The organism is Leptospira biflexa serovar Patoc strain 'Patoc 1 (Paris)' (assembly GCF_000017685.1).
Classification (GTDB): Bacteria; Spirochaetota; Leptospiria; order Leptospirales; family Leptospiraceae; genus Leptospira_A; species Leptospira_A biflexa.
Genome location: NC_010602.1, coordinates 1 through 115,343 on the forward strand (window position 1 = coordinate 1; position 115,343 = coordinate 115,343).

111 protein-coding genes (1 of these 111 running past the window's edge) are annotated in these 115,343 nt (G+C 38.0%); 59 read left to right on the plus strand and 52 right to left on the minus strand.

Annotation, left to right across the window (positions count from 1 at the left end):
* Window positions 1-140 precede the first annotated feature (140 nt).
* The 8 genes from dnaA (at window position 141) to LEPBI_RS00055 (ending at window position 10,224) form a co-directional block, all read left to right on the plus strand.
* A complete protein-coding gene (gene dnaA, locus LEPBI_RS00020; RefSeq protein ID WP_012387039.1) occupies window positions 141-1,466 on the plus strand; it encodes a chromosomal replication initiator protein DnaA in 1,326 nt (441 codons plus the stop codon).
* Window positions 1,467-1,712: 246 nt separating this feature from the next.
* On the plus strand, window positions 1,713-2,831 hold the full coding sequence (dnaN, locus tag LEPBI_RS00025) for a DNA polymerase III subunit beta (protein WP_012387040.1): 1,119 nt from the start codon (window positions 1,713-1,715) through the stop codon (window positions 2,829-2,831).
* A complete protein-coding gene (gene recF, locus LEPBI_RS00030; RefSeq protein WP_012387041.1) occupies window positions 2,831-3,934 on the plus strand; it encodes a DNA replication/repair protein RecF in 1,104 nt (367 codons plus the stop codon). Before dnaN ends, recF begins: the two co-directional genes overlap by 1 nt.
* Window positions 3,931-4,254: a DciA family protein gene (locus tag LEPBI_RS00035; RefSeq protein ID WP_012387042.1), complete on the plus strand. Its 324-nt coding sequence runs from the start codon at window positions 3,931-3,933 to the stop codon at window positions 4,252-4,254. The genes recF and LEPBI_RS00035 overlap by 4 nt, the downstream gene beginning before the upstream one ends.
* 78 nt (window positions 4,255-4,332) lie before the next feature.
* Window positions 4,333-6,252 carry a DNA topoisomerase (ATP-hydrolyzing) subunit B gene (gene gyrB, locus LEPBI_RS00040; RefSeq protein WP_012387043.1) on the plus strand — a complete coding sequence of 640 codons (1,920 nt, stop codon included), beginning with the start codon at window positions 4,333-4,335 and terminating at the stop codon, window positions 6,250-6,252.
* Between the two features lie 19 nt (window positions 6,253-6,271).
* Window positions 6,272-8,803 (plus strand): DNA gyrase subunit A, encoded by a 2,532-nt coding sequence (gene gyrA / locus LEPBI_RS00045; RefSeq protein ID WP_012387044.1) that lies wholly within the window; start codon window positions 6,272-6,274, stop codon window positions 8,801-8,803.
* Window positions 8,804-8,816: 13 nt separating this feature from the next.
* A complete protein-coding gene (locus LEPBI_RS00050) occupies window positions 8,817-9,830 on the plus strand; it encodes a tRNA dihydrouridine synthase (RefSeq protein WP_012387045.1) in 1,014 nt (337 codons plus the stop codon).
* A gap of 10 nt (window positions 9,831-9,840) precedes the next feature.
* Window positions 9,841-10,224: a PilZ domain-containing protein gene (locus LEPBI_RS00055; RefSeq protein ID WP_012387046.1), complete on the plus strand. Its 384-nt coding sequence runs from the start codon at window positions 9,841-9,843 to the stop codon at window positions 10,222-10,224.
* Window positions 10,225-10,338: 114 nt separating this feature from the next.
* Here the strand turns inward: LEPBI_RS00055 and LEPBI_RS00060 are convergent, their stop codons facing one another.
* Window positions 10,339-10,920, minus strand: a complete 582-nt coding sequence (locus LEPBI_RS00060; protein ID WP_012387047.1) for a lipoprotein LipL21 — start codon at window positions 10,918-10,920, stop codon at window positions 10,339-10,341.
* Window positions 10,921-11,049: 129 nt separating this feature from the next.
* Here LEPBI_RS00060 and LEPBI_RS00065 point away from each other — a divergent pair, with 129 nt between their 5' ends.
* Both LEPBI_RS00065 and LEPBI_RS00070 read left to right on the plus strand, forming a co-directional pair.
* On the plus strand, window positions 11,050-12,627 hold the full coding sequence (locus tag LEPBI_RS00065) for an LIC10012 family protein (protein WP_012387048.1): 1,578 nt from the start codon (window positions 11,050-11,052) through the stop codon (window positions 12,625-12,627).
* On the plus strand, window positions 12,608-13,495 hold the full coding sequence (locus tag LEPBI_RS00070) for a helix-turn-helix domain-containing protein (RefSeq protein ID WP_012387049.1): 888 nt from the start codon (window positions 12,608-12,610) through the stop codon (window positions 13,493-13,495). Before LEPBI_RS00065 ends, LEPBI_RS00070 begins: the two co-directional genes overlap by 20 nt.
* Here the strand turns inward: LEPBI_RS00070 and holA are convergent.
* Window positions 13,474-14,583, minus strand: a complete 1,110-nt coding sequence (gene holA / locus LEPBI_RS00075; protein ID WP_012387050.1) for a DNA polymerase III subunit delta — start codon at window positions 14,581-14,583, stop codon at window positions 13,474-13,476. The genes LEPBI_RS00070 and holA overlap by 22 nt on opposite strands.
* Before the next feature lie 69 nt (window positions 14,584-14,652).
* Here holA and LEPBI_RS00080 point away from each other — a divergent pair, with 69 nt between their 5' ends.
* Entirely contained in the window at window positions 14,653-14,865 is a 213-nt protein-coding gene (locus tag LEPBI_RS00080; RefSeq protein ID WP_226992832.1) for a hypothetical protein, read from the plus strand.
* Here LEPBI_RS00080 and LEPBI_RS00085 read toward each other — a convergent pair.
* The gene (locus LEPBI_RS00085) at window positions 14,849-15,424 is read right to left on the minus strand and encodes a Maf family protein (protein ID WP_012387052.1); all 576 of its coding nucleotides are present in this window, start codon (window positions 15,422-15,424) and stop codon (window positions 14,849-14,851) included. The two genes, LEPBI_RS00080 and LEPBI_RS00085, sit on opposite strands and share 17 nt — an antisense overlap.
* Before the next feature lie 24 nt (window positions 15,425-15,448).
* Here LEPBI_RS00085 and LEPBI_RS00090 point away from each other — a divergent pair, with 24 nt between their 5' ends.
* The 3 genes from LEPBI_RS00090 to LEPBI_RS00100 are packed head-to-tail and all read left to right on the plus strand — an operon-like array spanning window position 15,449 to window position 17,084.
* Window positions 15,449-15,706: a hypothetical protein gene (locus LEPBI_RS00090; protein ID WP_012387053.1), complete on the plus strand. Its 258-nt coding sequence runs from the start codon at window positions 15,449-15,451 to the stop codon at window positions 15,704-15,706.
* The gene (locus LEPBI_RS00095) at window positions 15,703-16,440 is read left to right on the plus strand and encodes an SDR family NAD(P)-dependent oxidoreductase (RefSeq protein WP_012387054.1); all 738 of its coding nucleotides are present in this window, start codon (window positions 15,703-15,705) and stop codon (window positions 16,438-16,440) included. The genes LEPBI_RS00090 and LEPBI_RS00095 overlap by 4 nt, the downstream gene beginning before the upstream one ends.
* An 11-nt stretch (window positions 16,441-16,451) precedes the next feature.
* Entirely contained in the window at window positions 16,452-17,084 is a 633-nt protein-coding gene (locus LEPBI_RS00100) for an L-threonylcarbamoyladenylate synthase (RefSeq protein ID WP_012387055.1), read from the plus strand.
* Here LEPBI_RS00100 and LEPBI_RS00105 read toward each other — a convergent pair.
* Complete coding sequence (locus LEPBI_RS00105; RefSeq protein ID WP_420804571.1) at window positions 17,076-18,176, minus strand: CapA family protein; 1,101 nt, start codon at window positions 18,174-18,176, stop codon at window positions 17,076-17,078. The genes LEPBI_RS00100 and LEPBI_RS00105 overlap by 9 nt on opposite strands.
* Here LEPBI_RS00105 and LEPBI_RS00110 point away from each other — a divergent pair.
* Entirely contained in the window at window positions 18,127-19,839 is a 1,713-nt protein-coding gene (locus LEPBI_RS00110; protein ID WP_012387057.1) for an alkaline phosphatase family protein, read from the plus strand. The two genes, LEPBI_RS00105 and LEPBI_RS00110, sit on opposite strands and share 50 nt — an antisense overlap.
* Before the next feature lie 20 nt (window positions 19,840-19,859).
* Here LEPBI_RS00110 and LEPBI_RS00115 read toward each other — a convergent pair whose 3' ends face one another.
* The 4 genes from LEPBI_RS00115 to hslO are packed head-to-tail and all read right to left on the minus strand — an operon-like array spanning window position 19,860 to window position 24,046.
* Window positions 19,860-22,052: a ribonuclease R family protein gene (locus LEPBI_RS00115; RefSeq protein WP_012387058.1), complete on the minus strand. Its 2,193-nt coding sequence runs from the start codon at window positions 22,050-22,052 to the stop codon at window positions 19,860-19,862.
* Window positions 22,053-22,056: 4 nt separating this feature from the next.
* Window positions 22,057-22,740, minus strand: a complete 684-nt coding sequence (tsaB, locus tag LEPBI_RS00120; RefSeq protein WP_012476050.1) for a tRNA (adenosine(37)-N6)-threonylcarbamoyltransferase complex dimerization subunit type 1 TsaB — start codon at window positions 22,738-22,740, stop codon at window positions 22,057-22,059.
* On the minus strand, window positions 22,737-23,195 hold the full coding sequence (gene tsaE / locus LEPBI_RS00125) for a tRNA (adenosine(37)-N6)-threonylcarbamoyltransferase complex ATPase subunit type 1 TsaE (protein ID WP_012387060.1): 459 nt from the start codon (window positions 23,193-23,195) through the stop codon (window positions 22,737-22,739). The genes tsaB and tsaE overlap by 4 nt, the downstream gene beginning before the upstream one ends.
* Complete coding sequence (gene hslO, locus LEPBI_RS00130) at window positions 23,192-24,046, minus strand: Hsp33 family molecular chaperone HslO (RefSeq protein ID WP_012387061.1); 855 nt, start codon at window positions 24,044-24,046, stop codon at window positions 23,192-23,194. The genes tsaE and hslO overlap by 4 nt, the downstream gene beginning before the upstream one ends.
* A 75-nt stretch (window positions 24,047-24,121) precedes the next feature.
* Here hslO and LEPBI_RS00135 point away from each other — a divergent pair, with 75 nt between their 5' ends.
* The 6 genes from LEPBI_RS00135 to LEPBI_RS00160 all read left to right on the plus strand — a co-directional run bounded on the left by LEPBI_RS00135 (window position 24,122) and on the right by LEPBI_RS00160 (window position 30,690).
* Entirely contained in the window at window positions 24,122-26,104 is a 1,983-nt protein-coding gene (locus LEPBI_RS00135; protein ID WP_012387062.1) for a beta-galactosidase, read from the plus strand.
* A gap of 21 nt (window positions 26,105-26,125) precedes the next feature.
* Entirely contained in the window at window positions 26,126-27,019 is an 894-nt protein-coding gene (locus LEPBI_RS00140; protein ID WP_012387063.1) for an LIC_10030 family protein, read from the plus strand.
* 10 nt (window positions 27,020-27,029) lie between these two features.
* A complete protein-coding gene (locus LEPBI_RS00145) occupies window positions 27,030-27,872 on the plus strand; it encodes an inositol monophosphatase family protein (protein ID WP_012387064.1) in 843 nt (280 codons plus the stop codon).
* A gap of 106 nt (window positions 27,873-27,978) precedes the next feature.
* Complete coding sequence (locus tag LEPBI_RS00150; protein WP_012387065.1) at window positions 27,979-28,551, plus strand: superoxide dismutase; 573 nt, start codon at window positions 27,979-27,981, stop codon at window positions 28,549-28,551.
* Window positions 28,552-28,663: 112 nt separating this feature from the next.
* Window positions 28,664-30,073: an anthranilate synthase component I family protein gene (locus tag LEPBI_RS00155; RefSeq protein WP_041769540.1), complete on the plus strand. Its 1,410-nt coding sequence runs from the start codon at window positions 28,664-28,666 to the stop codon at window positions 30,071-30,073.
* 11 nt (window positions 30,074-30,084) lie between these two features.
* The gene (locus LEPBI_RS00160; RefSeq protein ID WP_012387067.1) at window positions 30,085-30,690 is read left to right on the plus strand and encodes an anthranilate synthase component II; all 606 of its coding nucleotides are present in this window, start codon (window positions 30,085-30,087) and stop codon (window positions 30,688-30,690) included.
* A 45-nt stretch (window positions 30,691-30,735) separates the two neighbouring features.
* Here the strand turns inward: LEPBI_RS00160 and LEPBI_RS00165 are convergent, their stop codons facing one another.
* Window positions 30,736-31,959 carry an LIC10025 family lipoprotein gene (locus LEPBI_RS00165; RefSeq protein WP_012387068.1) on the minus strand — a complete coding sequence of 408 codons (1,224 nt, stop codon included), beginning with the start codon at window positions 31,957-31,959 and terminating at the stop codon, window positions 30,736-30,738.
* Window positions 31,934-32,446 carry a TlpA family protein disulfide reductase gene (locus LEPBI_RS00170; protein WP_012387069.1) on the minus strand — a complete coding sequence of 171 codons (513 nt, stop codon included), beginning with the start codon at window positions 32,444-32,446 and terminating at the stop codon, window positions 31,934-31,936. Before LEPBI_RS00170 ends, LEPBI_RS00165 begins: the two co-directional genes overlap by 26 nt.
* Here LEPBI_RS00170 and LEPBI_RS00175 point away from each other — a divergent pair.
* Window positions 32,361-33,269, plus strand: a complete 909-nt coding sequence (locus LEPBI_RS00175; RefSeq protein ID WP_420804573.1) for an SHOCT domain-containing protein — start codon at window positions 32,361-32,363, stop codon at window positions 33,267-33,269. The genes LEPBI_RS00170 and LEPBI_RS00175 overlap by 86 nt on opposite strands.
* Here the strand turns inward: LEPBI_RS00175 and cysE are convergent.
* Complete coding sequence (gene cysE, locus LEPBI_RS00180; protein WP_012387071.1) at window positions 33,266-33,982, minus strand: serine O-acetyltransferase; 717 nt, start codon at window positions 33,980-33,982, stop codon at window positions 33,266-33,268. The genes LEPBI_RS00175 and cysE overlap by 4 nt on opposite strands.
* Before the next feature lie 279 nt (window positions 33,983-34,261).
* Between cysE and LEPBI_RS00185 the strand changes: the two genes are divergently transcribed.
* The 3 genes from LEPBI_RS00185 to LEPBI_RS00195 all read left to right on the plus strand — a co-directional run bounded on the left by LEPBI_RS00185 (window position 34,262) and on the right by LEPBI_RS00195 (window position 37,375).
* Window positions 34,262-35,191, plus strand: a complete 930-nt coding sequence (locus LEPBI_RS00185; RefSeq protein WP_012387072.1) for a site-2 protease family protein — start codon at window positions 34,262-34,264, stop codon at window positions 35,189-35,191.
* A complete protein-coding gene (locus LEPBI_RS00190) occupies window positions 35,188-36,585 on the plus strand; it encodes an NHL repeat-containing protein (RefSeq protein WP_012387073.1) in 1,398 nt (465 codons plus the stop codon). The genes LEPBI_RS00185 and LEPBI_RS00190 overlap by 4 nt, the downstream gene beginning before the upstream one ends.
* A gap of 100 nt (window positions 36,586-36,685) precedes the next feature.
* Entirely contained in the window at window positions 36,686-37,375 is a 690-nt protein-coding gene (locus LEPBI_RS00195) for a hypothetical protein (RefSeq protein ID WP_012387074.1), read from the plus strand.
* Between the two features lie 7 nt (window positions 37,376-37,382).
* Here LEPBI_RS00195 and LEPBI_RS00200 read toward each other — a convergent pair whose 3' ends face one another.
* Entirely contained in the window at window positions 37,383-38,576 is a 1,194-nt protein-coding gene (locus LEPBI_RS00200) for a DegT/DnrJ/EryC1/StrS family aminotransferase (protein WP_012476052.1), read from the minus strand.
* A 156-nt stretch (window positions 38,577-38,732) separates the two neighbouring features.
* Here LEPBI_RS00200 and add point away from each other — a divergent pair, with 156 nt between their 5' ends.
* Together add and LEPBI_RS00210 are read left to right on the plus strand one after the other, a co-directional pair.
* Complete coding sequence (gene add / locus LEPBI_RS00205; protein WP_012476053.1) at window positions 38,733-40,085, plus strand: adenosine deaminase; 1,353 nt, start codon at window positions 38,733-38,735, stop codon at window positions 40,083-40,085.
* 39 nt (window positions 40,086-40,124) lie between these two features.
* Entirely contained in the window at window positions 40,125-41,177 is a 1,053-nt protein-coding gene (locus LEPBI_RS00210; RefSeq protein ID WP_012387077.1) for a hypothetical protein, read from the plus strand.
* A 34-nt stretch (window positions 41,178-41,211) separates the two neighbouring features.
* Here LEPBI_RS00210 and LEPBI_RS00215 read toward each other — a convergent pair whose 3' ends face one another.
* The 3 genes from LEPBI_RS00215 to arsN2 all read right to left on the minus strand — a co-directional run bounded on the left by LEPBI_RS00215 (window position 41,212) and on the right by arsN2 (window position 42,673).
* Window positions 41,212-41,730: a VOC family protein gene (locus tag LEPBI_RS00215; RefSeq protein WP_012387078.1), complete on the minus strand. Its 519-nt coding sequence runs from the start codon at window positions 41,728-41,730 to the stop codon at window positions 41,212-41,214.
* Between the two features lie 80 nt (window positions 41,731-41,810).
* Window positions 41,811-42,209, minus strand: coding sequence for an ester cyclase (locus tag LEPBI_RS00220; RefSeq protein ID WP_012387079.1), 399 nt, complete (start codon window positions 42,207-42,209; stop codon window positions 41,811-41,813).
* Window positions 42,210-42,232: 23 nt separating this feature from the next.
* Entirely contained in the window at window positions 42,233-42,673 is a 441-nt protein-coding gene (arsN2, locus tag LEPBI_RS00225; RefSeq protein ID WP_041769542.1) for an arsenic resistance N-acetyltransferase ArsN2, read from the minus strand.
* A 211-nt stretch (window positions 42,674-42,884) separates the two neighbouring features.
* Here arsN2 and ygiD point away from each other — a divergent pair, with 211 nt between their 5' ends.
* Window positions 42,885-43,727, plus strand: a complete 843-nt coding sequence (ygiD, locus tag LEPBI_RS00230) for a 4,5-DOPA-extradiol-dioxygenase (protein ID WP_012387081.1) — start codon at window positions 42,885-42,887, stop codon at window positions 43,725-43,727.
* Between the two features lie 43 nt (window positions 43,728-43,770).
* Window positions 43,771-44,421: an alpha/beta hydrolase gene (locus tag LEPBI_RS00235; protein ID WP_012387082.1), complete on the plus strand. Its 651-nt coding sequence runs from the start codon at window positions 43,771-43,773 to the stop codon at window positions 44,419-44,421.
* A gap of 12 nt (window positions 44,422-44,433) precedes the next feature.
* Here LEPBI_RS00235 and LEPBI_RS00240 read toward each other — a convergent pair whose 3' ends face one another.
* Window positions 44,434-45,171, minus strand: a complete 738-nt coding sequence (locus LEPBI_RS00240; RefSeq protein WP_012387083.1) for a class I SAM-dependent methyltransferase — start codon at window positions 45,169-45,171, stop codon at window positions 44,434-44,436.
* Window positions 45,172-45,365: 194 nt separating this feature from the next.
* Between LEPBI_RS00240 and LEPBI_RS18780 the strand changes: the two genes are divergently transcribed.
* Window positions 45,366-45,485, plus strand: a complete 120-nt coding sequence (locus tag LEPBI_RS18780; protein WP_264365924.1) for a type II toxin-antitoxin system HigB family toxin — start codon at window positions 45,366-45,368, stop codon at window positions 45,483-45,485.
* A gap of 357 nt (window positions 45,486-45,842) precedes the next feature.
* On the opposite strand, the gene LEPBI_RS00245 is transcribed toward LEPBI_RS18780, so the two are convergent.
* Window positions 45,843-46,835, minus strand: a complete 993-nt coding sequence (locus tag LEPBI_RS00245) for an IS30-like element ISLbi2 family transposase (protein ID WP_012387085.1) — start codon at window positions 46,833-46,835, stop codon at window positions 45,843-45,845.
* 446 nt (window positions 46,836-47,281) lie between these two features.
* Window positions 47,282-48,586 (minus strand): adenylosuccinate lyase, encoded by a 1,305-nt coding sequence (purB, locus tag LEPBI_RS00250; protein WP_012387087.1) that lies wholly within the window; start codon window positions 48,584-48,586, stop codon window positions 47,282-47,284.
* Between the two features lie 108 nt (window positions 48,587-48,694).
* Here purB and LEPBI_RS00255 point away from each other — a divergent pair, with 108 nt between their 5' ends.
* Window positions 48,695-49,462, plus strand: coding sequence for a glucose 1-dehydrogenase (locus tag LEPBI_RS00255; RefSeq protein ID WP_002980273.1), 768 nt, complete (start codon window positions 48,695-48,697; stop codon window positions 49,460-49,462).
* Here LEPBI_RS00255 and LEPBI_RS00260 read toward each other — a convergent pair.
* The 4 genes from LEPBI_RS00260 to LEPBI_RS00275 all read right to left on the minus strand — a co-directional run bounded on the left by LEPBI_RS00260 (window position 49,449) and on the right by LEPBI_RS00275 (window position 54,735).
* Window positions 49,449-51,413: a M23 family metallopeptidase gene (locus LEPBI_RS00260; RefSeq protein ID WP_012387088.1), complete on the minus strand. Its 1,965-nt coding sequence runs from the start codon at window positions 51,411-51,413 to the stop codon at window positions 49,449-49,451. The genes LEPBI_RS00255 and LEPBI_RS00260 overlap by 14 nt on opposite strands.
* Window positions 51,414-51,507: 94 nt before the next feature.
* Entirely contained in the window at window positions 51,508-52,290 is a 783-nt protein-coding gene (locus LEPBI_RS00265) for an enoyl-CoA hydratase/isomerase family protein (protein WP_012387089.1), read from the minus strand.
* Between the two features lie 116 nt (window positions 52,291-52,406).
* On the minus strand, window positions 52,407-53,378 hold the full coding sequence (locus tag LEPBI_RS00270; RefSeq protein ID WP_012476055.1) for a response regulator: 972 nt from the start codon (window positions 53,376-53,378) through the stop codon (window positions 52,407-52,409).
* A 7-nt stretch (window positions 53,379-53,385) separates the two neighbouring features.
* On the minus strand, window positions 53,386-54,735 hold the full coding sequence (locus LEPBI_RS00275; RefSeq protein ID WP_012387091.1) for an EAL domain-containing protein: 1,350 nt from the start codon (window positions 54,733-54,735) through the stop codon (window positions 53,386-53,388).
* A gap of 88 nt (window positions 54,736-54,823) precedes the next feature.
* Between LEPBI_RS00275 and LEPBI_RS00280 the strand changes: the two genes are divergently transcribed.
* Complete coding sequence (locus LEPBI_RS00280) at window positions 54,824-55,069, plus strand: GlsB/YeaQ/YmgE family stress response membrane protein (RefSeq protein WP_012387092.1); 246 nt, start codon at window positions 54,824-54,826, stop codon at window positions 55,067-55,069.
* Window positions 55,070-55,183: 114 nt separating this feature from the next.
* On the opposite strand, the gene LEPBI_RS00285 is transcribed toward LEPBI_RS00280, so the two are convergent.
* Window positions 55,184-55,927, minus strand: coding sequence for a YebC/PmpR family DNA-binding transcriptional regulator (locus tag LEPBI_RS00285; protein ID WP_012387093.1), 744 nt, complete (start codon window positions 55,925-55,927; stop codon window positions 55,184-55,186).
* A 123-nt stretch (window positions 55,928-56,050) separates the two neighbouring features.
* On the opposite strand from LEPBI_RS00285, the gene LEPBI_RS00290 reads away from it, so the two are divergent.
* From LEPBI_RS00290 to LEPBI_RS00305, 4 genes are read left to right on the plus strand one after another with little or no spacing between them, the layout of a single operon-like run.
* The gene (locus tag LEPBI_RS00290) at window positions 56,051-57,217 is read left to right on the plus strand and encodes an acyl-CoA dehydrogenase family protein (protein WP_012387094.1); all 1,167 of its coding nucleotides are present in this window, start codon (window positions 56,051-56,053) and stop codon (window positions 57,215-57,217) included.
* A 56-nt stretch (window positions 57,218-57,273) separates the two neighbouring features.
* Entirely contained in the window at window positions 57,274-57,843 is a 570-nt protein-coding gene (locus LEPBI_RS00295) for an anthranilate synthase component II (RefSeq protein ID WP_012387095.1), read from the plus strand.
* Entirely contained in the window at window positions 57,840-59,735 is a 1,896-nt protein-coding gene (locus tag LEPBI_RS00300) for an ABC transporter ATP-binding protein (RefSeq protein ID WP_012387096.1), read from the plus strand. The genes LEPBI_RS00295 and LEPBI_RS00300 overlap by 4 nt, the downstream gene beginning before the upstream one ends.
* Window positions 59,732-60,133, plus strand: a complete 402-nt coding sequence (locus LEPBI_RS00305; protein ID WP_012387097.1) for a response regulator — start codon at window positions 59,732-59,734, stop codon at window positions 60,131-60,133. The genes LEPBI_RS00300 and LEPBI_RS00305 overlap by 4 nt, the downstream gene beginning before the upstream one ends.
* Here the strand turns inward: LEPBI_RS00305 and LEPBI_RS00310 are convergent.
* A complete protein-coding gene (locus LEPBI_RS00310) occupies window positions 60,120-61,994 on the minus strand; it encodes a HEAT repeat domain-containing protein (protein WP_012387098.1) in 1,875 nt (624 codons plus the stop codon). The two genes, LEPBI_RS00305 and LEPBI_RS00310, sit on opposite strands and share 14 nt — an antisense overlap.
* Before the next feature lie 143 nt (window positions 61,995-62,137).
* Between LEPBI_RS00310 and hflX the strand changes: the two genes are divergently transcribed.
* Window positions 62,138-63,694 (plus strand): GTPase HflX, encoded by a 1,557-nt coding sequence (hflX, locus tag LEPBI_RS00315; RefSeq protein ID WP_012387099.1) that lies wholly within the window; start codon window positions 62,138-62,140, stop codon window positions 63,692-63,694.
* Here hflX and LEPBI_RS00320 read toward each other — a convergent pair.
* Window positions 63,681-64,052 (minus strand): STAS domain-containing protein, encoded by a 372-nt coding sequence (locus tag LEPBI_RS00320; protein ID WP_012387100.1) that lies wholly within the window; start codon window positions 64,050-64,052, stop codon window positions 63,681-63,683. The genes hflX and LEPBI_RS00320 overlap by 14 nt on opposite strands.
* A 4-nt stretch (window positions 64,053-64,056) precedes the next feature.
* On the minus strand, window positions 64,057-65,340 hold the full coding sequence (locus LEPBI_RS00325; protein ID WP_012387101.1) for a homoserine dehydrogenase: 1,284 nt from the start codon (window positions 65,338-65,340) through the stop codon (window positions 64,057-64,059).
* A 144-nt stretch (window positions 65,341-65,484) separates the two neighbouring features.
* Here LEPBI_RS00325 and LEPBI_RS00330 point away from each other — a divergent pair, with 144 nt between their 5' ends.
* On the plus strand, window positions 65,485-66,144 hold the full coding sequence (locus LEPBI_RS00330; RefSeq protein ID WP_012476056.1) for a hypothetical protein: 660 nt from the start codon (window positions 65,485-65,487) through the stop codon (window positions 66,142-66,144).
* Window positions 66,145-66,147: 3 nt separating this feature from the next.
* Here LEPBI_RS00330 and LEPBI_RS00335 read toward each other — a convergent pair whose 3' ends face one another.
* On the minus strand, window positions 66,148-66,759 hold the full coding sequence (locus LEPBI_RS00335; RefSeq protein ID WP_012387103.1) for a hypothetical protein: 612 nt from the start codon (window positions 66,757-66,759) through the stop codon (window positions 66,148-66,150).
* Between the two features lie 94 nt (window positions 66,760-66,853).
* On the opposite strand from LEPBI_RS00335, the gene LEPBI_RS00340 reads away from it, so the two are divergent.
* Window positions 66,854-68,122 (plus strand): formylglycine-generating enzyme family protein, encoded by a 1,269-nt coding sequence (locus tag LEPBI_RS00340; RefSeq protein ID WP_049755991.1) that lies wholly within the window; start codon window positions 66,854-66,856, stop codon window positions 68,120-68,122.
* An 8-nt stretch (window positions 68,123-68,130) separates the two neighbouring features.
* Here the strand turns inward: LEPBI_RS00340 and LEPBI_RS00345 are convergent, their stop codons facing one another.
* From LEPBI_RS00345 to LEPBI_RS00355, 3 genes are read right to left on the minus strand one after another with little or no spacing between them, the layout of a single operon-like run.
* Complete coding sequence (locus LEPBI_RS00345; protein ID WP_012387105.1) at window positions 68,131-68,592, minus strand: MarR family winged helix-turn-helix transcriptional regulator; 462 nt, start codon at window positions 68,590-68,592, stop codon at window positions 68,131-68,133.
* 37 nt (window positions 68,593-68,629) lie between these two features.
* Window positions 68,630-70,216, minus strand: coding sequence for a phytoene desaturase family protein (locus tag LEPBI_RS00350; protein ID WP_012387106.1), 1,587 nt, complete (start codon window positions 70,214-70,216; stop codon window positions 68,630-68,632).
* 2 nt (window positions 70,217-70,218) lie between these two features.
* Window positions 70,219-71,652, minus strand: a complete 1,434-nt coding sequence (locus tag LEPBI_RS00355; RefSeq protein WP_012387107.1) for a DUF4139 domain-containing protein — start codon at window positions 71,650-71,652, stop codon at window positions 70,219-70,221.
* Window positions 71,653-71,744: 92 nt separating this feature from the next.
* Here LEPBI_RS00355 and mtnP point away from each other — a divergent pair, with 92 nt between their 5' ends.
* Entirely contained in the window at window positions 71,745-72,608 is an 864-nt protein-coding gene (gene mtnP, locus LEPBI_RS00360) for an S-methyl-5'-thioadenosine phosphorylase (RefSeq protein WP_012387108.1), read from the plus strand.
* On the opposite strand, the gene LEPBI_RS00365 is transcribed toward mtnP, so the two are convergent.
* Both LEPBI_RS00365 and galK read right to left on the minus strand, forming a co-directional pair.
* On the minus strand, window positions 72,605-72,997 hold the full coding sequence (locus LEPBI_RS00365; protein WP_012387109.1) for an STAS domain-containing protein: 393 nt from the start codon (window positions 72,995-72,997) through the stop codon (window positions 72,605-72,607). The two genes, mtnP and LEPBI_RS00365, sit on opposite strands and share 4 nt — an antisense overlap.
* The gene (gene galK / locus LEPBI_RS00370) at window positions 72,994-74,163 is read right to left on the minus strand and encodes a galactokinase (protein ID WP_012387110.1); all 1,170 of its coding nucleotides are present in this window, start codon (window positions 74,161-74,163) and stop codon (window positions 72,994-72,996) included. The genes LEPBI_RS00365 and galK overlap by 4 nt, the downstream gene beginning before the upstream one ends.
* Before the next feature lie 44 nt (window positions 74,164-74,207).
* On the opposite strand from galK, the gene LEPBI_RS00375 reads away from it, so the two are divergent.
* Window positions 74,208-75,560, plus strand: coding sequence for a glucose-6-phosphate isomerase (locus LEPBI_RS00375; protein ID WP_012387111.1), 1,353 nt, complete (start codon window positions 74,208-74,210; stop codon window positions 75,558-75,560).
* Here LEPBI_RS00375 and LEPBI_RS00380 read toward each other — a convergent pair.
* Genes LEPBI_RS00380 through LEPBI_RS00395 form a run of 4 tightly spaced genes read right to left on the minus strand, consistent with a single transcriptional unit; the run spans window position 75,537 to window position 80,551 of the window.
* Window positions 75,537-76,259, minus strand: coding sequence for a nucleotidyltransferase family protein (locus tag LEPBI_RS00380; protein WP_012387112.1), 723 nt, complete (start codon window positions 76,257-76,259; stop codon window positions 75,537-75,539). The two genes, LEPBI_RS00375 and LEPBI_RS00380, sit on opposite strands and share 24 nt — an antisense overlap.
* Window positions 76,256-77,245, minus strand: a complete 990-nt coding sequence (locus tag LEPBI_RS00385; protein WP_012387113.1) for a phosphotransferase — start codon at window positions 77,243-77,245, stop codon at window positions 76,256-76,258. Before LEPBI_RS00385 ends, LEPBI_RS00380 begins: the two co-directional genes overlap by 4 nt.
* A gap of 8 nt (window positions 77,246-77,253) precedes the next feature.
* Complete coding sequence (locus LEPBI_RS00390) at window positions 77,254-78,765, minus strand: hybrid sensor histidine kinase/response regulator (RefSeq protein ID WP_012387114.1); 1,512 nt, start codon at window positions 78,763-78,765, stop codon at window positions 77,254-77,256.
* Window positions 78,758-80,551: an ATP-binding protein gene (locus LEPBI_RS00395; protein WP_012387115.1), complete on the minus strand. Its 1,794-nt coding sequence runs from the start codon at window positions 80,549-80,551 to the stop codon at window positions 78,758-78,760. Before LEPBI_RS00395 ends, LEPBI_RS00390 begins: the two co-directional genes overlap by 8 nt.
* Window positions 80,552-80,621: 70 nt before the next feature.
* On the opposite strand from LEPBI_RS00395, the gene LEPBI_RS00400 reads away from it, so the two are divergent.
* Window positions 80,622-81,422: an alpha/beta fold hydrolase gene (locus LEPBI_RS00400; protein WP_226992833.1), complete on the plus strand. Its 801-nt coding sequence runs from the start codon at window positions 80,622-80,624 to the stop codon at window positions 81,420-81,422.
* Here LEPBI_RS00400 and LEPBI_RS00405 read toward each other — a convergent pair whose 3' ends face one another.
* Window positions 81,423-81,656: a ferredoxin gene (locus LEPBI_RS00405; RefSeq protein WP_012387117.1), complete on the minus strand. Its 234-nt coding sequence runs from the start codon at window positions 81,654-81,656 to the stop codon at window positions 81,423-81,425.
* 49 nt (window positions 81,657-81,705) lie between these two features.
* On the opposite strand from LEPBI_RS00405, the gene LEPBI_RS00410 reads away from it, so the two are divergent.
* Window positions 81,706-82,071, plus strand: coding sequence for a response regulator (locus LEPBI_RS00410; protein ID WP_012387118.1), 366 nt, complete (start codon window positions 81,706-81,708; stop codon window positions 82,069-82,071).
* On the opposite strand, the gene LEPBI_RS00415 is transcribed toward LEPBI_RS00410, so the two are convergent.
* Genes LEPBI_RS00415 through LEPBI_RS00440 form a run of 6 tightly spaced genes read right to left on the minus strand, consistent with a single transcriptional unit; the run spans window position 82,068 to window position 88,073 of the window.
* Window positions 82,068-82,841 carry a TlyA family RNA methyltransferase gene (locus LEPBI_RS00415; protein WP_012387119.1) on the minus strand — a complete coding sequence of 258 codons (774 nt, stop codon included), beginning with the start codon at window positions 82,839-82,841 and terminating at the stop codon, window positions 82,068-82,070. The genes LEPBI_RS00410 and LEPBI_RS00415 overlap by 4 nt on opposite strands.
* A complete protein-coding gene (locus LEPBI_RS00420; RefSeq protein ID WP_420804607.1) occupies window positions 82,822-83,748 on the minus strand; it encodes a polyprenyl synthetase family protein in 927 nt (308 codons plus the stop codon). The genes LEPBI_RS00415 and LEPBI_RS00420 overlap by 20 nt, the downstream gene beginning before the upstream one ends.
* A 50-nt stretch (window positions 83,749-83,798) precedes the next feature.
* Complete coding sequence (locus LEPBI_RS00425) at window positions 83,799-84,212, minus strand: nucleoside-diphosphate kinase (protein WP_012387121.1); 414 nt, start codon at window positions 84,210-84,212, stop codon at window positions 83,799-83,801.
* Between the two features lie 42 nt (window positions 84,213-84,254).
* Window positions 84,255-86,363 carry a cation:proton antiporter domain-containing protein gene (locus tag LEPBI_RS00430; protein ID WP_012387122.1) on the minus strand — a complete coding sequence of 703 codons (2,109 nt, stop codon included), beginning with the start codon at window positions 86,361-86,363 and terminating at the stop codon, window positions 84,255-84,257.
* A 17-nt stretch (window positions 86,364-86,380) separates the two neighbouring features.
* Window positions 86,381-86,863 carry a pantetheine-phosphate adenylyltransferase gene (coaD, locus tag LEPBI_RS00435; protein WP_012387123.1) on the minus strand — a complete coding sequence of 161 codons (483 nt, stop codon included), beginning with the start codon at window positions 86,861-86,863 and terminating at the stop codon, window positions 86,381-86,383.
* 1 nt (window position 86,864) lies between these two features.
* Entirely contained in the window at window positions 86,865-88,073 is a 1,209-nt protein-coding gene (locus tag LEPBI_RS00440; protein ID WP_012387124.1) for an argininosuccinate synthase, read from the minus strand.
* Window positions 88,074-88,154: 81 nt separating this feature from the next.
* Here LEPBI_RS00440 and LEPBI_RS00445 point away from each other — a divergent pair, with 81 nt between their 5' ends.
* The 3 genes from LEPBI_RS00445 to LEPBI_RS00455 are packed head-to-tail and all read left to right on the plus strand — an operon-like array spanning window position 88,155 to window position 91,372.
* Window positions 88,155-89,303: a nitrilase-related carbon-nitrogen hydrolase gene (locus LEPBI_RS00445; RefSeq protein WP_012387125.1), complete on the plus strand. Its 1,149-nt coding sequence runs from the start codon at window positions 88,155-88,157 to the stop codon at window positions 89,301-89,303.
* A complete protein-coding gene (locus LEPBI_RS00450; RefSeq protein ID WP_012476059.1) occupies window positions 89,287-89,814 on the plus strand; it encodes a hypothetical protein in 528 nt (175 codons plus the stop codon). The genes LEPBI_RS00445 and LEPBI_RS00450 overlap by 17 nt, the downstream gene beginning before the upstream one ends.
* Window position 89,815: 1 nt before the next feature.
* The gene (locus LEPBI_RS00455; RefSeq protein ID WP_012476060.1) at window positions 89,816-91,372 is read left to right on the plus strand and encodes an FAD-dependent oxidoreductase; all 1,557 of its coding nucleotides are present in this window, start codon (window positions 89,816-89,818) and stop codon (window positions 91,370-91,372) included.
* Here LEPBI_RS00455 and rlmD read toward each other — a convergent pair.
* Together rlmD and LEPBI_RS00465 are read right to left on the minus strand one after the other, a co-directional pair.
* Window positions 91,365-92,564, minus strand: coding sequence for a 23S rRNA (uracil(1939)-C(5))-methyltransferase RlmD (gene rlmD / locus LEPBI_RS00460; RefSeq protein ID WP_012387128.1), 1,200 nt, complete (start codon window positions 92,562-92,564; stop codon window positions 91,365-91,367). The two genes, LEPBI_RS00455 and rlmD, sit on opposite strands and share 8 nt — an antisense overlap.
* A complete protein-coding gene (locus LEPBI_RS00465; RefSeq protein ID WP_012387129.1) occupies window positions 92,561-93,634 on the minus strand; it encodes a quinone-dependent dihydroorotate dehydrogenase in 1,074 nt (357 codons plus the stop codon). Before LEPBI_RS00465 ends, rlmD begins: the two co-directional genes overlap by 4 nt.
* Before the next feature lie 100 nt (window positions 93,635-93,734).
* On the opposite strand from LEPBI_RS00465, the gene LEPBI_RS00470 reads away from it, so the two are divergent.
* Both LEPBI_RS00470 and LEPBI_RS00475 read left to right on the plus strand, forming a co-directional pair.
* On the plus strand, window positions 93,735-95,351 hold the full coding sequence (locus LEPBI_RS00470; protein ID WP_012476061.1) for a sensor histidine kinase: 1,617 nt from the start codon (window positions 93,735-93,737) through the stop codon (window positions 95,349-95,351).
* Window positions 95,348-96,277 (plus strand): response regulator, encoded by a 930-nt coding sequence (locus LEPBI_RS00475; protein WP_012387131.1) that lies wholly within the window; start codon window positions 95,348-95,350, stop codon window positions 96,275-96,277. Before LEPBI_RS00470 ends, LEPBI_RS00475 begins: the two co-directional genes overlap by 4 nt.
* 2 nt (window positions 96,278-96,279) lie before the next feature.
* Here LEPBI_RS00475 and LEPBI_RS00480 read toward each other — a convergent pair whose 3' ends face one another.
* Genes LEPBI_RS00480 through LEPBI_RS00495 form a run of 4 tightly spaced genes read right to left on the minus strand, consistent with a single transcriptional unit; the run spans window position 96,280 to window position 100,115 of the window.
* On the minus strand, window positions 96,280-96,921 hold the full coding sequence (locus LEPBI_RS00480; protein WP_012387132.1) for an HAD family hydrolase: 642 nt from the start codon (window positions 96,919-96,921) through the stop codon (window positions 96,280-96,282).
* On the minus strand, window positions 96,911-97,624 hold the full coding sequence (locus tag LEPBI_RS00485; protein ID WP_012387133.1) for an RluA family pseudouridine synthase: 714 nt from the start codon (window positions 97,622-97,624) through the stop codon (window positions 96,911-96,913). Before LEPBI_RS00485 ends, LEPBI_RS00480 begins: the two co-directional genes overlap by 11 nt.
* Window positions 97,621-98,793, minus strand: a complete 1,173-nt coding sequence (locus LEPBI_RS00490; RefSeq protein ID WP_012387134.1) for an ankyrin repeat domain-containing protein — start codon at window positions 98,791-98,793, stop codon at window positions 97,621-97,623. Before LEPBI_RS00490 ends, LEPBI_RS00485 begins: the two co-directional genes overlap by 4 nt.
* Window positions 98,787-100,115, minus strand: coding sequence for a hypothetical protein (locus LEPBI_RS00495; RefSeq protein WP_012476062.1), 1,329 nt, complete (start codon window positions 100,113-100,115; stop codon window positions 98,787-98,789). Before LEPBI_RS00495 ends, LEPBI_RS00490 begins: the two co-directional genes overlap by 7 nt.
* Before the next feature lie 145 nt (window positions 100,116-100,260).
* Between LEPBI_RS00495 and LEPBI_RS00500 the strand changes: the two genes are divergently transcribed.
* Window positions 100,261-101,466: an EAL domain-containing protein gene (locus tag LEPBI_RS00500; RefSeq protein WP_012387136.1), complete on the plus strand. Its 1,206-nt coding sequence runs from the start codon at window positions 100,261-100,263 to the stop codon at window positions 101,464-101,466.
* Window positions 101,467-101,486: 20 nt separating this feature from the next.
* On the opposite strand, the gene LEPBI_RS00505 is transcribed toward LEPBI_RS00500, so the two are convergent.
* Entirely contained in the window at window positions 101,487-102,044 is a 558-nt protein-coding gene (locus LEPBI_RS00505; RefSeq protein WP_226992834.1) for a TetR/AcrR family transcriptional regulator, read from the minus strand.
* A gap of 190 nt (window positions 102,045-102,234) precedes the next feature.
* Here LEPBI_RS00505 and LEPBI_RS00510 point away from each other — a divergent pair, with 190 nt between their 5' ends.
* The 10 genes from LEPBI_RS00510 to LEPBI_RS00555 are packed head-to-tail and all read left to right on the plus strand — an operon-like array spanning window position 102,235 to window position 113,708.
* The gene (locus tag LEPBI_RS00510) at window positions 102,235-102,801 is read left to right on the plus strand and encodes a hypothetical protein (protein ID WP_226992835.1); all 567 of its coding nucleotides are present in this window, start codon (window positions 102,235-102,237) and stop codon (window positions 102,799-102,801) included.
* Complete coding sequence (locus LEPBI_RS00515; RefSeq protein WP_012387139.1) at window positions 102,794-104,335, plus strand: GMC family oxidoreductase; 1,542 nt, start codon at window positions 102,794-102,796, stop codon at window positions 104,333-104,335. Before LEPBI_RS00510 ends, LEPBI_RS00515 begins: the two co-directional genes overlap by 8 nt.
* A 1-nt stretch (window position 104,336) precedes the next feature.
* Window positions 104,337-105,215, plus strand: a complete 879-nt coding sequence (locus LEPBI_RS00520; RefSeq protein WP_012387140.1) for a bile acid:sodium symporter — start codon at window positions 104,337-104,339, stop codon at window positions 105,213-105,215.
* On the plus strand, window positions 105,216-106,343 hold the full coding sequence (locus tag LEPBI_RS00525) for an acyl-CoA dehydrogenase family protein (protein WP_012387141.1): 1,128 nt from the start codon (window positions 105,216-105,218) through the stop codon (window positions 106,341-106,343).
* Window position 106,344: 1 nt separating this feature from the next.
* Complete coding sequence (locus tag LEPBI_RS00530; RefSeq protein ID WP_012387142.1) at window positions 106,345-107,313, plus strand: NAD-dependent epimerase/dehydratase family protein; 969 nt, start codon at window positions 106,345-106,347, stop codon at window positions 107,311-107,313.
* Between the two features lie 10 nt (window positions 107,314-107,323).
* Window positions 107,324-108,154, plus strand: coding sequence for an SDR family NAD(P)-dependent oxidoreductase (locus LEPBI_RS00535; protein WP_012387143.1), 831 nt, complete (start codon window positions 107,324-107,326; stop codon window positions 108,152-108,154).
* 8 nt (window positions 108,155-108,162) lie between these two features.
* Window positions 108,163-110,088, plus strand: coding sequence for an AMP-dependent synthetase/ligase (locus LEPBI_RS00540; protein ID WP_012387144.1), 1,926 nt, complete (start codon window positions 108,163-108,165; stop codon window positions 110,086-110,088).
* Between the two features lie 11 nt (window positions 110,089-110,099).
* Window positions 110,100-110,885 carry an enoyl-CoA hydratase/isomerase family protein gene (locus tag LEPBI_RS00545; RefSeq protein WP_012387145.1) on the plus strand — a complete coding sequence of 262 codons (786 nt, stop codon included), beginning with the start codon at window positions 110,100-110,102 and terminating at the stop codon, window positions 110,883-110,885.
* 2 nt (window positions 110,886-110,887) lie between these two features.
* Window positions 110,888-112,450 (plus strand): methyl-accepting chemotaxis protein, encoded by a 1,563-nt coding sequence (locus LEPBI_RS00550; RefSeq protein ID WP_012387146.1) that lies wholly within the window; start codon window positions 110,888-110,890, stop codon window positions 112,448-112,450.
* 28 nt (window positions 112,451-112,478) lie between these two features.
* Window positions 112,479-113,708, plus strand: coding sequence for a DUF2804 domain-containing protein (locus LEPBI_RS00555; protein WP_012387147.1), 1,230 nt, complete (start codon window positions 112,479-112,481; stop codon window positions 113,706-113,708).
* A 1-nt stretch (window position 113,709) separates the two neighbouring features.
* Here the strand turns inward: LEPBI_RS00555 and LEPBI_RS00560 are convergent, their stop codons facing one another.
* Together LEPBI_RS00560 and LEPBI_RS00565 are read right to left on the minus strand one after the other, a co-directional pair.
* Complete coding sequence (locus tag LEPBI_RS00560) at window positions 113,710-114,909, minus strand: MFS transporter (protein ID WP_012476063.1); 1,200 nt, start codon at window positions 114,907-114,909, stop codon at window positions 113,710-113,712.
* On the minus strand, window positions 114,906-115,343 hold the 3' portion of the coding sequence (locus LEPBI_RS00565) for a Vgb family protein (RefSeq protein ID WP_012476064.1). The gene runs 1,356 nt beyond the window's last position; only the last 438 of its 1,794 coding nucleotides appear in the window; its start codon lies beyond the right edge, outside the window; it ends in the stop codon at window positions 114,906-114,908. The genes LEPBI_RS00560 and LEPBI_RS00565 overlap by 4 nt, the downstream gene beginning before the upstream one ends.

Consider the following 115,343-nt stretch of genomic DNA (forward strand, 5'->3'; position numbering starts at 1 on the left):
TGTCAAACTCATTAAGGGACATAATTTTTTTATTCAGCTCGACTATTTTTAACAGTTTGGATCGTTTTCCGATTTTTCATTTGAATTCTACCTACTTGCTAAAAGTATAGTACCCGATTTCACATTTAGGGCGGGGAAGCTTGGACATACGTTGGGAAGAAATTTTAGAAGAAATATCGAAACAGATACCTCCCAAGTACTTTTCCAATTTCATTGCACCACTTCGATTTGATAAGTGGGAGAACCAAGTGGTTCACTTAATGGCTCCATCGGGTGGAATCAAACGCCATGTGGAAACCAAATACATCGGTTTCATTGAAGATGCGGTTTACCAAGTCGTAGGGGATCGTTTCAAAGTATCCATTCTGACTGAATCGGAAACATCATCACATGTTTTAAAAGAAGTCATCCAATCGAAGTTTGATGATTCAGACTCAGATCTCAATCCAGAATATATCTTTAGCAATTATATCACTTCTGATTCCAACCGAATTGCGTTCACAGCAGCCAAATCAGTGGTGGAACAACCTGGTAAGTACAATCCTTTGTATTTGTTTGGACCCGTTGGTGTGGGCAAAACACATCTTCTTCATTCCATAGGTAACGAGATCAAAAAAAAAGATCCATGGAAAACAGTTCGTTATGTCAATAGTACATCTTTTTTGAATGAGTTTATTTTTACCGTAAGACAAAACAATCGTGAGTCTCTCGAATCTTTTAAAATCCGTTACCAGTCTTATAATGTTTTACTCTTTGATGACATTCAGTTTTTAAATGGTGGTGCCGAAAAAACCCAGGAAGAGTTTTTTGCTCTTTTTAATTTTTTGTACGATCGCAAACGCCAAATCGTCATCGCATCGGATCGCCCAAGTTATGAACTCCCACTCCATGACCGACTCAAATCTCGGTTTGTACATGGTTTGCAAGCAGATATCAAATCGCATGATTTGGAACTACGAAAATCATTACTCAAATCCAATTTCTCTGAATTCAATATCCCTGCCAGTGACAATTTACTCCATTGGCTCGCCGAACGATTAGAAGGTGATTCAAGAGCCCTCATTGGGATTGTAAACGATTTGGTAATGTACAAAAAAGCCTATGAGTATTTCCTACTCACGGAAGACAAAATCAAAGAGATTGCCGAAGCACGTTTCCTCACGAATAAAAAACGAATTGGATTCAGTCCTGATATGGTAATCGATTTGGTCTGTGAACGGACGAATGTGGCGAGAAAGGATTTACTAGGAAAAAGCCGCAAAGCCGATTTCATCCCTCCGCGACACCTTTGTATGTTACTGTTACACGATGTCTTGAATGTTCCGAAAGCCCAAATCGGAAGGATTTTTTCGACGACACATTCGACTGTGATCCATGGGATCGATAAATTTAAAGAGCGGATGAAATCGGAAGCACAATGGGAAGATCTTTTCCACACCATCAAACACAAGATTAGCTTTCAATAATCTGTTACTAAGACCAAGATAGACTGTCAATAAACTGTCGATAGGACATAGTCACGGGTTATGGTTCCAATATTGACGAGTAAACTGTTCAAAGGGACATAAATATTCACACTTGCCAAATGGAAAAAACCTGACATAATTCAATAAAAATTGAACTTTCCGGGCTTTATCAACATACTGACAGAACCAACGGAAACGACATAATATATATAAAGATATATAATATTAATAAGAAGAAGAGGAAAAATGAAATTCACTGTCAATACTACAGAATTCCTAAAAGCAATTAACTCAGTGGATGGAGTGATCTCAGTACGTGAGATCAAGTCGGCTCTTTCCAATTTAAAAATCCAAACAGGCGAAAACGAAGTGTATCTTTCAGCGACTGATTTAGAGATCGCAATCAAAACTTCGGTTCCTTCTACCATTGGAGAAAAAGGAACAGCATCACTTCCTGCAAAACAGCTCTCTAGTATTTTTAAAAATTTAAACTTTGATACAAGTTTGCTGACGACAACGGAAAATTCTGAGAATTCAGAAACCACAATCACTGATGCTTCTGGGAAAATGGACACAAAGTTCAAAGTGAATGGAATCGATTCAGAAGACATCAAAACCATTCCGAAAGTAGATGAGGCAAGTGTGGTTGAATTTCCTTGCCAAACCATTCGTGAAATGTTCCGTAAAACTTCATATGCAATGGCAATTGAAGAAACTCGATTTGTATTCAATGGTTTGTTTTTAAAACCAGATAACACGGATTTAATTGTTGTAGGAACCGATGGGCGTCGTTTATCAAAAATTGTTCGTAAGTTTCCAAAACAATTTCCATTTAAAAATGGTGTGATCATTCCTCACAAAGCAGTGCGTGAGATGCTTAAAATGATGGAAGGAAAAGAAACAGCAAAAATTGGTTTTGTGGAAGAACAAATTTATGTTTCTTCTGGAAACGTAGAACTCCTATTTAAATTAATAGATGGAAATTTTCCTGATTATGAACAAGTGATTCCAAAACAAACAACCGAATCTGTTCGAGTGGTGAAAGCAGACTTCCTTACATTTTTAAAACAAGCTTTGATCTCAGCCGAAGAACCATCGAAACAAATTCGTTTGGCTTTTAGCAAAGGTAATGTAAATATTAGTTCTTCGAATCCAGGAACGATGATGTTTGATCACAACATGCCGATTGAATACAATGGAGAAACAATCACCATTGCTTTCAAAGGAGATTATTTGAGTGATGTTGTGAAAGCTGTGGATGACCCAGAAGTGATTTTGGAATTCACCACTTCAAGTGCTCCCGTACTGTTTAAGGATCCTTCGGACAGTGACTTTGTTTCTGTCATTATGCCAATGAAACTTTAATGTTTCTAAAAAAGATTTACATAAAGAATTTTCGTAACCACGAAGAAACTCAACTTACATTTAAATCACGTCTTGTCTTCTTCATTGGTAACAATGGGGAAGGTAAGACGAACTTACTCGAATCCATTTCTCTCTTATCATACTTAAAAAGTTTTCGTGAATCAGACCAAAACCAATTGTTGCGTTGGGATACTTCTGATACTTTTATCAGAGCAGAATTTGAATCCGAAGGGAATGAATATTTATTCGAATACGGAATTGAACATTCCCAAACGAAACGAAAAAAATTAAAAGTGAATGGGGAAGAATTCAAAAAAATTTCTGACTATGTTGGATACTTTCGCTCCATAGTGATGAGCCCTCCAGACATCCTCATCATAGAAGATGGAAATGTGGAACGTAGACGATTTTTAGATGCATTTATCTCTTCCACAAATCGTTATTATTTAAAACAACTGATTGAATATGAAAGGTTAATTAAACAAAGGAATGCGGCTCTCAAAAAAGAAAATGCCAGTGATCGAGAAATTGGCATTTGGGATGAACCGATCATCGAACACGATTCGGAAATCAGAGAGATCCGAACTAAAACAATCCAAAGTTTGGCTGGATATTTCCATCAAAATTTATTACAACTCAGTTCCGGAAAAGATCCATATTTTCTCACATACAAACCTAATATCACTTCGAAAGAAGAACACAAACAAAAGTTAATCGATAATTTACGAAAAGATAAAGCGATCGGGTATACAAGTTGTGGAAACCATCGAGACACACTTCCTATTGGATTTGATGACAAAGACTTGAGTGGGTTTGGATCCCAAGGCCAAAAACGAAGTGCTGTGATTGCCTTAAAGACTGCTTGTTTTCAAATGATTCGAGACACAACTGGAGAAGCTCCCGTTTTACTCATTGATGATATTATCCGTGAACTCGATGTCAAACGAAGGGAGTATTTCGTAAATTTGATCTCTGAATGTGGACAGGCATTTTTTACCACCACAGATTTGGAAGGAATCAATGAGTATGTGGGAAACCTAACTGTTGATAAAGAAATTTACATCATTGATTCAGGAAAAGTGAAGGTCTTTACTGAGATATGAAAAAAGTCGAACTTTCAGAACTCTTCCAAAGTTTAGAAAAATTAGGTCTCGATCGAGAATCAGTCTTTCAAGACCAAATTTTAAAAAAACTAAGGAACCAATGGAATGAGATCGTCGGAGAGGTTTTTGGTAAACAAAGTTTTCCCAAAACAATTGATGGAAAAAAACTGACAGTTGTTTGTCGTCATTCGATGGTGGCACAAGAATTCGAGTTCCTCAAAGCAGACCTATTAAAAAAAATCAACGCCATCGCATACCCATATGTGCTGGAAAAAATCCATTTCAAAACGGGGAATGAATTCCAAAATCCTAGGTCTTAAACCCTCACATTCCCCCCGATTTCACTTGCCCTTCGAGGGTCTTTTTAGGATACTTCCTATAGGGTATCTTAAAAATCTATGTCCAACCAAACCGATCAAAACGCCTATTCAGCCTCAAAAATCAAGATCCTAGAGGGTCTAGAGGCGGTCCGGAAACGTCCCGGAATGTATATCGGAACCCAAGATGAATCCGGCCTTCATAAGATGGTATATGAGGTCGTAGACAATTCAGTGGATGAGGCAATGGCCGGCCATTGTACAGAAATTGATGTTCGTATCCTACCTGAAAATATCATCGAAGTTCGCGATAATGGTCGAGGGATTCCGACCGGTATCCACCCAGATAAGGGAAAGTCAACCATCGAAGTGGTTCTTACCATCTTACACGCAGGTGGAAAATTTGAAAATGATGCTTATAAGGTTTCAGGTGGTTTGCATGGGGTTGGGGTATCCGTTGTGAACGCACTTTCTACATACTTAGAAGTAGAGGTGCACCAAGAAGGAAAACTCCATTACCAAAAATACCAAGCGGGAGTCCCTGTTGAAGATGTAAAAATCATAGGGGAGACTACTCACCGCGGAACTGTCGTTCGGTTTCGACCAGACCATACCATTTTTACGACGGTAGATTTTTCTTTCGATACACTTTCCGCAAGGTTTCGAGAAATTGCTTTCCTTAACAAAGGTCTTCTCATTCGAATCGAAGACCAAAGAAAGGAAGAATTCGCCAAACATGAGTTTAAGTTCGATGGCGGAATTGTTTCCTTTGTGGAATACATCACTGAATCCAAACACCCACTTCATAAAGTATTACACTTTGTAGGAGAAAAAGAAAATGTTTGGGCCGAAATTGCTCTCCAATATTGTGATACCTATAGTGAAAATATTTTCTGTTTTACAAACGCAATTAATAACAACTTAGGTGGAACACACTTAGAAGGTTTTAGAACAGCATTGACTCGAACTCTCAATGACCATCTAAAAAAAGACCAAACTTTATTCAAAAAACAACCCAATGGATTACAAGGGGATGATATCAAAGAAGGTCTTTGTGCCGTCATTTCCATCAAAATCCCACAACCGCAATTCAACTCTCAAACAAAAGAAAAATTAGTGAATGCGGAAGTAAAGGGTCTCATGCAAACCATCACGGGAGAAGGACTCAATCGTTACTTTGAAGAAAACCCTGCGATCATCAAAAAGATTCTCGAAAAATGTATCTTAGCATCAAAAGCAAGAGAAGCGGCAAGGCGTGCTCGTGATCTTACAAGACGTAAAACCGTTTTAGAAGGTGGTGGGCTTCCTGGTAAACTTGCCGATTGTTCAGAAAAAGATCCTGAGCATTGCGAACTCTTTTTAGTCGAGGGGGATTCAGCGGGTGGATCAGCCAAACAAGGAAGAGATAGAAATACGCAAGCCATCCTCCCACTCAAAGGTAAAATCTTAAACGTAGAAAAAGCAAGGTTAGATAAAATCCTCTCCAATGAAGAGATTCGCACATTAATCACTGTTATGGGAACTGGCATTGGTGATGATGAATTTAATGTGGAAAAACTTCGTTACAGAAAAATCATCATCATGACAGATGCGGACGTGGATGGATCTCATATTCGAACTCTGCTCTTAACATTTTTCTTTCGATACATGAAACCTGTGATTGAACGTGGTTCCCTCTATGTTGCACAACCTCCATTGTATTTACTTAAATTTGGTAAGGAAGCAGTGTATGTTTACTCTGATCGAGAGAAAGATGAAATCTTAAAAGCTAGACCAAATGACAAAGTGGTCATCCAACGATATAAGGGACTTGGAGAGATGAACCCGGAACAACTTTGGGATACTACTATGGATCCAAAAGAACGTGTCATGTTACAAGTGAAATTACAAGATTTCGTAGAGGCAGAAGATACATTCAATATCCTAATGGGTGATGAAGTGTCTCCTCGTCGTCGTTTCATTGAAGCGAATTCTTACAAAGTAGCAAATTTAGATCTTTAATCGGAATTAGGAAAATCAAATGACCGAACAAAACGGCCAAGAAAACGAATCAAACAAAACCTTAGCACTCAATTTATCCGGTAGACCAGACGTAGCCGGTGCTTTAAAAGCTGGTGTCAGGGTCATTCCGGTTGAAATTGAAGACCAAATGAAGGAAGCTTACCTTGATTATGCGATGAGTGTCATCGTGGGTCGAGCACTTCCTGATGTGCGAGATGGTTTAAAACCAGTCCATAGACGTGTCCTCCATGCGATGAACGAAAGAGCCTGGAGATCTGACAGACCTTACGTCAAGTCGGCAAAGATTGTTGGGGAAGTGATTGGTAACTATCACCCTCATGGTGACTCTGCAGTATATGAAACAATGGTTCGTATGGCGCAAACTTTTTCCATGCGAGAGACATTGATTGATGGCCAAGGTAACTTTGGATCTGTCGATGGTGACAATGCGGCGGCATATCGGTATACAGAAGCTCGTCTGACAAAACTTGCAGAAGAACTTCTCAAAGACATCGAAAAAAACACAGTAAGTTTTTCCCCTAACTTTGATGATACGAGACAACAACCTGATGTTTTACCTGCTAATTTTCCAAATATTTTAGTCAATGGTTCCACAGGGATTGCGGTCGGAATGGCAACAAACATTCCTCCTCACAACTTAAAAGAAGCGGTGAATGCAGTCATCGCCCTGATACAAAATCCGGATATCACTCTTCCTGAATTAATGAAAATTTTACCTGGTCCAGATTTTCCAACAGGTGGAACCATCATTGGTGGAGAAGGACTTTACCAAGCATATGCAACGGGTAAAGGATCCATTCGTATTCGATCGAAAGTTGATATCATCGAAAATAACAAAGGTCGCGAGATCATTGTCATTCATGAAATTCCATACCAAGTGAACAAAAAAAACATGTTGGAAAAGATTGGAGATTTGGTGAATGAAAAAATCATCGAAGGTATCTCTGAAATTTTAGATTTGTCGGATCGAAAAGGGATCCGAGTTGAGATCCATGTTAAAAAAGATGCAAACGCACAAGTGATTTTAAACCAACTTTTTAAACTGACCCAACTGCAAGTCAGTTATGGAATCACCATGCTTGCGATTTTGGACAACCGTCCAAAAATCTTTTCACTCAAAGAAATTTTAAAATCTTACGCAGAACATAGGCGAGAAGTTGTTGTCAAACGGACTGAGTTTGATTTAGACAAGGCGCAAAAACGTGCACATATCTTAGAAGGTTTAAGGATTGCTCTCGAAAATATCGATGAAGTGATTCGTATTATCCGGGCTTCTAAAGATGTAAGAGAAGCGCAAAGTTCCCTTATGGCAACGTTTTCTTTGTCAGAATTGCAAGCTGATGCCATTCTTGAAATGCGACTACAAAGATTAACTTCTTTGGAAGTCCAAAAGATCATCGATGAATTGGAGCAGGTTCGAATATTGATCGCTGATCTTGAAGATATTCTATCAAAACCTGATCGAGTGAAATCAATCATTTGTGATGAACTTGGGAAAGTATCTCAATCTTTTGGAAATACTCGCACAACAGAAATTAGTTTAGAATCGCTCGAGTCTTCCACGTTTAACGCAGAAGATTTGATTGCCGATGAAGAAGTGGTTGTCCAACTTTCCGAAGACATGTTCATCAAACGGCTTCCTATGGATACCTTCCGTCGCCAAAAACGAGGTGGAAAGGGAGTTCAAGGGATCTCGACCAAACGAGAAGACTTTGTCAAAAAACTAAGTAGTGCCATGACTCATGATAACTTGATGCTTTTTTCCAATAAAGGCCGAGCATTCCTACTAAAAGTATATGAGTTACCGATTGCGACAAAAGAAGCACGTGGAAAATCACTAAAAGCAGTTATTAATTTGAATGATGATGAAATCATCACTTCATTGTTTACCTTTAGAAACTTTGATGAGTCGTATCTCCTTATGGTAACGAGAGAAGGTTTTGTGAAAAAAATCCAATTGGATGAGTTCACAAACACAAAAAAATCGGGAATCATTGCGATTGGTCTCAGAGATGGAGATGAACTCATTGATGTAATTGCCAATCCAAATAACTACGATGTATTCATTGGTAGTAAAAATGGTCTGGCGATTCGTATGAACCTGAATGAACTGAGATCACAGGGACGTACAGCTTCTGGTGTCACGGCAATGAAATTGGAAGATGATGATTCCATTGCTGGCATTACAAAAGTAGAACCTAATACTAATTTGTTTTGTATTTCCGAAAATGGATTTGGAAAACGAACTGACTTTGAAGAGTTTTCCACCAAAGGTCGAGGTGGGAAAGGGATGACATATCTTAAGATCGGTGAAAAGAATGGACGTGCTGTTGGTATCTCTTCTGTGAAAGAAGAAGACGAACTACTTGTCATCACTCAATCCGGTATGGCAATTCGAGTGGAAGTTAAAACCATTTCGATGGTAGGAAGGTCAGCAATGGGTGTCAAAGTAGTGAATACGAAAGACGAAGACTTTGTGAAAGATTTTGCCGTCGTTCGAGAATCGGATTCGGACTCCGCTGAGTCTTAATTAGGAAATCAAAATGGTAAGGGTAGGAAATGTAATCATCGAAGGAGACGTTGCCTTGTCTCCGATGGCTGGAATTTCTGATAGCCCTTACCGCCAGATCACTAAACGTTTTGGATCGGCTTTTTCTTATACTGAATTTGTTTCGACTGAACAATTAAAATTGGGAAATGCAAAGTCACTGGATATGTTCCGATTTGTAGAAATGGAACGGCCCATTGTGTTTCAAATCTTTGGATCTGATTTGGATACTGTGGTGAATGCCTCAGAGATTGCAGCAGAACAAAAACCAGACATCATTGATTTGAATATGGGCTGTTCTGTATCGAAAGTTTCTCACAACGGATCTGGTGCAGGTTTACTCAAAAACATACGTTTGGCTGGTAAAATGATCGAAGGGATTCGGAACCGAACAAACCTTCCTGTCACAGCAAAGATTCGTTTGGGATGGGATGCGAATTCGTTGAATTACCTAGAAACTCTGAAGGTATTAGAAGACTCTGGAGTATCCGCAATTTCTGTTCATGGAAGAACCAAAGCAATGGCATACACGGGTATTGCCGATTGGAACGCCATTGGTGAAATCAAATCTAGAGCGAATGTTCCCATCTACGGAAATGGCGATGTACAAAGCTACAAGGAAGCTTTAGAGAAAAAGAAAACTTATGGTGTTGATTTAGTCCTAATTGGAAGGAAAGCAATTGGGAATCCCTGGGTATTTGGAAAAACTCCAAAACAATTTTTTCCTTGGTATCAAATCAAAGATGTCATTTTGGAACATTTGGATTTGATGTTGAATTTCTATCCAACTAGTGATGATTATGCGTTAATTTTATTTCGAAAACATTTTATCAAATATATAGAAAACATAGGATTTCCTGAAGATACAAAACGTTTGTTACTTTCTGTGGCTTCAGTGAATGAATTTAAAGATACATTGGAATTTGTGAAAATGGATTCTACGATTTTGGAAACAAGCGAATTAAACAACGAGAATATAAACTGTGAAACGTTTGTAAGTCTTGTATAAGGAAACTGAAATGGCAGATTCAAAACAATCGATATTCTCTGATAGTTATAGCAAATATGGTGGAGCAAAACAAAAACGAAAAGATGCTCGGGTGAAATTAGATGTTCCTTGTACTGTTGAATTGGTGAAAACAAAAACAGGACCCGTGACTGGTCATCTCTCCGACCTAGGGACCGGTGGACTAGCCTTTCAAACGACAGCAATTTTTTATGAAGGTGACCATGTGAAAATTCAATTTTCACTCAACCAAAATCCATTAGAGATCATGGGAACGGTCCATCGAACGGCAGGAAAAACCACTTCGGTGATTTTCAAACCTCTTGCAGCATCAGAGCATCAAATTGTCCAGGAATTCATCCACAAACATTACTTTGATCCCAAATTGAAAAAATAATAGATTCTTTGAATGATCCTTTGGTCTCAAGTGAGAGACGTATCCATGGAAGCGTAACTAAAAAAAAAGCCTCCCATATAGGAGGCTTTTTCGTAACAAAGCGCTAATGTCAGATTACTGAACAGCAGTTGCTTTTGCTTCGAGAGCTTTTTGTCCACCTGCATATCTGAGGTATCCAACACACTGACATTCTTCCCAAGTTTCTGGCTCACCTACGTTTGCACAAATTCCTGTTTCATTGTTAAGAGAGCAGCAGTCATAAACCCCAACGCCTTTGATGATACCTTTTGATTCAGAAACAATCACAGAACCAGTAGATTGACCATCAGAAACACCAGATGCTTGTTCTAAATATTCACCTAGGATTTTTTTCAAACCATCGCCAGCTACTTGTAAACGAGCTGCTTCACGGCAAGTGGATTGTTTCATGGCAACTGAGTTTGCTTTGATCGCTTTGTCAGATGCACGTGCAGAAAATTTCATGTAAAGATAATCGAATTCTTTTTCTTTTCCTTTGCAGTACTCAGCAGGGCTTTGACCACGTTTTGCAGCCGCCGCATCTGGGGCACAAGCCCAACCTTCAAAAATCCAACCATTTTTACCTACGGTCGTAGCGTCTCTTCTGCCTCCATCATTGGATCCGCAAGATACAACAAATGCGATTAGAGAGGCACATACGATAAGTGATTTCTTCATAAAGAATCTACTCCTTTTCCGAAGAATTTGATCTGATAAATAACACTTGTCAATCTTTTATCAAAGAAAACAGATCAGGCTTGTAGGATAAAGATTTACATTTTCCCTCAATAGAGCGATTCTAATTTTATGTCTCGATTCACGTGTTTGCATGTTATTGCAAATTTGCTTATTTTTTTTGCGTTCTTCCCTAAAAATATTTATGCGAAAGAAATTTCTATCCTGCCTGCTTATATTTCGGGAGAAGTGCCACCTGTACTCGGTTCCAAACGGGAAGCGGGTTTCGAATTGTCACGCCTTTCGCGACATTATTTAAAGAGAAATTTTTTTACTGAAATTACCGATCCAAAACTAATTGAAAATTTTTTGAACGAGACAGAATGGAATGAAGAGGCGGATCTAAAAGACCAAGATTGGAATGCATTCTGCAGTGAATGGGATTCTCATTTTGTCGTGCAGGACCAAATTGATTTTGGGAATCCTATTTTAGTCAAAACCATCATTTACAATTGTAAAAATTTAAGCAAACAAACCATCCAATCGAAACTCATTTCAAATTTTGTAATGGCGTATGAAAAACATAATGAAAAAAGTTTTCGATTTTTGCCTCCACGTTTTTACGAAAAAAAAAGTAAAACACCTATCTATTACGAAATTAATTTATTTTTGGACATCCATTCCTCGTATGCATATTATAAAAAAGACATTCTAAAAAGCCTGAGTTCAATGTATGACCAAGATGGATTGTATTTAGGTATCACATTATTAAAAAAAGACAAAACACTCTCTGTTCCACCAACAAAAGATCATTCCGAAATCAAAAAGATTATGGAAGAAACAGGATGGCAAGGTTCCAATCACTCAGAATCAGTGCTTGCTGCTCTACAAAGTTTAAAAGGAAAGTTTTCTTCTGGTAAAAAAGAATCACGAAAATTATTTTTACTGCTCTCGTCTAGTGTAAAAGATAAATCCGGTTCTATCATCATGGCACTCAATGATCTAAGACATATGGAAATCGAACCTATCATTCTAATCCCAAATCATTCTGATTTAAGCACAATCAGAGAATTACAAAGGATCGGAAAGGCAAGTAACTCTAGAGTGGTAGGAATCACAGAATACCAAAAAATTGGTACACAAGATGGGTATGAATACCTATACTTAAATCAATTTAATGTTTATTCATCACAAGAAGAGTTGGTGTATCCATTCCAATGGAACCAATCCAATATTAAAAAATTTGATGCTTCTCTAGTACGAGCCGCAGTCGATGTGGTTTCACCTTACAATCTTTACCAAGCTTATGAAAAAATCACAGAAAAACGTGTGTTAGAAAAAGAAGAAATCAAAACAGATTTAGAATATATTTTAAGAACAGAATCCAATTCAGAATTACTCGAAAGAGAAAGGTTTCAATCCGTTTTAGTCGAATCCAAAGGGGAGGCCATTTGGATCCAATTGCCTTATGATGCACAAGTATCCAAAGGTAAAGAATATTTAATCCAAACAACTTTTGTATTGGATCCTTTGTCAACTTGGGGAATTAAAAATATAGCAGGAGAGACAAATTTACTCAAAACAAATTTTTCTTATCCGAAAACGTTGATGGTAAAACCATCACAAGCTAAGAAATTTTTAGATCTAAATAAAATACGAGAATTTAATGGATATTTGCAAGGAACAGTGAGTGTCATTAAAAAAAGGTAAGTCCATATCCGAGTGGATTACAAAAGGTTCAGACATTGAGAAAATAAAGAACCAATGGTTGGAGATAAATAACTCATCCTTACCCATTTTGATTGTGGGAGAAAGAGGTGTTGGAAAATCCTTTTGGATCCAGAAGAGTTTAGAGAAAAGAAATATCTCAGAATCGACTGTCATCCATTTTGATTTCTCTTATCCATCTTCGTTTCAAGAGAAATTGGAAAAAATCAAATCTTCCAAACAAAACCAAACAGTCATTCTAAATTGGATTTCCCATGCGAAACATGAGGAAATGATTTTGTTGCAACAGTGGTGGAAATCAGAAAAATACAATGAAAAATCCAAGATTTATCTTTATTGGGAAATTCATTTAGAAGAGTTGGAAGTATTCAACCAAAGGAACCAATATGGAGATTTTTATGATCAACTTAAGTCATTTCGATTTGAATTACCCAATTTAAAAAAAAGAATTTCTGAATTACCACTCTTCGTTCATGAATTTCTAGAAGAAGCAAACCAGTCATTGAATAAAAAAATAAATTCTTTAGATGAAGATTTTTACACATTTCTAAAAAATAAAACGTTTATTCGTAACTATACTGAACTGAAAGATATGATCTATGCTTTGGTAGGATTTACTTCTGGAAAACAAATCCATTGGAAACAAATTCCATCGCATTTTTTCGAAAACTCCTTATCTGAATTGAACATCCAACCTGGTATCAGTTTGGAACAATATGAGAAAGAAATTATAAAAGCAAATTTGATTTATACAAAAGGAAATCGAGAAAAAGCAGCAAAACTTTTGGGTATTTCAGAACGAAATTTATATCGAAAACTACACGAGTTTCATTTGGAAGACTTATCTTGAAGGAGAGAAAATAAATGCATGATTTTTTGGATGAAATAGTTTTTGCCTTCTTCATCTCGAAGCCCTGATTTGAATTTAATATTCATCTCGATCACTTGGTCATAAAATAAATCTAATACCTTATCGGTGAAATTCGCAGAATCAGATACCAATTGGCGTCTCACAAAATTTTTCCGTGCTTCAGAAAAACTTCCTGTTTTAAGAAGTTCGTCCATAATCGGAATGGGAACTTCTCCGTTATGCCTAGATCGTATGACTTTGATTTTACGAATTTCATCTAGTTTATAAGTAAGCCTTGTTAAAAAATTGAGAATTTCAGAATTTTGATCTCCGAATTTCGTAAACTCTTTGAAAAAATCAACTTTCCGTTTTTGGACAAGAGATTCGACAAGTACATTGGTATTCAGTTCATTTTGGCTGAACAAGACGGAATTTACATCCTCCAATGTGAATTTGGATTTGTGTAAATACTGTTTTAATTTCTTAACACTTTTGATGTAAGCACCAACATTTGCCGGAGTCCGATGGATAAATTCCTCTGTAGCATTTGGTTCAAAATGTGCTTGTTCTTGGTCACAGACTTCTTTGAAAATTTTCGGATAATCATTTGGATATAGTACTTTGGTTTTAAAATAACTAAGCGTTCCTTGGAATAAATCGATTAAACTTTTTGGAACATCTTTCCCATCATAATGGATGAGAGTGAATATTTCATCGGAAACGGAAGTGATATTCTTTCGAAATCCAGAAGCAAAATCTTTCCACTCATGGGCGGCTTTAGGATCGAGAATTGGTTTGAACAAAGCAGTCGCATTTTTAATGATGATGAGTTTTCTTGGGTAGAACATATCGGGAGTGAAAAGTTCAGCGAACAATTTGGCCTGTTCTCCCGATTCGGAGACTATCAAAATGACTTCAAAATCACCTAATGTCTTTTGAAGGATTTCTCTATAATGTTCGACGATCAGTTCAAATTCGTAGGAATCCTCACCCGCATAGGCAAAAAATTGTGGGATTTGGGCCGGGGGCGTTTTAAAAAGTTGGAAAAGGGAGTTATATTCCTTGGCTTGTGATTTTTTTGTTTCCATTTTCTTGAATCTGGTCTAATCTTACAACTGGACTGAGGCGATAATCATAGTATGGAAATCTCAAGTAATGTGGCAAGAGTTTCAGGATTAGGGGAGCCGTATATGTATGTGTCTCCCACATACAATACGCAAGCAGTTGAGCAAGTAGAAGCCATTCAATCTCGCTCCTACCAGCCAAAATACCCAAGTTCCGAAACCAAAAACCAAGCCCAAGAAATTCAAACCACTCCTGACGCGAAGGCAACTTACAAACCAGGAAACCTCGTCAATCTCTACGCATAATCCTTTCTTCCCACGAACCAATCCAAAGTTCGTGGCGAGACAAAAAACTCCGTAACGGAAAACCCATTACATTTGTATATGATCCTATCCATTGGAGGACTGGACCTTCTTTGTCTTGGATTCCATAAGAACCCGCTTTATCAAATGGTTTTGATCGTTTGATGTATTCGTTGATTTCAAAATCATTCCAGTTTTGAAATCCAATCATAGTTTCTTCATAAAAATATTCAGTTCCATTCGGGTGTCGAAGAGCGGCTCCCGAAAATACGGAATGATTCTTTCCAGAAAGTATTTTTAAGATACGAAAGGCATCGTTTGTATCAATGGGTTTGTGTAAGATTTGATTTTGGTACACGACGATTGTATCAGCCGCCAAATAAACATTGTTTGGTTCAAATAAAGTACCAAGTTTTGAGTGAACCATTCGTTCTAAATATTCGAGCGGTGATTCCAATTCTTTTTGTGATTCATCGATGTGTTCAGGATCAATCTTCAAATCAAATCCCAAATCAAAAAGGATTTGTTTTCTTCTGGGTGATGCTGATTTTAATACAAACAAATTCTTGCTATTCCTTAGGGGATATTGTTTTCTTTGTACATGATGAGTCCAAGGTTTTTTACGATTCTTTTATGGGCATTTGTATTCGTGATTGGTTGCAAGAGGGGTTATTCGGAAGACATCCAAGATTGTAATCCTATTGCCGACTACTATGAAAAGGGCACCCATTACATCCGAAGGGATTTGGTAAAAGATGACAATACTCTAGACTATAAAAAATTAATGGAAGATACCAAACCGCAAGCAAGCGAGTGTTATCCATCCAACCATGAGGTAAAATGAATTTATTCGATGTAAAAGGAAAAACAGTTTTGATCACTGGTGCAAGCCGAGGGATCGGTAAATCGATGGCTCTTGGCTTTCGTGATGCAGGTGCCATTGTATACGGAGCAGGATCCAAACCAGAATCCATTCACTGGATGGAAAAAGAAGGAATCCATGGTGTTGTTCTCGATGTTCGTAGTGAAGGGTCTGCATTTGAAGTGATTGGTAAAATTAAAACCAAACATGGAAAATTGGATACATTAATCAATAATGCAGGAATTGCCACAAATACACCTGCATCAGGATTCAAAGAGGACGAATTACAAAATATTGTCCAAACCAACTATGTGGGAGTATTTCGAAATTGTCAGGCTTACTACAAACATCATAAAAAAGAAGGTGGTAATATCATCAATGTCGCATCTGTTCTTGGTATGGTAGGTAGCAAACTGGCATCTGTGTATTCGGGAACCAAAGGTGCCGTCATCACCTTATCCAAAGCCCTTGCTATTGAATGGTGCAATAATGGATATCGGGTCAATGTCATTTGTCCTGGTCTGATTGACACAGATATGACCGACATGATTAAAGATAAGGAATTCATCATGAAACAGGTATTAGCAGGTATTCCAATGGGAAGGCTTGGTAAACCCGAAGACATATTGGGTGCGGCGATTTATCTAGCATCTGATTCATCAGCGTACATGACAGGCCAATGCATTGTACTAGATGGTGGATTGACAGCGCAGTAGAAGTCAAATTTATGATCCTTTACCTCCATCCAGATAATCCAGAAGTTCGAAAACTAAAACAGATTTCCGATAGATTGAAGGATGGAGCCATCTATATTTTTCCTACTGACACTGTTTATGCGATAATTGCCGATGCAAATTCGAAAACTGCGGTAGAAAAAATCTATTCCATTAAAAAATTACCAAAAGATAAGCCACTATCTCTTTTGTGTAGGGACATTTCAATGGCCTCTCATTTTATCGAATACCTTCCCAATTCAGCGTATCGATTCATGAAGCGCATGACTCCTGGACCATTTACATTTGTTCTCAAAGCAAATAAAAATTTACCAAAACCATCCATTGCTCATCATAAAGACAAACAAATTGGAATCCGTATTCCCGATCATATTTATTTACAAGAATTACTCAAAATTCATGATTCTCCACTTACATCTACTTCAGCGTTTAGTGATGATGAATTCATAATTGATATTGATGATTTAGAATCAATTTACGGTAATTTAGTCGATGGGATCATTGATGGAGGTATCGTAAAAATTGAATTATCAACTATGATTCAAATTCATGATGATTCCCTCGAACTCATCCGTGCGGGAAAAGGATATGAACTGATCCAAAATGATATCCAACACCTAGAGTGAACGAATTCCCAAACCAGGAATCTTCTTTAAATGGGATTCAAATTCAAACATCCGTTTTTCTAAATGTTTTGGAAGTTTGATCGGCAATTCTGAATTCGAATACTTTTGGATTGGGATGATGGAATAGTTTCTTGGATTCACCCAAACAGGTTCGGATTGCACATTCAAAATTTTTTTCTGATTTTCTTTGTTTATCTCGAGTGTTAATGAAAGAATAATTCCCCCATCTGTGTATTGTCTGTTCTGAGCAGATAAAAAATTTCCTAAAGAATAGGCGATAAGCCTGTCTTCATTTGTTTTTGGATCTTGGTAAAAGTCTATCTTTTGCACAACATGTGGGTGGCCACCAATGATGATGTCAGCACCTGCTTCTAAACCAACATTCACCCATTTTGTTTGCGACTGAGATGGTTTTTCTTCGTACTCATTTCCAAAATGGTACCATAAAATGATAAAGTGAGCTCCTTCATTTTTTGCAAAAATGACATCGGATCGGATTTGATCTTCATTTAACAAACGTACAATCCTTCCATCACGTACCGGTATTCCATTTGTCGAATATGTATAATTATAGATCGCAATTTTAATTCCATTCACATCCTGAATGAAGTCTTTTCGATTTTGAAAGTCTAATAAGGAAGTATAAGTTCCAATCGGAATCATCTCATGATTAAAAACGGATTGAATTGTAGTATCAATGCCATAGGATCCTTTGTCTGCGGAATGATTGTTTGCAGTAGAAAGGATATCAAAACCTGCATTCTTTAACCCAGTTAAGTATCCACTTGGGCTACCAAACCTTGGATAACCTGAATATTCACTTTGGAGTTCGGTTATGGTCGTTTCTAAATTTCCCAAAGTTAGATTAGCATTTTGTAGAGAATCTGCAACGTATTCGAAACTTTTGAATGAATCATAGATCTTAGTTTTTGAATCCAAATAGGCAGAAATTTGAGAGGAATGGCACATGAGGTCCCCAACAAATTTAATTCGCACTTGCCTAGTTGGTATAAAATCAGGGAGTGTGTAGCAGGAAAGGTAAGTGATTGTGAAAACCAGAGTGAAAGATAAATTTTTGATCGTATTATGCATTGTTATCTATTTCATACTTGCTGGTTGTAAATGGGAAAAAGACTACAAACGTGCTGCCTTTCTATCCATGCAACCTGATACAGATTTAATTCTCGCTCCCTATCCTTTTAATATTTTTGATCGGGAAGCAAGAGATGCAATCACTCTTTCGCATTATTCCAAAGAAGAAATCAAAAATATATTAGCAGATCATGAACTCTCATGGGACTCTCTTAATACACAATGGCAACTGGATACTGAGGAAGAGAATTTTACAAAAGAAGTGAACTATACCTCCCATTACACCCAATATCCTTATGATACCGAAATTCCAATTTGGATTTACGGTCCCAAATGGTTTCAGAATGGAGTGTATTCGGATGTAATTTTCCAACAACACATTCCATCTTTATATGGAAAAATATTAAACTTTGGTTTTTCCAATCAATTATCTGTCAGCGCATTTCAAAAAATATTTAAAGATTCAAATGAGAAACCTGAAATCATAGTGACTATCGTTGTTGACCAAGGTGGAAAACAACTCTATAAAGCACATAAAGGAGCGTATCCTTTCCTAGAATCATTATCTTCCAATTCCGTTTACTTCAAAAAAGCGAAAGTAGTGCATTTAGAATCACATACAGCAGTTGGTCACATGGCAATCGGAACAGGTGCTTTTCCAAAAGATTCACAGGTTTTTTCTAATGAAATTTATACATTTTCAGAAGGGAAAGTACATCATAGACCTGTTTACCAAGGTTTAAACAATAGTTTTGATTTGTCGGAACTTCATTCGGCAAGTTTTTCCGATGAATGGGATTTATCTCAAAACAATGAACCTGTAATTATTAGTCAATGTTATGCGAATCGTGCCGCAGTGGGTATGGCGGGACATGGAAAAGAATACAAAGATGGATCGAATCAAAAAACATTGATTTCCCCGGATGCTGATTTTGTCTATTGGCAAGATGTCAAAAACTTAAATTGGTCCACTTATCCAAACGCTTTTGGAAAACCCTTAGCCGCACAAAAATACAATTTATACCAATTCTACCAAACCCATAAAGCAAACATCCAAACACATTTTGAAGCGAAAAACCCTATCGATTTTCTATCAAAAATCCATCACTTTCAAGGATCAGAATTCCAAGTAAAAATGGATGGTGCTTTGTTTCGCGATACAATCGAAGAAACGATTCTCAAACCGAATAAACATAAAGATGGTAAAACAGATTTAGCCTATTTGACTCTAAAAGCGACAGATGCTGTTGGACATTTGTATGGTTGGGAAACAAAAGAGGCAGAACAAGTGTTACTGTCAACTGACAATGAAATCAAAACCATTTTTGAATTTTTAAAGGCAAACTATGGGGACAATTTCATTCTACTGGTAACGGCCGATCATGGTGCAGCCCCAATGCCAGAAATTTCAAACGGATTGTTTTTAACACATGAAGAGTTTTTTAACAGTGTGAATGAATTACTCCCTGAATCAGAAAGAAAAAAATCTTCTCTTGTGAAATGGGTAACTCATTCACAACTTTCACTAAACAGAGATTTGATGAAAAGTCATAATGTCACTGAAGAGGAAATCATACAAAAGATTTTATCCATTGAGGTTAAACAAAGAAAGTTTTTTAGAAAAATTTGGAAACGAGAAGAAATACCGAATGTATCCTTTTAAGATACATTCGACGGAAATGCTTACTTCTTTTTGGTTGGTGTATCGTCTTTTTTGAAATCTTTTAGTTTTAAAAAGACTTTGATTTCTTCGAAATCGATTCGATCTAAACTCACTGTCACTGGATCTCCGATGAAAAAAATCTTGGAATACTTTTTGGAATAAAAAGAAAAATCATTTTTAATCATCACTTCAAACTCATCAGTAAACTCTGATTTATCAAGAACTCCTTCCAAATTGGAAATGTCTAATTCCACAAAAATTTGAGAAGGACGGATCCCTACGATAAAACCTTTAAATTCTTTGATTCCGGTTGATTCGAGATAACGAAATGATTTGATTTTGACAATGTCTCTTTCTGCGTCTGCCGCTCTTCTTTCTTCTTCTGAACAATGGAGGCCCATCACTGCAATTTCATTTTCTGAATATTCCTTATCAGTTTCTAACAAAGTTGCCTGAAGAACTCTGTGGACAATCAAATCAGGATAACGCCTGATAGGAGATGTAAAGTGGCAATAGTCTTTAAAACCAAGTCCCCAATGTCCGAGTGGATCGGCTCCATAATAAGCCTGCATAAAACTTCGTAGTAATAAATAATTGAATATTTTTCCAACAGAGTTGTCTTGGATTTCTTTCACGGCCTTCATGATTTCAGGATAACTTGTATCATGGATTTGAACATTGTACCCATTGAGTTGTAAGAAGTGATTGAGAGTTTCTAATTTTTCTTCATCCATAGGTTCATGGATTCGGTGGAGAGTTGGAATCTTTTTTTTGCGAAGGAATTCATCCACTTTCAAATTGGCAGACAACATCAATTCTTCGATCAAAATATGACTTGTTAGACGTTCACGATTTTCAATTCCAATTGGTTCTTTTCTTTCGTTCCAAGTGATCGTTGTTTCTCGTAAATTTAAGTCAATACGACCAGTTTTCATCCTATGTTTACGAAGAGCATCTGTGAAGAGCGAAACTTGGTACATCCAATTATTTGGATCCTGTGCCTTTATTTCCTCTTCGGCCATCTCATACGTGTAACGTTTTTTGACTTTGATGATGGATTTGTAAAACTTGGCATTGTAAATTTCACCTGATTTACTCGCTTCCATCTCCACTGTGAAAGCCAATCGATTTGTATTGGCGACAAGACTACATAGGTCTTCCGATAGTATGGGTGGAAGCATTGGAACGACACGATTGGCTAGATAAACTGATGTAGCCCTTTCATACGCTTCTTTATCTAAGGCAGATCCCTTTTCTACATAATAGGATACATCTGCAATGTGGATCCAAATCCTAAGCCGATTTCCTTCATCAACAAAACTGATAGCATCATCAAAATCTTTGGCTGTGATTCCATCGATTGTGACCGCATACAGATCACGTAGATCCGTTCTGCGATTCCAATCCGAAACTGTTTTTTCCGTAACTTCTTCTGGAAAATCCAATGGAATAAAATCGGGATGCACCGGATCATAATTGTATTTCATTAAGATCCGTTGTAAATCGCCATCTTCTTTTGTGTCTGATTCAAATCGTATGAAACTCACATCATAAAGATTGTCTTGTGGTTCGGCACCTTCTTTCAGTTTAACAATCAGTACATCATCAATGTTGATTGCATCGAAACTATCCTTGAGTATCGATTTAACATGTAGTACACCTTCTTTACCGTCACCTAACATATCTAAAAAATTCCCAAAAACAAATTTATTGGTTTTTTCTTTGACTCGCATTCGATATAAAATACGACCTCGTTTGAGAATCTTTGTGACTTCTGCCTCCAGCCGGTCTTTTTTACCAACACCGAGTGGGATCACTTCCACTTTATCACCAGAGATGGCGGTGTTTGTGAGTGGGCCTGGTACAAATATTTCGTTTTTGGATGGTAAGGAAATGAAACCATCACCTCTTCTTGAAATGGAGATCCTACCAGTGAGTCGAAATGGTTTAGCAACAGTTAGGTATTTTTTATTGGGAATGAGTAATCCTTCGACTTCCAGTAGGTTACAAAGTTGATCGATGAGAAATTCGATTTCCTTTCTTGGAACTTTCTCTTTTCGTTTGAAGGCTTTTACTTTTTTAGTTTTTGGGTCGGGTCGTTTGAATTCACTGGATTCAATGAATTTTTTTTTGATCTCTTGTCTTGTGATATCTTTACCTGACTTTTGGTCTAGATATTCGATGATTTTTCTTTGTATTTTATAGGTATCCATAAATTCATTTTTGATCTACGTAGGTCCCACGAATGTAATTGGGTAGGAGAGATAAATAGTCGTAATTCTTAAGATTTGTTTGTTTGATTTGTTCCAAACTATACTGCATTATAGACGATAAATTGAGGTTTGTCGCTTCTATTTTTACTGCCGAATTTGGATAAAAACTAGGAAAAATTCCTGTATAGTACCAATTGTTAGGTGTAATTTGTTCCTTCTCTAAAAATTGAATCATTTCAGAAGGAGTTTGGTCTTTTGTTTCGAGAAACGTGGTTCCATCAAAATATTTAGTATAGTATTTTCCTTGTTTGCCATCCAAACAGACAAGGGTGGTTTCCGTTGGGAGCAATTGGTTTTTTTGTTTTGATTCCATCCCAACTGCATACAATTCGCCACTATCAATCCCAACGACTGGAATTTCCCAAAGCTGGGCTAAATCTCTAGCAGTAGTCACTGTTATGCGAATCCCAGTAAAGGAACCAGGGCCATTGGGAACGATGATCAAATCTGGCTTCTTGAGATGACCTTGATTCAGTGCGACTTGAATCATCTCGACCAATCGAAAGGAAGCTTCTTTCGGTGTTGCTTCTATTTGTTTTGCCTTCAAATCCAAATTTGAATCACCATCAAGGTTACCAACAGCAACGTGGATCCAATCCTGAGTTGTATCAAAATAGAGTAAATTCAAGAGATTTCCCTTTCGGACCATTCGAGGGTGTATGTTCGATTTTCAAATGATTCTGATTCTATGGTAATTTGTATCCGATTCTCTTTCGGGAGAACTGTTTCAGCTTTTTGCCACCATTCGATGGCAGAGACACCATCCCGGCCCCAAATTTCTTCAAATCCTAAATTTTCCATTTCATCGATCGAATGGATCCTATACAAATCAAAATGATACAAACGCATCTTAGGCGAATCATAGATATTGTATAAAGAAAAAGTTGGTGAATTGATCAAACTATCTGTACCAAACCTAGAGAACCATTCACGAATGAAGGTAGTTTTTCCAGCTCCCATTTCTCCCGTGAAAAGTAAGATCGGAGATTTGGAGTGAGATAAAAAACTTTCTACAATTTTATCCAGGGTAGAAAAAACAGGTTCTAACTCAGTTTCTCTCAGGGAGAGAAAATTAGCCTTCATTGTTTAAAAAATTTCTCCACATCAAACGAATCAAATTGGTAAGCGGTTCTACAAAATTCACATGTGATCTCAATTTTACCCATTTCATCTATGATAGAATTTGCTTCTTGTTCGCCAAGAGATGCGATGATATCTGCTACCTTATGTCTAGAGCAATCACACAAAAATTCTGGTGATTCTTTGCTCAGCACTTCCAATGGAGATTCAATTTCTGATTCGAGTGTCTCCAACATCTTTTCAATTGTGAGTGTCCAAAAAGATTCTTTCAAAATGAGTGAATTGATTTTGGATCTTAAAAATAGAAAACTTTCTTCTGTGGCATCCGGTAATGCTTCGAAAAAGATTCCTTTTGCAGAAAAATCATTCCCAGGAAAATCAAACGGGATCACATCCATCCCCACGATTGCTTTGATTTGTTCAGATTCCGTCAGGTATTTGATAAAATTGGCTTCAAATGTATCTTCTATTAAATTGGTATAAGATTGGTAGGTATCGGATTCGTAATCCCAACGGATTACTTTCATGATCCCTTGCCCGAGGATAAATTCATTTCGAATGTCTCCTTCTTCATGGCTTGCGGAATAGGCGACCGATTTCATTTTACCATAACGATCACTATAAGCTAATGCTTGTTTATTGGATTCATCTTTCCATTGGATGCTGACTTTCTGTTGGTTCTTTGTCATTTCAGCAAGGAATAAGGCTCCCATCATTGTTTTTGATAAAAAAACAGACATTTCCTTATTTAGAGAATGAAGGAACATAGGTTCCTTTGCGGTTTCAGTCAGATTCACAATGGTAAATCGGTAGTGATGAGTGTTGGAGATTCCTAAAATAACTTGGTCAGACATTATTTGATTGAAAGAGGTGTTTTCTGATTCAGTCTGTGTCACAAGATAGATTCTGCAATCGCAAAAAGGAAAAATATGATCTTTGGAGCCTGTTATTACCCAGAACAATGGAACCCTAAGGACTGGGATGAAGACCTAAAAATGATGAAAGAGATGGGTCTTTCGTCTGTTCGCCTTGCAGAATTTGCATGGGGGATCATGGAACCCAAAGAAGGGAAATTTGATTTTTCTCTCTTCGATGCAATCTTAGAAAAAATTCAAAAGCAGGGGATGACTGCCATCCTCGGTACACCAACGGCCACATTTCCTCCTTGGTTGTACCAAAAATTTCCAGAAATTGTACAGATTTCCAAAGAAGGAATCATTCGTGGGATTGGAACAAGGCGACAAGCTTGTTTTTCCTCACCCGCATACAAAAAAGCTACCGAACGCATTGTGACAGCAATGGCAAAACACTTTGGGAACCACCCCGCGGTTGTAGGTTGGCAAATTGACAATGAACCAGGCCATGAAGGTTCCGATGTGGATTATTCCCCACTGGCTGAAAAAAATTTCCGAATATGGCTGAAGACAAAATATAAAACTCTCGATTCGCTTAACAAACGTTGGGGGAATGTCTTTTGGGGAGTGATCTATTCTGACTGGAATCAGATTCCCTTACCAGGTGCGCATGTGGCGAGTAATTTTAACCCAGCCATGATCCAGGACTATTATCGTTTCCAATCTGATGAGTTGGTTTCTTACATTCATTTCCAAGCAGAAATTTTACGAAAATATAGCAAAGGAAAACCACTCACGACCAATTTATACCCATCGCCATTTTTGCCTGTGACAGATATGTACGAAATGTTCAAAAAATTGGACTACGTATCTTGGGACAATTACCCTGTTTGGGGGAACCAACAAGAGCCTTACCCACATCCTCTTGTCACTGCCACGCAACAATACTCACGCGGTCTAAAAGACAAACCATATACAGTGATGGAACAATTCTCAGGTGTACAAGGGCATGATACATTAGGTTACCTTCCACCTCCTGGTCAAATTGGGCTTTGGTTGACACAAGCAATTGTGAATGGAGCCAACCAAATCTATTTTTTCCGTTACCGAACGGCTCGCTTTGGACAAGAACAACTTTGTTATGGAATTTTAGATCATGGCAAACGAAAGACATCCAAATACTTTGAATTGAAAAAAACCATCGAAGAAATCAAAGAATTTGCAGAAGACATCGCTGCTTCGCCTTACCCAGCGAAGGTTGCCATTTTACATGACATTGAAAATTCAAGAAACTACAAACACCAACCTTTGAGTGATGGACTGAAGTTTTCACCAGTTCCTTTTGCACAAGTGGGTTATGACATAGAACTTGCCACCTGGTTTGCTGGCACTAATGTACTGAATGTCAACACTCACTCTTTGCCAATCCAAAGAGAACAGGATTGGTCAAATTACAAAGTTCTCACTCTTCCTTTATACACGATGTTTGGTCCAGAGATTGTAGAAAAATTAAAGGCCTATGTACAAGAAGGGGGAACCTTGGTTCTAGGATACCGATCGGGAATCAAAGACAAAGACCATTGGATGGTGGAAGAACCAGTCCCTGGAGTGTTTTCAGAAATGGCAGGCGTGGAAGTATTTCAATTTGAAGCACCTGCGACAGATAAGGTGGGAATCAAAATGGGGATTTGGCCACTCAAAGGATCCAAATTTTGTGAAATCTTAGAACCAACCTCAGCCAAAGTGATCGCACGTTACCGTGATAAAAAGAAATTTTATTCAGGTAAACCTGCTATCACAGTGAATTCCTTTGGGAAAGGAAAAGTCTATTATGTAGGCACTTCTTTAACACCAGAAAGTTTTGTCCTCTTGTATCGAAAAATACTGAAAGGAGCCGGTATTCCTTTTGGTTTCCTTGGAGCTACGATCGAAAGGCATTTTCGAGAGGGGAAAAAATACAATTATGAAATCACGATGAACCATTCGAATCAATATAAATTGGCTGGTTTTTCGGTATTAAAGCCGTTTGGGTATCAAATCAAACGGATCCAGAAATAAGATCTCAATTGAAAATAATAAATGAAAATACAAGAATATAAATCCATCAATCGATTGTTAGGAGAGTTTTCGACAAAAAACAAAGTAGGAGAAATCTTTGTTGATAATCTACATTCTCCTTACATTCAATTTCCAGAACGATTTACAATCCATGGAACTTCAGTCACACAACCAGAGTTTGGTGACGTGAAAGACTTTGTCCAAACCGTTATCAAATTTTTACCAGAAGCAGTAGAAGGGACAGGTTTGTTACCAGAACCCAGACCAAAACGCGAAACGGGGAAACTATTTTTTGTTCGGCCGATGTTATTTGGACCCTACCGTTTTTTGTATGTGTTTTCAGTCGATATGTTGTATTTGGGTGGAGCCAAATCAGAAGAAATCAAACGAGCGGGGACTCAGAATATGACCCCAACCATTGTCACAGATCGTTTGTATTTCCAAGTAAAGGTGATTCCAATTCAATCGATCAAAGAAGACGGGGACCATGTGATTGATTTCGAAGCAAAACGATTCCAAGGGGGAGAGTTTCGAGTGGAATCGGAACGAGACGAAAACAAACCCATTCGAAAATTTTCGGAAATCTTCGATGAAATTGATTTTTCCGATACAGAAGCAAAAATCAGAGAAGAACTTGGTATCAACTCAGACATTTGGAAATTGGGTAGGATCTACAGTCCCATCGGAATCGATTATCTTTCTTTATCTCTGCGTTTTTTGAATCCAAGTCTGCCGAAAACGATCTATCATTTTAAGCAATTTTATCAAATCTTAGAAAATACAAACCAAACCATTCCAGAAGGAACGTTACAATCGTTTCATGAATATTTATCCACATTTGAAGTGGAGCGAACAGTTTCTAAGTCTGGTAATATTTTATGGAAAGTGCATCAAAAATCTACCGATAATGGATAAGTAAGTAAATATGGGTATCTCTTCACCAACCATCAATTTTCCCGTCGATGAAACCATCAAACGCATCGAATATGTAAAAGCCAATGCCATGGGTATCATCCATGAAGCAAAAAAAATCCAAAGAGAAGTTTCTGCCATTCGTTCAGATACGGATGCTGAGGAAAAAGAAAGGATCGATGCCGCCGACGGTAAGTTAGGTGACATTCTCATTCGTTTTTTACAAAAGTCTTTTCCAAAAGATGGAATTCTTTGTGAGGACAAACCAACCATTGATGGTGGTGAATTCAAATGGATACTGGATCCTGTAGATGGATCGATGAATTTTGTCCGGGGACTACCGCTCTATGCCATTTCTTTTGGATTGGAACATCGGGAAACACCCGTTGGTGGCGTGGTGATTGTCCCTCCTCAAGAATCGGTATATTCGGCTGTCATGGGAGAAGGGGCCTTTAAAAACGGGGAACCCATTGTCACCTCTCGGGTTTCTGAGCTGAACCGTGCCATTTTTTCACCAAACCTTCCTACAAAACGAGCGCATATGATCCAAGAAATCATGGCGGACTTATCTGGATTTTTAACCTATGCTCGCTCCTTTCGACGCACAGGTTCTTTTGTTTTGGATTCCTGTTTCATTGCGGAAGGTGTGATGGATGCCATTTGGGAAAAAACAGTGAAACATTGGGACGTTTCTGCCATTTCCGTGATTTTATCAGAGGCTGGTGGGAAATTGACTGACTTAAATGGAGTGCATTACTATACAGGACTTCCTGAGTTAGTAGCTTCCAATGGCGTATTACACTCGGAAATTTTAAAATTATTAAAGACAGTTCGTTCTACTGTCAGTCGAAATTGATAGAGGGAATGATTAGAATCATTCTACTTTTTTAGTTTACGATTTGCTTTTGTGAATGAGACTAGAGACAAAATACAAATACACTTGAATCCATCAGGAGACCACCATGGAACATAAACTCCCAGAACTTCCTTATGCAAAGGATGCACTCGCTCCCCATATATCTGCAGAAACATTAGAGTTTCACTATGGAAAACACCACCAAACTTACATTACTAACTTAAACAATCTCATCAAAGGGACTGAATTTGAAAGTGCATCTTTGGAAGACATCGTGAAAAAATCTTCTGGAGGTATTTTTAATAATGCCGCACAGGTTTGGAACCATACATTTTACTGGCACTCCCTTTCACCAAATGGCGGAGGAGCTCCAAAAGGTGCCGTTGCAGACCTCATCACAAAATCCTTCGGTTCTTTTGATGCATTCAAAGAAAAATTCACACAATCCGCTGTGACGAACTTTGGATCAGGTTGGACATGGCTTGTGAAAAAAGGAGACGGTTTGGAAATCGTCAATACCAGTAACGCGGGAAGCCCTCTAAAAGATGGAATGCAAGCGCTCCTTACGATTGATGTTTGGGAACATGCATACTACATTGATTTCCGAAATGCACGCCCTAAATATGTGGAAGCATTCTGGAATTTAGTGAATTGGGATTTCGCAAATAAAAATCTTTAAAATCGGATTCTAATCTGAAACCAGAAAAGGCAGGTTCCGGAATCCGGCGCCTGCCTTTTTTATTTCTAAAATAGATTCAAAATGAATCTTGGTAACAAACATTGAGTACACTATGAGCGAATCACTTCCGAAAATCTCCATTCCTAAAAAACCAAATTATACATCCTTAAGTTTGCCGGAAGGAATTGAGTTTTGGGAACTCTTTCGGGAGATAGAAGAGAAATATGAAAATTGTTTTCTCTTGGAATCAGCAGGCGACAACCAATATGACTCAAGATACTCTGTGATTGGATTTGATCCATCACACCTGATTACTGGTGAACCCGGAGTGTTGGAAATTGATGGAAAACTATATAAAGTCAAAAATCCATATTTTGCTCTTCGCGATATCACAGATTATAATTCGCTAAGCATTAGTTATGCGGGTGGGCTCGTTGGTTACTTGGGTTACCAAAGTATGCAGTTTTTTGAACCCAAATTACACTTAAAACCACATCCAGATTTCCCAGCAATGATCTTTGGAATGTACCTTGATGGACTCATATACGATAAATTTACAGGGGAACTCATTTACTTTGATAATGGAACCAATCGGATTGATGTTGTAAAATCGATCCTTACTTCCATTCAAAATCCAGTTTCTAAAAAACCGGAAGCCAGTGTGACCGTTTTACAAGAGGGACTTTCCAAAGATGTCCACAAACAAATGGTAGATGAAGCATTAGAAGAGGTGAAAGCTGGAAATACATTTCAATGCCAAATTGGTTTTGAAGAAACGTATTCAGTGGATGGGAATCCTCTTGCTATCTACGAAACCTTACGAGAAATCAATCCTTCACCTCATATGTACTATGTGAAATTCGGGAAACGTGTGATCCTAGGTGCCAGCCCAGAGCTTTTGTTTCGTTTGAGACAAGGGGAGATGGAATCATTTCCCCTGGCAGGAACCACAAAACGAGGAGTTGATGCTAAGGAAGATACGTTGCTTGCACGTAAACTTCTCACGGATCCAAAGGAAATCGCAGAACACAATATGCTCATCGATCTACATCGAAATGACATTGGCCGTGTGGCAAAATTTGGCACTGTCAAAGTGAGAAGGAGATTTGATATCAAACGGTTTTCGCATGTCCAACATATCTCAAGCGAAGTAGTGGGTATACTTTCTTCCAAAGAAGATATGTTTTCGGGACTTGCTTCTTCCTTCCCTGCTGGAACCTTGTCAGGCGCTCCCAAAATTGAATCGATGAAGATCATTGAACGTATTGAGAAGTCACCACGAGGGCCTTATGGTGGAGCTGTAGGAAGTTTTGGATTGAATGGAGATTGTACTTTTGCGATTCCCATTCGTAGTTTTTTTGTTCATAATGGAAAGGGATTTGTTCGAGCATCTGGTGGGATTGTGTATGATTCAAAACCTGACGACGAATACCAAGAAATCATCAATAAAATGGCTTCTGTGAGAAAGGCTTTGGACTTACACCAACTGCCTCAAGAAAAAAATACAAAGGCAAAAGGGTAAGTGGGTCAATCATGAAAGTTCTCATCTTAGATAATTACGATTCCTTCACTTATAATTTATACCAAATCGTGGGAGAAATTTTAGAAGAACAGGAAAAACTTTTTGAATTGGATGTAATCCGAAATGATGAAAAATCGTTCTCTGAAATAAAAGCAGCTAACTACGATAAGGTTATTATTTCTCCAGGTCCAGGCCACCCAGCAGATCCGACCTATTTTGGAGTGAGCGCTGATATCTTAAAAGGACTCGGAACTTTGACCCCAATCCTTGGAATTTGCTTAGGAATGCAAGGTATGGCGACTGTGTTTGGAGGAGAAGTGGTGCGTGCAAAAGTAGCCATGCATGGAAAACTTTCCCCAATTTCCCATGATGGGAAAGGCGTATTCTCTGGATTGACTCAAAATATTGAAATCATGCGTTACCATTCCCTCGTGGCAAAAGAAGAATCCTTACCAGATGAATTGGAAGTGACAGCACGGGTTTCTTCGGGAGAAGGAAAGGGAGAAATCATGGGACTACGCCACAAATCTTTGAAAATTGAAGGGGTGCAATTCCATCCTGAATCCTTTGGCTCAGAAGAAGGGAAGGAATTACTACGTAATTTTATCTATCGGTAAATAGATTACAAAATCAAATGATCGAAATTCTCGACTCAAACGCATCTATTTCAAGTCACCTAACATTGCTTCTTCCCAAGCCGCAAAAAAATCAAAGTCATTACTTGCTTTTTGGGAATCATCGTTTCCAAATAATGAGAATTTTTTCCGTTTGATTTCGTTGTAAGTGGTGATGGTATTTAACTGCCCTTGTTTGGTTTTTTCAAATTTTGCATGGAGTTGAGAACCCCCACGGCCTTGTGTGCCTTGGATGAGTAAGGTAAAAAATTCATCGAAGTATTCATCCATGTTCCCTGGGATCATAAAATTGACTAAACCTTGTGGGATCACATAAAAAAAGTTTCCGTTAATTTCTTTTTTCCCAATGCGTAAAAAATTTCCATGAAGAGTATCGGTATTCTTTTCAAAAATTGTTTTTAATCGGTATTCTAGATTCTCAATTTTTAACGTAATTCCAAAGGATCGGATTTCAATATCTCCTAAAAAATGAATCTCTTTTGGATTCAGAAAATAATCCTTAGGTGGGTTCACTGGAAAATGGAAAACTAATGTTTTGCCTTGGTTTGCGATCTTCAATCGGTGAGTGGGATTTGCCTTGTCCCAAATCATAATATTCAGTTTCGACTTTTCTAACCGAGAGCCTGTCCTTTGGTAAAATCCAGGGAATTTTGATTTCGTTGTGTCATTCAAAGTAAATTCAAGAGTATGCCATTCCGCCGTTTCTGTGATGTGGCAATACATGACTCCACATAAGAATTGAAGATTTTTGGATTTGGATTTTAGAGTTTGGTAGGCATTATGATCATTCACCACGATCGCAAATTCATTGAGCCATTTAAAAAAATCGCGAGGTTGGTAACCATTGAGTTTATGAATGATCTTTCGTTCGACTGCATATATTTCTTTTTCAACCCATAACTTGGGAGTGAAAGTCACATTGGCAGAATAATCGTAATTTTTGGATTCAAATTCATACCAACGCATACTCCAATTTTGGTTTTGATCCTTTCTACCAGTTAGGGTCACAATCGGAAAACCATCAGAATTCTTTAAGAGTTGGGATTCGTTTTCTTCTGATAAAGTACCTGCAAGAGCTGAAAAATGGATTTCATTTTTTGCAGTAGATTTGATGGATTTTTGTAAATGATCATACCCAGTCCAAAAGAGATATTGATCCGAGTTTTGATGCAGGCAGTTTTGAGAACTGATCCAGAGAAAAATAAGAATAATGAAAAAGCTAAGATTAAATTTCTTTTTTAAGGATTTCATAAACTTCTTGGATGAGTGTTTCCTCTATTTCTGATTTGTAAATAGAAGATAAAAGTTTTCCCGATTTATTATAAATTCGGATGTATACTTCCCCTCGTGTCAAACCATTCGTCAATTGGCCTTTCCGATCTAATAAAATTGTTTCATACTGTTTGTGTTTAGACTCTTCGATGTATTCTTCCACGATTTTGTTCGATTCTTTTAGATCCAAGTACATTAAAAAATTAACTTTGTTACTTTCTTTCCATAACAAATTTTGCATTTTCCAATAGAGTTTGCGGCCTTGTTTTCGGCAAATTTCCACATCGCGTAAAAAACACCCCATGAGTACAATCGGTTTTCCTTTGACAGATGTATCAGAATACGATTGCCCATATTGGTCCTTCATTTGAAATTGTGGTATGGAATCGGCATTGAGTGGGGCAAAAAAACTAACCAAAACAATTAGTAACCATCGTCTTTGCACAAAAAAAACATCGTTCATCATTTCATTAACGGCAAGTTCAAAAATAACTTTTGTTTTGTTTTTTCTTTTTTTAAATGTTACCTGTCGTCATTTCCAGCCAAAAATCAAATTGATCGATTCCACTGCATCCATTGCTTTTTTCGAAATTGAAGAAGAGGTTTGGAAAGAATTGTTTCCCAAAAAATTGCGTGATTTACCTCTCAGCTCCAATCATTTAGAGGAACTTCCAAAAATTTTAGCATCGGTTCAATACAAACGAGGGATACTAGCTTATGAAGATTGGGACCAATTGGTTCCGGAATCGTATCTATTCGAAATCCAAAAATTTGTGGATAAAATCAAAGAGGGAAAAGAGACAAAGGTTTTTCTTTGTAGTTTTAAGATTGATGATCTTTTGGCACCCAATGTCAAAATATTAAAAACAAGTTTTTATGTTATGGGAACAGAAAATGGAATTGTGATTTTATTCCAAGAAATTAATACCAATATAAGTTTTTCGACACAGTATACGTTCGAAGATTGGGTATTGTTCCAACCAGTTCCTATCAAACCTATTTATAAACCAGAACTGTGGATCAAAAACAAAAATTCTTTGAGTTTGTATCAAGATCTTTCGCTTAGTAAAAATTCTATCTATGGAAATATAATTGTATATTTAGATAATGAACTTTTAGCAAAACCAGCGATCTATCGTTATCCAAAAGAAGATGACACTCCGACCCAACAGGAGCAGTGGAAATCTGTACCGGACAAATTAAAAGCTCTTGAGGAAATGAGAAAAAATCAACTCATCACTGATGAAGAATACCAAAAGAAAAAAACAGAACTTCTGAAAGAATTTTAAATTCCATCACCATGGATGAATTCTTGCAAAAACAAATCGTCTTCCGGTGGATTCGAATTTGATTTTTCTAATAACTGCTGTTTTTCATAGAGTTTATTAATGAGTTGTTGCTGCGTTTCCACTTTTTCTAATAAAACAGAAAATACTTTTGCAATTGGATCGGGCATTTGGTTGTGATCTAACATTTGTTCCATACTGTCCGAAGTACCATCACCAGCTTTTACAACCTTTCCTGGAATTCCTACCACCGTACAACCAGCTGGAACATTTCGCATGACAACGGATCCTGCTCCCACTCGCACATGGTCTTCGACAGTGATGTTTCCTAAAATTTTAGCACCAGCTCCAATCACGACATTTTTCCCGATGGTAGGGTGGCGTTTCCCTGTCTCTTTTCCAGTTCCTCCTAAGGTGACTCCTTGGAAAATCAGAGATCCCGTTCCAATGATGGCTGTCTCACCGATGACTACACCAGCGCCATGGTCGATAAACACACCAGGAGCGATTTTGGCGCCTGGGTGGATGTCGATGCCTGTTAGGAACCGGCTGAAATAATTGAAGAGGCGCGGAATAATGGGCAACCGAAGTTTATAGAGAAGGTGGGCCAATTTATGAAGCCATAAAGCATGCAATCCTGGGTAACAAAGGATGATTTCCAAATAGGATTTTGCTGCCGGGTCAAATTTTTTAATGATTTTTATATTTTCGAACATCGATTTGTTGGGAAATGGGTCTACCCTTAGACAGTTCTTTCTTTCCTAAAAGAAAGTGGAACAATATTTTTATAAGAGCAACCTACCTACTTGTAGCTAGGAATCGGCTTTTGACAAAACCCAGTCATTTTGGGAAGAATCCTCCCCAAAAAAAATAGGAATGTCAATCATCACCCGAATTGTAGGTATAATTCTAAAAATCAGGAATGGGAATCTAATTGATTCTTTTGGAAATTTCTATTTTATGAATCATACAATCATTTTCTAGGTTGCCCAACTTTGGAATCCAATAAAAGCACTCACATACTATTATTTTTTCTCACCTTTCTTACTTTGACTTATTCCGATATTTTCTTAAATCCGGAAGTACCACAAACATTAGAGAATTATAAACTCTATTTTTTTGAAAACTGGCCCTATTCTGTTTCCTTACTTTTCATTTTATTAGCCCATGAAATGGGTCATTATTTGCCTGCCCGTTATTACGGAGTGAAAGCGAGTTTACCATACTTTATCCCACTTCCTTTTGGACCCATTGGAACAATGGGAGCTGTGATCAAAATCAAAGACCAAATTCCGAATAAAAAGGTGTTATTTGATATTGGTGTGGGTGGCCCTGCGGCAAGTTTATTTTTATCTCTGATAGTATGGACTATAGGTATCTCTATGTCGAAGGTGATGGAGATTCCACCCAATTTTGACAGGTCAGGGTATTTGTTCTTTGGAGATAGTGCATTTACCTATTTGTCCACGCAGTGGATTCTAGGACCCATCGATTTCGCAACAATGGATATCCATGCTCACCCATTGGCAAAAGCTGGTTGGGTAGGATTACTCATCACCGCCATCAATTTACTTCCTTTTGGTCAATTGGATGGTGGACATGTCATTTATTCAATGTTCGGTGAATCATATCGCAAATGGATTCATTTCTTATTTGGAATGTTTCTGCTTTTGGCATTGGTACATTTTACATGGTTGATTTGGGGGTTTCTCATTTATTACATCATTAAAGTAGAACATCCGTTCATTAAAGATGTAATGTTTGGAATTGGTAAAACCCGATTTGTGTTTGGTTTATTTATGTTAGTATCATTCCTAATTATTTTTGTTCCCAAACCGATCATACTCGGCTCTGAATTTGATAATCCTACTTTACTTGATGATCTATTTCGTCTGATAGTAAAGGTAGTAGGTATCAGCGAATGAAACGTTTTTGGATATTATTATTCATTTTAACTTTTCCCATATTAGCACAAGAAAGTAAGGAATACAAACTTTCGGATAAGGCATATGGTCTCGCATGGGATGGAGTCAATTTCTGGTACATTGATACAAATCGACGCGCCATTATCAAAATTAACGAAATTGGCGAACAAGAGATTTTTAATCTTGGATTGGCGAATCTAAGGGGAATTAGTTTTGATTCACGTGAAGGAAAAATTTTAGTCGTTGCTCCCAAACAAATTCTGAAGTTAGATCCAAACTCTGGCGGGATTACCGATAAAATTTCGATTCCATTAGCAAATGTGGCAGGGATCGCGAGTGTCGGAAATTATTATTATATTTTAGATTTGGATTCAGGAAAAGTGCAGATATATGATCAATCCACCTCACTTCTGATTGGTGGATTTTTTACAGACCGTACAAGACCTAGAGATATTTGTTATGGACGGGATTCCCTTTGGATTTCCGATTCAGCCGATAACAGTATCTATCGTTATGATACAAAAACAGGTAAAATCACAGGATCGATCAAAACAAATTTGCGATCGGTCAGAGGTGTGTTACTCAGTGGATCCAAACTTTGGGTGGTAGACAGAGAAAATAAAGAAATCAAAAACATACCCTTCATTGAAACCGAAAGGTTCATCGCATCGGGTGAAGAAGAATTTAACTTAGAAGTAACTCTTAAGTTTAAATTGGATTCTGTTTCTTTGTCCAAAGCTCAAATCGCCATTTTACACCCACCGTCAAACGAACAACAAAGGATTCGCGGAGTTAAATTTACAGACCAATCATACGCACCTACATTCATCCAACGGAATCGAGTGCACTTAAAAAAATTATCAATCGAAGATTTACCTGGTGAACAAGTTGTGAAGTATAAATTTTCTTCAAAAAATCAGTTCATCAAATACTATGTAACTGATGATTATTTGGATAAAGAGGCAACCTATCCTGGTGATGTGATTCCGTTTTATGAAAAACCTCAAGAAGATATCAAATTATCTACTAGAGATTATCTTGAATTGATTTACCAAGCACGACAAACAAGTATTAGTATCAATGATTTTAAAGAAAAGATGAAACAAAATGGAGTTCCTGTTCAATCCTTTCGTATGATTCGATTTGAAAAAGGAAAACCAAAATCCATTCAAGATTCATTATCAGTTTTTTTATTAGGATATGGTTGGATTCCGATCGGAGATTTAGGTTTAGGGAGTAATACTGACAAACGATATTTTGAAAAGAAAGAAACCGATTTGATTTTGTATCAAAGTTTGAATCTGAAAAATTCGATTTCACCTGTCTACTTTCGAAAAGATGCCAATTCAGAATGGGAGAACTTACCTGCAGAAATTACTTATAAAATTAAGTAACGTTCTTTTCAGTTTACTTTTTTCTTGTTCGTTACTCCAGACTCCATTCCCTTTTTTTTCAAAAGGGAATGATCAAACGAAGGAAAAAAAATTTAAGGAATTGGTTGAAACAACTTGGATCCAATTTCCAAAAATTGCATTGTATTGTGATAAACAAGTATCCTATCATAAAATATTTTGTAAAATTCAAACTGTCGTTAGCTTACACAAACTTTCTGAATACTTGGGAATTCAGATTTTTTTATCGGGTCCACATTCCAAATACTATTTGGAATCAAATGACCTTTTGGACTTCGGACATTACAATCCTGAATTTCCGCAAAAACTTAGGGAATTTTTATTACCTGCTAAACACCATCCTAAACTATTACAGCTGACAAAACCCATATATAATGAGTGGTTACGACAAACCGCTAGGGATTTTTTTATCATCTATCAGAAACTAGATTCCAATCCAAAGTTTTTTAGGAAAGAAGCGGATCGTTATCTTCTGTTAGTGGAAGAATCTCGATTGGATCCTTATTACTTCGATCGATTCATACTTTTTTTATACCCAGCTTATACTGATAATGAAGATCCTGAAGAAGCTGCAAAGTTTTCGATGATTCCCGGAGATGAATCGATGGATGCACAAATTGTAAAGGAACTCGTAGGATTTTGGATACGTAGAAAAGCAGATGGAACTGATACTGAGTTTATCTTAGGACTTGTGGAATTACTTTCACTTTATGATCCAGAATTTTATGAATTCCGGATCAATTCTAGCCAAAGCCAAAGCCAAAGTAAGTAAGGTTTGATTAAGAAAGTAATTCTTTCATTGCATCAATGACATCTTTTTCATCTGTTTTTGTCATCCCGGCAAACAAGGGAAGAGAAACCGATCTGTCATACATCTGACATGCATTAGGGTAATCTTTTCTTTGGAATCCATAGGTTTTTTTGTAATAAGGATGTTCGAAGATAGGAATAAAATGTAAACTTGTGCCGATATTTCGTTCCTTTAATTCTTCTACTAAGGTATCCCTTCCAATCTTTGCAATTTTGGGATCAATTTCAATACGGTACAAATGCCAACTATGAATGCCATTTTCATCTTCTTTCGGAAGTTTCACTCCCTTCAATAGGGCAAATTCAGCATTATAGTGTTTGGCGATCTCTGTTCTACGTTCCCAAAAACCATGTGATTCTTTCAATTGAACAACACCAAGTGCTGCAGCAATATCAGTCATATTGTATTTGTAACCTGCATCCACAACTTCATAGTACCAACCAGGTCGATTAAAAGCATCACGATTGATTCCATGCAAACGCATTCTACGAATTCGTTCTGCAGCATCTTTATGAGGGGTGGTGATCATCCCTCCTTCGCCTGTTGTGATCCCTTTCGTTGCATAAAAACTAAAAACAGTAAAATCTCCCCAGGTTCCGATCATTTTATTTTTATGAACGGCCGGGAATGCATGTGCCGCATCTTCAATCACATAAAGTTTGTATTTTTTTGCGATCGATAAGATATTTTCCATATCACAGGTATAACCTGCTAGGTGGACGGGTAGGATGGCTTTGATATGTTTGCCTGTTTTTTTACTCGTGAGTTCATGCCCGTTCCATATACACTTTGTGTTGATGGTTGCCTCTAAGGTTTCCGGTGACATTAAGTTATGAATGGGATCCACATCCGTTAAAATTGGTTCGGCTCCAAAGTAACAGATGACTTCCGCTGTGGCAGTGAAGGTGATCGAACTTGTGATGGCCGCATCATTCGCTGTGAGTCCAATTGCCTCAAGTGATAAGTGAAGGCCAGCAGTGGCTGAGTTCACAGCAATGGTTTCCTTGCTACCGACAAAGTCTCCAAACTCCATCTCGAATTGTTTTACTTTTGGTCCAGAAGTCACCCAACCAGATCGAAGTACCTGGGCCACTTCTTCAATTGCATCTTCGGAAATGGAAGGAAGAGCAAACGGTAGAAAGGTTTTGCGAGATGTGAGCATATTCATTTATACGACATAATTCGGAAAAAATTTCCAGTCTTTTCCGCTCCCAAACATCCTATCGACGGGAAAATTCAAAGCTAAATAGGGATTTTCACCCAAGGTTTAAAAATCTACTTGTATGCACTTACCAAATTCAGCATTCTTTCCTGGAACATGGAAGTTCCTTTTTCTGAAATCCTAAGCCGTATATCCGTCATTGACCGTGACATTGCTGAACTCAATCGCTTAAAGAGTCGATTGCCAGCTGACAGGCCCTATTCGCCGACCATCCAACTTACCTTCGATAAACAAATCAACACCCTACTTAACGAAAGGGTGTCGCTCATGGAATTGCCTATCCTCCACCCACCGCTTTGGTTACTGCCCAAAGAAGGAGCGGAAGGTTTAGAGCAAACAACACTACTCAAAGAAAGAAAATCACTGCTTGCAGGAGACCTTTCTGTTGCCCATCCAAACGAACAGGATGTCATCAACTTTATCCGAGAAATTCCCAAAACGGAAGTGCATTTGCATTTAGAAGCCTGTGTAAACAAGGAAACTTTGAAATTCTTATACAAAAAAAATGGGATCGAAGTCACAGATCAGGAATTTGAAGATAAGTACAATTTCAAAGATTTAAATGGTTTCATCCAAGTTTTCTTTTTTGTCCAAGGTTCAGTCAAAGAAGCATCCGACTTAGGTTACTTCATTGATAGTTTAGCAGATTATTTGCGATCCAATCACATTGTGTATTGTGAAGCCTTCTTCGCTCCATCAAAGTTCATCCAAAATGGTTTGGATTTTGATGAGATGGTAGAAGTGATGGTGAATCGTATTCGCCAAATTGAAGTGAAAGATGGAATTTCTATTCGATTGTTAGTAGATGTTTCTCGTTCCTTTGGTCCAGAAAATGCAATGAACAACCTAAAACGTGTTTTAGGTTTAAAACAGAAAGAAGTGATTGGTATTGGACTTGGTGGTGCGGAATTAATGGGCCCAGCAAAAGACTATGCTGAAGTTTTTAAAATTGCAAGAGAGTCCGGTTTACGTTGTGTAGCTCACTCTGGTGAAGATGACGGCCCTTGGGCAATATGGGATGCAGTTAATTTATGTAAGGCGGAAAGAATTGGACATGGCACATCAGCCATCCAAGACCCTGAACTTGTCCGTTACATGAAAGAAAACAAAATTCCAATTGAAATCTGTGTCACATCAAATGTTTTCACTGGAAAGTATGTTAGAAAAGAACAAAACCATCCAGTTCGATATTACTATGACCAAGGATTGATGCTTTGTATCAACACGGACGATCCTGATATTTTCAACGTAAATTTAACGTATGAATACTTTAAGTTGTACCGCTTTTTAGATTTTTCCATTGATGAACTCATTGATTTAGTAAGACAAGGTGTCCTTTGCACCTTTCATCCAGAAAAAGAAACTCTTTGGAAATCAATGGAAGAAAAAATCGATTTAATTAAACTGAAGTATAACTTAAATTCTGAAAAACAAGTATTGTCTGTTTAATCAGATAGTATAAATTTGATTTTCTTTTGGTGAATTAAAATGTCACATATTTCAATAAGTTTGCTCGTATGGATTCTTTTTCTTTTTGGATGCCCTCTGTTTTCACAAGTTGTCCAAGAGGAAAAAATAGAAAACAAACCGGCTCACCCTGTCCTTGATCCCAATCACAAAAGAAAAATAATCAGCGTATTCAATGAACCATCTGGTGCGCGCTATTTTTCTATCAATCCTGGTGTACAATTCATCAGTTCTTCTGTTGATATTGTTGGTCCAAACGGAAAAGCTGTGATGGCCGAAGAAACAAACAGTGTATCTCGAAATACAAAACTGATGTATGATTTGAAAACAAAGGATTGGCAAATTGGAGAATATTGGGGTGTTTTTGTTTTAAATCGAAATGGATCTTTTCTGAATACAAGGCAAATTATAACGGTTACGCCGACTGTTGAAAATGAAAATGGAAGAGATAATGTGGATTTACAAACAGAAGTAAAAGGAACTTATTCCATGTTACTTCCAGTTTTATATTTAGGAAAAGGTGGAAATGATAATTTTCGAATTGGTATGGGGTTTGGTGTAGGTTCCGTCAACTTACAAGGAACAGCTGATTTTAATGATGGAATTGGATTATTTACCAATGCGGTTGTATTCAATTCAGGAAATACCTTCGACAATAAAATTGATAATTTGGGAAGATTTTCACTTTTGACAACTGGTAATATAGATGGAGATCCCTACAAAGCATATTTATTATCCAATTTATCAGCTGGTAACAACTTAGAATTATTGGGAGCCTATTCCTTGTTAACCGGAAAAAGTTCAGGTTCCATTGAACCAATTAGTTATTTAATGTTTGCTGCTGCCGCAAATGGTCAATTGAATCCTTTAGAAATTTATGCACTTTCAACTCTCAGCAGAGGAAAAGTAGATTCACGAACCAACTATGCAAAAAGTTATTATTTCTTTTATGAAATACCTATAGGACCAGTTACATGGAGACTTGGTTTTGGGGGACCATTCTATACACAAAATAATTATACAATTGATATTTCTGGGTTTGAAATGTCACTCTATACACCAATCGAAATCTAATCCTTTCCATTTCGATTGGTGTAGCGTTTTTGTTCTATTTTTGTTGAATCGATTCCTTCAAAGTTGTTATGTCAATTTTTTGCATTTGTAACATGGCTTGAGTAGCTTTTTCACGTTTGATTGGATCTTTATGTGATATTAGTTCTAATAAAATCTTAGGTGTCACTTGCCAAACCATACCAAATTTATCTTCAAGCCAACCGCACATCAATTCCTTTCCTCCGGCAGATAAGGCATTCCAATAATGGTCGACTTCCTTTTGTGTTTCCACTTGGATCATAAAGGAAACTCCCCAAGAAAATTTGAATTCAGGTCCACCATTATAAGCAGAAAACCTTTGGCCGTTGAGTCTGAACTCTGCTTGCATTGGATTCACAGAAAGGACTTTAAAATCTTTAAAGATTCCAGCGTAATACTTGGTTACCTCTTCCAAATTTGCATTGAACATTAAAAATGGAATGATGTTCTGCGACTTTTTTGGTTGGGATGTTACTTTGATTTTTGTCGTTTTCTTCTTTGCGATTATCTTTTTTTTCTTTTTGGGTGCTGCCATTCTATTCTCCTGAATGTTTTAATAAAATCTGAAATGAGTTGAAAAAAATCACTTGAATGAGAGATCTATAAGTCCTTTGTTTATTTTCCTTTTGGTAATAAGGCTCCTAAAAACTCACTCGTAATCCATTCTTCTTTGATAAGGTTTGATTGGAATTTTGACACTACCAACTCTTCCCATTTGATTGTTTTGCCAGGAGTTAGTTTTTTATTTTTAGAAGGTTTTATTTTGCCTTTGATCGTGCGTTTCCAAACCACAATGTCTTGGTTCTCATAAATGAATTCTAGTTTGATTACTTTTAAATCAGATAAAAAACCTTTTAAATTTTTGATCCATCGACTCACGATCTTCAAACCCACGTAATCTTTTTGGGAAGTGTGAGCAATGTAATCTGCGGAAAACACTTCTGGAATTGAAGTTGTTTTGGGATTCGTAAACAATTCATTTAATATCAATTCGATTCTTGCTTTGTGATTCATCTTCGTTTTCTTTCCCTATCCATCTAAATTATTTTTTTCATACAAAATGCAGAAGTAGGACAAACGTATTGAAATTCTGAAGAATTTTTTAGAAATTCGGGAGCATTGGTTCGATCGATAGTCAGAAATCCTCGCTTTAAAAAAAAGGATTCGGCTGTGGAAGTTAATAAATAGAGTTCTTTGATTCCATTCGATTTACATTCATTTTCCAGCATACTATAGATAGTTTTTCCAATTCCTAAATTACGATATGAGTTCTGAATACAGAACGATCGTAATAGTGCGAATTCAGCATCACGTTGAATTCCGATACATCCGATAATCAAATTCTTTTCCTTTGCAATTCTATACTCTTGCAACATACTATCGGAAATATCTTCATAAGGTAGATGGTTTTCTTTTAATAATTGAAGGATGATCGGTTTATCATCTATGACTGCGGTATGGAATGTGAAGGATTTCATTCTATTCATTTCGTGAGCAATTAAATTTCCATGTACAATGTGCACAGGAAAGTTCTTTCTAAGACATATACCTTAAATTTTTTTGGAAATCAGAAAATCATAACAATTTGAAAAAATGAATCGAAGCAGAGAAAATAGATTGACAATAAATAGTTTGATATTAAACTAATAAAATCAGGGAGTCCGAGAGTGGAAACACTTACGAAACCAAATGAACGAATCTAAGTTTACTTCCAAATCAGACCAAAATAATGACAAAACCATCTATCCTTCCTTTTTTTTGGGACATGGCAGTCCTATGAATGCCATTGAGGAAAATGAATTTGTCGAAGGTCTTCGTGGACTAACAAAGACCATCCCAAAACCGAAGGCAATTCTAGCAATTTCAGCTCACTGGTTAACGGATGGAACATTTGTCACGGCGATGGAACATCCGCCCACCATACATGATTTTGGCGGATTTCCAAAGGCTTTATTTGATGTTCAATACCCTGCACCTGGGGATCCTAATTTAGCAAAGCAGATCCAAACGCTTGTAAAATCTCAATTGGTGCAATTGGATTACGAATGGGGTTTGGATCACGGAACTTGGAGCGTGTTAAAACATATTTATCCAGATGCAAACATACCTGTTGTCCAATTGAGTTTGGATTATAAACTTCCTCCGGAAAAACACTTACAAATCGCAAAGGAACTTTTGCCATTAAGGAAACAAGGTATCCTCATCGTTGCAAGTGGAAACATTGTGCATAACTTACGTATGGTGGCCTGGGATCGATTGAATGAAGTGTATGGATTTGATTGGGTTATGAATGTAAACCAAAAGGTGAAAGATTGGATTGTATCAAGTGATACTGAATCTTTACTCACTATTCAATCGAAAGGTAAAGAATTTGAATGGGCGATTCCCACAGCAGAACACTTCTTACCACTTTTATATACAATCGGGACACAATTGGAATCTGATTCAATTTCGTTTTTTAATGATAAACCAGTTGCTGGAGCATTGACGATGACTTCCGTACGTTTGGACTCTGACTTACATGAATCATAATTGTCGCTATAAATCTCCATATAAAGGTATCTAACGAATTTTTATGAATCCACCATTAACTTACTTAATCCGAAAGCCAAAAGTTTCGATCAAAAATCCTCCACTACTTCTTTTGTTACACGGTGTGGGTAGCAATGAAAAAGATTTATTTTCCCTAACAGATGATTTACCAGATCCCCTTCTCATTGTTTCCCTTCGAGGACCCATCACTCTTGGTCGGGATCGATTCGGTTGGTATGAGATCTCATTCACTGGAGGAACTCCTAAGATCAATGCCGACCAACAGATGAAGAGTCAAAAAATATTAATCGATTTTTTGAATTATCTACAAACAAAATACCAATTTGATGCCAATCGTGTTTGGATTGGTGGTTTTAGCCAAGGGGCAGTGATGTCTTATTCAGTCGGTTTATTACATCCAGACCAATTTACTGGAATCATTGCGCTCAGTGGACGTCTGTTAGAGGAAACAAAACATCAATTTCAAATAGAAAGTTCTTCCAACTTTCCAAAAGTTTACATCGCCCACGGAACAAACGACAATGTGATCGCTGTTTCAAAAGCAAGAGACTCGAAAGAATTTTTAGAGTCGGTAGGAATCATTCCTCATTACAAAGAATATTCGGAAGGGCATACGATTAGTGCAGAAATGTTGAAAGATTTGATAGTTTGGTTGGAAAAGGAAATGGAATAAAAAAAGTTTTTGTTATGTGACGAATCCCATTCTCAATAATAGTTGAAAGGATACTTTTCTCTCTTTTTGATTTTCGAAAAACGGTTTCATTAACGATTGAAATTCGATGACAGGATTTCTTCCATTTAGTTTTGTAAAATGTTTAACCGCTGACCATGTATTCAAATATCCAATTAATTGTTCCTCATTCCAATTGCATTCGATCTTAAATTCAGGTGTTTTGATTTCCTTAAATGGAAATGGAATGGTTTTATAGTGTTCGTCGATGTACTTCCGCTCCTTGTCCCAAAAGTTTCCAATCACATTAAAATAAAAATCATCAATGATTCTGTCTAAATCTTCTGAAATTTGGATTCTTCCATATCCGATAGCAGCAATCAGTGCCTTCTTTTTCGCCGTTCTCATTACTTCTTTATAAAATAAATCAAAATCAAACCAATGGATCGCTTGTGCGATTGTAATACAGTCAAAGCGATTCTCTACAAAATTAGTCTTTTCTGCTGGTTGTAAGGAATATTCAATATTCTCCGCTTGAATTGTTTGATTCAGTTGGGACGCACTGATATCGGTAGCATACACATTTGAGAAAATTTTGGAAAGCTCTTTGGCTACTTGTCCATTCCCGGTTCCACAATCCCAAGCAATGTCTTTATTTTTCACAACTGATATTAAATATTCAAAAAACTCTTTCGGGTAATGAGGACGATACTTGGCATATAGGTCAGATTGGGATGAAAAATTATCCTTCATAATTTAATTAGTGAATCGCATAGAATAAAAAATTCAAATCGAAAATGATCCGCTAATATATACATAATTCAATTGATATCCTGTGATTGAGAGGGTGGGGAAAAGTAAGGCAATTATGATTTTGTTATTCGAAAATTTCAATCGAAGTTTGGATTAAAGAGATTTCGAAAGCTTTTTGGAAATCTCCTTTCGATGTGAAAGAAAAATGCAGAAATGCTAATTTCGTTAAGGATATTAGAATCGTTTTCAATATATATGGAAACAAATACAGATTAATGTTAAGGTTTACATTAATCTTCATACCGAACTTTTAAGTTTTATCGGAACTCACGAACAATATGATAAAATCAATGCTGAGGTCATTGAAATGAATATTAAACCTATTAAGAGTCAAAAAGATCACTTAGATGTTCTCTCCGAGATTAAAATCCATTATGAATGATATGAACATGAAAAGTGTTGATATAGGAAATCTCATTGGGGGCCGAAGTCGTGCCTCTGAAATTCTAAATCGAAAAAGAAAGCTTAATTAGGAAATGATTAGAAAGATTAGTCAAAATCGTGGAATTCCTACCGACATTCTTGTTAAAGAATATAAAATCAAAACTTCAAAGTCAGGTTGCTATAAAGAACGACGTCCGTGGCGTAATTACTTTGGTAGGTTCAAGAATCTAGCGCACCAGCGCCCGTATTTCTTCTTCAGGTGTATTCCAATTCAAAGTTTTTCTAGGTCTTTGATTGAGTAAAGTTTGAACCTTTTTAATTTGGCTTTTTTTGAGTTTTGAAAAGTCAGTTCCCTTTGGAAAGAAGTCTCTGATAAGCATATTAGTATTTTCACATGTTCCCCTTTCCCATGGAGAAGCTGGATGACAGAAATAAACTTTCATTTTTGTATTTTTAGTAAATAATCTATGTTCTGACATTTCTTTTCCTTGGTCATAAGTCATAGAAAGTTTTAATTGTTTTGGAAACTGTTTTAACTCTTGTTCAAAGGCCTTTCTGACAGATTCAGCATCCATGGCTTTCAAAGGTACTAGTATGACAGTTCTTGTAACTCTTTCTACAATTGTACCAAGAGCACTTGAATGGTTATTTCCTATGAGTAAATCGCCTTCCCAATGACCTGGAACAGACCTATCAGCGACTTCCTTTGGTCGTTCTTCAATGCTGATCATATCTGGAATTTTACCTATATTGGCCTTGATTCCCGCAGGTTTAGCTTTTTTGCCTTTTCTTCTAAGGTAAGTATTGATTTCTTTTTTAAGCTCTCCTCTCGGAAGCAAATAGATAAAGGTATAAATTGATTGGTGAGAAATATTCATATATTTTTCATTTGGAAACGAACGAGATAGATTTTTTGATATTTGTACTGGTGACCATTTGAGTTCAAGACGATTTTTAAACTCCCTATACAACTTGTTGTTAGTTAATAATTTACTTTTTCCAAGCTTTCTAGATGAGGCAGCCATTCTTGATTTATACCCAGAAATAATTGCGGAGTATTGATAATATCTATCGGAAATTTTTCCTTTTTCTAATTCTCTACTAATTGTAGATCGGTGACGACCCATCATTTCTGCAATCGCACCTTTAGAGTATCCTTGATGAATCAACACGGACAAGGTTTCCCTTTCCTTCGGACTAATTCTAGAGTATTTTTCCATTTTTTCTCCGATTTACATTATCGGGTTTTGTTGCATTAGATTCTTGAACCTACCTTTTTTAATCCCGAAAACATCGCATAATAGCGACTTATCTCTAGGTTTCGGGACTAACCTTCGTTCAGGCATATAACGAGATACTAAATAAAATACGTTTAGGCATGCAGAATTAAATCTGCAAAAGCTTATAATCGATAATTGCTATTCGGATATTCGCCGAGATATCAATGATTTGATAATTGTATAACAGATATAATCCGAAGAAATAATTGTGCAGATAATTGCAATACGTATATAATCCAGGCAGAAAACTGCGGATAAATGCACCTTGTTTACCAACGAGAACTTTTATACGACAACACCTGATGATACAAAAAAGGTTAGGTTTTGTATTGTACACATAACCTAACCTATCTGAAATTTTTAAGAAATTGATTCTCTAATGTTTGTTAATCTATGATTCCCAATCGTTTGAAAATCAGTGGGATCCGCTCTAAATATGGTTTGATTTGAAAAATTTCATCCAAGTCAGAATCTTTGAGAATTGATGAACATCTTGGATCTTGTTTCAAAAGGTCTCTCAAATTTTTAGATTGGTCTGCCCAGACAGCCATCGCATTTTCTTGGACAATCAAGTAGGCATCTTCTCTTGTGATCCCACCTTTTTCAATGAGCCACAATAATACTTTTTGAGAGAAAATGAGTCCGCGAGTTACATTTAATGTGCGTTCGGTGGCATCAGGATACACATGAAGACCTTTCAATACAAAATTCATTTTTTCCAAAATGTAATCCAGAGCAATGGTGGAATCAGGAAGCACAATTCGCTCCGCTGAGGAATGGGAGATATCTCGTTCATGCCAAAGACCCACGTTCTGTAATCCCACGTTTACGTTAGAACGAATGACTCGAGAGATTCCAGAGATACGCTCACAAACAACGGGGTTCCGTTTGTGAGGCATTGCGGATGATCCCTTTTGGCCTTTTGCAAACGGTTCTTCAACTTCACGCCCTTCCGTTTTTTGTAACAATCGAATCTCGGTTGCCATTCGGTCTAAACTCGCAGCGACAACACCAAGCACTGACATATAAAAAGCATGTCGGTCTCTTGAGATCACCTGTGTTGCAATGGGATCTACTTTTAATCCAAGTTTGTTCAATACATATTCTTCAATTTCTAAATCGATATTGGAATATGTTCCGACCGCACCAGATAGTTTTCCGACAGCCACTTGTTCCCGTGCGTCTTTCATCCTTTCTAAATTGCGAGTCATCTCTGCAAAAAAGAGTGCAAACTTAAGACCAAGGGTCATCGGTTCTGCATGGATCCCGTGAGACCGGCCGATACAAGGAAGGTCTTTGTACTCTTTTGCTTTTTGTTTTGTGGTTTCTAAAAGTGTTTCTGTGCGTTGGATGAGAAGATCCATTGCTTGCACCATTTGCACACAAAGTGCAGTATCACCCACATCACTGGAAGTAAGACCAAAGTGAACATGACGGCCAGCTGGTCCTATATAAGAGTTTAAATTGGTTAAATAAGCAATCACATCATGATGGACTTTCGATTCGATTTCTAAAATCTCATCCACGTTGAATTTTGCTTTTTGTTTAATGGTCTCGAGGTCTTCTTTTGGGACTTCTCCTCGATTGGCGCGAGCTTCGCAGGCATAAATTTCAATATCTGTCCAAATTTTAAATTTGTTCTCTAATTCCCAAATGGCGGAAATTTCAGGATGGCTATAACGATCGATCATAAGGGCAGTCTTTCATTGCAAACTTCCGTTTCAACTGGGAATTTTACGATTGCCGAACGATGTTCGAGTTTCATGTTTAGAAACTAGTAATAAATCCTAGGGGGGCATATGTCCAAAGAATTCGAAGGAAAAGTAGCACTGGTAACGGGAGCTGCCTCTCCCATTGGTTTGGGAAGAGCAATCGCAAACCGAATCGCATCGCATGGTGCAAGTTTGGTGCTTGTTGATTTGAATCAGGAAAAAATTGAAGAAGCTGCAAGAGAAGTAGAAGCAAAATTTGGTGTGAAGGCAATTGGAGTTGCTTGTAACGTAACAAAACCAGAAGACTGTGACGCTGCTATCAGCAAAACAAAAGAAGCATTTGGAAAACTTGATTTTCTTGTGAACAACGCTGGTGTTTTGAAAGACAATCTACTCATTCGTATGTCAGAACAAGAATATGACTTTGTCATGGATGTAAACTGTAAGGGTGTTTTTCTAATGACTAAGTCAGCAAGTAAACTCATCCTCAAATCTGATTCTGGAAGGATTGTGAATATTTCTTCTGTTTCTGGATTAACAGGCCAACCAGGCCAAGCAAACTACTCTACTTCTAAAGCGGGTGTGATTGCATTAACGAAAGTATCGGCTCGTGAATTTTCTGGAAGAAACGTACTCGTGAATGCAGTATGTCCAGGATATGTACAAACTGAGATGACTGGGACACTTTCTAAAGAAGTTCAAGAAAAGTTAACGGATCCTTCTGTGATCCCACTCAAACGCCCTGGAAAACAAGAAGAGATTGCTTCCGCAGTTAAGTTTTTCTTAAGTAACGATGCATCTTACATCACAGGAACATACCTCCGCGTTGACGGTGGTGCTGCTATCGGGATGTAGACTTTTTATCCTTTGCCTTTGGTGCGTTAGTGATCGGTTTCACCACCTTTTGCACCTTAGGCGAAGATTGTTTGATTTTATTCTCTTTAGTTGATTTTTTCTCTTTGTTAGTTTCGATCACAGGTGGATCGGAAATTGGTTTTTTCTTTTCTTCTGAAACTGGTGGAGTTTGGATTTCATAATCGTATCTGACAGTTGAGCTCCAATTCCCTGCATAATCTCTCACACTAGCAAGCACAGTGTGTTTCCCGGGTTCGTATAAACTCTCGGGTTCAAAGATTTCAAGTCGCCCATCTTTTGGAAAAAATTCTGCCTTTCCTGGAATTCCATCGACTGTGATATCAAAACCATCTGGCATAATCCCCGAGCCAACATCAACCGCCTTTAAATACAAAGCGAAGTCTTCCCTTGGATAAACCGTTTTGTTCATTAATTCATGCAAATAGATATTAGGTGGTGTTTGGTCAGATAATACAACAAATAGGCCAGTTTTCCGTAGCCGAACTTTAAAAAATTGTCCCCAAGAACTAAAGGAGGATCCATTGATTTTTTTCACATTCCCATCAGGCAACACTTCGTACAAATCTGCAGAATTAATATCTTTAGTTTTGGGAACTTTTACATAAAGGTCATAACCTAAATTAAAATCTTTAAAATCAGGGCCAATTTTGTAAACACTCGATAGTTGGTTTAAACCTTGTGTATTGATTTTGATTTGTTCTTGGGCTTCAATTTCAAAGAATGCTTTGGAATACACTGCGTTAACAGGAAAAAACAACTCAACCTTAGTGTCTTTTGATTTAAAAGTTGTATAACGATCATAGTAGACATTGTATTTCCATTCTTTAGTGACAATGTGGCTATAATCCCCTTGGTCTTTTAGAACATAGAACGAAGCAAGAGACATTTGCCCACCCATACCAGTGGCGCGAATGGTGACTTCTTTAGGTTCTCCCATTTTCATTTGTTCGCTGTCAAGGATCCCTTGTTCACGGCCATTACTGCGCATACCAAGCAAATCATTTCCATCTCTCGTATGTAAATAATACGAAAATGGATTCCCATTTGGTTTGCTGACAGAACTGTCATACAACAAAACATTTTTTCTCGTATGTTCTTTTAAGATTTTAGATAATTGGAATCCTTGTAAAACATTATCACCAATTAACATATCTAAGGTGAAAATGCCGAGACGATTGCTGTTTGATTTTTGATGGATTGCAATTTGAATTCCAACTTTTCCTTGGATAAAAAGTGTTGGTGTTTCTGATAACTCAAATCGATTTCCACTCGATTCATAAAATGGAATTTCCACGGTTTCATTTCGACCATTGATAAACGTACGAGGAGTTTGTGGAGTGATGCGTAAGGCATTAAAAACGATTGGTTCCGCAGCATTATAACCCAATCCAAAATGCATAGGATTGTAGTACACATTGTCCTTAAACAATTCAAAGTGTAAGTGCGGAGGACCTACTCCCGTATCTCCAGAGTATGCAATGGTTTCCCCAGCTTCCACTTCGACGGCTTCGGGAAGTGCGATATCAAAATCAGTCCTATCTTTGAAACGTCTCGCTTGTTTTGATTTTAAGATTTGTTTGACTACTTTGGGAGCAAATTTGTGTAGGTGACCATAACGAGAAGTCATCCCATCATCATGTTGCAAAAATATCGCATAACCAATGCTCGACCATTTTCTTTGCACTCGAGTGACTTTTCCTTTTGCAACAGCGAGGATGGGGATACCAATCCTTCCTCCTGTCGAAAAATCCTGTCCCATATGGAAGTGCCCGGTTCTAAATTCACCAAAAGCACCTGTGATGGAATCAAAACCTTTTACAGGCCATACATATGGATTTTTTAAAACAAAACCTGGTGGGTAATCAGAAGACGATATTGCAAATAGAGCGAAAAAACTGGGAATGAGGACTAAGATCAAAAAACGCAACATCAGATTTCACTATAATTTTCGGCAATTATGGTGAAAAGACTTATAAGAATTCAGGGAATAGAATTCTTATCCCCTGAATTTAAATGAAGAAAAGTTATTGGAAAACAGGTCTTCTTTTTTCTTTTAAAGCCGTCATTGCTTCGAGTAAATTATCAACAACACCTGGTTGTTCGAATGATTTGGTCGTGTCGATTTTATACTGTTCCAAATTTCGAAGGAGTGAAGCGTTTAAGGTGTTTTTTGTCGCACGGTAAGCGGAGGAAGGTACCTTGGAAAGTGTTTCTAATTTTTTTACTGAGAGTTTTCTTACTTCTTCAGGTGTGGAAGCAATTTCATCAATGAGACCAATTTTTTTCGCTTCAGGAGCTTTATAGATTGTACCTTCTAAACAAACTTCTGCCCAATACCTTGGTTCAACACACATTTTGATCCGATCGATAAAACTTCCAGGAAGTGGGAGTCCAACATTTACCTCTGTAAAACCAATTCGACATTTCCCATCTAACATGAATTTGAAATCGGATGCAACAGTGATCACGGCACCACCACCCATCGCATAACCAGTCACTTCTGTGATGAGAGGTTTATCAAATTTCACAAGTTCTCCAAAGAGAATGACAATACCGCCTACTTCTTCAATGAGTTTGTCTTTCGGTGTAGAAAGAAGGTTTTCTGCATCCAATCCGTTACAGAAAAATTTTGGATTGTCTGTTCCTAAGATGACACCTCGTTTGGTAGGGTCATCCTTGATTTCTTTTAAGATCTCACCAAGGTCTCTCATGTTTTGGCCAGTCAGTGAGTTTTGTTCATTCATTTGAAAACGAATGATTTCTCCTTTTCCATTAGGTAAATCGATTACTTCTCTTTTGTAGTTCATAGGTTACTTCTTTTGGTTTAAATTTCTATCGGTTTGAATTTGTTATTTTTCGCTTGGATGGATACTGTATTTTGATTGGAAGATTATGATTCTATCTCTTCAGGACTATCAACTAGTTATGTATTTTCTTCACTTGATTTCGTTTCAGTTGGATTTGTTTGCATAGGATCAGTCTTCAAAGCTTCGTTTGTCAGAGAAGGATTGGAGTCTGGATTCGAATTTATTTCTATTTTGACATCACCTAAATTGGTTGGAGAAACCGTTGTATTTTGTGATGGTTCTTTATTGGTATCCTTAGCAAATTTTTCTTTTTTCTCTTTCTTACGTTGTTCTTCTTTTTTTAACTCTTCCATCTTGACGTATTCGTCAAATTCGTTTGGAGCCATGAACACCAACATTTTTTCATCGTCCGTTGCATGTTCGATAAATGCACCCATATGCCGCCCAGCGATGAAAATGATTTTGTCTTGGTTTTGAAAAATTTTCATCACTCTTTCAAATACTTCAACTTCTTCTTTTCCTAGTTCAGGTACAACACGAACATCAAAACAAATTCTTTCTGCATGAATGGATTTCAAAAAATTGAGAGTGAATATTTTTTTAAATTCTGGAAACACATATCGTTTCAAATTGGCTCGGCATTGGAATAAAACTCGACCATGTCCCCTGTCCACAACCACAAACGATACATTATCTCTGGTTTTGGAAGATTCACTAAATTTATATTCTTCAATATGAGAATGAATTCTATCAAGTAGTGCCTGTTTGGCGAGAGGTTTTATCATGTAATCGGTGAAACCGAGTTTTTTATGATTTGCGATGAAGTTTGTATCTTCTTTTGGAATCATCGCAAGAATGGGAATGTTATGAGTGATCACATCACGACGTAGTTCTAAAATGAATTCTAATTCTTTTTTATCTTTAAAAGTTAATCCCATAAGAATGATATCTGGGTTAGAGGATTTTACATATTCCTGGACCGTTTGTGAAAACTTCGTGATGACAACTCTTTGTCTTAATCCTAAAAAGATATTTTCCAAATCCTGAGCTGAATTTGGATCATTTTCGATGGTCATGATAAAATGCATAAAAACTTTAAATGAGTCCTTCTTCGGATGCGACTAAAAACAAGTTCCCGACTTTCTTTTGTTTTTCCGATAAAATTTTGTCTGTTAATACTTCTTTCACAACATCCTCGTGAATGGAATGGAGTAAATCAAAATCCCGTTTGTAATCTGTCACTGTCATTTTTCCAAATAAGATATTGGCTTGGAATTGATAAATTTGATGTTCCATCAGGAAGTTTAATGTATCAAAATCTTCTACCGCTTCTGCAGTGATCACTGCTTCTCGGTTGTCTGCCAATCGTTTGCAATAGTCAATGAACGCTAAATTGTCCAAAAATTTAATTTGGTCCTCTTCAATTTTGAATTTAAAACTAATCGGATCCAATTTGAATTCTTTGATCATAATGCCGAGATCGAGTACTATTTGATGAGACTGACTTTTGACTCCAAAGTCATCAGCGGCAAAACTCATTCCGTGCGAATAAAAAGCGTGGCATACGTCTTTTAAATGGTATTTTGATTCGTCGTATGGTTTTTCAACGAGCTCAAAACGAACGTTTTCTGGTGATAGATCCTTGCTTTCGATGAGTTTTTTCAATCGATCCACACGTTCATTATGTGAAAATGTATCAATCAAGGATTGGGGAGAAATATTAAATTTTAATAACCCAGGTGCACCTTCGCAAGCAATGATCAGTTTCTCTAAAATCAAAAGTTCAATACGATTGAGATCCTGGTCGGAAGGAATATCATTGATGAGATCTTTGTATCCAATATAGGCACCCCCGCCTAAAAACACTTCTCCCCCTTTCACAGAATAAGTTTTGTCTTTGGGATTAAAAATGACTGTGGGTTGGATCATCGCTTCATGAACTGATCCTGAGATATATGTATTGGCTTTGTTGTAATAGGTCCAACTCCATCGAACCAAATTGTCGTTCAGGTTTTTTTCGGATGATCGAAACAGTTCGACAAAAATTTCTTCGTTATCGGAGATAAAATTAGATTGGGTTCGAGAGACTCCAAAATGAAAGGAAACGATTTTATTTTGTAAACATTGTTGTTGGAATTTTCCAACGGAATTTTCAATATTTGGAAATTTTTCAATATCCCATTCAAATAAAGGAGAGATCCCCATTAACAAAATATTTTGTTTTTCCAAATAATGAAATCCAAAAGAGATATCTTCCAAATCCAAACAGGAGTAAAATTCTGTTCGTAATAAATCTAAAAACTCGGTGAGTTCAATGCCTGCAATATTTTCAAAACGAATGAGAAAGAGAGGTTTTCCTTTATTCTCTTGGATGAAATGTTTTTTGAAAACTTCCAAATCTTTCATTCCAAAATAATAGGGACCTGTTAATAGCTGATTTTTCAAATGGTGCCTTCGTATATGATTTGATTCTTTAACGACGTCCTGTAATTTTATGAGAATTCAATAGAAAAGGCAACAAGGATAGTCACTTATGTATAGTTTTATTTGGTTTTTACTCATTGGACTTGCGGCAGGTTGGCTTGCAGGTAGAATCCTGCGAGGGAAAGGTTTTGGGATCATTGCCAATTTAGTGATTGGTGTGGTTGGATCGTTTTTAGGTGGGATTGTGTTTGGACTTCTTGGATTTCGTACTTACGGAATTGTTGCCGAACTCATCGTTGCTGTCATTGGAGCGATTTTACTCATTTTCATCGCGGGGATGATCAAAAAGAAATAATCCAATCGGTAGGAGCCTTACGTTTCAATCCAAACGTATTGTATTAAGTTTGATCGTTTTGACAGGGAGACATAAATCCCTGTCAGTTCGCTATGAATTTACAAAATGAATCGATCAATCGAGTTCAACACCTTCGCCTAACTCAAAGTTGGAACTCACACCTTGCACATCATCATTGGCTTCTAAGTTTTCAATGAGTTTCATCACTTTTTCGGCCGTCTCTTTCTCATTCACTTCCACAGTTGTCATTGGAATGTATTTGATTTCCGATTCTTCCATATTCAAACCTTTGGAAGAGAGTGCCGATTGCACTGCTTCATATTCTGAAGGTGATGTGAGGACCACATACATTCCGTCGTTCACTTGGATGTCCTCTGCTCCAGCCCCAAGTGCTAAATCAAACAAAGCCTCTTCCGAAATTTGATCCGCCTTTAGAGTCAGTTGGCCTTTGCGTTCAAACAAACGTGAAACAGCTCCCGCATTGGCAAGGGAACCACCAAGTTTTGTTAAAATACTTTTGATTTCAGGAGTTGTACGGGATTTTTTATCGGTGAGGACGTCTACCATGATGGCTACACCACCTGGTGCATAACATTCGTACAGACACTCTTCATACACCATACCTTCCAGACCACCCGTTCCCTTTTTGATGGCACGTTCGATATTGTCTTTTGGCATATTGGCGGCTTTGGCTTTTGTCACCGCTAAGCGAAGTCTTGGGTTCCCTTCTTGGTCACCTCCACCTTCTTTGGCTGCCACAGAAATTTCTTTGGCTATCCTTGTAAAGATGGCGCCTCTTTTGGCATCAATGGCTCCCTTTTTTCTTCGAATCGTCGCCCATTTCGAGTGTCCTGACATTGTAGTCTCCCATGGCTAGGATTTTGGATTCAAAAGATTTTTCAACAGATTTAAGTCGCCCTAGTTTCTTGACTCATAGAGAAAATTCCAAAGTACTGTAAAAAAACATCCATAAGGCAACCCATGATCGACTTTTCAATCACCGATGAACAAAAAGCCCTCCGCGATTTAGCCAGAGATTTCGCAAAAAATGAAATGATTCCCAAAGCGGAACACCATGACCACACAGGTGAATATCCAAAAGAAATTTTGAAAAAAGCATTTGATGTAGGCCTCATGAACATGCACATACCTGCCGAATACGGTGGAGCAGGACTCGGAGTTCTAGACGAACTCATCGCCTCAGAAGAGTTATTTTATGGATGTTCAGGGATGGCAACAGCGATCCTTGCCAATAACTTAGCACTCGCACCAGTTCTTCTCGGTGCTGACGATTACGTCATGAAAAAATTCATCCAACCAATGTCGGAAACGTTCACTCTTGCTGCCTATGCAGTGACAGAACCAGGTGCTGGATCCGATGTTGCAGGAATTCGCACAACAGCAAAACGTGTGGGTGATGAATACATCGTCAATGGATCCAAAATGTGGATCACAAACGCAGGTCATGCGGATTGGTTTTTTGTTTTAGCAAAAACAGATCCAAATGCAGGCCACAAAGGGATGACCGGTTTCATTGTGGATGCAAAAACTCCAGGGATCATCATAGGCAAAAAAGAAAAGAATATGGGACAACGCTGTTCCGACACACGCGGTGTGACGTTTGAAGATGTCAAAGTTCCAAAAGAAAATATGATTGGGAAAGAAGGCGAAGGTTTCAAAATTGCAATGGGTGCTTTTGACAAAACTCGCCCCGCAGTTGCCATTGGTGCCGTTGGGGTTGCTCGCGCAGCACTTGACCATTCGATTCGTTATGCAAACACTCGTAATGCGTTCGGAAAACCAATTTCCGTAAATCAAGGTGTTAGTTTTATGATCGCAGAAATGGCCCGTGATATTGAAGCTGGCCGACTCCTTTGCTGGCAATCAGCATGGCTCATCGATAATGGTTTCCGTAACACATACCAAGCATCGATTGCAAAAGTATTCTGTGCTGACATGGCAATGCGTGTGACAACGGATGCCGTTCAAATTTTTGGCGGATACGGATTCAACGAAGAATACCCAGTGGAAAAATTAATGCGTGATGCAAAAATTTTCCAAATTTACGAAGGAACTTCACAAATCCAAAGAGTGATCATTTCGAAATTCCTCAACGACGGAGTTGGGATCGAAACTCCGAACGCTTAAAAGTTGGAATTGGGATCAGTGGATTTGAGATTCCACTCCACTGATCCTATCCGAATATGTTTTTACTCATCGATAACTACGATTCATTCACTTATATTTTATACCAATACCTGAACAAAATCGCACCTACAACTGTAATGCGAAATGACGAAAACCTTCCATTGGATACCATTCAAAAATACCAAGCCGTTGTTTTATCACCAGGACCAGGATTACCCAAAACTTCAGGCAAACTCGTGTCACATTTTTTTGAACTATATCCAAAAATGCCTGTGTTAGGAATTTGTCTCGGCCACCAAACCATTGCAGAATCATTTGGTGCAAAACTAGAACAAACTGAAGACATTTATCATGGTAGACCTTCTCAAATCCAACATAATGGCGAAGGAATCTTTAAAAAGATTCCAAATCATTTTTTAGCCAATCGTTACCACTCCTGGGCCGTTTCAAAAGTGAATTTTCCGGATGAATTGGAAGTGACAGCAGAAACGAAAGATGGTGTGATCATGGGAATTCGTCACAGAAAATGGAAAAAGGTTTTTGGGGTTCAGTTCCATCCCGAATCCATCCTCACTGAATATGGGGAAACCTTACTTCGTAACTTCTTTGAGGAAGTTCATTCATGAAATATTTTTTAAGACTACTGAGTTATAGCGTTCATTATAGACAACGATTTGTTTTAGGACTGGTCTTTGCTCTATTAACAGCTGTACTCAATGGTATCTCTCTCACAGCTCTCATTCCTCTTTTTGATTCTCTTGGAAGTGATAAAAACAATCGTTTCCACCTGGACTTAACTTTACCTGAAAAAACCATCCTAGTCCAAGAAGTACTGCTTGGTGATGATAGTTTGGATGGATTGGAACGTATCAAACGTTTGATCATTTCGGCCAAACTACAAATCAACGCATACACAGACGACATGGAACCAAAAGAAGTGGTTTGGGCTGTTTGTATTGCCGTGTTCCCACTTTATCTCTTGAAATTGGGCACGTATTTACTCTCTGTCTATTGTATAGCAACAGCTGGTTACAAAGCTGTACGTGACATTCGACAAGAATTATTCCAAAAGGTGCAGAAATTACCACTCACGTATTTTTATAAAGAAAAAACAGGACTCATTATGAGTCGGGTCATCAATGATGCAGAAATTGTTGCAGCCGTAATCTCGAGTAACTTACGTGATGCGGTCATAAACTTTTTTTATGTTCTCACTCATTTGGTCATATTAATTTATTTGAATTCTGATCTTTTGATCTTAGCTTGTTTGACTGTCCCTGTTGTGATATTGCCAGTCACTTTATTTACTCGTAAAATTTCGTCATCAACGGCAAGGTTCCAAGAAAAAATTGCTGATCTGAATGGTCATATCCAAGAGTTTATTTCGGGGATTAAGGTCATCCGTACATTTCGACAAGAGAAGCAAGACCTCAAAAAATTTGATAACATCAACCAAAAGGTATATCGCAGGACATTCAAAGGCCAGTTTTACCTGCAAATGGCACCGAGCCTTGTGGAGTTAACGTCTTCTATTGTTGTTCTTGGTTACTTTGCGTTAGGTGCAAAATTCATTTATTCAGGTAAATTCACCCAAGGTGAGTTTATGGCATTCCTTCTAACATTATTGTTTTTAATGCGACCTCTCACTCAACTTTCCCAAATGGTCGGAAAAATCACCCAAGCCAATTCCGCAGGGAAACGAATTTTTGAAATCATCGACCGTGACCCCGAAGTCATCGAACACGGAGATGAAATGGTTTTGGAAAAAATCAATGAAGGAATCAAATTCGAAAACATTCATTTTTCCTATCCAGGTACAAACCAAGAAGTTTTAAAAGGTATCAATTTGGACATCAAATTGGGAGAGACCTATGCATTTGTAGGAACAAGTGGATCTGGAAAATCGACACTTATGGATTTGATTCCAAGGTTCTTTGATCCAACTTCTGGTTTGATCAAAATCGATGGAATCGATATCAAACAATACTCCCTCAAATCACTTCGTAAAAAAATAGGAATCGTTACCCAGGAAATTTTTCTCTTCCATGGAACCATTGCTGAGAACATTGCTTATGGAACGGGAGCAGCCTCGAGAAAAGAAGTTGTGCGAGCCGCAAGATTGGCCAATGCCCATGACTTTATCACCAAAATGGAAAATGGTTACGACACCATGATTGGGGTACGAGGTTTGGATTTGAGTGGTGGCCAAAGGCAAAGGCTTGTCATTGCTCGCGCTTTGTTACGTAATGCTGAGATCATGATCCTAGATGAAGCAACTAGTGCTCTAGACGCAGAATCAGAACGGCTTGTAAGCCGTGCATTGGAGCGATTGTTTCAAAATCGAACCACCTTTATCATTGCTCATAGGTTGTCGACTGTTAGGCGAATCAAAAACATAGTTGTGATCGAAGAGGGTGAAATCAAAGAACAAGGGGATCACGATTCCTTACTTCAACAAAATGGTATTTATAAAAAACTGTATGATAGCCAATTTGCAGATGCGGAGATCCAAGTATGAAAAAAGTCTTGATTGTGGACGATAATGACCGTTATGCGAATCATCTAAAGGTCTATTTTGACCAAAAGAATATCAAATCTGACCGTGCCTATGATGCCAAACAAGGTTGGGATATGTTTCAGAAATCCAACGATTACGATATGATTGTTTCGGATGTCACCATGGAAACCCAAACGTCTGGACTTTGGATGATGCGTAGGATTTACCAATCTGGATACAAAGGTGTGATGGTGATTGCATCCACAGGATTTGATGTTTGGGGAGTGATGCCATTTTCATCCTATTTTTTGACTTGGTTTTGTGGACTCCATTGGATGATCCCCAAAGTCCCTCTCAAACAAGGGACGGTGGAATGGGTTCCCACCATCCTTTCCAAAGGTAAAACTAATCCTTTTTAGGAATATTAGTCCTTTCGTCTGGGTTAAATAGGTTTTTGTGTTTCCCTTTTTTTAACTGTGAGTATTTCCCCGAGTTTCCATCACTTCCAAGCGATTTTACTTCAATGATGTCAATTTTTGGATAAAATATCCAGCCTGTGACAAATGCACTCCTTGCTCCAGGTAAAGTGGATTCCATTTTCACTTGGATGTATTTGTCGGTGACGATGTTTTCTCCCATTCGCACTGCAAATTCTTTTTTGGTTTCAGACAATATCAAACCAATCTCTTTATTTTTTATATAGGAAATTGGGGTAGAACGTTCGTTTGGTTCTGCTCTTAAATAATCATCTTCAATCAGGATGATGGCATATTTTCCAAAGGCTTTTCTGCGTAATAGAGATTCTCCAATCCGTTTGGTGAATCTTTCTTCGGTTAGAGATTCGTTTAAACGGATTAAGGCAAATGTCGCAGATAACGATGGATTTTTACTGATTTCGTCAATGGCCATCATGGTAAGTGTAGGTTCTTCTTGTGCCACACGTTCCAAAATTCGTAAACTTTCACGACTGCCATGGATCGCAAGTGCTTCAATGGTCGCTTCCTTGATCTCTTGTTCGTTTGATTTCAAAAATTTGGCAAAAATTTCTACATCTGCATCTAATTTATGATACGCGAGTCCTCTTAAAGCTCCCGATACGATCACAACATATTCAGATGATATCCCTTGCGTTAATATAAGTTCTCTTCCTGCGGGGTCTTTCGTTTTACCAAGCCCTTCAAAACTCACTGCAATTACTTCTGGGTCCTCTGCTTTGGTTCCAGCAATAAAGTATGAGAGTGATCGTTTGTCACCAATATCGGATAGGGCTTTGAATGCCGCCGGCCTTACTTGGTAACCATCTTTATCGATCGCTGTTTGTAAGGTAACCCGACCTGCTTTCAAACGTCCTAATGCTAATGCTGCTGCGGAACGGACTCTTGGAATGGGATGTGTTGCTAATATTTTTTCTAAATTTTTTGGCTTACGATAGTATTCCCAACGGAATACCTGCACGAGTCCATTTCTGATTTGTTCTGTGTATTCTTTGTCTTTTTTTTCTTCATCGGAGAGGACTTCTTCCTCTTCCTTTTTTACCATTTCGTTGATTTGTTCCGTTGCTTTCCCAGTAACTTTTGTTTTGCGATTTAATCGTTTAATGGAAATTTTATTTGTTTGGTCTTCTTTTTTAACTACAATCTTTTCTGGTTTTTTGGGAGGTTCTGGATCAGTGTTGATGAGGACTGGATCTTCCGACCCTGGTTTGGTATCAGGTTCTGCAATGTCTCGACCTTTACTGTAATTATTGGAATCCGATCTTAGATTACGAATTGCATTTTGGATTCCAATTGCTTTAGGACTGTATTGGCGTAACGATTCTAATATATTTCCTAACTCATATGAAACACGACCGATGGATGGGCCATCAAAATCATTCGGAGTGCTATCGATGAGAGTTTGGTTTATTTGGATGAGCTCAGGAAGGCGAGTGATGACTGTGGGTAAATCTTCTTCTAAATAAGCAGCCGCTTGCATTTCCTTTTCAACTGGTTCCCCAACTGTTTTTTTGCTATCAGCGCGAAGAGCAATGTTTTCACCAAATTCTAATAATGCAATGGTTCGGTGTGCCTCTTCAATAAAGGAATCGTACTTCCTATTTTTTGTAACTGGAATGACAACATCTTTTGATTTATGAGGATCTAAATCACTCCCCTGGTATTCACGATACTTAGGTGAAACATCTGTTAATTGGAAGGGTTTGGAACTGGAACAACTCACAAGGAGGATAAGGACCACCCACAAACTGCCTTTCCAAATTATGTCTTGACCCTTTTGAAACATATGATAGCCTACTTCCATACTTTGAATATCGGATACGTACTATAAGTAAAATTAGCGGCAACCTCGCTGGTCTCAAGCCAAACCAGCTAAAAAAGTTAAAATCTCTCTCAGAAAGGCGACTTCGAGAGGATTCTATCATCTCCATGGAGCTTGCAAGGCTTGTCGGAGAGATATCTGTCGAAATGGGAAGGCAGGTAGGCCTCCTCATAGAGAGGACGGGTTATGTCACTCATCTCATTGTCGGTAATGACCATTCCATCGAAATTCCCCATTTAGACCGCTATCGTGTCGCACATTCCAGGCTTCGTGGCCTTCGTTTGTTTCATACTCATCTCAAAGAACAGCCGTTAAACCAAGAAGACTTGATGGACCTTGTCCTCAACCGATTTGATTCCATCACGGCCGCTTGTGTGGACAAAGAGGGAATCCCAAAATTCTTTTTTTCTGCCTTCATCAATCCAGACCCAGATGCAAAAGAACCCTGGATCTTATCACCCAAACAATACCCTGGACAAATTAAGTATGGGTATTCAGAACAAGTAGACGCACTCGAATCCGAATTCACTAAAAAGACATCCAACCTCAAAGAATCTCAAAAAGAAAATAGAGCTTTCCTTGTGGGAGTGTATGATGTGAGAAAAATGAAACGTTCTCCCGAACATTCTATGGATGAATTAAAAGAACTCTGTAGGACGGCTGGTATTCATGTTGTGGATACCTATGTACAAAAAAGAGATCCTGATCCTAGGACAGTTGTGGGAAAAGGGAAATTACAAGAAATCATTCTCACTTCGGTTCATAAAGACATAGAACATTTGATTTTTGATTTGGAACTCACTCCTTCCCAAGCTAAAAAAATCTCGGATGCAAGTGACTTAAAAATCATCGACCGAACCCAACTCATATTAGATATCTTTTCCAAAAATGCCAAGTCACGAGATGGAAAGTTACAAGTAGAACTTGCTCAGTTGAAATACCTTAAAAATCGACTCTCCGAGTTGGATGATAATATGAGTCGTCTAACGGGTGGAATCGGTGGAAGGGGACCTGGGGAAACCAAATTAGAAATTGGAAACAGACGTGTTGAAGAAAAAATCAATCGTTTGGAAAATGAACTAAAGGATCTCAAACGAAGAAGGGAACTCAATCGTAAGTCTCGTTCTCGTAATGAAATTCCGATCGTGGGGATTGTGGGTTACACCAATGCAGGCAAATCAACCTTACTCAACGCCCTAACCAATTCCACAGTCATTGCCGAAGACAAACTTTTTGCCACTCTTGATCCCACTACGAGAAGGATCCGGTTTCCTGAGGAAAGAGAAATCATCATTTCCGATACGGTAGGATTCATCCATGATCTTCCTCCCGATCTGTCGCAAGCATTCAAAGCCACTTTAGAAGAATTAGGTGATGCCGACTTACTCTTACATGTAGTCGATGTCACCAATCCAAATTATACAGAACAAATGGATGCTGTTGATACCATTTTGAATTCACTTCATTTGAACGAGATTCCAAGAATGGTGGTGTTTAATAAAGCCGATGGACTGGATGAAGAAACACACGATATCTTACAAAAAAATGGCGCCTTACTTGTGTCTGCTGTGACGAGAGAAGGCCTTTCCAAATTGTTAGATTTGATCGAGTATGAGATTTGGAAAAAGAAGGAACAAAAATTATTGGAAGTTACGTCCAGTTGAGGATGGCTTCCTCTTTTGTATGGTAAATCTGCACTTTTTTTGGAAGGTCCATCAGTTGGATCACATTTTCCAAAAAATGATTTAGACCTCCAATCTTAATTTTTCCCTTTTGGGTTTCAACGGTTTTGATAATCCCGATGAGGGTCGCCACACCAATGCTATTGATGTATTCCAATTTCTTTAAATCTAAAATGATTTGATAAATCCCTTCTTCAAAAACGGATGTGATGTTACGGTTGATTTCATATGCATTGGTATTTGTGATTTGGCCTACAAACGATACCAATTGCACCACTTCCCCTTTGATCTCGATTGAAGTTGTTTCAATGACAAGGGAAGGGAATTCAAACTTTGCCATAATTCTAAAGGTTCTCCAAGAGACGGATAGCGACTGTCTTTTGTTTGATGATATTTGTCATGGTATCAATTTCCATTAATGATTTTTGGAATTCCCCTTCCGTTGCCGCATGGGTGACCACAATGACGGAAACTGGTTCTGAAGTGGATTCCTTTTGTTGGACGGATGCAATGGAAATATTATGACGGCCAAGGACTTGGGAAATTTCTGCAAGCACCCCAGGTTTGTCTACAGTAGAGAAACGAAGGTAATAACGAACTAAATTCTCAGGTTCAGGGAAGCGTTTTCCTTCAGGGAACAAATTGTTTTCTTTTGCAATGTTTTGACTGCCAAGTCGAGAAGCGTAGTAGATGATATCAGAAAGTACCGCACTTGCTGTTGGCAAACCACCAGCTCCTTTGCCCGTGATCATTCCTGAATCCGCTTCTTTGGTTTTATAAAAAACCGCATTGGATTCATTCATGACATTTGCAAGTGGATGGTCGAGTGGGACAAGAGTTGGGTGCACCTTGGTCAGAATTCCCGCCGAACTTCGTTTAGAGATTCCTAAAAGTTTGATCCGGTAACCGAGAGAGAGGGCTGCCTGGATGTCCATGGATTGTAATTCAGAGATCCCTTTGACCGAGACAGTTTGAAAGGAGACGGATTCACGAAACGCGAGGCTTGCGAGTAAGCTGATTTTATGACCGGCATCAATGCCTTCTACGTCAAAGGTAGGATCTGCCTCGGCAAATCCGAGTTCTTGGGCTTTTTTTAAGGCGGTGGCATAGTCCCAAGATTCTTGCTCCATTTTGGTCAAAATAAAGTTGGTGGTTCCATTCAGAATCCCACAGATCACTTCAAATTCACAAGAAGCAAGTCCATCACGTAAGGTCCGAATGATTGGAATCGAACCGGCAACAGCAGCCTCATATCCAATCTCAACACCTGATGTCTCGGCAATGGCGTAGAGTTCGCGGCCTTTTTCAGATAACAATGCCTTGTTGGCTGTAATCACTGTTTTGCCATGTTCCAGTGCGGAACGAACGGCTGTATAGGCTGTGTCAGTTCCGCCCATCAATTCGACAATCATATCAATATCCGAACGTTTCGTAACGGAAAGTACATCGTCACTCACAGGAACGTTCGTTTTTCCTTGGAGTTTTCCCGGGCTACGGGTGGCGATGGCTGTTAGTTGTAAGTTGATTCCATACTGACGTTGGATTTTTTCTCGGTTTTTGTCCAAGAGTTGGAGTAGACTTGTGCCGACAACTCCGGCACCCAATAGACCAATACGAACTTCTTTCATCTAGGATCATGATTTCTTAGGAGAAACGGAAACACACTTAAAAAAATTTTAAAAAAAAACAAATTTGAGAAGAAGTTCTTCAGCTTTTTCTGATTTTATGTGATAACTATAATTAGAATTGTCTCGGCAATAAGGATTATCATTATGGCAACGAAAAAATCATCATCTGCCGCTAAGAAGAAGGCTGTTAAAAAAGCGGCCAAGAAAACAAATACGGTTAAGAAACAATCTACAAGAAATGAGAGCGCTTCGCTTTTCGGAAACGACGAGTCGGCACAAGCTTCCCTACAATCACCTGTTTCCCATTCCGAAGGTTCTTCTCATGCATCAAAAGAATCTGGAAATGGTGTGTATCTATTTCTAGTGCTCGCGGGAATCCTCGCAATCGGTTACTTGGGTTATGTCAAATATCTAAAACCAAAAGCACCTACTGCGACAACACAAACAGATGCTACAAAAGTACCTGCCGATGCACAAACCAAACCGGTGGCAGATTCTGCTGAGAAAAAAGTAGAAGAAACTAGCAAAGAAGGTTCGAGCACTGGATTTCTCACAGACAAAATTGCTTCTAAAAAATTCACAGAAGCATCTGCGTATTGTAAGTCTGTCGGAGGAGTAGTTCCTTCCAAAGATGATTTGGTTAAATTTGCAGCAACAGCTCCAACTGAGATCAAAACAAGCGAAGACAAGTTTTGGACAAAAACAGAAATTGATAAAAAATCTGGTTTGGCTTATCGGTTTTCCAATGGAAAGGCACCAAAAGTCGACAAGGCAACTTCACTCAAAGTTCTTTGTAAAAACTAATCTCTAACGAGTGTTTGATTGGATCGGGGCAAGGATTTCTCTTCTGATTTTGAGAGCAAGGTCAGTGGAGGCAAACATCTGCCCCGAACCATTTGTTAGAAAAAAACTATCCTTCGCTCTTCCGGTTTCAAAATCCGTTTCAATGGTTGCACTGTGAATGTTGATTTGGTTTTGCATGAGAATCCGAGAAACATAATACAACAAACCTCGTCCTGCACTACTTTCTAAGTACAAACAAGTTTGGTTTCTTTCGGGTAGGTCTGAAAAGATAAACTCTGGAGTTTCTTTGAAGAAGGTAGCGATTGCTGGTTCCTGAATTTGTAGTTTTTCGAGAATCTCTTCAAATTTTGTATTTTTAGAAAAAACCGAATCCATCATCATTCCCAATTTGAATGCGGCTTGGGTTGTGTCCCCGTCATCTGCTTGCAAAATAAACGAATCGATCGTATATTCATTCCCTTGTTCAATGACTGTGCTGAGTTCTCCAGAGAGAATGTCCATTTTTAACGCATAAATGATGGTCGCGATCCGATGGAAGGTTCCAATTTGTGTGGAATCCGTTTTTAAGGAAATGAGGATGTTTTCTTTTTCCCGTTTGTATTGAAACTCAATCAATTTGGCATTTCCTTTTCCCACTGATTGTATACAGGCACAGGAAATTTCAATCAAAAGGTTTCGGCTGAATCGGCCGATGATGATAAAAGACAGTATGAAAAAATTACTAATGATTCTATTCGTTTTGGGATTTTTAATGAATCCCCTTGTTTCAGAAGAGGAAACGTCGGAAGAATCACCTTTCGCAACGACAAAAAAGAAAGTGCAACTTTGGAAAGGGGAAGTAACTGGAGTTTATAAAAATAGACTTTGGATCAAAGTGCGCATTTATCGAAATCAAAAGATTTCGAAGTATTCCCTTTCAGAATTAAAAACACTTTTTTCCGAAACCAAAGAGTTTCCCGTATACCAAAAACTCACCCACCTGAAACAAGGAATCCTCGTTGTGAGGGACACCATCTGGGAAGAAAAAAACATCAATAAAAACAATCAATTCACGGAAGTCGTGTTAGTTGGAGATTTTAAACCGGATCCAACTTCTAAAATGAAAGAAATCACAACGGATGCTTATATCGCTAGTTTCGTGGAAGAAGATTTTTTTACAGAACCAGATGCTTTTTTTAAAGGAAGATTTACTCCACCACGGAAAACAGTGTTTCATCCCAAAGATCGTAAGGAGATGGTTCTTGTTTCCAGAGGATTATTTTTGTACGGCCAAGGAACGGATCCTTCTGCAGATAGTTTTAATCCTTATTTTTTAGAACCAAAAGCTTCCAATCTGAAAGAAATCCCTTCCTTTTACATTGATCGTTATGAAGTGACAAATGCCGAATATGATTTCTTTTTAAAACAAACCAATACCAAATCACCACCACATTGGATTGGTGGGAAATACCCAGAGGGAGAAGGGGACCATCCTGTCATCCACCTCACTTACCGTGAAGTGGAACGTTATGCGGCCTGGGCAGGAAAACGCATTCCGAACGAATGGGAATGGGAAAAAGCCGCACGGGGACCAGGGGTTGTCGAATACACCAATCGTGACGAAACATTAGGATACCAAATCACGGCCACCAAATATCCATTCGGTGATGAGTATGACAGTTTGTATTGTAATACGCGAGAATCAAAAATTGGAAAAACACAATCTGTTTATGAACTTTCCACGGAAGGAGCAAGTCCATATGGAGCACTTGGTATGTGTGGGAATGCTCCTGAGTGGACATCCAGTGACTACCAATTGTATCCAGGCCATCATATTAAAAACTTTTCGTTTGGGAAAATTTACAAAGTGGTGAGAGGTGGTTCGTACTCGGACTCGGCAAAAAATGCAACTGCCAGTGCGAGATCGTATGGTGGGATTCCTAATCTAAGCGAAGATAGACGAGCTGGTTTTCGTTTGGTGATGGATTACCGCGACTAATTGAGACATTACTTGGCAGTGGGTTCGTTTTTTTTGCCAAGTTTTTTACAAATTTTGCCAAGCACATCTTGTTCTTCAGGCGAAAGGACAGAAAACTCAGAAGTGATTCGTTTCACGTGGTCAGGAAAAATTTGTTCGATTAGTTTTTTCCCTTCTGTCGTTAGGTGGACGGAGATAAACCGTCGGTCTTCCACACCACGCACTCGTTCCACCAAACTTCGTTTTTCCAAGTTATCGATGACGAGTGTGATGTTTCCTGTACTTTTGAGGATTTTATCCCCTAAGTCTTTTTGGCAAAGGGGACCTAAATGGTACAAAGTTTCCAATACGCCAAACTGACTTTCTGATATATTCCATTTTGTGAATTCAGAAATGAGGCGAGAAGACAAGGATTCCGAGGCACGTTTGAGTTTGATAAACGAGTCTAGAGCTTGTACTTCTTTTTTAGATCCTTTGAATTTAGTTCCCATTGGTTTAATATCAAACTATCAAACTTTAAACCATTTGTCAAACGGTTTCTTGGCTCTTTTGGAAAAGTTCCTTCATGAGACGTAGAGTCCCTGTGAGACCTAATACAACAGATGATGTTGCTACACCACCCATGAGAGCCCCAGCCACGCCTGGAGAACAGGCATCTGCACCCGTGAGATAAAGGTTTTTGACAGTCGTCCTTACTCCTAACCATTCTTGACGGAAGCGTTCTGGTGTACAGGAAAGTCCGTAAATGGAACCTTCTTTGTGGCCCGTAAAGGTTTCGGTTGTGATCGGTGTGGAAAGTTCGGTAAACTCGATGAGATCTCGGAATCCGGGGAATCGTGTTTCCAAAAATTGTAACATTCCTTCTGTGATCGTTGCCTTCAATTGGTTGTAATCCTCTCCCCTTTTTTTCCAGGGTTCGTCTTTCCATTTCGCAAAATTTGCATAATCGGCAAAACTAATGGCTTCGGCTGTGTGGCCCTCGGCTTCTGGGTTTTTTAAAGAGGGAAAGGACAAATACATCATGGGTGGTTTTCCATGGATTAAGTCATTTCGTTTCGCATAACTGTCGTCATGGTTGCCTCTAGGGAAAATCCAATGGTTTTCACCATGAAATCCAAGTTTAGTAGGAGACTCTTTGAATCCTATATAAAGTGTGATGGAAGTTGTTCCTTGGGTGCTAAGTGATTCCAATGGTGTTTGGAAATCTTTTGAAAATTCCTTTGGCAATAGTTTGTTGTATGTGGTGTAGGCACCGGCATCCGAGATGATCACATCCGCAAAAAAACTTTGTTCTGAAATGGTTTTTCCTTTTTGGACATCTACTTTCACACCAATGGCCTTGTCTCCTTCCAGAATGATTTCTTTGACTGTATGGAGGATCTTCATTGCCCCACCATTTTTTTCGACGATGGGTTCAATCGAATCCACAATTTTAGAAGATCCACCGATCGGAAAGTAACCTCCGTTAAAGTAATGTGCGACAATCATCGAATGGATGGCAAACGATGAATCTTTGGGAGGCAGTCCATAATCCCCCCATTGAGAACAAAGTAGTGCCTTGAGACTCTCATCTTGGAAATGTGTGTCCATGTATTCTTTTGTGGTGATGTAAGGAGTAGGGATATGCCCAAGCCCAAGTAGTTTGGCTGCTTTTTCGAAAAAAGCTGGAAGAGCTTTCAGTGTGAAATGCCTACCAAACCACTGAGTGAAAGTTTCTACATCTTTGAAGTATTGGTCGATGGCGACGGATTCATTTGGGAATTTGGATTTTAAATCGTTACGGAATCGTTCTTTTTCCCCATAAACGGGAAAACTAAACTCTGGATAATCAAAGACTTCAAATGGTTCTTCCATTTTTTGCCATTGGACACCACGTTTCGTAATCGAATCAAATAAGGTTCGTAACATCGAACCTTCTGCCAAATCTCCAATGTAATGGATACCCACATCCCATTCAAATTTTCCCAATCGTTTGAATGTGTGCGTAAAGCCACCTAACTTAAAATGACGTTCTAATACTAAAACTTTTTTGTTAGCGACTTGTGACAAAATGGAAGCGGCAGTGAGCCCGCCGATTCCCGATCCAATGATGATGGCATCGTACTTTGTTTCCATGTTTAGTACTTGGTTTCAACCGTGTATTCTAAAGTGACCACTTCATTTGCTTTCAGTGGAACATCAGCATATGTTTTGGTTGAGGATTCTTTTGTGAATTTATGAGATGATTTGGTAATGTTCCAATCTCCCCATAAACTTGCATAAAATCGAATTTCAATCGGTTCTTTTTTTCTATTACGTATTTCAACCGAATAGGAAGACTTTTCACCCCGTGAGAGTTTGAATACTTCATAGGCGAGTCGTTTTCCATTTGCCACAACATCAAACGCTTGGCCCGTTTTGATTTTGACTTCTTCATTCTCTGGAGTGTGATCGATGGTGTCCTCACCTAACAATTGTTGACGGCCTTTGGAATCTGCTTTGAACACACGGATGGTGCCTTGCGGAAGTGGTCGGCCTAAGTTATTCTTTTTAGCATTTTTAAAAATGTATTTAATGGTAGCGTTGTTGAAATTTTTTTCATTTCCTTCGTACATCGGAAGGTTTTCAAATACAAAGTATTTTTTGATTTCGATCCCTTCAGATTGGAAAAGTTGCACTTGTTTGGTTTGGTTATAACCAATGGTTGTTGGTTGGTCCAAGGTATATAAATAATACTCGGAAAGATTTTCTTGGTTAAACTCAGGTGCAGCTTCTGACACTTCATCATATTCCTTTACCATGGTTTTTTTCGCATAACGAGGTTGTGGTGAGTAAGCGGGGCGGTTGGAGAGTAAATTGACCTTTCCTGCCACCAATTGCAAAACTGCATTTTTAAATTCGGCTCCTGAATTGTTATTCAAAGTGACCCAAGAATTGAGTCCACATTCATTTTCGTCTTTATCCAAAACAAGAATGTAATCGGCAGACCAACCGAGGCCATTGGTTTGATAGGATACTTCGAGAGATTGTTCTTTTTCCGTATCGTTTTTTAATTTCCAAACTAATGTTGGTTTAGCGAATAAATTTTCAGGAATTGTAGGAACTGTGACCCGTCCATTGTATCCCAGTGATACTTCGTTTCCTATTTGGTAAACAGGACTGCCGTTATTGGCGATGAGTTTTGCTTTGACTGAAGTAGTTTTTTCTTTTCCGTCTTGGTAAAGGGTCACTTCTTTTCCAATGTATTTGTCCATCAAACGTTCAGGCGAAATCAAATCGTATTCGTAGTTTTGTTCAAACACTGTTAGTTTTTTTGGGTCTTCTCCTTTCACTCGAACCGTTTGAGGAATGATTTGTGAAGGGACATCTTCAAAACGTAAGGTGCGGATCCCTTTGGCTAAATTGAGAACACGTGTTTCTCTTACGAGGCCAATGCCTCCGTTATAGATGGTAACACTCACTGATTTTCGATCGGAATCTGTGGATAGATCGAAGGAACTATCAGAGGTGATGCTGGCTGTGACAAAAAAGAGAAGGGTAAAACTTGTGATAGATACGATTTTGGATTTCATGTACTCTCCCATGAGCATTCTACAGTCTGGAGACTTAAAAAACGAATGCAACCAAAATCGTTAGGGGAAAACTGCACTTTAAGAGGATTCATATGGCAAATGTAGTGAAAATCGGGGTGATTGGCGGAACAGGTTTGTATTCAATCGACGGGATGGAAATTCTAAAAGAAATCCACCCTGATACTCCGTGGGGAAAACCTTCTGATACCATCACCATTGGTCGATTCAAAGGAAAAGAAATTGCCTTTTTACCAAGGCATGGAAAGGGACATTTTTTAAATCCTAGCGAAGTCCCTGCTCGTGCGAACATTGCCGCATTAAAGCAGTTAGGTGTAGAAGAAATCATTGCCTTTAGTTCTGTGGGAAGTCTCCGACAAGAAATTGCACCACGAGATTTTGTGATTCCGTCACAGATCATTGATCGAACGAAATCGAGACATGCAACATTTTTTGAAAATGGTATGGTGGCCCATGCTCCGTTTGCTGATCCGTTTTCTTCCGGTCTTGCAAAAAAAGTAGAAGAAGCCGCAAAACAAATCAACCTTCCCATCCATACCAACAAAACTTTGATTTGTATGGAAGGACCTCTATTTTCAACAAGAGCCGAATCTCACATGTATCGTTCTTGGGGTGCTGATATCATCAACATGACAGTGTTGCCAGAAGCAAAACTTGCCAGAGAAGCAGAAATTCTATACCAAATGGTTTGTATGTCCACAGACTATGACTGTTGGAAAGAAGACGAAGCCCACGTCACTTTGGAGATGGTCCTTGCGAACTTGAGCACCAATGCAGATACTGCAAAAAAACTTTTGTCCACTCTGATTGACTTATTAGGAAAGTCGGATGATACGAGTTTGGTGGGAAGCACGAAGTTTTCTTTGGTGACGGCTCCGGAAAAAAGAAACCCAGAACAAATCAACAAACTTAAATTTTTATTCCCAAGTTATTTTTAAGTATGTGCAATTGCTTGCTCCAGTGTTGGAAAAATCTGGAGTAGGCTTTTTAGTTTTGTGAGTTCTAAAACATAACGTACTTTTTCAGAAGGGGATACAATCCGTATGTATCCCTGTTGTTTGACAAGCCGGGAGTGGATTCCCAAACAAACACCAAGTCCTGAACTATCAATATAACTCACTTGTTCAAAGTTTAAAAAAAGATGATGGATTCCCTTTGAAATTAAAATTTCCAAATTTTCTTTCATCACTTGGGAATTGTATAAATTGATTTCGCCAGATAACTCGAAATAAACGGCTGATTCAGGGAGTGGGACAAATCTCTGTTGTAGGACTTCCATTTTGAAATCCCCACTTTCTACGGTATAATCATCCCAATTTTCAATCATATGGAAATTTCCCTCACGCCATCCGAGATTTGAAACTTGTAGAAGTCTAACGCAAGGTTAAATTTTTGTTGATAACTTTTTTTCATTTCCGGGTTTATTTTGACAAAATGCTCTTTTTTGTCTAGTACGAGTACGCACCCACCAAACCCACCTCCAATCATTCTGGCACCCATGACTCCCAATCCTTTTAAGGTAGAAACGATGAAGTCCGTTTCTTCGCAAGACACTTCAAAATTTTTTGACAAGGATTCATGTGCGCCATACAAAGCTTCCCCCACTTGGGCAAACTGGTTTGTTTCCAAACCTTGGATGACAAGTTTTGTTCTCTCTCGTTCTGTCACAACATGAAGGGTTCGTTTTAGTTCTTCTGAGTTTAATCCACAATCTCTGATTTCTTCTTCAGAGAGAGCGACATCATACAATTGTTTGATATTTGGGTGTTTGATTTGAATTTTCGCCAATGCGGATTCACATTCTTGCCTACGTTTGTTATACGCACTGTCTTTGAGGTTGTGTTTTACGTTTGAATTGACGAGATAAAATTCATGATCACCTAATTCAAAATGGTGGTATGAGTATTTCAGACTTTCTGTATTGAGTGAGATACAATCATTTTCTTTTCCTACCGCAATGATGAATTGGTCCATGATCCCACATTTGGTACCGACAAAATTGTTTTCGGCTTTCTGTCCAATCACGGCAATTTGTTCTTTTGGAATACCAAGTCTGAATGTTTCGGAAATCGCAAAGCCAGTTACCACTTCTAATGCAGCTGAGGAAGAGAGCCCAGATCCTTGTGGGATATTTCCATCCACTAACACATCAAACCCAGGAACTTGATAACCTAGGGCTTCTATTTCTACGATGACACCTGTGATATAGTCAGTCCAAGGAGAAGTTGGATTGGGTCGGAAAGGTTTTTCCACCTTAATGGTTTCATGATAAGTAATGGAATGGAATTGATAGAATGGAGATTGGTTGGGACGCAAAAACAACTGAACCGAAAAATCAATTGCGGCTGGTAGGACAATTCCACCCAAATAGTCAACATGTTCTCCAATGATATTGATCCTTGCGGGTGCAACAAACATTCGTGGTTTGGAATTTGTTTTTCCAAATATATGTTCAAATTGATTCAAATTTTCTTTACTTCTCAATGAATCCACTTCATCTTCCTTTCGATGCTATACTTTATTTTAGGACAGGTGCTATGTCGAATCTAAAAATTTCAGATCGCTTTGTGAAACCCTTTCTTGACCAATCCAAATTGGAGAAAGAATTGGAAAGAGCGGAAATGGCTCGGCAAACCGTACTCAATGGATCCGGATTAGGAAATGAATTTTTAGGATGGGTAAACCTTCCTAGCCAAACAAAAGCAGAAGATTTACAAAACATCCGAAAGGCGGCTGAGTTGATTCAGTCCCATTCTCAATACCTAGTGGTAGTTGGAATCGGTGGCAGTTACCTAGGTGCTCGCGCTGTCATCGAAGCTCTCACCCCTGAGTTTAGCACTCCTGAAACACAAAAGAAAACGGTTAAAATTTTATACGCTGGGCATCATTTGGATGCGGATTATCATTTTCGACTGCTTGCTTTTTTAGAAAACAAAGAGTTTTCTGTGAATGTCATTTCAAAGTCTGGTACCACGACGGAGCCGGCAATCGCCTTTCGGTTGTTACTTTCTTTGCTCGAAAGAAAGTATGGAAAAGAAAATATCAAACATCGTGTGTTTGCCACTACCGATAGGTCCAAAGGGGCACTCAAACACCTAGCAGATGAGTATAAATTTCCTACTTTTGTGATCCCTGATGATGTGGGGGGAAGGTACTCTGTCTTCACACCCGTTGGACTGCTTCCCATTGCTGCCGCAGGTTTTAGTATCAATAAATTGATGGATGGAGCCAAACAAATGGAATCCGAATTAAAATCCACTGCATCCAAAGATGGGAACTTAGCGTGTTTTTACGCTGCCATTCGGAATGGTTTGTATTCCTTGGGCAAAACAACTGAAATTTTTGTGTCATATAACCCTTCGTTTGGTTATGTCTCTGAGTGGTGGAAACAATTGTTTGGAGAAAGTGAAGGTAAAAATGGAAAAGGTATTTTCCCTGCTTCTGTTCAATTCACGACGGACTTACACTCGATGGGCCAGTACATCCAGGATGGAGAAAGGAAATTGATGGAGACAGTCATCAAAGTGGAAGCACCTAAACAAGATGTCTATCTTACCGAAAAAACAGATGATAATGATGGATTGAATTATTTAGCAGGGAAAAAACTTTCTGAAGTCAATCAAAGTGCAATGCTTGGAACGTTGATTGCACATAAAGATGGTGGAGTTCCCTGTTTGGAAATTACTTTACCATCGATCAATGAGGAAACATTGGGGGAATTGTTGTATTTTTATGAATTCTCCTGTGCTGTTTCAGGTTATATGTTAGGTGTTAATCCTTTTGACCAACCCGGTGTCGAAGATTATAAAAATAATATGTTTGCTCTGTTGGGTAAAAAAGGATATGAAAAACGAAAGGAAGAAATCCTAAGCCATCTTGGATTTAGCTAAAAAACTTTTTATCTGTTCGAGTGATTTTCCAAACACATCTTTTGTTTGGTAAGTTTCCCAAAGTTCTTTTGTTCCTAAATCTAACACTTCGCCGGGGAAAATTTCTCCGGTGATCTCACCTCGTTTGGCAAGGTCTTTAAATATATCTGACAAATCGTAATACTGATTTTTTTCCAAACTAGATAGACAAATTGGATCCAAAACAGCAAGTCCAATATAATAATAATTACCTTTTCCAAATTCCAAAGTTTGATCCTTGCCAATGGATATTTTTGTATAAGATTCACCTTCGGGAATTGGTAACAGATAGAGATGTATTTTCGAATGTTTCGCTAAACCTAACTTAGGTGTAAATTGAGGATTCGGAAAGAGAAGGGTATCAGGATTAATGAGTAAGATAGGTTCGAAAACAGAATCATCTGGTAATGCAGTTCGAATGCCACCTGCCGTTCCTAAAATTTCCTTCCTTTCAAAAGAAACTTCAATTTGTAAGTTTTTAAAGTTTTGTAAATGCCTTCTGATTTGTTCGCCTAAATAATGTGTGTTGACCCATATTTTTTCAATATTCCAAAGGTGTAATAGATACAAGGCATAATCAAGTAAGGCAATGGATTGTATTTTTAAGAGAGGTTTCGGGGTATTTTCTGTAAGTGAACCCATTCGTTTGCCAAATCCTGCTGCGAGAACAAATGCATTCATAGATTTAAGTTTCGAAAGTCCTTATGGTGGTTTAGTTCATCTCTCAAACTTCTGACAAAAATAAAAAGTGAATCAGCAAACATTCCTAATTGGATAATTTCCTCTAATTGATTTAAACAAGAAAGAATCGAAGGTTTGAATTTTTCCTTATCGAGATCCACAACCATTCGGAAATAGGTACCTAATGCTTTAAAGGATCTTTGTAAGGCTTGTAGGTAAAATGTATCTTTAAATTTTTTGGATTGGTCCACATTCCTTTCTTGGAAATACTGAAGCATTTTCAATCGGAATTCTCGTGGAAGTGGATAATAGGCATCATATAAAATTGATGCCAAGTCATACTGAGGAACACCCATACGCGCATCCTGGTAATCTATTAAAACATAACTATGGTTTGGTGATCGCAATAAATTTCGACAATGAAAATCTCGGTGTGTGAATACATTGATGGCATATTTGTCTAAATAACCAATCGTTTCTTCCATAAAAGCTCGTGCTTCAGCAGTGATGGAAGTTTTGAGTTGGTATTTGGCTTGAAAGGTATCAAATTTTTCTAACGTAAGATTGGTTTCGAAACTTAATTTTTCCAAATCAAACCTACGATTTTTGACAAAACTAGGTGACTCTAAAGATTGTAATTTGAGAATCAAATCCACAATTTTGGGAAATTGTGACATGTAATCAGAAAGTTGATACGAACTAAAATCTAACTTCCCTTCGAATGACATACAAAGGATTCCTAACGATTTGTTTGTTTCATAAATTTTGGGAACATGGAATCCGTTTTGGTCCAAGTATAAACTCAATTGGACAAAATCTTCGTTTATGGTTTCATCTACACAAACCACTTCTTCTCGATTATGGGTTGTGGTGATGTGAAAGTATCGCCGACTTGAAGCTTCTTCTTGTAAGGGAGTCACTGTACAAGTTTTACCATAACGAGTATGGATAAATTCTAATTGAGATTCATTGATTCCAGAATTCACGTTACCAACTAGGATTCGGAAACCTCAGGAAAAATAAAATGAAATTTAGATCCTTTTCCAGGATTAGAATCGATTTGCAGATCAATTTCGAAATTATCGACTATTTGTTTGACGACAAACATTCCAAGACCGGTTCCTTTTCCTAATTCCTTTGTTGTGAAATATGGTTCATAAATTTTTTCTAAGGTCTCAGGAGACATCCCCTCACCATCATCTGTAATGATTAGGTGAGCCTTATGATTCTGAAGGTATGCCTTAATTTCAATAGTTCCAATGTTATTTGTCGCATCGGCCGCGTTTAACAAAATATTAGAAAGTAAAAGTGCAAATTGGTCTGAGTTCATGCGGAATGGAATGGTTTCATTCGCTTCATCGCGTTTGATTTGGCAGTATTTTAATTTTGCCGTTTCTTTAAATACTTGTAATACAGCAGTGATTTCTCCATTCAAATTGAGAATTTCAGTTTTTTCATGATTGGATTTTACCGACTTACCAAGTTGCAACAAATTGGAAGTTAATGCTCTGAGTTTCTCAGTTTGGTTGAGTGTGACTTTTAGGGCACGATCCTTCAGCATTAGGTCAGCATTTTCACGCGAAGCCATTTCCACAAATCCTTGGATGGCCGTAAGTGAATTGTTAATTTCGTGACCAATGCTTGCCGCTACGACTGATAAAAATGCTCTCCTTTCAGAATGGATGAGTTGTTCCACCATCAATTTCTTTTGTGTGACATCGCGGATCACACCAGTATAATAAGAATCTCCATCCAAACTATAAGAACAAATGGCAATATCAGCAAGGAAAGTAGTTGAATCGGATCTTTGTAATGTCACATCAGAAAGTTGTAAGGTCGATTTATTTGGCTCCTGACTCAATACACTCGAAACTTGATTCATGTATTTTTGCATCTTGTTTTCTGTAAATAAGAGCCGAACATTTTGTCCGATTAAATCAAGTGGGGAATGAAATCGAAACATATCAAAACTTGCTTTGTTTGCCGAAACAATCACCAATTTATGATTGATAGTGATGACAGCATCAGATGTGGCATTTAATATAGCCGCGTTTTGTCTATTTAAGTCTAAGTTTTGAGTACGGAGTGCCTTCTCAAGTTTTTCGGATAACAATAATTTTTCTAAGTCAGAATCTTTTTGATTTTTGACTTCTAATGCTCGTTTTACGACAGAGAGTAATTGTGTCCTGTCTACAGGTTTGGAAATATATTCATATGCATGATATCGGATGGCAGCTTCCGCTGAAGATAGATTTGGATTTCCTGTAATCAAGATCACAGGTAGGTTGATATTTTTTTCCGCAATGAATTTGGTAAAATCAATCCCAGACATGCCGGACATTAATATATCAGATATGACTAGGGAAAACGTTTCGCCCGTCTCAATTCTTTTCACAGCATCCGAAGCAGATTCCGAAAGTTCGATTTGGTAACCTTCACGTGATAATACACGTTTCAAAGCGATACGAATGTCTTCTTCATCATCGATGATTAAAATTTTATCCATTTTCATCCGTATGAGCAGGGAGGAATATTTCTACCTTTGTTCCCACTCCATTTTTTGTTTTGATATAAATTTCCCCGCCATGTTCGGCGATGATTTTTTTAGAGATTGATAGTCCCAAACCCGTTCCTTGTTTGTTACGCCTAGTGGTAAACAGGGGTAAAAAAACTTTTTCTAAGGTGTCATCATCGATCCCTGGTCCATTGTCTTCTACTGAAAATACAACCCAGTCCTTTTTTTGACTCCGAACAAGGTCAATTCCCAACTCTATTTTTGGATTCATTCTAGCTGTTTCCATTTCAGACAATGCGTTAATCGAATTCACCACACAATTGATCAACACTTGTTCGATCTCCTGCCATCGTACAAAAATCCCAGGTAAATTGGGGCCAGCATGCCGAGTGAAATGTATATTCTTTTTTCGACAACTGACTTCCACCAATTCACTTGTTCTCACCAAAATATAATAAGGTGATACAAAATCTCGATTTGGACTTTCCATCCTTCCTAAATCAAGCAAAGCTTTTACTAAATCACGAATTCGTAAATTGGCAGCTTCAATTTTTTGTAAAATATTTTTCCTTTCATTTGCATCCGTTTCATCAACTGTAATCAAATCTTCCAAATATAGCAGTGCACTTTGTAATGGATTATTAATTTCATGGGCAAGACCTGCCGCTATCTCACCAATACTTGCGAATTTCATGGATTCTATCAATTGTCGATCCAAACGTTTGGCTTCAGTAATATCGGAGAAAACTAACATCACTTTTTTATCATTAGGATTGAGTCTTCTTACGGGTATATATTTGATTTCAAAAGTTTTATCTTCACCTAATAAGGTATAATCGAATTCTGCTCTTTGTGTGGTTTGAGTTTCAATGGAATTCTGTAAAACTTCTGTCAGTTTGGACTTAATCTCTTTTGCAAAAAAGTGAAATATATTTTCGCCTGTTTCAAATGCCAATAGTTGAAACAATAAAAACTTAAAAATAGGAGCCACCTCAAGGATAACAGCATCTTGGTTTACGATCACAAAACCATTATTGATCGTTGCAAAAAAAGTTTTTAATTTATCTTCTCCATATTTGATTGAGTTTTCAGCATTTTGAATTGAAGACAAATTCAATAACAAAATTGTGATTTCGTTTGTGTTAGAAAGTATGGTTGGCGTTAAAAAACTCTGAAGTTGGAATTTTTGTTTTTCTCCGAACCCAGATTGAATTTCAATGTCGTGTTTGATGTTTTGAATCAACAAATCGTTTTTAATTTTTTCTGGTAAGGAAAGGATTTCAAAAATCGATTTTTTCCGAACCTGTTCCAAACTGAGTGAAAAAAATTCTAAAAACCGAGTGTTTGCAAATTGAATCTTTCCGACAGAATCTGTCCTTAAAAAAGGAATTTCTAATGCATCACCATTGAGGTAAGGAAGATTTTCTATCTGGGATTGCCATTCGATAGAAACAATATATACATCCTCATCTTCTTCAAAAAAATCAGCGAGTGATGAAAACTGAACAATGACTGGTATTTTTTCTCGTTTTTGATTGAGTAAATGAATGGGAAACGTTTCCGATTGTTTCCGTTTATTTTCCTCATAAAAAACGGATTTTGAAGTTTCATCGATGATATAATCCATAGAAAATGGAAATTTTTCCAAAACTCCCAATCGTTCTTTGATTTGATCATGACAATACAAAATCTTTTGGGATTTAAGATCGACGAATAGAAAAGTTTTCGAGGAATGGGATAGTAGCTGCGATAACCTGAGAATTTTTCTTTCTAACATTATGATTAAACTTTTTTACCGAAGCCTTTATCGAAATTATCAGTCCCAGAGACGTAAATCAATGAAAAATATGGGTGGAATTCCCTCTTATGTCAACATGGGAGGACACCGTATTTTTTACTGGAAGTTTGGCAATGGTAACCAAAAACCGATTGTTTTTTTCCATGGTTTGCTGGATGAAAGTTTCGGTTTTCGCCGGGTCGTGAAAGAATTGTTAAACGACGGCCATCCTCTCTATGTTTTTGATTTACCTGGTTATGGAAAAAGTAAATTACCTCAAGTGAAATACCTATTCCAAATCGATGTTTGGGCAAACTTACTTTTAGAATGTATTGAAAAATTGAATTTAAAGAACATTTGTTTGGTAGGTCATTCCATGGGTGGACTTGTCTCCCAACATCTGGTCCTAGGAGATCAGCACAAACGTGTTGAAAAATTAATCCTCCTTGCCCCGGGAGGGATTCCTCACCCAGAACGAGAAAAAATGCGTAAGATTTTATTCCCCAAAACAGAATCACAAGTCGTTTTACTTTTACGTTATTTGTATGGGGAAGAATTTCCTGAACCAGGTTATTTGTTTCGTCATACGCTTGTTACCATTTGGAATGACAAACCAAATGAATATTTGCAAGAGAATACCTTACGCAGGGAAGATGAGATTTTTTTTGGACCCAAAATGAAAGGTATCAAAATTCCAACTTTAATCCTTGCGGGAGCTGAGGATGAAATCACTCCTCCGTTTATGATGAACCAAATGAAGTCGTATATTAAAAAAAGTAAAGTGGTTTGGATCCCAAAAATTAGACATGCCATCCATTTAGAGAGACCCGATGTAGTCGCAAAGAATATTAGAGAATTCTATTATTCTTAATTATTCCCCATCGTCGCCAATCGCATCGACGGGACACATTGCCATTGCTGCTTTTGCTTGTTTTTCTTCTGCCTGGTTTTTAGGCTGATTTTTGAAAAAAATGTGCGTTTCGTCCGCACTGTATTCTAGCAGGTTTGGTGCCTCTTTGACACAGTCATTACAGGGAACACAAGTCTGGTCGACATAGTATTTTCCTGGTACATTCTCGGGTTGTTTGATACTTTTATCAGCCATATCGTATTTTTACTTTTTAACAGACCCCCCCTTATAAAATAAAGCATATATGACGAAAAAGAACATCCTCATCGTCGAGGATGAACCATTCCTCGGACTCAATATCAAACAGAAAATTGAATCCTTCGGTTTTCATGTGATTGCAGTTGTGCCATCCGGGGATGAGGCATTCCAAATTGTTTCTGAAAAGGTACCTGATTTGATCCTTATGGATATCAATTTAGAGGGTTCTCTCGATGGGATTGAAACAGCGGAATCTTTACGGGAACAGTTTTCAGTTCCAGTTTTATTTTTGACTGGATTTCTCGATGAAACGTCAAAACAACGAATCAATCAAAATTCATCTTATGCCTATCTTATGAAACCATTTTCAACTGACCAATTGAAAGAAGCGGTCACTGGATTTATGGTTTAACTTTCTGACCTTCTTTCCCATCGAATCAAAAACTCACGATTGCCATCCGCACCTTGGATAGGAGATTCACCTAACCCAAGGAATTCAAGTTTTGGATCATTTTTTTTGATCTTTAACCAAACATTTTTAATCGTTTTACCGATATTATGCGAATCAATTAAAATCCCTTTTTCTAACTTTGAAGGATGGACCTCAAATTGAGGTTTGAAAAGTGATATCCCTTGCCAATGGATGTCTGGGTATTTTTGAAACAATGGTAATAGATGGCTAAAGACAGGAACTAACGAAATAAAACTCAAATCCATCGTGATCCAAGTTTCTTTTGTCAGGGCTCCGAGTGGCAACTTTGGTAACTCTCGTAGGTGAGTTCGATCCAATACAAAAACTTTTGGATCATTGGCAATCTTTTGAGCCAATTGTCCGTAACCGACATCCACGGCGATGACACGAATGGCTCCTTTTTCCAATAATACTTGGCAGAACCCACCAGTCGAAGCACCCAAATCAATACAAGTTTTACCTTCAACTTGGATTGTTTTCCAACGGTCAAAGGCACCAAGGAGTTTGTAAGCACCTCGCGAAACATATGTTTTGATTTTTTCTTTGGTTCTCACTTTATCTTTGTTTGAGATAAGTGTTCCTACTTTGGAGACGATAGTATCATTGACGAGTACCGATCCTGATAGGATTAATGATTGTGCTAATTTTAAATCTTTCGCATAACCTTCGCGAACGAGATAATCATCGAGTCTAATTTTTTCTTTCAGCAATGTACTTAGGCAATCCTAAAAAGAATTCATTGTGTAAAGAGGGAAGTTCCGCTGCCAAAGAAATGGCCTTACCAAGCGTTTGGTCGCGAAGTAATTTTGATTTTTCCAAACCATACAAACTTGGATAGGTCAATTTTCCAGCTTTTGCATCTTTTCCAGGTGTTTTTCCAAGTTCTGCTAAATTCCCTTCCACATCGAGAATATCGTCTGTGATTTGGAAAAGGAGTCCGATTTCTTTCGCATAACGAGTGAGTACGAATTCTCTCTCTTTCCAATCCGCTCGTAATCGGTTTCCCAAAAGAAATGAAGATGTGATGAGGGCGCCTGTCTTTTTTTCATGAATGGATTCGAGTTTGGATTCACGAGCATTGGAACTCGGATTTTTTTCTTCCTCGATGTCTTCCATCTGTCCGAGGATCATTCCAGTCATCCCGGCCCCTTGGTGTAAGATCTGAATGGAGTCACGAAGGAGGTTCGGATCGTTTGCATCCATCATGGATAATAATTGAAAACTCAATGAATTGAGAGTGTCACCAGCAAGGATTGCAGTGGCTTCATCAAATTGTTTGTGGCAAGTTGGTTTTCCGCGACGAGTGTCGTCATTGTCCATCGCAGGTAAATCATCATGGATGAGTGAATATGTATGGATACATTCTACAGCGAGTGCAGCTAAAAAAACGGATTGGTGAGTATCAAAAGGTTCTGAACTAAACAAATCATTTGGTTCAAAAAAGGAATTGATTACAAAGATGGGTCTGACTCGTTTTCCACCTGCATGTAAACTATATAAGCATGCTTCTGTTATGCGAGTTTTGGGAGAAAATAGTTTAGCTGTGTAGGATTCAAAAAAGGAATCAAAAACTTGTTTGGATTTTAGTAGGATTGATTCGAACGAATTTGGCACGATGGGTGAGACCGGTTCTGAATTAAGAACCGATCTGAGTGTAAATCAAAAGCTTAGTTAAGCTCATACCCTTTGAAGAAAAATGCAATTTCTTGTAATGCATTTGCGACTGAGTCAGAACCGTGTACTGCGTTCGCTTCCTTACTTTCTGCAAAAAGAGCGCGGATAGTTCCCGCTTTTGCTTCTTTCGGGTCAGTGGCGCCAATCACGTCTCTCCAGTGTGCCACCGCGTTGTCACGCTCCAAAGCACAAGCAACGATAGGACCGGATGCCATGTATGTGCATAGGTCGTTGTAAAAAGGACGAGCCGCATGGACTGCGTAAAATTGTTTTGCGTCTTCTAGGCTGAGTTTTAGGAATTTCATTCCTAGGATTTTAAATCCTTCTTTTTCAATTCTTTGAAGGATGTCACCGATGTGTTTGTTTTTCACTGCATCGGGTTTAAGCATGATAAAAGTTCTTTCCATATCTCCAGTTGCTTGGAGAAACCGAAAAAAGCAATCGAATCTTTAGGTGGTTAAAAATCGGACCAAAAGAAAAGAGGTGGGGAGAAGATCCATTTTTTCAAAACCCAATTCTTCCCAAACATTGAGATCGATGAGAATGAGTGAATACCCTGTGATTTGGCTTAAGGCAATTGGGAATGGATTGAGATCTGTTTCAGGTTGGATGAGGTTTTCCACTTTGATTTTGTTAAATTTCATTCCCTTTAAGGAGGTGAGTTTTTGTGCAAAACCTAGGATGGGGTCTTTTTCCCCTTTGTAAAGAATGGCAACTCTTTCAATGGATTCTAGGCCATTGTCAATGAGGACACCTACTGTTGCCGGGCAATAATTGAGAATCCCTTTGATTTTTCCGCCAGTATAACTACGAGAAAAAAGTGGTTTTGCAGCTCCAATGAGAAGGATGTCCGTATGTTTGATTTTGGCAAAATTCACAATTTCATATGTGACATTGTCTGTGATGCGGTATTCGGTTTGGACTTGGATACCTAAGCTGGATCCTGTTTGGCGGATCGCTTCGAAACTGGCATCCCGATACTTTCTGATTTCTTCGTTGGACAATGAGTCGTTAGGCGAAATGTGTAATGCAATGAGTTCTAAATTTTTCTTTTGGTTACCGGATAAAGAGAAGGCAAAACGAACCAAACTTTTTCCCATTTTCTCTTGGGCAAAAGCAACAAGGACTCGGAGTTTGCTGTCGGATGGTTTTTCTGGATATGTTGCATTTGCTGTTCTCGCAAAAAACTTTTGGATCCCATCAAGGAGAGGTCCCGTGGAAAGAGTGGTCACGAGTGCCATGAGGACAAAGACTGCAAAAATTTCTGGACTTAGGATTCCTAAATCATAACCAATATTGAGGACAACGAGTTCCATAAGGCCTCGTGTATTCATGAGGGCACCAATCGATAAAGAGTCTTCCCAATTGGACCCAGAGACTCTTGCGGCCAAAGCACTTCCTAAAAACTTACCGACGACTGCCACAAAGAGAACCAGTCCAAACACCAACCAAAGATGAGAGCCATTGAGGAGAGTCACTTCTGTCCTAAGGCCAGTGATGACAAAGAAAATCGGAAGGAACAAAATGACCGCGATGTCTTCGATTTTTTCCGCGATGAGTTTTTTAAGATTTCCTTCAGAAGGCATAATGACACCGGCAAGGAAAGCTCCAAACAGGGCATGGATTCCAATCACTTCTGTAGTGAGAGATGATAAGAATAGAATCATTAAGATGAGCGCAACAGCTGTCCTTGTGAGATTCTCACGAGAAATGTAAATGGAACCCAATCGTTTGAGAAACGGGGCCACCAAATAAATCATAGTAAGGATGTACGCAAACGAAAGTCCGATCGTAAATAAGGCAGTGTTTAAGTTTCCTGCTTTGGAAATGGTAACAATAATCGCAAGAAGGATCCAAGCTGTGATATCATCGGCTGCGGCACATGTGAGAACCATTGCACCGAGCGGAGTACGTGTGAGATTCCGTTCTTGTAAGATTCGTGCAAGCACCGGAAAAGCAGTGATACTCATCGCAATTCCCATAAATAAAGAGAATGATAAAAAACCTACATTCTCGGGAGCATAGTCTGTGTAAAAATAATAAGCCAAAGTCATTCCCAAAAAGAAAGGAAAGATGATACTCGCATGACTGATGATAATTGCAGAATGGGCTTTGTTTTTCAGAACAGAAAGATCAAGTTCCATCCCGATGATGAACATAAATAAAACAAGACCGATTTGGCTTAATGTTCCGAGTGTAGGAAGACTTGAAGGAGGGAAGAGGAAACTCATTGTCTCTGGAAAATAATAACCGAGTAGGGACGGTCCAAGTAAGATCCCCGCTACAATTTCTCCCATCACAGATGGTTGTTTGAGTTTTCTTGTGAATAGATAACCAACAAACCGAGCTGATCCACATACCACGATGATCTGTAAAAATAATAAAGCTAAAGGATGGTGGAACCGATTGAAAAAATTTTCTGTATCTAAGTGACCGTTCGTTGCGATGGTAAGGTTTTTCGTAGATTCTAAAACACCACCTGCTTGGAGTAAGTAATATCCTAAGGATCCAAACAATAATAGTGTAAAACCGTAAAAAACAGTAGAACGAGTTTTCATAGATCCTCAAAGTCCGATCAAACGGAGAATTTTTTCACAAGGGCTTCCCCTACAACATCAGGGACTTGATTGGATACAGCTCTACCATGCCTTGCTACTTCTTTGACGATAGTGGAAGACACAAAAGAGTACTCATTGTCTGCCATTAAGAAATAAGTTTCAATTTCTGGGGCTAATTTTTTGTTCATCAAGGAAATTGCATATTCATAATCAAAATCGGTCACAGCACGTAGGCCTCTGAGAATGACTCGCGAATTTTTTTCCTTACAGTAATCAACCGTAAGGCCTTCAAACGTATCAATTTTGATTTTGTCCCATCCGTGGAACACCTTTCCAATCATCTCCACTCGTTCTTCAGGAGAGAAAAGTGAGGTTTTCTTTGAATTGATCGCAACTGCAATGATGATTTCTTCAAACAGTGGATGGGCTCGCCGTATGATATCTAAATGTCCATTGGTGAATGGATCAAAGGAACCAGGGTATACGGCGATACTTTTCATCTTATTGGTTTACCCTTGCCCATTCTTTCATTGGAAGGCCATACAAATTGATGAAACCTTCTGCATCGTACTGGTTGTACAATTCTTCTTTTTCAAATGTAGAAAGTCCAGCGTTGTACAATGATTTGTTGGATTTTCGACCAACCACAGTACAATTACCTTTGTACAATTTGATACGAACGGTTCCATTCACATACTTTTGAGTGTAGTCCATATAGGCTCTGAGTGCATTCATTTGGTTGGAATACCATTGGCCATTGTAAATGTATCGAGCAAACTCTTGGGAGAGTTCGTCTTTTTTGTGTTGGGTGTCGCGGTCAAGAGTGATGGACTCAAGGTCACGATGAGCAATATGAAGAATGGTTCCACCAGGAGTTTCATAGACTCCACGAGATTTAATCCCAACAAGTCTGTTTTCCACGATGTCCACACGACCCACTCCATTCTTTCCGCCTAAATCATTCAAGGTTTCCATCACTTCGAGAGGATTCATTTTTTTTCCATCAATGGCAACACAGTCTCCATTTTCAAAATCCAATTCTAAATACGTTGGTTTGTCAGGTGCTTTTTCAGGTGAAACGGTGAGGATAAACATATCTTCTTTTGGTTCGTTGTATGGGTCTTCTAAAATTCCACCTTCAAAGGAAAGGTGCATCAGGTTTCTATCCATACTATATGGTTTAGCAGCTGTTACTGGAACTGGGATTCCTTTTTTCTTTGCATATTCTATGAGATCAGCTCGACCACCAAAATCCCATGTCCTCCATGGAGCAATGATTTGTAAGTTAGGCGAAAGAGCTTTGAAAGTGAGTTCAAATCGTACTTGGTCGTTTCCTTTTCCAGTGGCACCATGAGAAAAAGCATCAGCGCCTTCTTTTTTGGCTACATCCGCCATTGCCTTTGCAATGAGTGGTCTCGCAAGCGAGGTGCCGAGTAAATATCGCATTTCATAAATGGCGTTTCCGCGGATCGCAGGGTAAATAAAATCACGTGCAAATTCCAAACGTAGGTCTTGGATGTAAACTTTGGAGGCACCCGTGTTTTTTCCTTTTTCTTCTAAGCCTGTTAATTCTTCTTTTTGACCCACATCGGCACAAAAAGCGATGACTTCACAACCATAGGTATCTTTCAACCAAGCAAGGATCACGGAGGTGTCGAGTCCACCTGAGTAAGCGAGAACGATTTTTTTGGGAGCAGGTTTCTCTTTCATAGAATAAGGTCAAAATAAAAGAAAAAACTAAGAACACAATTAAATATTGTCTGAAACGAAGTTGTGTAGTAGATTTGGTGGATGCGTTTTTTTGTCGCCTTGTCTCTCTTTTTATCCATCGGTTTGATGACGATCCAATGCAAAAAACAACAGTTGGAATCATCTGTCCTATCTGAATCACTACCCAAACCAAAACTATATCTCCAAAGGGAAGGGAAAGGCAAACGTGGGACGATCGTCGGATTAGAACCTTTCCTAAACCAATTCAGTTACGCCACAGAGGAAAGTTTTTATTCGAGTTTGCGGTTGTACTTCCAAGAAGCAAAAGACAACGAAGCAATCTTTGTCGACCGAACCATCTTTGTTTTGCCTGAGTACATCGGAACTTGGCTTGTTGTCACGGCAGAAGACAAGTCAATCTTTGGCACAAAGACGATGTTAGAAGCGATGGAAGAATTGGTGAAACAAAACCTAGGTTCCTTTCTTTGGCACTATGGATTCAGTCCTTCCTATTCCACAGACCATTTAAAGGAAACACTCTTCCGAATGAAGGCCTGGCAAATGACGGATCGATACCAGTCGGTATTTTCCAGGTTGGCTCGGGAATATAGAGTGGGAATCGTGGCAGGTTCCATTGTACTGCCCCACCCCAAAGTGGTAGAAGGAAAGATCACACCGACAGATGGGCCACTTCAAAATGTGAGTTTTTATTTTCATCCCGACGGCCGAGTCGATGACCAAATTGTTCGTAAACTCTTTCCGATTGAAGAGGAGAAACAATTTTTAGTCGAAGGAAAGTTCAATGAAAATCCAATCTATCGCACCCCTCTTGGAAAATTATATACCATGGTTTGTGCTGATTCTTGGTTCCCGGAAGTGTACAAGGAAATGGAAGAATCGGAAGCAGAAATTGTAGTGGTCCCTTCTTTTGTCGCACCGAAAGATGCCTGGGGTCAAAAATGGAATGGTTACAACGGTTATGCGAATCCAAAAGATATAAATCCAAAGGATATTGGAACCATCACGGAGAAAATGGCTTGGAAAAAATATGCATTACTCGGCCGACTCAAAGACCCAGATGTAAAATTAGGAATCAATGTATTCTTTCGCGGAGAGATTTGGGATCTCACAGCAGGTGGTGATGCCTTTTTCCAAATGATGGGAAAACCAGTGAACAATTTGGTCAAAGAAGAAAAAATCCAAGGTAGGTTGTATGTATTCTCTCTCTAGAAAATCGTTTTTGGCACTCCTTCTCTTCTGTGCTGGGATCAAATCCAAAATCAAATACTTCTATTTTAGTGACTCAGAGATCAAAACAGTGACTTCTTTTGCAGAAGTGGTGTTACCTATAAACGAACCAGATATGCCAAATCTGGAAGAAGCAAATGTTATGCGAAGATTAGATGAAGAATTATATTTTGTATCTGACGAAATCCAAGAAGACTTCCACTCCGCTGTGATGGTCCTTACCTATCTGCCATTTTTGTATGGGAAGTTTCGCTTATTCTCCCAATTAGAAAAAGAAGAGCGGATACGGCTCCTTCAGATTTGGTCTGATACAGATTCGGATATTGTTCGGGCTGTGGTGGGCAACTTAAAACTTTTGGTTTGTCTGGTTTACTACGGCCACAAATCCACTTGGGATTCGATATCTTACCCGGGACCTTTTGCTAGCCCTCCTGAAAAATGGAGCGAGGCTCGCCTCCACTATCAAAATTTACTGAAAGGGAATGGAGACTAAGATGAAAAAAACAGGTATTTATCGAGATTTCCAAACATACCATCCAGGGGAAGTGGTGAAAGTAGATGTGGTTGTGATTGGTTCTGGTTGTGGTGGGGCAACGATGGCCTACGAGTTGTCCAAAAAAGGGATAAAAGTCGCACTTCTGGAACAAGGTGGGAATTACCATACAGGTACTTTTGATAACAATGAATTGAATATGGCAGGGAAAGTATCTGCAGAAAGGAATTTTCATACAACAAGTGATGGTGGGATCAATTTGGTGTATGGAAACAATTTAGGTGGGGCGTCTGTGCATTACTGGGCGGATAGTTACCGTACACCTAACGACAGGCTTCTTTTATGGAATCGAAAGTATGGGATCGACCACCATTTGCCGGAAGACTTAGATCCGTATTGGAATGAATTGGAAACTGACTTACATGTGTCTCCCGCGACAGAAGAATACTTCAATCCGATGAACCGATTGTTTCGGAACGCATCACAACGATTAGGTTGGGAAGGACACGCCGTTCCGCAAGCCAGGAAAAATTGCCAAAAATCGGGTCATTGTATGCAAGGGTGTTTGTTTGGTGCCAAACAGTCTCAACTGATCACACACATTCCGAATGCCGTGCGCCTCGGAACAGATGTGTACACGGACCTCCGTGCCGAACAATTGGAAATTGTGGGAAACAAAGTGAAGGGTTTGAAAGCTGTGGTGATGGATAGAAGAACGCTTCGCCCCACCCAAACCAAAATTGAATTCCAATGTAAGGCGGTTTGTGTTTCAGCAGGTGGATTTGGGAGTAGCAAATTTTTATTAAAGAATGGTTTGAAAAAAAGGTATCCGGCTCTCGGTGAATTTTTGGCCATCAATCCATCTCCCATGGTACATGCGTTATATGAGGAACCCATTGTCCAATGGCGCAATATCCCAGCGGCATATGGAGTGGAAGGATTTCGTTTGGCAAAGTACCAAAATGGTTCTTACAAAGAAGGTGGGTACATGCTTATGCCAAACCAATTGCAGCCAGCGACCCTTGCCGCCTTACTCCCTAGTTTTGGTAACGACCATTTTGTTTATATGAAACAACTAGAATTTTTGGGTGGCACGATTGGTTGGATTGATGATGTGGAAGGGGAACTTGGTTCCATAGATGTGGATTTTTTTGGTAAAACAAAAGTGAATTATCCGTTTGGAAAGACCACCAAACAAATTTTTAGCGATCTTACTTACAAACAAATGAAACTCAATTTTGAAGCGGGTGCCAAAGAAGTGTTTCTTGCTGGTATGAAACTACGGAAGTTTACGAAATTACCAAAAAAAGAAGAAATTGATGCCCTCGCTTGGAGGCCAGCTGAGTTTCCCATGGCTGCCCCTCACCCTGCTGGAGGTTGTCGGATGGGTAAATCCATCGATCATTCGGTAGTGAATTCCAAACACCAAGTCCACGGGTTCCAAAATTTGTTTGTGGCCGATTCGTCTGTTTTTCCAACAGGAGTCAGTGTGGATCCAAGTTTTACCATTATGGCATTTAGTAAAAAAGCATCCGAGTTTGTTGCTGAGGTTATATGAGATTTTTATTTCGAAACACCGCGACCGTTTCTACGTGATCGGTTCTTGGAAACATATCCACAGGTTGTAAGGAATTTAAAAAATATTGTTTTGTGAGTAAAATGGAATCTTCTCGTAGGCTCATTGGATCACAAGAGACATACACAATTTTTTTGAACCCCATTGCCAAAATGGTTTCTGTCACTTCGGCCCCAAGGCCAGTCCTTGGTGGGTCGAGAACAATTGTATCGTAATTTTTTCCATAAAGAGTAGGTAACACTTCTGCCACCCTTCCTTTCCGAAATCGAACATTATGTACTTTGTTGTATTTTAATGATTCCAGAGCCGTTCTATGAGAATTTGGATTTTCCTCAATCCCAAGGACTTCTTTACTTTGTCCCGCAATCCAAAACGAAATGGTACCAATTCCCGAATAAGCATCAATGACACGGGAATCCTTCTCAATTTCATCCAATACTAAATTGTACAAACTGGGGGTTTGGATGGGGTTTACTTGTAAAAAGGTGGAAAGTCCAACACGGAATTTGTGTTTTCCAAAATGTTCGTGGATGTAGGGTCTACCCCATAACAGATGTTCTTCGCGACCAAGTGCCATGGTTGTGTGTTTGGTATTGATGTTATGAATGATACCGACGAGTTTTCCAAACTTACCTGTTTTTCCGATCCGATTTTGGATGGCAGTGTGTAACCGTTTGGATGCATCCTTTGCATGCGGAAGGTCTTCTTTAGCCGTCACAATTCCTACAATGATTTCACCTGTGGTGATGGATTTCCTTGCGACAAGATATTTCATCATACCCCGTTTTGATTTTTCATTATAGGGCAATAATCCTTCTCTTCTTGCCCATTGTTTGACGGCAAGGGCCACTTCCGTAAGACCTGGGTCTTGGATTTGGCATTCCGTTTGGTCTAGGACAAAGGAAGCTTCTTTATTGAAAAGTCCTAGGGTGAGTAAGGTTTTGTTCCCGACAATCCTTCGGCCAAAAGGAAGTTGGATTTTGTGACGGTAGTATTCGGGTGAGGGACTGGGAACAATGGTTTTAATTTCAACATGTCGATATGCTTTAAAGAGTTCTTTGATGTTTTGCTCTTTTTTGCGAAGTTCTTTCGTATAATCAATGTCGAGATAATTACATCCACCACAAGTGCCAAAGTGGGTACAGATCGAATTGCCAGTTTTTGTTGTCGTCATTTTGAATTCCCCGAGCCTACCAGTTCGCTGATCGTTTGGTATCCTCGATCTTTCACCACTTTGTCTAGGTAAGAACAAATTTGATACGGCAAAAACGGACCTTCATAGATATAACCAGTATAAATTTGAATTAAGTTAGCACCCATCTCCATCATTTGTAAGGCTTTTTCACCCGAATCGATTCCTCCGACACCGATGATCGGAATTTTTCCTTGTAAGGTTTGGTAAGCGAGAGAAACAAAACGTAAGGATTTTTGGAATAATGGTCCACCAGAAAGGCCACCTTCCTCGGGATTCAATTCACCTAAACTTTGTTTGTCGAGTGTTGTGTTTGTAAGGATGACACCACTGATTTTATACTCCAAACACACTTTCAGATTTTCGATGAGTTCTTCTTCTGTTAAATCAGGTGCAAATTTTAAATACAAGGGAATGGGAAACGAGTTTTGGAATTCCTTTTGAATGCCTTGGATGAGATCGATCAAACTTTGTTTGGTTTGTAACGATCGAAGACCAGGTGTATTCGGGGAACTGATATTGATGACTGCATAATCACCGAAAGGGACTAATTTTTTTAAAGTATAAACATAATCACCCACTGCGTCTTCCAAGGCTGTGACCTTGGATTTGCCAGCATTGATCCCACGCACACCCAACTTTTGTTGGTTCTTTAAATTGATTTCTGCTTGGTCAGCACCTGGGTTGTTGAATCCCATTCGATTGATGAGTGCTTTCACTTTGGGGTAACGAAAGAGTCTTGGTTTTTCATTCCCTGGTTGTGCTTTGGCTGTGATGGTTCCGATTTCGATAAAACCAAAACCCATATGGATCATGGTAGGGAAGAGTTCGGTCGTTTTGTCAAATCCAGCGGCAAGTCCCACAGGATTTGGGAAATGGATGCCTTGGATGGTTTGTTCCAATCGTTTGGATGAAAATTGAAAGATGGCAGAAAGTGTTTTATGGAAAAATGGGATTTTTTTGGATAAAGAAAGAAAGGTAGCGACTAAATGGTGAGCCGATTCAGGGTCTAAATGAAATAATATGGGTTTGATCAGTTGGTGGTAAAACAAGGGAAAAATCCTTACGTTGATTCTTTTTTCCCCATGATTTCTTACAATTTCTTTCCGAAAATGAGATTGTTTCCAATATTCCTAATGAGGTCAGTACTTGATGCCAACTAATTCTGCTATATCCCGTATTTGGCAAAACCCTTCTGCCTTCCCTCACGAAGAGGTACTTCGGGAATTAGAAAACTTACTCAGATCCAATCCAGATTTTTGGCTCAAAATCAACCGAGATGGAATCATCGTTGATTATAAAACCTCTCGGTTTGTGAACATTGGAGAAAAACCAGAGCATTTACTTGGCAAACACATAAATGAGGGACTTCCTCCTTATCTACGAGATATCACTTCAGAAGCCTTAGAATACTTAACTGACAAAAAAAGTTTGGTATTTTGGAAAGAGTATTCTTACGGAGTTGCACCTAATATTCGCCATGTGGAAGTTCGTTTTGTTGTTTTGTATGATGGATTTATCATGTCCAACCATCGTGACATTACAGAACGAAAACGACTAGAGAATGCGTTTTTAGAAAGTGAGTCCAGATTTTTATCCATGGCACAAAATGCTGCTGATTCCATCATCATTATCAATGACGAAGGGATCATTCAGTTTTTTAATAAAACTGCGGAGGATACATTTGGTTACAAACAAGAAGATGTGATTGGTAAAAATGTTACGATGATCATACCTCCTGAATACAAAGGAAAACACGATACCTTTTTAAAAAGGTATAAGGATACAGAAGAAAATCATATCATTGGGGTCGGTCGGGAAGTTTTCGCACAACGGATGTCAGGTGAAGTATTTCCATGTGAACTTTCAGTGGGTGAGTTCAAAACCAAAACAGGGAAAATGTTTACTGGCATTCTCCGAGATATCAGTCAAAGAAAACTCCAAGAAGAAGAACTTTACCAATATAGAAATCATTTAGAAGATCTGGTCGAAAGCCAAACCATGGACTTAAAAATGTCCAAAAATATTGCGGAAGAGGCTTCTTACATGAAATCTCTTTTTCTTGCAAATATTTCTCATGAGTTAAAAACACCCATCCATGCCATTTTGAGTTACGCTGAACTGGGTGCAGAGAAATCAGCGAGTGTTTCTCCTGAAAAAATAAAAGAATACTTTCAAATCATCGATTCTTCCGGCAAACGATTACTTTCTCTTTTAGAAAACCTACTCGATATCGCCAAACTAGAGTCAGGAAAGATGCGATATTTGTTTGAAAAGAATTGTTTAAAAGAAACAACTAAGTTTGTGATCAATGAAATGCGTGCAATTTTGGAAAAAAGAGGGATCACAGTTGTTTTACTGGATAAGGAAGAACGTTGGGAAGCGGAATTCGATTATGAGCGCATCCAACAAGTGATTCGAAATATCATCTCCAATGCATTAAAATTCATTCCAAATGATACTAATATAGAGATCAGTTTGATAAAAAGAGAATTTATTCCTAGAAAATCTCAGTCCTATGTCAAAGGGATTGGCATACAGATTCGAGATTTTGGACCAGGAATTCCAGCGGAAGACCTGGATAAAATTTTTGAAAAATTCATCCAATCCAAACAAGTGAAAGCGGGAACAAAAGGAACAGGACTCGGTTTGTCAATCTCAAGAGAAATAGTGAATGATCATAACGGCTTGTTGTATGCAGAAAATCATGAAGAAAAGGGAGCCGTATTTACCATGTTAATACCATGTTCCCGTGAAGGAATTCGATGATCAATTTACTTGCTGTTGATGATGAAATGATCAATTTGATGATCATTGATGAATCTTTGTCTGACAAGGGATTCACTGTTGTAAAGGCAAAAGACGGGGAAGAAGCCTTTCAAATTTTGAGTTCAGGAGTCATGTTATTCCATGCCATCATTTTGGATCGATTGATGCCAAAAATGGATGGAATCGAACTCTTAAAAAAAATCAAACGATCTGAAAAATACCGCGATATCCCTGTAATCTTCCAAACAGCCATGAGTTCCATCACAGATATGACGGAAGGACTCGATGCAGGCGCATTTTATTATTTAACCAAACCATATTCACGAGCTTTACTTGTTCGAATTGTCCAAACAGCAGTTGAACATTTTATCAAATTACAGAGGGCCAAAGAAGACTTACATAAAGGTATGGGAGCGCTTCGTCATATGGTCTCAGGTGAATTTCGGATTCGTTCGATTCGTGAATCACATGAACTAGCACCACTACTTGCGAATGCTTGTCCCGATCCTGAGCGTGTGTTAACTGGTATCATGGAAATTCTCAATAATGCGATTGAACACGGCAATTTAGGAATTTCTTACCAAGAAAAATCAGAACTCCATGATAATGATAAATTGATGGAAGAAATTTTCAGAAGACTTGATACTCCTGAATACAAAGACAAATTTGTAAAGGTTAGTTTTGAACGAAACGAAGAAAGAATCGAAATTCGCATCAGTGACCAAGGAAAAGGATTTGATTGGAAACGGTTTTTATCCATTGAAGCCATGACAAAAAATGCGTTCAAAACGCACGGCCGTGGAATCTTTATGGCCAAAAAATTATCATTTGATGATCTAACTTACATCGATGAAGGAAGAACTGCAATCATTCGCATCGACTTAACAAACAAAACGAGTAATTTGCTCACTGACTTCCAGGAATGATTTTATAAAGCAAACACCATAGGATCGGTAAAATCAAAAATAATTTGATTCACATGAGGTTTGAGTTCGTCCTTTGTATGCGAAGTGGCCACTCCCAAAATAGAACATCCTGCTGCTTTTCCAGATTGTAAGCCTGCAATCGAATCTTCAAACACAATACAATCTTTTGGACTTAAGTATAATTGTTTAGCGCAAAGTTCATATACCTCAGGATGTGGTTTCCCTTTTGTCACCATAGAACCATCCACAATCACATCAAAATATTCGCGGATCACTAAATGATCTAAGGTAAAATTCACATTCATAGTGGGTGCTGAGGTGCCCAAAGCAATTTTCACATTTTGCGATTTTAAATACTGGAAGTAATCTAAAATCCCATGATGAGGTTTCATTTCTTTTTTATATAAGGTTTGGTATAGGTTTTCTTTTTCAGCACCGTAGTTTTGGATCTCTCCTTCACTAATGTTACCAAAGATCATCTGAAACAAGTCCGCATTGGTTTTTCCATTGTACGTATCTCGATAGATTTGTGCATCCAAAGGAAATTTATATTTTTTTGAGAATTCCATCCAGGCTTGGAAATGGAATTTGTGATTGTCCACAACCACCCCATCCATATCAAAAATAAATCCTTTATGTTTCATTTGGGATCCTTTCATAACCTCCAACGAGGCCAGTGATGAAATTAGGAATTTTGGCGTTAAATGAGAGTGGTTTTTTCTGAAACGGATGGATCAAATCGATAGAGAAGGAATGTAATGCCATTCTTGGATACGATTTTGTTTCAGATCCATATTTGGTATCTCCGACAATGGGGTGTTTGTTTTCAGCAAAATGGACTCTGATTTGATTTTTCCTTCCTGTGATGAGATCAATTTCCAATAGGGAATACAAATTGGATTCTTTTAAAACCTTATATTTTGTTTCGGAATACTTACCTTCTTTTGGGTCATCCACTGAATACACTCGATGTGCTTTGGATTCCGTTAGATAGGATTTGATGGTTCCTTGTTTTTCTTTCCATTGTCCATGAGTGACCGCGATGTAATTTTTTTTGGTTTGATCCCAATTGTCCTGTAATGTTTGTTTTGCGATTTCTGTTTTTGCAAATACAAGTATCCCGGAAGTATCACGATCCAAACGATGTACGATAAAAATTCGATTTTTTGATCGTTCACTTCCCTTTTTTACATAGTCCATAAGGGATGCATATGCTGTTTTTGATTTTTCTGATTCAGTCGCGATGGTGAGAAGACCAGCAGGTTTGTCCACAACAAGAAGATCTCGGTCTTCGTAGATGATGGATAAACCTTTTGGTAAAAATCGAGTGTTTGTTTTTTGGTTCATTCTTTCAAAAGGAGTTTTAAAACTTTGGGATTGTTTTGCCTTTCTGCAAATTCAATCGCGGTTTTCCCCCATTTATCTTTTTTTTGCGGATTGGCGCCTGCGTCCAGTAGTAGTTGAATGAGTTCATATTTTTCATTTAAAATGGCACTATGTAGTTTCGTTGAACCATATGAATCCAATCCGTCGATATCCTTTTCGATGGTTAATAAAAGTTTTGTGGCCGACCAATTTTCATTGATGATGGCTTGTTCTAAGGCAGTGATACCTTTGGAATTTTTGAAACTGGAATCAACATTTTGTTTGGTAAGAATGGAAAGGATTTCCAATGAATCACCAATGACGCTGAGATGAAGAGCTGAATTCCCCTCACGATTTTGGTGGTTCACATTTGCCTTTGCATCCAGAAGAATTTGGAATAATTTAGGTTTATCCGAATGGTAATTACCCATATTGATCATCGCAAGCAGTGCTGTGTTTCCTTCCGATGTTTCTAATTCCAAATTGGCACCACGACGAATCAGTTCTTCGACTAAAACAAAGTTTTTACTGAATACAGCATTCATTAGGGAAGTGACGCCAAATTTGGTTTGGGCATCAATATTTGCTCCCGCATCAAGTAAAACTTTCGCGTGATCTATGAATTTAAATTCGGAAGAAGCAATGGTGAGGAGTGGAGTTTCTGAAAAAGAATCTTTGGATTCTAAATTGGCACCTTTCTCCAAGAACAACTGAAACAATGTGGGATCAAACTTTCTAACCTTTGTCATAAAAAAATGGAAATGGGTACGTTTATAGCTACTTTCACCTAACGCATAATTTGGATCTACACCTTGTTCCAATAGTAACCGAATGATTTCAGTTTTACTAAAACTGATGGCAGTGGCGAGAGGGGTATTTCCATCCTTCATTGGAACATTAAGATCTGCACCCTTTGTGATTAAAAATTTGGCGAGATCAACATTTCCCAGTTCCGCAGCATAATGGAGTAAGGTATAACCATCTTCATTCCTTTTTGTGTTTACATTGAATCCTTTATTCACTTTCTCTTTGATGGTTTTTGGATCTCTCATCACAGAAAGATTGAGATCGTTCGCATCCATTGTGTTCAGCGATAAGAATATGATTAGGACACTGATGAAAGTTTGGAAACGAATTGATGGGATTACCATGGAGTTGTCCCTCCTTGCGGACGTAGAATGACGATTTGATTGCCAGTGGAAAGTGCTAGGACTTCTTTTTGTTTGGGATGGACACTAAATAGATGGGGATGAATGTAATTGTCATCATCATTGGAAGCAAATAATAGTTCTCCTTTTTGTGTATCCACGATGTAAAATTTACCTGACGAATAGAGACCACCAATGATTAAAATTTGGTTGGATGGGGCATAAATTTCTCCTGCATCAAAAAATGTTGATCGAAACATTTCCTTTTTCGTCGCTAAATTGAATCCATAAAATTGTATGAATCCAGTTTCCACTCCTGCAGAACAATAGAGATAGTTTCCATCCGGTGTGATGGCAACCGATCGTATTGTTTGTCTATCTTTTGTTTCCAAATCTTCCGAATCACTTCGTGGAATGTATACGATGGGGCCTGCTGGTTTTTCTTCTACGATTTCCATACTCATGTTTTGATTCATGATTGATGGAGTGATTTCATGGATTCTGCCATGAGCATTTCCATAAATAATCGAATTACGTTTATTTACATATTGGTAAGGAAATTGGAGGTGAGCGATTTCAAATCCTGCAGGTTGGGTCCAATCGGCACTATTTGGATCCGCTGTTAATTGAAAGTCGTTTAATTTTTCTCCAGATATAGAATCATAGATGATGAGCCTACGGTCATAAAAATGGGGTCCTTCCATATTATGTTTGTAGGAAACTAATATCTTTTTTCCATTTTCAATGAATTTGGCATTGTCAATGGTGAGGATCCAGTTCGGTGAAAGTCCTGCTTCTTCTCTGTTTGTTTTACTCTCATCACCTGGGTATCGATAGTCGATGTCTGCTGTTATGGAATAAAAAAGAGAATTTTCGGCTGTGAAAGATTTGGTGATACTCCCGTTCGTTGAGGAACGCATCACTAAGTATCGTTCAGAAGATTGTGAGTTCGGATCGGTTTGACCAAAACTTAAAAAAGTTTTTCCATCAGGTGAAACATCGAAGATCTTTGGGCCATCAAATTCCTTTTGGTAATGCATCTTTGCTTCGGTTTTCCAAATCATACTCCCATCTAACAAACTAATTCGATAGATATAAAAATCAGTTGTCCCGATGAGAGCAGACCTTCCATCCGTGTGGTATTGGATGCTAAAAATATTTTGTCCATCTATGGAGGGAGAGATTCGGTTTTGGATTTGCCATGCAAGATTTGGATTTTTGACTTCGGAGTTTTGTGTAGAGAAGTTTGGAAATTTTGCACCCGATTGCGGATTTGCAGGAAGGATTGGTAACAAAAGGAAAAGTAGCAGGTAGGTGTATCGCATGCGCGAGAGTCTAAGGATGGGGATCACTTGGTCAAGACTTCCACAAAAAGGGAAAATTCACCTGAAATGGATTCCATCCTAGATGAAAAATGTATAATTTATTGAATTTATATCTGTTAAAACAGACACAGGAAAAGAAGTTAACATGGTAATGGCCCTGGAATCGAATAAGCGAAAAGAATATGTCCCATTATTGCAACCCATCTTCTCCGTTGAAGAACAAACAGTGGTTGCCTATGAGTCTCTCGGCCGAGTGAGAGACGCCAATGGAACACTGGGAAACGTTCCCGAATTTTCAGATCCCCATGTGACTCCACTCCGAATGTCAGTCATTGATCGAGAGTTACTTGGTCTTTCCTTACAAAAAATAAAAAACTCGAATGACCAACTCTTTGTCAATATGTCACCGGATCAGGTGATTTTAGAATATGAGGAGAGCAAAGGGAACCTACTTCCCATCGCAGAAATTGTCAAACATTACGGTGTCCCCATAGAACGGATTGTCGTTGAGATTACAGAAAAATCAGGTAGTTTTGGCACTGATGTTCTAGCTGCAGGTGTTGAATTACTCAGAGAACAAGGATTTGGTATCGCATTGGATGATGTTGGATCAGAATCTTCCAACTTAGAGAGGTTAGGTGCGATAAAACCAGATATCATTAAAATTGATTTAAATATATTAAAGAAGTCCATTGAAAAAAGGGAATACCAATCCATCCTCGAATATTTAAAACAAATTTCATTGAGTATCGGGTCACAGCTTTTATTTGAAGGAATTGAGTCTGAAGGTGAGTTGTACCAAGCGGTGAGTTCTGGTGCTAGTTTATTACAAGGTTATTTTTTAGGAAGACCAGTTGAGTTTAGTGAAGAGAAACAAAATATTTGTGATGTTGTTGTGCCTCATTTGCAAATTTATCATGAAAATAAACGAAAGGAAGTCGCAAAGGAAATCGAATTTGAAAAAATGATTAAGACGAAATTAATGTCATTACCATTAAAAACAATCAAACTTGATAACCGCGTGATCATTGACCCACAAAGTTTTTTTAAATTAGATCCTTTGATTCAAAGAGTTTATGTAACAGATTGGCAAGGTACCCAAGTATCACCTTATTATGAAAGAACGAACAACTCAGGATTCGCAGAAAATATGGCATTTTTGCAAAAAAACTGGTCGTATATGCCTTTCTTTTACAAACACGTGAAACAAGTGTTCCGCGATTCAGAGAATTGGCAAGTGAGTGATCCCTATTGGGACAAATCTTTGAAAAAGAAAGTCATTGTATTTTCTCGAGTGAACGAATTGGGATATTCATTTTTTGTAGATTTAGTTTTAGATGAAACAAAATAAAAAAAATCAATTTGGAAAACTTAATTTGGAAGTTTGATCGCATTCCAAAGTAAATCTTCTGATTCTTTCAAAAATTGATCATCCAATTTGATTTTGCCGTTCCTTGAACCTTTCACGAGTCCAACAAAAGCACCCCAAACAATCGCAATCAATGCATCTGGTGGAAACTTAATCAATATATCTCGATTATCATGTGCAAATCGTGTTAAGAATTTTAGTAGTAATGCTCGTTTTGCGAGACTTTTTTTATCTAAATAAGGAAGGTTGTATTGCATCTCCAAAAAATCGAAGGCGATTGGATTTTCCCTTTGGAATTCAGCCATTGATAACCAAATCCGATGGAATTGTTCCTTAGGTTCAACATTCTCTGGGAAGTTGTCCTTGATTTTATTGTAAAGACTCTCTTGCCATTTTTGAAAGAGTGAATTCACAAGTTCTTCTTTACTCGCAAAGTAACGATAGATGGTACCTGCAGCGACATTGGCACGTTCTGCAATCAAAGGAACTGCTGTTCCATCAAAACCTTTCGCCGTAAATAATTCTAACGCTGCCGTTAAGATTTCTTCGCTTTTATTCAATTTTGAAGCCTTTTCGACCAATGGGGATTCCTATCCAAATCCCTTTTGATAAGGGACGTTCATTTTTGGATAGGGGTCATAGATACCCCCAATCCAATTCTTTTCATTCTTTTTTTAAAAAAGTACTTGTAAAGTAAAAAAAGGAATGAATATTCATTCATTAATTTGTGAGTGGAAATACGGACTAAGAATGGCAATTTTGGATCAAAAGTTTATTTCAAGGCGAACTGTTGTCAAAACTTCATTGTTTGGGGCTGCCTTTTTGTACTTATCTACGAGCGGTTGTAAAACCGGTGGGACTGTCTCTTTATCCAACCGTGGCTTAGGATGTTCCTTTTTGGACCCAAAAGCCGAGGATTACTTTTTTTACTTATGTGAATCCTTGTTATTCACCTTTCTTCCGAAAGACCAAAAGGAAAAGGAGAAAGTTTTGGGCGAAGTTGTTCTCGGAATTGATTCCTATTTATCTGCTTTACCATCTCATACCCAGGCTGAAATCACCGAAGCAATCCAGTTTTTAAATTTAGGTATTGTTAGGTGGTATGTGTTTGGTTCAAGTTCGAATTGGGAAGATTCCAATCGCGAAAGTGTAATCAAATCTTTAAATCAATGGAAGATGTCATCGATCAGTCTACTTCGATCCATTTTCTTTTTATTACAATCGATGGTAACGATTGGATTTTTTGAAAACAGTTACTCATGGAAACATGTTGGTTACCCAGGGCCAAAACACGCATTAGGATTAAGACATGGATAAACTGATCGATGTATCATATTTAAAGAAAGATTTAGATTTAGAAGCGGACTTTGTGATTGTTGGGTCAGGTGCTGGTGGAGGAACCAGTGCTGAGATTTTAGCGAAAGCAGGTTACTCTGTCATCATTGTAGAGGAAGGAAATTATGAACGAAGTAAGGACTTTGATTTAAAAGAACTTTCCACATTCAATCGATTGTATTTTGAAGGTGCCACTCGGCCAACCAAAGATAAAGGGTTTACGGTTGTCCAAGGTAGAACCGTTGGAGGATCGACAGTTGTAAACTGGACAACTTGTATCAAAACTCCGAAGGAAACGTTACAATATTGGGAAAAGGATCTTGGCATTAATGGTTTTTCCGAGGAAGAAATGGAGACTTGGTTTGATGTCGCATCAAAACGATTTTCTATCCAACCATGGGAAGCACATAACCAAAACAATAATCTACTCAGTGTTGGTGCTAAAAAACTTGGTTGGAGGTATAGTTCCATACCTCGGAACGTAAAAAACTGCAATATGTTAGGTTATTGCGGATTGGGTTGCCCCATCGATGCAAAACAAAGCCAACTTGTCACAACGATTCCTTCTGCTTTGAAGGAAAAAACAAGCTTACTATATAATACAAAAGCTCTCCGTTATGTATGGAAAGACAACAAAATAGATCATTTGTACTGTTTGCCAAGTACCAAAGGCACTGATACTCAGCCCAAAATTCGTTTGTTTGCTAAACATTTTATCACAAGTGCGGGTGCGATTAACTCACCTGCCCTTTTATTACGATCTCAATTACCTGATCCTTATCAGCTCATTGGAAAACGAACTTTTGTTCAATTGCATAACTATTCGGTAGCAGAAATGCCAACTCCAGTTTATGGCTTTTTTGGTGCTCCTCAATCTGTTGCATCTGATGAATTCCTTTGGAAAGAAGGAGTCACAGGAAAAGCAGGATATAATATCGAAGCCGTAGGTGCACAACCGATTGTATTGATGAATTTAAGAAAATTGGTAGGCGAAGAATTTGAACAATATGTGAAGAGTTATCCCAACTTACATGTATTAGTTTCTCAGATTCGTGATGGATTTAGCGAAGAAAGTATTGGAGGAACTGTTCGATTGAATGAAGAAGGATATCCAATTTTAGATTATCCTTTAAACGATTTTATAGTAGATGGTATCCGAAGATCATATTTATCCATGGCAGAGTGCCAATTTGCAGCAGGTGCAAAGACAGTTGTTCCTGCCAACAATGCAGTGAATCCATTCTCTAGCTGGTCAGAAGCAAAAAAAGGAATCGAAAAAATGGTGATCCAATCACCAAATACAGTTGTCAACTCTACACATCCGTTAGGTGGAAATGCAATGGGTAATTCTCAGGAAACATCTGTTGTGGATCCAAATGGAAAGTTTCATCATCTGACTAACTTATCAGTGATTGATGGTTCCATTTTTCCAACAAGTTTAGGTGTAAATCCAAGTTTTACAATCTATGCCATAGCATCAAAATTAGCCACAAAATTGGCCAAGGAATTCAAATAAGATGTTAACGCGTACAGAAGAGATCTTATTTGCTGCGATGGTATTTTTTTTAATGGTGGCGATGGGAAGTACACTTACCATTGAGAATTTTAAAAAGGCAGTGCATTCTAAAAAACCTCTGATTGTTGGAGTCATATCTCAATTTGGTTTTATGCCACTCATAGCTTTTGGATTAGCAAAAAGTTTAGATTTATCACCTTTGTTTTCTATTGGACTCATTTTAGTTGGTTGTACACCAGGTGGGACAACTTCCAATTTGCTCACCTATTATGCGAAAGGTGATGTTGCTTTGAGTATCAGTATGACAATCACATCTACAATACTTGCAACCGTGATGATGCCATTTTTGTTTTGGTTGTATTGCTCTGGTTTTGCAGAAAATGACATTCAAATTCCATATAAAAGTATTGTCGGATCAATTTTCATATTAATCATTCCTGTTTTGATCGGGATTCAGATCAGATCGTATAATACAAGAATGGCGCTAAAAATTGAAAAAATAGGCAGTTATCTAGGAATATTAATGATTCTCTTTTTGTTAGGTGTTATGGTTCCCAAGAACTTAGATATCCTACAAATCACAACTTGGCAAATGTATTTGGCTGCGATCCTCATAACGGTGCTCGGGTACAGTTTTGGATATATTTTTAGCAGAATCTTAAATTTATCTGAAAAACAAGCACGTACTGTATCCTTAGAGACGGGGATTCAAAATGGACCATTGACGATAGCGGTCATTCTACTTAGTTTTTCCAATTCAATCAGTAATGAAATTCTTTGGATGCCACTTTTATATGCATTGTTTGTGCCCATTACCTCTTCAATCGCTACTTACTATTTTTATTTAAAATCAAAACAAGAATCAAAAGGACAAGTTTGAATGAATTTCTATTTTTCAGAAGAACAAAACAAATTAAGGGATGCCGTTGCTGCATATTCTAAAATCGCAGGAAGTGACCCGCAAAGAGACATCGAAGAAAGAGATAGTGAGTTTTCTTGGGATGTTTTACGCGCGCTAGGTGACAAAGGTTGGACTGGTGTAATCGTACCAGAAGAGTATGGTGGTATGGGTAAAGGTGCAATGGAATACACTATCATCATGGAAGAGACTGCCAAAGAATTAATTTATGGGCCACAAAATTTAATCCAAGCACAACAAGGACTTCTAGCTGTTGGAACAGAAGAACAAAAAAGGAAATGGTTACCGGAACTTGCCAAAGGAAAAATGATGGCGGCCCAAGCAATTTCAGAGCCAGATGCTGGATCATCATTCCAAAACATTCAAACGACTGCAGTGAAAGATGAGAACGAATGGGTCTTAAATGGTCTTAAAGTACACATCAACTTGGGAAAAGAAGCTCAATTGATGATGGTATTGGCAAAAACCGATAAGGGATTAACGGAATTTTTAGTCGATCGAGATTCAAAAGGGATTCGTTATGAAAAACAAGATCCGATTGGCTTACGATCTGCACCTATGTATGATGTTCACTTTGAAGATTGTCGAATCCCACTCGATAGTGTTTTGGGTAGAGAAGGTAGGGGGATCGAAACCTTTATGTCTATTTTTAAATTGAGTCGATTGGGAGTTGCATCGCAATTGATTGGAATTGCTAGAGGGTGTTTGGATCATGCTGTCTCGTTTACAAAGTCAAGAAAAGTCGGCGAAAACCGCGTTTCAGATTTTCAGGGGATACAATGGATCATTGCAAAGTTAACATCTGAATTAGAAGCAGCAAAATTAGCAAGAAACCAAGCCGCATGGTTGCATGATCAAAAGGTAAATCATAACTTAGAAACATCGATTGCAAAATATCTTGCTGGTGTGGTTGCAGATGAAGTTGTGAACAAAGCTTTTACTTTGACTGGATCCCATGCTTGTTATCGAAACAAGCCATATGATAGATATGTGCGTGAAGTAAAATCGTTATTAGCTGGCGGTGGAAGTTCGGAAGTGATGTTAAATAATGTCGCTAGAGAAATCCTTCGGCCTTCCTACCAATATTAAAATGAAATATACTGGAATCACTTTGATCACTGGAGCCAATGGATTCATTGGATTTGAACTTTTGAAAGAGCTCTCAAAAGATTCAAATCTAAAGATTCGTGTCACAGATATTCGAGATGATAAAATCAATTTATTAAAGAAACCTAATATTGAATTGATTAAGTCGGATATTCGAAATCAAAAAGAACTTAGCACCTTATTAAATGGTGTTGATCGTATTTTTCATGTTGCAGGAATTTGTAATCTGAGTACAGACTTCGATCGTCTAAAGCCGATCAATGTTGATGCTGTTGATAAGTTAACCAATATTGCAGTTCAAAATAGTGTAAAAGCATACGTTCATTTTAGTTCCTCAAGTGTTTATGGAACTTATAACGGAAATCCATTTAAAGAAACGGATGTTTGTAACCCGAAAGATTCGTACGCTAAAAGTAAATATGCAGGCGAACAGATTGTAACAGAAAGAATCAAAAATGGTTTAAAGGCAATCATCCTTCGCCCGTGCACTGTCTACGGTCCAGGTTGTAATGATGGTGCTGGAAAGGTATTTTCGAGACCAGGGCAGATCGCCGGAATTCCTGGTGATGGAAAAAAGAAATTGGCAAATGTTCGAGTAGAAGATGTAGCAAGGGCTGCCATTTATTTATCTGAGAAGGAAAACACTTTTGGTCAAATCTACAATATAGCAGATGATGACCATCCGAGTTTAGAAGAAGCACTGGAATTGGCTTCCAAAACATTTGGATCAAAGATCAACAAAATTCACATTCCATTGTTGTTATTGAAAATCATATCAAAACTAGAATCTCCAATTGCAAAACTGCAAGGTAGAATTCCCGATCTCGAATATGAAGCAATCAAATATCTATATGATGATTATTATATGGATAATGAGAAACTAAAATCAACTGGTTACAAGTTACTGTATCCAAATTTTGTTTCTTCAATGGAATCAATGAAATTAATTTAAAGAGGATAAAATGAGTAAGGTAATTGTAATTAGCGGAATTGCCCAAGGTATGGGTCGGGAAGTGTCATTGATGTTGGCATCACAAGGATATACTATTTGTGGATTTGATATTGAGAAAAAATATTTAGATAGTTTAGCAGATGAGTTAAATCAATTGAAGGCTAAGTTTCATCTCGAAACTTTAAGTGTTACTGATTCTGACAAAATTTTAAAATTTAAAGACACAGTATTAAAAAAGTTTGGATCAGTGGATACAGTTGTTTCTAATGTTGGGATTGGTTTTTTTGGCCCGTTTGAAGAAGTCAATTTAGTAAAAGCATTACAGTGTTTCGATATCAATGTTATTGGATGTGCAAGACTTTTACAGGCATTCATCCCTTCGATGCGTGAGAGAAAAAGTGGAAAGATAGTTGTGATGTCATCACTTGTCGGCCAAGTTCCATTTCCTTTCGAATCAATTTATTCGGCGACTAAGTTTGCCATCGAAGGTATGGTTTCATCATTTCGATATGAAGTGAAACCATTTGGAATTCAAGTCGCGATGATCCAACCGGCACAGGTATCCACAAATTTTGCTGCCAAAGCGCAACAGTTACCTGATAAAAATTCACCTTACTATGATCGATGTGTTCGATTTATTAACCGTGATAATGAATTAATTAAAAAGGCAACGAATCCAAAACAAGCTGCAGAAAAAATCGTGAAAGTGATACAGTCAAAGAATCCAAACTTATTCAATCAGGTAGATTTCATGAGTAGTTTCTTTTTGGGTTTGAATCGTTTTTTGCCTCAAAAATTAAAAGATAAAATTCTACTCGATCACATGAATATCAATGTATAGGAAGAAGAATGAAAGTTCCGAGTCTCAGTAAATTGACAATATTTCACTTGCTCCAAGAAGGAAGACGTCTTTACGGCGATCTTCCTGTGCAAAGTTTTAAAGATCATAAAAAAGAGTACCAAAACATTTCTTACGAAGAATTTGTTTCTAATGTTACTATCATTTCTAAGGCACTGATCCACTTAAATACAAATGCTGGTGATAGAATTGGAATCATAGCAGATGTAGGTCACCAATGGTTACAGGTTAGCATGGCAATCACTAGCATCGGGTGTGTTGATGTACCAAGAGGAACAGACGCTACACAAGATGACATAGGGTATATTCTAAATCATGCGAATTGTAAAATTGTTTTTATAGAGAATGAAAAGGCACTTAATAAATTTCTCCCTGAATTAAGAAAATTAAATCTACAAATCATTATTCTTTTTGGTGAATCGAAACCTGATTCGATGGAGATTCAGTGTCCTATTATAAATTTCACTGATTTAAAAATTTATTCGCAGGAAATAGAAGATAAAACCTATCAAGAAATTGGTGAAGAAATTCAAGAAGAAGATTTAGCAACGATTATTTATACTTCTGGAACCACAGGTAAACCAAAAGGTGTGATGTTAACACATGGAAGTATCCTTTTTGAGATCCAAGCCTTAGTTTCTGAGTTTAGAAAAACGGGCGTTAAAGTAGGTGAAGGTGATGTGACATTAGGTTTTTTGCCACCTTGGCATAGTGGTGAGAGAATTTTTGAAACCATTTGTTTTTATTCGGGGATAAAAATTGCTTTTACGAGTGTGCCAGAACTAGGGAAAGATTTGGCAAAGGCAAAACCTACGATTCTTTTTACTGTTCCTAGAGTTTGGGAAAGTTTTTATGATAAAATTAAAGATACCATTCAAAAAAGTCATTGGATCAAAAAATATTTTTTAAAGTTATTAGTCTGGAATTCAGTTCAATTTTCTATCACATATGATAAAGCATTTGATCGTATTCCAAGATTAATTACTCCAAAAACTTTTTCATTATACATACTTCAAATTTTCAATTGCATCAAATTGATGATTTATCTCCCATTATTACCCATCTCAAAATTTGTTTTATCAAAAATACTTTCTGTGTTAGGTGGGAGGCTACGGTATGCATTTGCTGGTGCAGGTGCCTTACAAGCAGAAGTGGATCGATTTATGTATGCGATTGGAATGCCAATCTTAGAAGTATATGGTATGACAGAAAATTCTGGTGTATCCACCATTCGTCACTACAATGATTTTTCTGTTGGAAATGTGGGAAAACCAATCCAAGGTGTTACGATCAAATTAATTGATGAATTTGGTAAAGAGATTAGAAAACCAGGAATCAAAGGTGTCGCTCTTCACCATGGTCGGCACAATATGAAAGGGTATTACTTAGAAGAAGAAAAAACGAAAGCAGTTTTAACGGATGATCGTTGGTTAAATTCTGGTGATCTATTGGTTTGGACTACACAAGGAAATTTGAAATTTGCAGGTAGAGCGAAAGATACCATTGTTTTATCGGGTGGTGAAAATGTGGAACCGGAACCAATTGAGATTTGCCTCAAACAGAGTGATTACATTGACCAAGCGGTTGTTGTCGGCCAAGATAAAAAAACTCTTTCAGCATTGATTATACTCAACTTAGAAAAAGTTGAAACTTATCTAAAAGAACAATCAATCAATATGAATTTAAAAAATTCTATTTATCAAGAAGTGGAGATCATTCAAAAATTAATCAGAAACGAAGTGAAACATTTTGTTTCGGATAAAAATGGATTTAAATCCTTTGAACGTATTTCAAATGTTTATATCTTACAAAATCCTTTTGTTGTCCATGACGAACTGACACAAACACAAAAAGTGAAACGAAACCGGGTGCAAGAAAAGTATCAGAAAGAAATAGAATCAATGTATCGGAAATAAAAGGATTTTAAATGAAAACCTATCATTCATGGAAATTGGATATCGAAGATCGTATTGCAACTTTGACTCTTCACACAAATGATTTGAATGTGATGGATATGCCATCTCTATTTGAATTAAAAGAAATCAGTAATGAATTGATTTCGAATGATGATGTTTGGGTGGTCATCTTACAAGGAAATGGTAAACATTTCTCTTCTGGTGTTAATTTTGATATTTTAAAGAAAATCAATGAGATTTCAAAAGATGAATTTAAGAACAACATGCGCGAAATGCAAAGTTGTTTTACATCATTCGAAACAATATCGAAACCAACGATTGCAAAGATCCAAGGCTTTTGTATGGGTGGTGGTTTTATGTTATCACAATGTTGTGATTTTAGAATTGCCAGCGAAAAAACTATTTTTTCAATTCCTCTCGTAAAACTAGGATTAACCGTATTGATGGGAACCAATCGGATCACACGGAATGCAGGGATTGGACCAACTAATGAACTAGTGATGTTAGGTGAAAAATTCAATCCTGAAAAAGCCTTACAATACAATTTGATCACAAAAATTGTATCCCCAGAAAATTTTGATGATGCTACAAAACAATTTGCAAAGAAATTTTTACAACTTCCTCCCAAAACAATTTCCATCACAAAGGAAATCATTAGACGTGGAGATAAGGTATCACTGGAAGAAAGTTTGGAATTAGAAATTGAATTACAATCAAGTTTGTTAGGTTCATCAGATTTGTTAGAAGCAATGGAGAGTTTTGTAAGTCAAAGAAAACCAAAGTTTACCGGTAATTAATCATGAGCATTGAAGAACTTTGGCAAAATGGAAAAGAAACTGTAAATCGAATTAGACTTGTGCTTTTCTTTATCTTTTTTGCCGCGTTATTCGGTACAAAGGATAGTATGCCAGAGGCGATGTTTTATATCCATCTTTCTGGAACGATCATTATGGGAATTTATGCTGTTATTTGCCAACTTTGGTTGCACTACGGAAAACCACCAGAATGGTTTCATAAACTACTCATTGTTATGGATATAGGAATCCACTTAATCAATACATCAATTGATTGTAGCATGGGCCCAATAGAAGCTAAGTCTGCCATCAATAATACAGCGGTATTACTCGTAGTTTATTTTTACTTAATTTACTCAGGATTTTTAGGAAATCCAAAATTTGTTTTATTCAATGGAGTGCTTGCGGGGACAGGTGTGATCATTTCTTATTTTGTATCGGTACATTTTGGAGGACTCGTTCCTACTGAAGATCCGAATCTTTATATTCAAACGGGTTATATTGGAACATCCGCCGAAATCATCAAAGGTGTATTTATCATTGTGAGTGGGGTATTGTTATCCAGACTCATTGCACTACTCATTCGCATAAGTGACAAAGGCATTGAAAAGGCAAAAGAATCTGAAAATTTATTGATTCAAAGTTTAAAACAAAAAAAAATAATCCAAGATGCAGCTAAAAATTTAGAATCTTCCATAAAAAATTTTGCAAATTATATTTCACACACATCTGAAAGATTAGAGTCACAAGCAGCTTCTTTAGAACAAGTCACTGCGATCAATACAGAATTGTTCTCGTCATTTGAATCGAATGCTTACATCATCAATGATCAAAATGTAAAAATTACTGATTTGTTTTCTGGATCAAATCATTTGAATCAAATGGTGGCAACGATTAGTGAAATTAACCAAGAGTTAATTTCAATTGCCAACGAAAATAAAAAAGACACAACAGAGATTGCAGCTGTTTCGAAGAAAACCAGTGAATATTTGGCTTCTATCAAATCTTCTTTTGATAAAGTAGACGAAATCAATCAAATTGTTGCAGAAATTGGAGAAAAAACCAACTTACTGGCATTAAATGCTTCTATTGAAGCCGCTCGGGCAGGGGATGTGGGAAGAGGTTTTGCCGTTGTTGCGAGTGAAGTGAGCAAATTAGCAGATTTTACTGCTAAAAATGCAAAGATAATATCTGAAGTTGTGAATCATTCTAGAAAATTCATTTATGATGCGGCAGAAGTTTCCATTCAAACTGGGAATTTGACTTCCAATCAGATTCATAAACTGGAAATCACCACAGAGAAAGTAAGTTATATGCACCAGTTGTTTGAGAAACAAAAGAGTATTATTTTTGATACTATCAACCAGTTAACAGAAATTAATGATCTTTCCTCTCAAATTTCCTTTAGTACAAAAGAACAAATTTCTGGCCAAACAGAAGTCAATAAAGGAATCATCGCATTAGAGAACGAAGTGAACCAAATTTCAAATGCTTCTAGAGATTTGGAGCAACATGTGGAAGAGATCCGTAACCAATCGCAAGAATTATTGACGTTAAGCGAATCATAATCAATTTATAGTATTTCTGGAGATTTCTATGTTTCAAAAACCATTTCAAAATTTGATAAGGATCGGAATTTTACTTTTGATGGCATTCCTATTCAATTGTTCCAACGATAATTTATTACCTGATCAAGTCATTGACCAACATGGAAAAACCATTCAAATGATTCCTGCACCGGATGTGAGTAAAACAATACAAAAAGAATTTACTTCTCCTGTTTCCTTATTGAAGCCAGATGGAACTTTGAATGTTACTGGTTGGTCAAGGTACCCAAACTTTCAAATCGATGAGTCGCTCATGAAAGTGGAACCAAAACGATACAAACGATGGGAACATTATACTTTCTATAATGAGGATTTTGGCGGTGCCATAACTATCACTGACATTGGAAACTTGGCAATGGGCAGTATCGAATTATTAGAATTCAAATCAGGAAAAACAATTTTTTCCAAAACGGAACTTGTGCGACCTGGTTCTATATTTTTTCCAACCAATACTACTGATCCAATTGAATTTACAAAAGGTAATCAATTCATCCGCATTCAAAAACAAAAGGGCAAACGAATCATTTCGTATTCGATTCAAGGCGATTCCGCAAATGATAAAATCGTTGGAAATTTCGAATTCATCGAAAAAGCAGATGAAGCACTCGCAATCATCACACCTTTTTCTGAATCTAATTTTTTCTATGAATACAAAATGCCAAGTTTGATTTGCAAAGGAACAATCGTTTACCAACAATCCATTTACGATTTTAAAGAAAATAGTTTTGCTGTATTGGATTGGGGAAGGGGGATTTGGCCAGAAAAAAATAAATGGCTTTGGGCGGCAGGTGCTGGAATGGTTGGGGGCGAACTCCTCAGTTTAAACTTAGGGTATGGATTTGGTGACCAATCAAATGCGACTGAAAATGGTATCGTATACAAAGGAAAAGTTCATAAGCTTGATAAAGTGATTTGGAAGTATGATGTCAAAGATTACAAAAAACCTTGGCAATTTGTGAGTAACGATGGTCGTTTGGAATTAAATTTTACTCCTGTTTATCTTTTATATTCTGACATTGATTTAATGGGTATGATCGGTTTTTTAAAACAATTGGTTCAGAATTTTTCTATATCTGAAATTTTTGAATTATTAAAAACAGAAGCCTATTTGAATAAAGCATTCGGTACATACAGTGGTTATGTGATATTAGACAATGGCACTAAATTAGAAGTCAAAAATCTATTTGGATTTGCAGAACAAATGTACCAACAGTGGTAAATCACATCGTATAATTTCGTAATGTTTTTAATCTGATTGTGGTCATCATCACAATCAGAGTTAAAATTATACCTGCGCTGATTACGGCTGTCGCAATCGATACTTTGACAAGAATGAGTCCTGAGAGTAGTCCTGCAAATGCAGGAACAACCTGACTTGTGATCGTATACAAACTCATTAACCTACCTCGGTATTCGGGACTCACCTCTGATTGTAAGATCGCGACAAGCAAACTAATACTGGCTCCAGCACCAAATCCACTTAAAAATAATAATCCAATCGAGATCCAAAAATGGGAGCTAATACCGATGCCAAGTAGGCCAAGACCACAAATGAATCCTGAAGTGAGTATCAATTTTCCATAGCCAAACGGTTTTGCTAATTTTAAAGAAGTACCACCACCAATAAGGAGAGCGAGTGCCAGTGCGCCTAAAAAGAACCCTCGTTCCATCTCTCCTAAATTTAAAACTCCTTTGGCATACCTTGGCATCATCACTTGCACAGGTCCCATTGAACAATAAATGACGATCGAAAAGAGGAGAGTTTGTTTGAGTAAGTTATGATTTTTAGCATACGATACTCCTCTAAGGATTCGATCCCATGCAGAAGAGGTTTTACCTTGTCCTTCTGTTTTGATTCCAATCAAAAGCCCCATCGCAATTAAAAACAAGAGAACGCCAGTTAAGTGGACCATCTTCCAAGACCCGATATTTTTGCAAAATGCTAAGATAGGAGGAGCTGACCCAAAACCTAACATCACTAAAACATTAAAAATAACGGCCATTTTTTTCTGTTTTTCTCCTGCAAGTCTTCCAAGAAGCGACATCCTTGCAGGCGCAAGTATGGACCAACCCACGCCAACAAAAAATGCACCAAGTAAAAACAGGGAAACGGAACTAATACCATCCAACTCTGAAGACAGATGCAAAAGTCCAAGTGCGATTAAAAAGGAAACATGGGCAAGTTGGGCTAAAATTTGTGGAGAATGCGAATCACACCATGCACCTGCAAACCATCCTAGAAACAAAGGAACACCAAAACATAACCCAAATCCGATTCCTGCCAATGCATCTTGGTTCCATACATCCTGTGCATATAAAATCACACTATAGTTTGTTAGGTGACCTGCTAAAAATCCTAAAAAGGAAGCAGTCAGAAATCGAAACATCTGTCCCTTATTGTAAACATTTGATTGGTTCATTTTGATTGTGTGACTTCCATTAACGTTGGTTGGCCGTCTTCAATGTGCCAACTTGGGAAGGCTCCATTTGAGGAATAAGCCTTTCCATCGAGAGAAAATTCAATATCACGTGTAAAGGTAACTTTACGACTCATTGGATACACTTTCCATGTTTCTGTATTGATATCCATCGCCATTAGATTGTCAGACGAAGTACCAGTGACCCAAACAAGATTTGATTTGCGGTCTACATTCAATGAGTATGGTGTTTCCACTCCATCAATGGCAGTGGGAAGTGGGTAAAGTTTAAACTTTCCATCTTCAGGAGTGTACCTCGCAATGGAACCTTCTGGAAATACAGATATCCAAACATGATTGTTTCGATCGACGCGGAGTCTACGTGGGCCTTGGAAAGGAGTTGTGATCAATTGGAACGAATCATCTTTTGGATCAAT

Excerpts from the sequence above, each read along its gene's own strand:
- dnaN (WP_012387040.1), top strand. The coding sequence starts at position 1,713 with ATGAAATTCACTGTCAATACTACAGAATTCCTAAAAGCAATTAACTCA.
- recF (WP_012387041.1), top strand. The coding sequence starts at position 2,831 with ATGTTTCTAAAAAAGATTTACATAAAGAATTTTCGTAACCACGAAGAA.
- LEPBI_RS00035 (WP_012387042.1), top strand. The coding sequence starts at position 3,931 with ATGAAAAAAGTCGAACTTTCAGAACTCTTCCAAAGTTTAGAAAAATTA.
- gyrB (WP_012387043.1), top strand. The coding sequence starts at position 4,333 with ATGTCCAACCAAACCGATCAAAACGCCTATTCAGCCTCAAAAATCAAG.
- gyrA (WP_012387044.1), top strand. The coding sequence starts at position 6,272 with ATGACCGAACAAAACGGCCAAGAAAACGAATCAAACAAAACCTTAGCA.
- LEPBI_RS00050 (WP_012387045.1), top strand. The coding sequence starts at position 8,817 with ATGGTAAGGGTAGGAAATGTAATCATCGAAGGAGACGTTGCCTTGTCT.
- LEPBI_RS00055 (WP_012387046.1), top strand. The coding sequence starts at position 9,841 with ATGGCAGATTCAAAACAATCGATATTCTCTGATAGTTATAGCAAATAT.
- LEPBI_RS00060 (WP_012387047.1), bottom strand. The coding sequence starts at position 10,920 with ATGAAGAAATCACTTATCGTATGTGCCTCTCTAATCGCATTTGTTGTA.
- LEPBI_RS00065 (WP_012387048.1), top strand. The coding sequence starts at position 11,050 with ATGTCTCGATTCACGTGTTTGCATGTTATTGCAAATTTGCTTATTTTT.
- holA (WP_012387050.1), bottom strand. The coding sequence starts at position 14,583 with ATGGAAACAAAAAAATCACAAGCCAAGGAATATAACTCCCTTTTCCAA.
- LEPBI_RS00095 (WP_012387054.1), top strand. The coding sequence starts at position 15,703 with ATGAATTTATTCGATGTAAAAGGAAAAACAGTTTTGATCACTGGTGCA.
- LEPBI_RS00100 (WP_012387055.1), top strand. The coding sequence starts at position 16,452 with ATGATCCTTTACCTCCATCCAGATAATCCAGAAGTTCGAAAACTAAAA.
- LEPBI_RS00105 (WP_420804571.1), bottom strand. The coding sequence starts at position 18,176 with ATGCATAATACGATCAAAAATTTATCTTTCACTCTGGTTTTCACAATC.
- LEPBI_RS00115 (WP_012387058.1), bottom strand. The coding sequence starts at position 22,052 with ATGGATACCTATAAAATACAAAGAAAAATCATCGAATATCTAGACCAA.
- tsaE (WP_012387060.1), bottom strand. The coding sequence starts at position 23,195 with ATGAAGGCTAATTTTCTCTCCCTGAGAGAAACTGAGTTAGAACCTGTT.
- hslO (WP_012387061.1), bottom strand. The coding sequence starts at position 24,046 with ATGTCTGACCAAGTTATTTTAGGAATCTCCAACACTCATCACTACCGA.
- LEPBI_RS00135 (WP_012387062.1), top strand. The coding sequence starts at position 24,122 with ATGATCTTTGGAGCCTGTTATTACCCAGAACAATGGAACCCTAAGGAC.
- LEPBI_RS00140 (WP_012387063.1), top strand. The coding sequence starts at position 26,126 with ATGAAAATACAAGAATATAAATCCATCAATCGATTGTTAGGAGAGTTT.
- LEPBI_RS00145 (WP_012387064.1), top strand. The coding sequence starts at position 27,030 with ATGGGTATCTCTTCACCAACCATCAATTTTCCCGTCGATGAAACCATC.
- LEPBI_RS00150 (WP_012387065.1), top strand. The coding sequence starts at position 27,979 with ATGGAACATAAACTCCCAGAACTTCCTTATGCAAAGGATGCACTCGCT.
- LEPBI_RS00155 (WP_041769540.1), top strand. The coding sequence starts at position 28,664 with ATGAGCGAATCACTTCCGAAAATCTCCATTCCTAAAAAACCAAATTAT.
- LEPBI_RS00160 (WP_012387067.1), top strand. The coding sequence starts at position 30,085 with ATGAAAGTTCTCATCTTAGATAATTACGATTCCTTCACTTATAATTTA.
- LEPBI_RS00165 (WP_012387068.1), bottom strand. The coding sequence starts at position 31,959 with ATGAAATCCTTAAAAAAGAAATTTAATCTTAGCTTTTTCATTATTCTT.
- LEPBI_RS00175 (WP_420804573.1), top strand. The coding sequence starts at position 32,361 with ATGGAATCGGCATTGAGTGGGGCAAAAAAACTAACCAAAACAATTAGT.
- LEPBI_RS00170 (WP_012387069.1), bottom strand. The coding sequence starts at position 32,446 with ATGATGAACGATGTTTTTTTTGTGCAAAGACGATGGTTACTAATTGTT.
- cysE (WP_012387071.1), bottom strand. The coding sequence starts at position 33,982 with ATGTTCGAAAATATAAAAATCATTAAAAAATTTGACCCGGCAGCAAAA.
- LEPBI_RS00190 (WP_012387073.1), top strand. The coding sequence starts at position 35,188 with ATGAAACGTTTTTGGATATTATTATTCATTTTAACTTTTCCCATATTA.
- LEPBI_RS00200 (WP_012476052.1), bottom strand. The coding sequence starts at position 38,576 with ATGCTCACATCTCGCAAAACCTTTCTACCGTTTGCTCTTCCTTCCATT.
- add (WP_012476053.1), top strand. The coding sequence starts at position 38,733 with ATGGAAGTTCCTTTTTCTGAAATCCTAAGCCGTATATCCGTCATTGAC.
- LEPBI_RS00210 (WP_012387077.1), top strand. The coding sequence starts at position 40,125 with ATGTCACATATTTCAATAAGTTTGCTCGTATGGATTCTTTTTCTTTTT.
- LEPBI_RS00215 (WP_012387078.1), bottom strand. The coding sequence starts at position 41,730 with ATGGCAGCACCCAAAAAGAAAAAAAAGATAATCGCAAAGAAGAAAACG.
- LEPBI_RS00220 (WP_012387079.1), bottom strand. The coding sequence starts at position 42,209 with ATGAATCACAAAGCAAGAATCGAATTGATATTAAATGAATTGTTTACG.
- arsN2 (WP_041769542.1), bottom strand. The coding sequence starts at position 42,673 with ATGAAATCCTTCACATTCCATACCGCAGTCATAGATGATAAACCGATC.
- ygiD (WP_012387081.1), top strand. The coding sequence starts at position 42,885 with ATGAACGAATCTAAGTTTACTTCCAAATCAGACCAAAATAATGACAAA.
- LEPBI_RS00235 (WP_012387082.1), top strand. The coding sequence starts at position 43,771 with ATGAATCCACCATTAACTTACTTAATCCGAAAGCCAAAAGTTTCGATC.
- LEPBI_RS00240 (WP_012387083.1), bottom strand. The coding sequence starts at position 45,171 with ATGAAGGATAATTTTTCATCCCAATCTGACCTATATGCCAAGTATCGT.
- LEPBI_RS00245 (WP_012387085.1), bottom strand. The coding sequence starts at position 46,835 with ATGGAAAAATACTCTAGAATTAGTCCGAAGGAAAGGGAAACCTTGTCC.
- purB (WP_012387087.1), bottom strand. The coding sequence starts at position 48,586 with ATGATCGATCGTTATAGCCATCCTGAAATTTCCGCCATTTGGGAATTA.
- LEPBI_RS00255 (WP_002980273.1), top strand. The coding sequence starts at position 48,695 with ATGTCCAAAGAATTCGAAGGAAAAGTAGCACTGGTAACGGGAGCTGCC.
- LEPBI_RS00260 (WP_012387088.1), bottom strand. The coding sequence starts at position 51,413 with ATGTTGCGTTTTTTGATCTTAGTCCTCATTCCCAGTTTTTTCGCTCTA.
- LEPBI_RS00265 (WP_012387089.1), bottom strand. The coding sequence starts at position 52,290 with ATGAACTACAAAAGAGAAGTAATCGATTTACCTAATGGAAAAGGAGAA.
- LEPBI_RS00270 (WP_012476055.1), bottom strand. The coding sequence starts at position 53,378 with ATGCATTTTATCATGACCATCGAAAATGATCCAAATTCAGCTCAGGAT.
- LEPBI_RS00280 (WP_012387092.1), top strand. The coding sequence starts at position 54,824 with ATGTATAGTTTTATTTGGTTTTTACTCATTGGACTTGCGGCAGGTTGG.
- LEPBI_RS00285 (WP_012387093.1), bottom strand. The coding sequence starts at position 55,927 with ATGTCAGGACACTCGAAATGGGCGACGATTCGAAGAAAAAAGGGAGCC.
- LEPBI_RS00290 (WP_012387094.1), top strand. The coding sequence starts at position 56,051 with ATGATCGACTTTTCAATCACCGATGAACAAAAAGCCCTCCGCGATTTA.
- LEPBI_RS00295 (WP_012387095.1), top strand. The coding sequence starts at position 57,274 with ATGTTTTTACTCATCGATAACTACGATTCATTCACTTATATTTTATAC.
- LEPBI_RS00300 (WP_012387096.1), top strand. The coding sequence starts at position 57,840 with ATGAAATATTTTTTAAGACTACTGAGTTATAGCGTTCATTATAGACAA.
- LEPBI_RS00305 (WP_012387097.1), top strand. The coding sequence starts at position 59,732 with ATGAAAAAAGTCTTGATTGTGGACGATAATGACCGTTATGCGAATCAT.
- LEPBI_RS00310 (WP_012387098.1), bottom strand. The coding sequence starts at position 61,994 with ATGTTTCAAAAGGGTCAAGACATAATTTGGAAAGGCAGTTTGTGGGTG.
- hflX (WP_012387099.1), top strand. The coding sequence starts at position 62,138 with ATGGAGCTTGCAAGGCTTGTCGGAGAGATATCTGTCGAAATGGGAAGG.
- LEPBI_RS00320 (WP_012387100.1), bottom strand. The coding sequence starts at position 64,052 with ATGGCAAAGTTTGAATTCCCTTCCCTTGTCATTGAAACAACTTCAATC.
- LEPBI_RS00325 (WP_012387101.1), bottom strand. The coding sequence starts at position 65,340 with ATGAAAGAAGTTCGTATTGGTCTATTGGGTGCCGGAGTTGTCGGCACA.
- LEPBI_RS00330 (WP_012476056.1), top strand. The coding sequence starts at position 65,485 with ATGGCAACGAAAAAATCATCATCTGCCGCTAAGAAGAAGGCTGTTAAA.
- LEPBI_RS00340 (WP_049755991.1), top strand. The coding sequence starts at position 66,854 with ATGAAAAAATTACTAATGATTCTATTCGTTTTGGGATTTTTAATGAAT.
- LEPBI_RS00345 (WP_012387105.1), bottom strand. The coding sequence starts at position 68,592 with ATGGGAACTAAATTCAAAGGATCTAAAAAAGAAGTACAAGCTCTAGAC.
- LEPBI_RS00350 (WP_012387106.1), bottom strand. The coding sequence starts at position 70,216 with ATGGAAACAAAGTACGATGCCATCATCATTGGATCGGGAATCGGCGGG.
- LEPBI_RS00355 (WP_012387107.1), bottom strand. The coding sequence starts at position 71,652 with ATGAAATCCAAAATCGTATCTATCACAAGTTTTACCCTTCTCTTTTTT.
- mtnP (WP_012387108.1), top strand. The coding sequence starts at position 71,745 with ATGGCAAATGTAGTGAAAATCGGGGTGATTGGCGGAACAGGTTTGTAT.
- LEPBI_RS00365 (WP_012387109.1), bottom strand. The coding sequence starts at position 72,997 with ATGATTGAAAATTGGGATGATTATACCGTAGAAAGTGGGGATTTCAAA.
- LEPBI_RS00375 (WP_012387111.1), top strand. The coding sequence starts at position 74,208 with ATGTCGAATCTAAAAATTTCAGATCGCTTTGTGAAACCCTTTCTTGAC.
- LEPBI_RS00380 (WP_012387112.1), bottom strand. The coding sequence starts at position 76,259 with ATGAATGCATTTGTTCTCGCAGCAGGATTTGGCAAACGAATGGGTTCA.
- LEPBI_RS00390 (WP_012387114.1), bottom strand. The coding sequence starts at position 78,765 with ATGGATAAAATTTTAATCATCGATGATGAAGAAGACATTCGTATCGCT.
- LEPBI_RS00395 (WP_012387115.1), bottom strand. The coding sequence starts at position 80,551 with ATGTTAGAAAGAAAAATTCTCAGGTTATCGCAGCTACTATCCCATTCC.
- LEPBI_RS00400 (WP_226992833.1), top strand. The coding sequence starts at position 80,622 with ATGGGTGGAATTCCCTCTTATGTCAACATGGGAGGACACCGTATTTTT.
- LEPBI_RS00405 (WP_012387117.1), bottom strand. The coding sequence starts at position 81,656 with ATGGCTGATAAAAGTATCAAACAACCCGAGAATGTACCAGGAAAATAC.
- LEPBI_RS00410 (WP_012387118.1), top strand. The coding sequence starts at position 81,706 with ATGACGAAAAAGAACATCCTCATCGTCGAGGATGAACCATTCCTCGGA.
- LEPBI_RS00425 (WP_012387121.1), bottom strand. The coding sequence starts at position 84,212 with ATGGAAAGAACTTTTATCATGCTTAAACCCGATGCAGTGAAAAACAAA.
- LEPBI_RS00430 (WP_012387122.1), bottom strand. The coding sequence starts at position 86,363 with ATGAAAACTCGTTCTACTGTTTTTTACGGTTTTACACTATTATTGTTT.
- coaD (WP_012387123.1), bottom strand. The coding sequence starts at position 86,863 with ATGAAAAGTATCGCCGTATACCCTGGTTCCTTTGATCCATTCACCAAT.
- LEPBI_RS00440 (WP_012387124.1), bottom strand. The coding sequence starts at position 88,073 with ATGAAAGAGAAACCTGCTCCCAAAAAAATCGTTCTCGCTTACTCAGGT.
- LEPBI_RS00445 (WP_012387125.1), top strand. The coding sequence starts at position 88,155 with ATGCGTTTTTTTGTCGCCTTGTCTCTCTTTTTATCCATCGGTTTGATG.
- LEPBI_RS00450 (WP_012476059.1), top strand. The coding sequence starts at position 89,287 with ATGTATTCTCTCTCTAGAAAATCGTTTTTGGCACTCCTTCTCTTCTGT.
- LEPBI_RS00455 (WP_012476060.1), top strand. The coding sequence starts at position 89,816 with ATGAAAAAAACAGGTATTTATCGAGATTTCCAAACATACCATCCAGGG.
- rlmD (WP_012387128.1), bottom strand. The coding sequence starts at position 92,564 with ATGACGACAACAAAAACTGGCAATTCGATCTGTACCCACTTTGGCACT.
- LEPBI_RS00470 (WP_012476061.1), top strand. The coding sequence starts at position 93,735 with ATGCCAACTAATTCTGCTATATCCCGTATTTGGCAAAACCCTTCTGCC.
- LEPBI_RS00475 (WP_012387131.1), top strand. The coding sequence starts at position 95,348 with ATGATCAATTTACTTGCTGTTGATGATGAAATGATCAATTTGATGATC.
- LEPBI_RS00480 (WP_012387132.1), bottom strand. The coding sequence starts at position 96,921 with ATGAAACATAAAGGATTTATTTTTGATATGGATGGGGTGGTTGTGGAC.
- LEPBI_RS00485 (WP_012387133.1), bottom strand. The coding sequence starts at position 97,624 with ATGAACCAAAAAACAAACACTCGATTTTTACCAAAAGGTTTATCCATC.
- LEPBI_RS00490 (WP_012387134.1), bottom strand. The coding sequence starts at position 98,793 with ATGGTAATCCCATCAATTCGTTTCCAAACTTTCATCAGTGTCCTAATC.
- LEPBI_RS00495 (WP_012476062.1), bottom strand. The coding sequence starts at position 100,115 with ATGCGATACACCTACCTGCTACTTTTCCTTTTGTTACCAATCCTTCCT.
- LEPBI_RS00500 (WP_012387136.1), top strand. The coding sequence starts at position 100,261 with ATGGTAATGGCCCTGGAATCGAATAAGCGAAAAGAATATGTCCCATTA.
- LEPBI_RS00510 (WP_226992835.1), top strand. The coding sequence starts at position 102,235 with ATGGCAATTTTGGATCAAAAGTTTATTTCAAGGCGAACTGTTGTCAAA.
- LEPBI_RS00515 (WP_012387139.1), top strand. The coding sequence starts at position 102,794 with ATGGATAAACTGATCGATGTATCATATTTAAAGAAAGATTTAGATTTA.
- LEPBI_RS00520 (WP_012387140.1), top strand. The coding sequence starts at position 104,337 with ATGTTAACGCGTACAGAAGAGATCTTATTTGCTGCGATGGTATTTTTT.
- LEPBI_RS00525 (WP_012387141.1), top strand. The coding sequence starts at position 105,216 with ATGAATTTCTATTTTTCAGAAGAACAAAACAAATTAAGGGATGCCGTT.
- LEPBI_RS00530 (WP_012387142.1), top strand. The coding sequence starts at position 106,345 with ATGAAATATACTGGAATCACTTTGATCACTGGAGCCAATGGATTCATT.
- LEPBI_RS00535 (WP_012387143.1), top strand. The coding sequence starts at position 107,324 with ATGAGTAAGGTAATTGTAATTAGCGGAATTGCCCAAGGTATGGGTCGG.
- LEPBI_RS00540 (WP_012387144.1), top strand. The coding sequence starts at position 108,163 with ATGAAAGTTCCGAGTCTCAGTAAATTGACAATATTTCACTTGCTCCAA.
- LEPBI_RS00545 (WP_012387145.1), top strand. The coding sequence starts at position 110,100 with ATGAAAACCTATCATTCATGGAAATTGGATATCGAAGATCGTATTGCA.
- LEPBI_RS00550 (WP_012387146.1), top strand. The coding sequence starts at position 110,888 with ATGAGCATTGAAGAACTTTGGCAAAATGGAAAAGAAACTGTAAATCGA.
- LEPBI_RS00555 (WP_012387147.1), top strand. The coding sequence starts at position 112,479 with ATGTTTCAAAAACCATTTCAAAATTTGATAAGGATCGGAATTTTACTT.
- LEPBI_RS00560 (WP_012476063.1), bottom strand. The coding sequence starts at position 114,909 with ATGAACCAATCAAATGTTTACAATAAGGGACAGATGTTTCGATTTCTG.